Origin of the sequence: uncultured Photobacterium sp. (genome assembly GCF_947039875.1) — a bacterium.
Taxonomy (GTDB): Bacteria; Pseudomonadota; Gammaproteobacteria; order Enterobacterales; family Vibrionaceae; genus Photobacterium.
In genome coordinates, this window is sequence record NZ_CAMRAN010000003.1 from 1 (window position 1) to 115,343 (window position 115,343).

Sequence of the window (115,343 nt, forward strand, 5' to 3'; positions counted from 1 at the left end):
TTTCCTGCTTTCCTGCTTTCCTGCTTTCCTGCTTTCCTGCTTTCCTGCTTTCCTGTGATAAATTTTATTCTCGTCATTAAACAATAATCTAATTGTCTGTTGTTATTGATGATGGCAATGTTATCTTAACCAGCATCAGTAAATGCGCATAGGAGCACCTGAGCATGCGGTTAACGCGACGTGGGTGGAATAACGTTATCATCATTGGTGTTTTAGTTTTTATCGCTGTCATACAGCTGCCAGAGCTTATTCGCACTCCTCTAATAACGCCTATCGCGCCAGTGCCATCATCAACGGTGATCCCATTATTTGCACAAGATCGTCTTATTCAACAATTATTGTTACCTGCGATCATTTTTCAACAGACTGATACGGGATGGAAAAGTCAGCCTGTGGTGTCATTTGATATCGCTACTTTTATCACGCGCTGGCAAACGTTAGAGGGGACACTTGTTAGCGCACAGCAATTAGCGTCATTAAAAAGTCAGCTAATAGCGCCACGCACGATTGAGGTGTGGCTGGTTGGTTATTCACAGCCGCAACGGATCACGGCCTATCAATTTCCTTCTTTTTGGTTATTTAATAATGGTAGCGGACAGTGGTTAGCGGTGACGGTTGATGCTAATTTTCTCTTTCCACCATTATCGTCAAAAATATAATGATTATTGGAGCAAGATAACGATGCCTGAATTACCTGAAGTGGAAGTGACCCGCATGGGGATCACTCCCCACGTTGTTGGACAAACGGTGACAAAAATAATTATTCGTAATGCTCGTTTGCGCTGGCCAATTCCTGATGCAATTAAAAGCATTGAGGGCCAAGTGATTCGAAAAATCACACGGCGAGCAAAATATTTATTATTAGAAACCGATATTGGGTATGCGATTGTCCATCTTGGTATGTCGGGTAGTTTACGTATTTTACCTGCGGGTTCTGCCGTAGAGAAGCATGATCATGTCGATGTCGTTTTAGGCAGTGGTGAGATTCTACGTTATAACGATCCTCGTCGCTTTGGCGCATGGTTATGGCAACAGGTAGGGGAAAGCCATACTGTGCTAGAGAAAATGGGCCCAGAGCCATTGAGTGACGATTTTAATGTGGATTACTTAGTGGCTAAAGCAAAAGGAAAGCGTAAAGCGATTAAATTACTGATCATGGATAATCATATCGTGGTGGGTGTGGGTAATATTTATGCCAATGAGTCATTGTTTGCCGCGGGGATAAATCCGCAATCGCCAGCAGGAAAAGTCTCAATCGTACAATTGCAATTATTGGTCTCTGAAATAAAAACTGTATTACAAAAAGCGATTGCTCAGGGCGGTACGACCTTAAAAGATTTTAAAAATGCTGATGGTAAGCCTGGGTATTTTGCCCAAGAGTTGCAAGTCTATGGCAAAGGGGGGCAACTTTGCCCACGTTGTGGTGAACTTTTAACTGAAATAAAGCTGGGGAAGCGGGCCACTGTTTTTTGTGTTAGCTGTCAGCGTTAACTCAATTGTCTAGTTAGTTTTCGTTAACGATAGACTCATTTTTATTGAGCAGAGATAAGCGTAGATATTGTTATTATTATCATATAATTTATAAAAATAGATAATATGTTTTCCAAGATATTAAGGACTAAAAAATGAAATATTTAGTGACCGGCGTTGCTGGTTTTATTGGTAGTGCGGTTACTGAACGTTTATGTCAGCAAGGGCATCAAGTGGTTGGTATCGATAATCTTAATGATTATTATGAAGTGACACTTAAACACGCCCGCTTAGCCCGCATTGAGCACTCAAATTTCACCTTTATTGAAATGGATCTTGCCGATCGTGAAGGGATGATGGGCTTATTTGCTGAGCATCAATTTAATCGAGTTATCCATTTAGCAGGTCAAGCTGGCGTTCGTTATTCAATAGATAATCCAATGGCTTATGGTGATAGTAATTTAATTGGCTATTTGACTATCCTTGAAGGTTGTCGTCATAACAAAGTTGAGCATTTAGTTTATGCCTCATCAAGTTCGGTGTATGGCTTAAACCAAAAAATGCCGTTTGATACCGCAGACAGTGTTGATCATCCAGTGTCATTGTATGCCGCGACAAAGAAAGCCAATGAATTGATGGCGCACAGCTATTCTCATCTTTATGGTATTCCAACCACTGGCTTGCGTTTCTTTACGGTGTATGGCCCGTGGGGACGTCCTGATATGGCATTGTTTAAATTTACTAATGCGATCATGGAAGGCAAAGAAATTGATATTTATAACAATGGCGATATGAGCCGTGATTTTACGTATATTGATGATATTGTTGAAGGTGTGCTGCGTATTCAGGATGTGATTCCACAGTCTAATTCTGAGTGGACGGTTGAGGAAAATTCATCGGCAACCAGCTCTGCGCCATACCGTATTTATAACATTGGTCATGGCAGTCCGGTTAAATTGATGGACTATGTTGAAGCTCTGGAAGCGTCATTAGGTATTGAAGCGAAGAAAAACTTTATGCCCATGCAGCCGGGTGATGTCTACATGACGTATGCTGACACGGATGATTTATTTGCGGTAACGGGGCATAAGCCTGCAGTTGAAGTTAAACAAGGCGTACAGGCTTTTGTTGATTGGTACCGTGAGTATTATAATAAGTAAGCTGTGAAGATTGAGAAGAAAGGGGGAGCCAATGTGCTCCCTTTTTTTATTATTATTTTATGAATTTAGCAAGTAGGGCTTGTGTGATCAATGGATCAACAAACTGACTTACATCCCCTTTATGTAATGCGACTTCTTTTACAATAGTCGATGAAATAAATGAATTTTCTTCTGCTGGGGTTAAAAATACCGTTTCAAGCTCAGGCATCAAACGACGATTCATATTGGCTAATTGAAATTCATATTCAAAATCAGACACCGCCCGTAACCCACGCACTAAAATAGTAGCATTGTGCTCTTTGGCAAAATTAACTAATAACCCTGAAAAGCCAACAATTTCAACATTAGGCAAATGTGCTGTAATTTGTTGAGCCAGTTCGACCCGTTCTTCTAAAGTGAATAATGGTTTTTTGCTGGGGTTAAAAGCAACACCGACAATGACATGATCAAACATCGCAGCTGCGCGCTCAATCAAATCAAGGTGACCGTTAGTGATTGGATCAAAAGTGCCTGGGTAGATAACACGAGTAGTCATAATGGGTTACTTATTTTGTCTGTGAATGTAAAGTTTCAGCGCTAGAGAGTGATGCAATAATAGCATCCAGTTTCTCTGTTACCATCGCAACACTAATTTGCGGCATGATATCGTTACCTTTGACGCGAGATCCCCATGGTAATTCGCCTAATGGTTTGCCGTAATGTTGTTCAGCGACTTGCTGGTAAACACTGACCGTATATGGCAATGATAAATACGGTCCAGTACGAGCTGGATTACTATGACCATAGAGTCCAATGACGGGTGTGTTTTGGGTGGTTGCTAAATGGGCTGGACCTGAATCTGGCGCTAGCACAACAGTTGCTGCACGTAATAATGCCGTCAGCTGTAATAGGGTTGTTTTGCCGATTAAATTAGTGATAGGTACTTGGCTATGACTGATAATGTGTTGGCCTAATTGTTGCTCACGTTCACTGGGTGAGCCGCAAAGTATAATGGCTAAGCCTTTGGTTGCCGCATAATCGGCAATAGTTGCATAACGTTCTGGAAGCCAATTACGTTCATCTTTACTGGCGGCGGGAGATATCACTAATGTTGGTTGTTGAATATATTGTTCAGCAACACTGTTATCTTCAGTGGTAAGTGGAATATTCCATTCTGGTGTAGTAAAGGGAACCCCAATGTAACGTGCAAAGTCCGCCATGTTATCAAGTACATGGATACTGTTTGTATTGGGTAGGTGTTTATTGGTAACCAACCATTGGCCTTCTTTGGTGCGGTTTTTACTAAACCCAACGCGATACTTAGCTTTAATCCCTAAAGATAGTACACTGGCACGCAAGGCGACTTGCATATCCAATAGCGCATCAAAACGTTGTGATTTGAGTTGTTGCCAAACCTGTTTAATGCCATGCCAGCCCGCTTTTTTATCAAAACTGATCACCGTAATATTGGGTAAGGCATTGACTAATTGTGCTTCAACTTTACCGACAACCCATGTGATTTCAGTGGTTGGCCATTGGCGTTGGATAGCTTGGACGACAGCAATCGCATGGCATACGTCACCAATAGCAGACAAGCGTAAGATACAAATTGAACGTGGTGGCGTTGAGAACAGAGCCATGGAGTTACCTTATTAAAAGTGGTTGGTGAATTATGCCGCTAGCCATTGAAATTGTAAAATATTCAACAATAAATGCGAGAGAGGCTGTAGTGCAGGAAATTATCAGTAACAACCAGGCCATTTGGTTTGATAGCGATTATCTAAGTGCAGATCCGCATGGTTGCTTTGATATTGAGTATTGGCGTCAGCGTGATGCAGTTGTTGGATCGGCCAAAGGGCGTGGTACAACGTGGTTTGTTGCCGATGAAAAATTAGAGATGGCATTGCGTCATTATCATCGTGGCGGGCTGTTTGCTAAAGTGAATAACGACAGTTATTGGTTTACAGGTTGGCATAAAACCCGCAGTGGGGCTGAATTAGCTTTACTAAAATTATTACGTGATGGTGGTGTTAATGTGCCGCGGCCGATTGCCGCTCAAGCAATAAAAAGAGGCATGACTTATAAAGCGGATATTCTGGTTGAAAAAATTGCTAATAGTAATGATTTGGTGGCATTGCTACAAACTCAGACATTAGCCGCAACAGTATGGCGTGATATTGGTGAAATGATCGGTAAAATGCATGATTTGCAAGTGTGTCACACTGATTTAAATGCCCACAATATTTTATTAGATGATAGTCAGTGTCCATGGCTGATTGACTTTGATAAGTGTGATTGCCGCGAGGGTGATGATTGGAAGATTGATAATTTGGCACGTTTAAAGCGCTCTTTTGTTAAAGAAGTCAATAAACGTGCGATTAAATGGCATGAAGATGATTGGACTGCTTTGTGTGACGGTTATACAAATAAAAGCCAGCTTCGTATTACTATTGGTTAGCGCTAATGGCTCGCTAAGTAAGGCTCAATATTAGCGGTAGTTTTATTTACGGCACCTTGGTTTTCAAATACGATTTTTTGACCCTGTGCGCCCATATATTGTTGGCGATTAGGGGTATTAAATAACGCGATTAATTGTTGTGCGAGCTGGTGGCTATCTTGACAAATTTCAATGGCGTCTGCGGCTAATAATTGTTGAGTAATATCTTCAAAGTTATAAAAGCTGGGACCGGTAATTGCCGGTTTTGCAACCGCGGCTGGCTCTAATAAATTGTGACCACCTACTTTTTCACCGACTAAACTTCCCCCCATAAACGTCACATCTGCCGCCGCTAGCATGACTAACATTTCCCCCATGGTATCTGCTAGATATAACTGAGTGTTCGCTTTAATTGGGGTGGTGTCTGTACGGCGATGAACATTTAAACCACGTTCAATCGCAAGCTTTGCAACGCTATCAAACCGTTGTGGATGGCGAGGCACAATAATTACTAACGCATCTGTAAATTGTTGCTGTACCAGTTGATAAGCATCAAGTACTTGTTCATCTTCCCCTTGATGGGTACTCGCTGCCACGAAAATTGGCCGCTGCTTACCGAGTTGTTGGCGTAGACTCTGCGCTTGCTCAAAAACAGTATTTGCAATGGTAATGTCATATTTGATTGAGCCGGTAACCGCGATTTGATGTTGTTGTGCACCAATGGCGATAAAGCGTTGAGCATCATCATTATGTAAACACAATATTTTATTTATTTTATTGAGTAATTGATGAGTGAAGAAACTAAATGATTGGTAGCGTTTAGCTGAGCGCTCGGATAAACGCGCATTAACAATAATTGTTGGAATTTTTTGGTTATCAACACAGCTTAAGGTATTGAGCCATAATTCTTTTTCAACGATAAGAAATAGTTTGGGTTTGATAGTTTTTAAAAACCCTCTTACACACCAAGCAAAATCAATTGGCATATAACGATGTTCAACTAATTCACCTAATTTAGCCACTTGTTCAGCACCTGTGCTAGTGGTTGTGGTTACAACAATAGCTTGTTCAGGATAGGCTTGTTTGAGTGCTTTGATGACAGGTACAATCGCGATAGCTTCACCAACAGAAGCGGCATGAATCCAAATTGGCGCAGTTGTGGTGGCGAGACGAGGAGTAAAACCAAAGTGCTCTTTCCAACGAGTACCAAAATGGGGCTTTCCTGGTTTGGTTCGATAAAGTCCCCATAATAATAGAGGAGCAGCTAAAGCTAATAGTAGGGTATAAAAAACGCGAACTAGCATGGTGGCTCTACCTGTAACAATAAAATCCTATTATAACCAGCAATCAAAAATCTTACAGCTTGGTGATTCAGTAGTTAATTAAGGTAGAATGTTTTTATCTTTTATGGACAAAGAGCACAATTATGACTCATTCACCTCGACGGTACTTAATGTATATCGCTCAAAATTATTCATTTGCTATTTTACGACCGTTACAGCAAGCGATCTTGAAGCAAGGTGGGCAGGTGTGTTGGTTTTTTGAGGGGAATGATGTTGAAGGTGATTTCTTACATGCTGATGAGCAACGATTAACCTCTGTTGCGGATGTTAAAGCTTGGCATCCCGATGCTGTTTTTGTGCCTGGTAATGTTGTTCCACGTTGTATTCCAGGAGTAAAAGTTGGTGTTTTTCACGGCTTTAATGCTGGAAAATTAAACCGTCGCGGTCGAGAAGACCATTTTGAAATTCGCGGTTGTTTTGACTTATATTGTACGCAAGGGCCAGATACAACAGCACGGTTTACACAATTAGCTCAGCAATATGGTTTTTTTAAAGTAAAGCAAACTGGCTGGCCGATGCTTGACCCATTATTTACTAAGCCTGAATTTAATCCATATTGTGCGGCTGATGATCCACGTCCAACTGTATTAATGTGCTCAACATTTTCCCGTAATTTAACCTGCGCACCCCATTTATATGAGACAGTTAAAGCATTGGTTGCGACTGGGAAGTGGCGTTGGTTAGTGCAGTTTCACCCCAAAATGGCGGCTGAGACGGTAGTACAATATAAAGCATTACAAGGGCCTAATTTGACGTTTGTGGAAACAGATAATGTGATTCCTGTTTTGCAGGCGGCAGATGTAATGTTATGTGATACTTCATCGATTTTGTTAATGTTTTTATTACAAGGTAAGCCTGTCGTTACCTTTAATAATCAACATCCGCTACCCCATTTATTGAATGTTACTACTACTGACGAAGTAGAACCTGCACTGAGTGATGCATTGACCTATCCGGTGGATTTAATGGCGAATATCAAACATTATTGTCAGCAAATTCATCCTTATCAAGATGGGTGTTCAAGCGAGCGGGTTTTAGCTGCAACGAATGCACTGCTTGATAATGGCCTACTCGAACTTAAATCAAAACCACTTAATATCGTACGCGAGTTTAAAATGCGTAAGAAGCTTGGTTATTGGGGGCTGTAAAATGGCATCATGGCATCGCGAATTAAAAGAAAATTTACGTATTATAAAATGTCGTTTTAAGCGTCGAAAAGTATTAACACCTGCAGAAACCAACGCTGCTGTATCTGCTTTGACGTTGTTATCGAGATCAGAAACGGCTGGTGGAGAGAATAAGGTTATATGGATGTTTTGGGATTCAGGCTTAGAGTCAGCACCTGATGTTGTCAAGATGAGTCACGCATCTTGGGTGACCCAAAACCCGGATTATCAGGTTATCTTACTTGATAATAAGACGATTCAAACTCAACTCGGGTTTGATTTTTTTGCGGTATTTAAAGCGATGACGGTTGATCTTGGTGCCGCAGGTCAGAGTGATTTATTACGGTTGTATTTATTAAATCGTTTTGGTGGCGTATGGGCTGATGCCACTACTTTTTGCAAGCAGCCATTAACGACATGGTTAGATATATCGACCACGGGATTTTTCTGTTTTCGAGAGAAGCAATCTGATGATCGACAGTTAGTGTCTTGGTTTTTAGCTGCTCATAAAGGTAATGCGATCATTCAAGACTTATTATGTGCAAGTTTGAGTTATTTAACTAAGCCTCGTCAGGTCGTACTTGATATTAGAGGGTTAACCTCAACCCGAGTATTAGCTAAAAATACCAATTTAATTAGTGCAACAGGTAGTGGTAATCTACTGCTTTCATTGCTTGAAAATAAATATTGTGCGCCTTATTTTTGGATGTTTTATCTGTTTAATGAAACTGTAAAACAGCCGCAACACCAATCGGTTTGGCAACAAATCATGTTACAAAATAATCAATATGCCGAACTAGATGATGATTTTGGTGTTTTTTGTGAAAGTGTCGTTGCTAAGCAAACTTACCGAGAAAAATATACAACCCAGGCGTTATACCAACAGCGTTATCAATATATGTTGAATTTGAATACAGAAAATAAGGAGTTAGTTGATGGCAAATAAGCATTCTTTATCCGTTATATTAATCACAAAGAATGAAGCGGATCGGGTTGAATTATGTTTGCAATCTATCGTCGATATAGCCGATGAAATTATTGTATTAGACAGTGGTTCAACAGATGAAACCGTTGCGATTTGTCAGCGCTATACCGATAACATTACTGTGACTGATTGGCCTGGGTTTGGTAAACAAAAACAACGAGCATTAGATAAAGCCAGCGGTGATTGGGTATTGTCCATTGATGCTGATGAGGCATTAGATGAACAAATGCAACAAGCCTTAGTTTCATTGCTCGCTCAAGATTCGATCACGGCCACAGCATATCGCTTACCGTGGGGAGTCACGCTATATGGTAAGACGTTAAAATATGGACGTAGTGCTCGTTCAGTCTTACGTTTATTTAAGCGAGATGGTGCTCATTATACATTAGATGAAGTACATGAAACGGTGATACCAAGTGCAGGTACGACGGAAGTTCTGAGTGGATTGTTATTACATTATACTCACCGCGATTACGGGCATGGCTTAGATAAAGCAGCACAGTATGCGTGGTTAGGTTCAAAGAAATATCATCGTAAAGGTAAAAAATCGCATGGCTTAGGTTTAGCGTTATTACGTGCAATATGGACCTTTGTTTTGATTTATATTATTCGTCGTGGTTTTCTTGATGGTAGTGTCGGTTTCATTGTTGCGATGACCTATGCACAGGTGAGCTTTAATAAATATGTTGGTTTATGGTTACTTGAACATGATCGCAGCTAAGTGGTATTGAGTTAAATGAAATAAGGAAAGTATAAGCTTTCCTTATTTTTCTGTTTTACAGTGGAGTGCGGTGTTTTAGTTTAAAGACCAATTTACTCAAAGGTAATTTAAATAAACGTCTCAACTCAAGTTGGCGTTGAGCTTTATCGATGCTAATTGTCACTGTATTATCACAATGTTTTTTATATAGTTTGAGCCAATCGATATGGCTGTATTCATTCGCTCGTTTTAGTTTTCGTTTCGAAATTTTTCTTAATCCTAATCCCATTGTTTGTGGGTCTGCAATAATAATATTACTGGCTAAAAAGCGTTCCCAAACAACAACATCATTACAATTAACATCAAATCGATGTTTCATCAGTGGGGTCGTATCGAATGCGATGTTCTTTAACCATATCTGACAGTAAGTTTGCTCTGCTTCAAGTGCAAACGGTGTTTCCGCTACTTTTTGGGCTTGCTGAATAAGCTGTTGTGCAAAATCATGCTGATTAAATTCAGGTTGTTGCCAAATTAATTTCAGATCAGTTGTACGACCATAATAGAAGAAATCACTTGGGCTCATAATGACGCGATGACCATGAGAGCTGCGACGGAATAGATTTGAATTAACGACGACTTTCTCACTAAAAATTTGTTGGCCTAACTCTGTTTTGGCAAACTGTTGTTGGATTGCGACAAACTGATTCCCGTCTAAAAAATTGTCACTGCGTAATTTAACAGCATAAGGAGTAGTGACCGCCGCTAAACCAGCTTGAGTCGATACAATTTGACGTTGATAGTTGAGTGGGCAAAACCCATCGTGGTTTTGACCTGGGTCTTGGCTGATGATCAGCTGATCATAATCAAGATTATTCAGATCTTGATCTGGCCATGTTGATAAAATAATTTTAGCGCCCGGTAAATGAGTACGGATACTATCGAGGCAGCGCTGAGTTATCCCTTCTTCATGATGAGTTCGGCCTTGGTAATTCTGTACCGGACCTTGAACCACAACCGTAATTTGTTGAAAATTATTATTCATGGGGCATCTCCAAGAACGCTTCGTACTCTTCTGGAACACCACAAAATATCACTTCATTATTATCAATTAAATGATAGTGAATCGCATGGTTGGCCGTAATGAGATCATTATAAAGTGGCGCAATATACAGTTCGCCTTTCGCCCATTCCATTTGTGGTTTGGCTAAGTATTGTTGATAGGCTTGGTTAAATAACTGGCAATCTGCAAAATAATACAGGCCAGTACTGCATAAATCAGAAATAGGCTCTTTTTCGGTTGTTTTTATAACTCGAGAAGATGTGTCATTTTCAGCCAGAGCAAAGGACCAGTTATCACCGTGACCTTTAAATACTTCTAAATAACCATCCCACGCGGCAATATTTTGTGGGTAACGAAATTGTGGGCGGAAAGTATCAATATTAAATATCGTGATTGAACCTTGATAATCTGGCAAAGATTGTAAGCCAAGATAAACAGTTTCAGCTTGACCGCGCGTCGGTTTATCAAGAACAAAAATATGTGCGTCTTTAATATTTAAACGTGCAATTTCTTGTTCGATAAATGCAACGGTATTATGGACATCTCGCACAATAAACAAAAATGATTCCGTCGCAAAATAATGCGAAAAGCTATTGATTGCATGTGCAAAAAGCGTCTCGCCATGTGCATTTAACATGTATTTTGGTTGCGTAAATCCCGCATTAAAAAAGCGTGAACTAAGCCCCGCCATTGGAATAACAATCATGATTTTGAATCCAGAATTAATTGATATAAGCGAAATGCATTCGCCATTAATGCTTGTTGACGCAGAGGATCATCAGCATGTAACGGTAACATTGAAAGAAATAATTGAATTTGCATGGCATATAACGAATTTTCATCTAGCTGGTAATGCTCTTTTATCGATGCAATAAATAATTGTTGAATCGGCAAAATATGCGGTGGAGTATCGATGGTAAATGAAATGTGTTGCTGTGTTATCTTCACGTCATAGTAACCGGCAATAATCCAATCATATAAGCCTAGAATTGAATGGCTTAGTTTTGCTAAGTCATAGCGAGTATCACCGTAGATCGTGAGTTCATTATTTAAATCTATACCACGAGGATCGATTGTCTTAATTCTTCCCATTCTGAAGTCATATAAAATATTACTAAAACAAAAATCCCCATGTAATACCGTTGCAGGCGTGATTGTTGTTGGTAAATATTGTTGACTCAAAGTGAGTAATTGCTCAAATGACGCCGAAAATTGATCGTTATAGTGCCACTGTTGTTGAAAATTAAGGTTATGACTTAAACAATATTCAGTTAAGCGTTGAGTGGTTTTCTCTTCAAATAGTGCGGTCAAACTTGAACCTTGAGTCGTATTCTCAGGTGCAGGATGTTGCTGGCAACTATTAATAAAATCAAAACAACTATCGAGGATCTGTTGCCATACTAATTGTGGTAATTTAGAAAAAACAAATAACTCATTCAGTGCAGTATAGTGTAAGTATTCTAGCTGATAGGATACGTGATCTGCTTGCTGCTGAAAGCCTAAAAATTGAGGTAAAAAAATGCGTAATGGTGCTGGAATGTGATTAAACCACAGTGCTTCAGCCAGTATTTTTTGTTTTTTAGTGCTAGATTTTGTGATCCATTTTTCATTTATTTCTAATTGGTTAAATGCACGTTGAGTGGTGAATTTAGCTTTTGAGCGGTAATAGGTATTTAAATGGCCAAAATCAAGCCAATCAGTAACGGGCATAGCCGTTAGGCCACACTTTTGATGATAGAAATTTAAGCTTTCAATGAAATCCCAATGTGCCATCGTCAATGACTTAAGCAGTTGCTGAGGGTGACTAAAGTGAAAATAACCACAAACTGCATGCGTTTGATTGAGTTGTTCTCTGTTGGTGACGGTATTAAGCCATTGTGAGTTATCATTAGAAATTACCGCCCAATCATAACTATTTTCGACAGGAGCAATCGTAATGATATTTTTGTCTGTAGGTAAATCTGGCAGTAATGTGTCACCAAATAAAATACTTAGTGATTGTTCAGGTGTGTAATCTGCCAGTGTGAGTGCTGAGACTAATGATGCGCCCAAGGATAAACCCTCAGGAATATATAATAATGTCACGTGATGATCTGCTAACCATTGCAGATCATGAGGCTCAGGAATGAAACTCTCTGGTACACTTAAATAAATATGTTTATCAGCGGGCGCACTTTTCACTTGATGCTGAAAAAGACGTCGATTACCTAGCGGTAAAAACGACGGAGGAAGCGCACCAAACTCAGACTCTAGTTCTTGACTAATATAAGCCGCTGACATGATTAAAAACATATTTTTTCCTTGTCAAGCAGGGCATTAATTTCATCAAGTGATAATGAAGTAAATTCAGATGGGCGAATGGCTTTATCATCAATGTAAAACCCTTCATGTCCGCACCAAGGTTTACCGACTAAAATTTCATCATAAGGAACCTGATGTTTATTCAACCAAGCGGTAATAATGGGTAGGGTGTGAATATTAATTTGGCCAACATTACCATTGTAAGTCCGCATATTACGGGCGGTACTAATGGTAATTGTAAAACCTTGACGATGATAATGTTGTAATTGCGCAATAACTTCTAGATTAGGCGCGACATTTTCATAATCGTTGGTATTGGCTAATGTGATGGTGCCATCGAGATCAACAATCAGTTTTTTCATTATAATTGCAGCCTTTATTATTTTTGTTGTTGAAGGATATGGTTAAAATATGCGATATGGTTGCGTACTGTTTCTGTGGCATTAAATTCATGGTCTAATTTTTCTTTTGCTGCGAGACTAAACTGTTGAATTTTATTTTTATCATTGATCAGTTTATTCATCGCTGCTGCAAATGCGGCCGCATTACCAACAGGAACCACATATCCAGTCTTGCCATCATCAACTAATTCAGGTGAGCCACCCGTTGTCGTGACGACAGACGTGGTACCATTTGCCATCGCTTCTATAATTGTGCGTGGCAGACCTTCGCCACTGATTGATGGCTGCACTTGAAAATCAGCCATCGCCATAATAGAGGGAACATCCTGACGATGACCAATAATATGGATTCGTTCAGCCATTGGGCTTTGTTTTATTTCATCAAAATGTGGTTCAAAACCACTACCGATAAGTAATAGATGAAAATTAGGGTTCTTTATATGATGGGTCGCTTCAATTAGTACCGATATGCCTTTACTTGGTCTTACATGTGCGGCACACACGGCGATAATGTCATCATCGGTAAGATTAAAACTAGCACGTGTGGTTGGAGCAACGTTATACCATGCTAATTGATGGCCTTTATAAATCGTCACGACATTATCTGGATTACAAAGAACATGTTGGCGCACATCATCACGGACAGCATTTGAGACACAAATAACGCCTTGAACTTTAGGATGAAGATGAGTGAGGTAGGCGGTAGGATCATGGCGATATAATCCTCCCGTTGTTCCACGATAAGTGATCATCTTTGCTTTGGTGCCAATACAAGCAAAAGCCGCATTAGGAATTGTTTTTGAATTAAAACCATAGCAAATATCGTATTTACCAGTTTTAAGTTCATGGTGCAATGTACGTATGGTTTTAGGGCAGATTTTTTTGGTTGGATAACAATCAATGACCGTTATGCCATGATCTCGAAAGCGAGCGACGTAGTCAGCATCACCTTGAGTGGCTACTGTTACTTGATGTCCTTGCTTCACCATTTGGATAAACATTTCCGCCTCAGGACGAACGCTGTTCCATGCATGGTTATATGAGCTAGCAACTAGAATTTTCATTGTTATCTCTTGAATGTCATTTTAAGGATGAACTTAATGTTGGAAAACTCACGGCGCATTAATTCTTTAAGATTAAAGATTTCACGTTTTATTTTACAACGTAAATTGCGCGGTGCTTTTTTGCCATAACCAATATCAGAATCAAAAACAGGGTCATTAGTTAAGCAAGCAGGTACTGTGCCATAGCATTCTAATTGATTGATCCAAAATCGATCCATGTAAATGTCGACGGCCATATACCATTTATTTGAATATTCTAGGAGTTTTTTTGCACCTGAAGGGGTGAGTAAATACCCGGTTGCACTCATATGACCTTTACTGAATTTATAAATGCTAGTGTGAGATAAAATCATTTGTTTAAGCTTGAAAAAGCTAGGTCTTTTATTATCGAAAAGGCGAATACATTCATATTTTTTTGTTAGTAATGCCATATTATTCACAATATCCATAAACGGATCAGGGTAAATAAGAGCATCATCTTCTAAAATAATAATTGGATGATTTAATTCAACACATTTTTGCCATAATAAATAATGACTAGCATAACAACCCAATTGTCCTTTACTCAGGGATTTTCCTCGATAGGCTTGGCTTAATTGATCATCATACATAGCAAATAGCGGATGATTATCTTTATGACCATTAACCGCATCAAAAAAGGTATAATTCAGGCCTAATTGATCTAATTGTTGACTGATATTTTCCTTTCGATGTACTGATGATGGAATATTAATAATAAAAATATTAGTCATGGTTTACATGCTCATTGTTTGAGGTTGTTATAAAACACCCAAGCCAAAAAATATACATAAAAATAGTTTGTCCGTGATTAAACGGAACATCAGTTAAAGACGCGACAGCAAATAAAGACACTAAACTTATGGTTATATAGTGTTGTAATGTCGACGCATTTTTTAATAAGCGTAATGGTAATATTAAAAGACAAAGCAGCAGTATTAAGCCAATAATTCCTTTTTTAACAATATAATCTACATATTGATTATGAAAATGAGGCGGTTGTGCTTTGTATAATGATTGAGATATACGGCCTTGATGATACAGGTTATCTAATGAGGTTAAATATTGATTACCTTGACCCAATAGTTCGTGATGCTCAATTAGCATTGGTGCGGAAAGCCACATTTGTAATCGCAATCCAATTGAAGTATTTAAATCTCCCGATTGAATATCATTATATTCTTGGTGTGTTTGTGATAACCGTTGAGAAATTAAAGGTTTACTTATAATTGAAATACCACTAATTAAAATAAGAGCAATTACAACACTACGCCAAGTGATTACGATCTTTTTAGTCGTAATGAAAAAAACAAATATACTAGCGAGAGAAAAAATAAAACCAAGCCATACACCTCTACTTTCTGACATTATTAAGCCATAGCCGCTTAGAATAAAGGCCAAGAATGTCACTACTTTTTCTTTATTATTTATTGATGTTAAACACAGACTTAGTGCGATGAGACTTATAGCAGCCAGCATTGTACCGTAAGGTATAGGATTTAACGGCCAAGATCGTCCTAATCCGAGGTAAAATGTGAAATAAAAAGCATAACAAAAACTAACACCAGCACTGATTATAGTGAAAATAATAACAATCTTTCTTGTTAATAGTGATGAAGGGAAAGCTGCTAGAAATAGTGAAGCTGCAATAAAGGTTCTTATTTCTCGCGAGCTTAAACCGTGATAATAGTATGAAAATAGAAAGTAGCTGCATATTATAAGCTGTAACCATAGCATTTTATTGGTTGATAGGTTACGTTTTAGCGTTGTTAAGCCATAAACAACGATTGTAGTTATTAAGGATATAATAATCATGGCTACCATGGTTTTATCACCATTACGTAATATTAGCATCCCGGTAGATAGCCAAATAAAAGGTAATAATATTAATCCATTAACTAAATGCTTTTTAAACATGTCATTCTCAATTATAAGGCTGTTCATCATTATTTGGACGTGTTTTCAACAAGCGTAGAATCCACATATATTGCTCTGGACGTTGGTTAACATATTGTTCAATACATTGGTTCATCATGCGCGCATCTTGTTCTTCTGTCTCTGCTGGGAAGGGCAGCGCAGGATAAAAGTCCAATTCATACATGCCAGTTTCACTGTTGTACATTGCAAATAACGGTACAATTTTAGCGCGGCTTAATTTTGATAAGCGACCAAGACCTGCCATTGTCGCTTTGGTGGTACCAAAGAAATCAACGAATACACTGTGCTCTGGACCTAAGTCTTCATCTGGTAAGTAGTAACCTAAATAGCCTTCTCGAATAGACTTAATAAACGGCTTAATACCGCCACTGCGTTCATAAACACGGCCACCGTATTGCACTCGTTGGCGATGCATAAGCCAATCTGAAACTGGATTCTTTTGTTTTTTTGCCATTGCTGAAACTGGCAAGCCTCGCGATGCCAGCAGTACTGCTGGAATATCAATTGCCCAAGTATGAGGCACCAATAAAATGACACTTTGCTGCTGCTCAGTAAGGCTGGTGAGGTTTTCCATACCGCGAATAACCGTATGTTGCTCAAGCCACGCTTTATTACGCACTGATAGTGATGCGAATCCAGACAGAAAACTGCCAGCAGTGATCAGATTTTGTAATAAAATATGTTCGCGTTCGGCGTCTGATTTCTCAGGAAAACACATCTTTAGGTTGACGCGCGCGCGATGATTGGCACCACTTTTTAGTTTGATAGCTTGTTTTGCAAAAACAGTCGCTAATGAACGTCGTGCACCATGAGGCAGTAAGCTCAATAGTGAGGCAATCATCACTGCGAGCCATGTTCCCCAATAACGCGGGTGAACAAAAGACCACTCAAACTGAGGGTTATATGCTTGCTTGTCGTAATGGTTTTTAGTCATATGAATTACATCTATCTCACAAAGTTATAGTGTTGGCGAATATCTGCCACCATGTATTTGAGTACTTATGATTTAGTTATTATTACGGTCGTCTTGTTTATATTCTACCTTTAATTAAGCAGTAGAGAAAATGACAACGTAGTTAACGATTAAGCTTGTGTATCCGTAGTAATAAATCATTCACTTAATGAAGACGGTTACTATTTTATCGAATGAAATAATGGCATGGTTTTTAATGCCTTACTAAGCTGATAAACACCAAATTATGATAACATTATATTCACTGCAAGGGCGAAGGATGACAATAAAATGAAAACCCGTGATCGAATTATTCATGCAGCATTAGCGTTGTTTAATGAAGATGGTGAACCCAATGTTACCACTAACCATATTGCTGCTGATTTAGGAATTAGCCCTGGTAATTTGTATTATCACTTTCGTAATAAAGATCAAATTATTCATTGTATTTTTGATCAGTATGCTATTGATTTAAAAGTTAGTTTTGAACCTGTTGATGTGGTAGAAACCATTGAGGCGAGCTTGTTGCGTTATCTCGATGCGGTATTTTTATTGATGTGGCGTTACCGTTTCTTCTATGCCAATTTACCTGATATTTTACGTCGAGATACTGTGCTTCAAGATAAATATTTGGCGGTGCAGACTCAACTTCAGGTTAATATTAGTCAAATAATGATTAATTTTCGTGATGCAGGTTTACTTGCATTGGCCGATGTTGATCTTAAAGTGTTGGCGGATACACTAAAATTAGTCGCGTCATCTTGGATAAGCTATCAAACCACTCAAGTGGCTGGGGCTAAAATTACTCAAACGGTGATTTACCACGGTGTCCAACAAATGTTGAATATTGTGCGACCATTAGCAACAGAGTTAGGTCAGCAACGGGTAGCAACATTGCAATACTATTATTTAGAACAAGAACAGCAGTATTTAAAACAAGAGCAAAAGATCACCACTAACGAATTATCATAAAAAAGGTTGGCTATGAGCCAACCTTTTTCGTTTAAGCGCTTAATTTAGCGTGTTAGCCATGGTCTAGGATTGACTGGCGTACCTTTACGACGGATTTGGAAATATAATCCGGGTTGTTCTTGGCCACCACTGTCACCGACTAAGGCTATTGGTTCACCAGCTTGTACCGAATCACCGATCTTTCTGAGTAGTGTTTGGTTATAGCCATAGAAACTCATATCACCTTTACCGTGATCAATTGCGATCATTAAACCGTAGCCACGTAGCCAATCGGCAAAGACCACTTTACCTGAGTATATTGCCTTTACTTGGCTACCAACTGGTTGACTAATCACCATCCCTTTCCAGTGCAGCTCACGTTGTAATGGCGCGCCATAATTATGAATGATCGGTCCGCGAAGAGGCCATTGCAGTTTGCCTTTATAGCGAGCGAGGCCATTCATTGGTACTTCCATTTTAGCGTAGCGTGCTTTGAGTTGTTTTGCTTGTGCTTCTGCAATCGCTCTGGCTTTCGCTTCTTTCGCTGCAGCAATACGGGCTTGAGCTTGAGCTTCAGCTTTTGCGCGTGCAGCTGCTTCAGCTTTTGCTCGTGCAATGGCTTCAGCTTTCGCTTTTGCTATCGCCTTGAGCATGTTTTTCTCATCCGCTCGCAAATCAGCGAGTGCTTCGGTGCTGGTATGGATTTGTGATTTTATTTTATTTAGTGTTTGTTGACGTGATTGTTGTTGACTATCAAGTTGTTGTTTTTGCTTCTTAAGTTTAGCTAATGCTTGTTGGCGTTCAGCTTTTTGTTCTGCAAGGGTATGGATTTTAAGCTGTAATTCTGTCTTGGTCGCATCCAGTGAATCAATAGCGGAGGCGCGTGCTTTACTGACATACTCGGCATAGGTTGTCATACGGTCTAATTTTGCCGTATTTTCGCCACTGAGTAGATTAGCTAGATCACTATTATTTCCTTGGCGGTATTGCGCATTGATTAGCGTTTTTAATACCCCTATTTGTTGTAGTTGCTGTTTTTGTAGTTGCTGTTGTTGCTGTTCTAACTTGGATATTGACTGAGTTATTGTTGTCAATTGGTTATTAGTTTGGTGGATTTTATTGGCAGTTTGAGCGATATCCAGTTCGTGTTGTTTAAGTTGTTTTTGTAAGACAGCATAGTTTTGCTGTTTACTATTCAGTTGATTTTTTTGGCGTGATATTTCCTGTTTTACGCCATCAAGCTGTTTTTGACTGGATGCTGCACATGGGGCTGCAAATACCACGCATAGAAAAGCGCCAGTGCATAAAGCACTGGCGCGGATTTTTAGGTTGAGGTGTCTATTAATAATATCCCGCATGGGATAATTATTTCAGATTGTATAGCACCTGACCAGACATCTCTGCAGGGATTTCAATATCTGTTAGTGATAGCATAGTTGGTGCTAGGTCAGATAGCTTACCGTTAGGCTTAAGATCGAGGTTTTTATTACCCACGTAAATTAATGGTACGGGTAAGTTAGTGTGTGCAGTATGAATGCCACCTGTTTCAGGATTAACCATCATTTCTGCGTTACCGTGATCGGCCGTAATTAATAACTGGCCATCCATTTCTTTAATCGCTGCTACAACTTGACCAATACAGCTGTCTAGTGCTTCACACGCTTTAACAGCAGCATCGTAAACGCCAGTGTGACCAACCATGTCACCGTTAGGGTAGTTACAGATAATAACGTCAAATTCGCCGCTCTTAATTGCAGCAACTAATTTTTCAGTCAGTTCAGGTGAGCTCATTTCAGGTTGAAGATCGTAAGTTGCTACTTTTGGTGATGCGACAAGTGAACGAGACTCCCCGTCAAATTCGTCTTCTTTACCACCGTTAAAGAAGAAAGTCACGTGTGCGTATTTTTCTGTTTCAGAAATACGTAGCTGTTTTTTACCTTTCTTCGATAGCCACTCACCTAATGTGTTTTCTAGGCTTGCTGGTGCGAAAGCAGTGGTTAGCTCAATGTCTGCAGCATATTGCGTTAGCATTACGAAATCAGCTAATTGAGGAAACTGAGCACGAGCAAAGCTAGTGAAGTTAGGCTCAAATGTACGAGTGATTTCACGTGCACGGTCAGCGCGGTAGTTCATAAAGATAACGCTATCGCCATCAGCCATGATTGCTGCTTCTTGGCCTTCAGCACGTAGTTCCGTTGCTTTAACGAACTCATCGTTTTCGCTGCGCTCGTAAGCGGCGGTTAGACCATCTGTTGCATTAGTAAAAGTAAATTCACCTTTAGCTGCAGTTAGTAAGTTGTAAGCAACTTCAACGCGATCCCAGTTGTTATCACGATCCATTGCGTAGTAACGACCTACAAGAGAAGCTGTACGACCTTTACCTAGTTTTGCAAATAGGGCATCGAAACGCTCTAGTGAGTGCTGTGCGCTACGTGGCGGTGTATCACGACCATCAAGGAATGCATGTAGATAAATTTTCTCTGCACCACGGTTAGCAGCCATTTCAATTGCTGCTGCAATGTGGTCTTCGTGGCTGTGTACGCCACCTGGAGAAACAAGACCTAGAATATGAACCGCTTTACCTGTATTTACTGCTTTATCAATAGCATTAACAAGCGCTTCATTTTCAAAGAATTCACCATCGCCAATGGCTTTAGTGATACGAGTAAGATCTTGGTATACCACACGGCCAGCACCAATATTGGTATGGCCCACTTCAGAGTTACCCATTTGACCTTCAGGTAGACCCACTTCTAGGCCTGACGCTGCGATAAGCGTATTGGGATTGTTCACCATTAACGCATCCATTACGGGTGTATTAGCGTTTGCAATCGCATTATTTGAGTTATCTTCGCGGTAGCCCCAACCATCTAAAATAACAAGTGCAAGTGGTTTCTTCGCAGACATATTCTGTCCCTCTTCGAATTAAATAAAATACATCAATTACCTTAATAGGCTCAGTGTCCTAAACACCTTTAAGGTAATTGATATAATAATTATCACGATTTTACTACAAAAGCACATTAAAGCAGTAGCAGTAGATGCAACTAAATCATTGCTTACTTGTTTGTACTCCCCGTCGAATATAGGCATTTATTCATTAAAGTGTAAGCTCTGGATCACAGTTTTTTTCTATTTCATTGATAGGTCATCAGTCAATAAGCTTTTATACTCAAGGTCGCTGTTACAAGATCAGCAACCTAGGTATACTCACAGTCATTTTTTTAAACCGTAATATCATGGTTTGCGATAGCGAACCATGACAACAGAGTAAAGTAAATGCATCAATATATTGAATTTTTAACCAGTAATCCTGTTTTATCATTGGCTTGGATTGGTATTGTTATCGCACTAATTAGCATGATGGTAAAAGAGAAAAATGCTAAATATAAAACAATTGGCATTAATGAAGCGACGGCATTAGTAAACAACGAAGAGGGCGTGTTCCTTGATATTCGTAGCCGAGATGAGTTCCGTAAAGGTCATATTGTAGGTTCAGTTCACATTTTGCCAAGTCAAATTCAACGTCAAAACACACCAGAGCTTGAAAAACACAAAGCTGCCCCAATTATTGTTATATGTAAGACGGGTCAAGTAGCACAAGAGACTGCAAATCAACTAAGTAAAGATGGTTTTACTAACGTTAATGTTTTAAAAGACGGTCTTATTGCTTGGAATGAAGCTAACTTACCGCTTGTTGCAAGCAAGAAAAAATAATTTTATTCGATGTGATTTTGCAGTGTTATGAATGTGGAATGACGATGTAAATTGATGCAGCCTGTGGAATGCACAGTTGCAGTATAATTAATAACTCGTGGTAGCGAGTATTTATAAAGGACTCCAAAAATGGCTGAAGCAGCAAATACCGAAGCACAACAAAACTTCCAAATTCAACGCGTATTCCTAAAAGATGTGTCTTTTGAAGCGCCAAATTCACCAGACGTTTTCCAAAAAGAATGGAATCCTGATGTGAAATTGGATCTTGATACTCAAAGCCGTGAATTAGCTGAAGGTGTATATGAAGTGGTACTTCGTCTAACTGTAACGGTTAAGAACGAAGAAGAAAATGCATTCCTATGTGAAGTTCAGCAAGGTGGTATTTTCACTATTGCTGGTATGGAAGCACCACAATTAGCACATTGCCTAGGTGCATTCTGCCCGAATATCCTATTCCCGTATGCACGTGAAACAATTTCTAGCTTAGTGGTTAAAGGTACGTTCCCACAATTGAATCTAGCACCAGTAAACTTTGATGCTTTATTCATGAACTACCTAGAAAACCAAGCTGAAGCAAATACTGCTAATTCAGAAGCTTAATTTGTAAAAGTGACCAATATGATGAACGTTAATAATACGATTTCGATGGCAGTGTTAGGCGCTGGATCTTACGGGACAGCATTAGCAATTGCATTAGCCAGAAATGGTGCCAATGTCATTTTGTGGGGTCATGAGCCACACCATATGGCGCAATTGGAAATCGATCGTGCCAATGAAGCGTTTCTTCCTGGAGTAAGCTTCCCTGAGTCGTTGATTTTAACGTCAGACTTGCAAGCAGCCATTCAAGGTAGTCGTGATGTGTTAGTCGTTGTACCAAGCCATGTTTTTGGTGGCGTATTAGCACAAATTAAACCTTTCTTGCGTCCAGATTCTCGTATCTGTTGGGCAACAAAGGGGTTAGAACCTGATACAGGGCGTCTACTTAAAGATGTTGCGGTTGAGGTGTTGGGTGATCAAATACCACTTGCAGTATTGTCTGGGCCAACTTTTGCAAAAGAGTTAGCTGCAGGTATGCCTACTGCGATTGCTGTTTCTTCACCTGATACTGATTTTGTGGCTGATTTACAACAAAAAATTCATTGTGATAAGACATTCCGTGTCTATAGCAACAGTGATTTTATTGGAATGCAGCTGGGCGGCGCAGTTAAAAATGTGATCGCGATTGGTGCAGGAATGTCTGATGGTATTGGCTTTGGTGCCAATGCTCGTACTGCGTTAATTACCCGTGGTTTAGCTGAAATGTGCCGTTTGGGAGCCGCACTTGGCGCGCAACCAGAAACCTTTATGGGAATGGCAGGTTTGGGTGATTTAGTTTTGACATGTACTGATAATCAGTCCCGTAATCGCCGCTTTGGTTTAGCGCTCGGTCATGGTTGCAGTGTTGAACAAGCTCAGCAAGATATTGGTCAAGTAGTTGAAGGTTATCGTAATACCAAAGAAGTGTGGTTATTAGCACAACGCCATCAGGTTGAAATGCCAATTACCGAACAAATTTATCAAGTACTTTATCTTGGTAAAGACGCTCGAGAAGCAGCAAAAGATTTACTCGCACGTGAGAAAAAGTACGAATAAAGTTGCTTGTTGAGGGTGATAACTGATATCTATAAAATAACGCGAGCTTAGGCTCGCGTTATTTTTTATAACTGTACTAAAATACAATAACGTTCAGTATTTTGATTGTGTAACGTATACCCTATTAAAGCGCCGATTAATTGATGATTAATGATGGCATTGGTTTGATTAATATAAAGAAGTGGGGCCAAGGGACTCGTGAAGGAATGTCAGCAATATCAATTATGGCTAGCGATTGAGCAAGAAGCACGACAGCAAGCAGAACAAGAACCTATGCTTGCTAGCTTTTATCATGCCACTATTATCAAGCATGAAAATTTAGCGTCAGCATTGAGTTATATCTTAGCCAATAAACTGGCAACACCCTCGATGCCTGCAATGGCAGTACGTGAGGTAATAGAAGAAGCATTCGTTAGCGATAGTAATATTGTTGAAGCTGCCGCTTGTGATATTCGTGCGGTTGTTGAGCGCGATCCCGCCATTAATGCTTACTCTATTCCATTACTTTACCTTAAAGGTTGTCATGCTTTGCAGGGGTATCGCGTAGCTAATTGGCTATGGAAGCAAAACCGTAAAGCACTCGCGGTATATTTACAAAATCAAATATCCGTGGCTTGTCAGGTCGATGTTCATCCTGCAGCACAGATCGGTTGCGGTATCATGTTTGACCACGCAACAGGGATCGTCATTGGTGAAACGACAGTAATCGAAGATGAAGTATCGATTTTGCAAGATGTGACGTTAGGCGGTACAGGTAAAGAAAGTGGTGATCGTCACCCTAAAATTCGTCAAGGGGTAATGATCGGTGCCGGAGCTAAAGTACTGGGCAATATTGAAGTTGGTGCTGGGGCTAAAATTGGCGCATGCTCGGTGGTATTAGAACCAGTACCACCGCATACAACGGTTGCTGGTGTACCCGCAATTATTGTTGGACGACCTAAAACGGCAAAGCCGGCAACTGAGATGGATCAACAATTTAATGGTAGTGATGACGTGTTTAATCATATTGACTAAGTGACAGTGATTGATTAATTATTAACTTATAAGTCATTAATTTCATGTATAAAAAAGCGATCGAATGATCGCCTTTTTGGTGTTTATTGATTAAAAATGCTAAATAGAGCCATTGAAATCTAATTGACGCCATGCTTCAAAGGCAATAATCGCGACAGCATTTGAAAGATTTAAGCTGCGGCTATCGGGTTGCATTGGAATACGAAGTCGTTGTTCCAATGGTAGGCTGGCAATAAATTCAGCGGGTAAACCACGGGTTTCAGGACCAAAAAGTAACACATCACCTTCGCCAAATTTCGCATTAACATGGTAGTTAGTGGTTTTAGTCGTACAAGCAAAAATACGACGTCCCGCCATCGCTTCCATAAATGCATCAAAGTTTTTATGGCGGTAAACATGGGTTAGATCGTGATAGTCTAAACCCGCCCGACGTAATTTCTTCTCTTCTAAATCAAATCCAAGTGGCTCAATTAAATGTAAGTTGGCACCACAATTAGCACTAAGGCGAATAATATTGCCAGTGTTGGGGGCGATTTCAGGTTCATATAACGCAATATCAAACATAGTTATTCAGCTTCATTTTGGTGCAAAAAGAGGTCATATTGTGACAAGCGTAACGGCAACAAGCAATCATCTTTATGAGTAAGGTTAACCTTGTGCTTTAACGGGCTAAAGGGAGTGTCATACTGATCCGTAAACCACCTAATGGACTTGATGTTGCTTTGATATTACCACTATGCTGCCGTAGTGCACTTTCTGTTATTGCGAGTCCTAAGCCCGTACCACCACTACTACGATCGCGTGCAGTTGAAACGCGATAAAAGGGCCTAAAAATATCATCAAGTTCATTATTAGGCACACCTTCACCATTATCATCAATGGTGATCAGTAATTGCTGTTGCTGAGGCGTAAAGGTAACTTCAATAACGTTATTGCCATATTTAATTGCATTACGAATAACGTTTTCTAAGGCACTGATTAATAAATTTGGGTTACCTTTTAATGGCCAAGCTTGAAGTTGATTATAGGTTAATGTTTTATGGTGTTGTTCTGCTTCAAAGCGGGCATCTTCCAACATTTCATACCATAAGCTGTGACTGTCGATGATTTGTTGTTGTTGATGACTATTGACCTGCATACGAGATAACTCTAATAGCTCACTGATCATTTTTTCTAATCGTTCTGCTTCAGTATCAATGCGGGATAGTTCGTTACTTTGACCTTGTTTGCGTTGTGCTAAAGCTGTCGCCATACGTAATCGCGTTAAGGGGGAGCGTAATTCATGTGAAATATCAGATAACAACCGTTGTTGACCGCTAATAATATTGTTAAGTGCATCGACCATTTGATTAAAACTGGCTCCCGCTTGTTTAAACTCTTGAGGTCCTTGTTCTAAGGTCGGATCCGCTTCAAATTCTCCGCGAGCTACCCGTTCAGCTGCTTGTTGTAAGCGTCGTGCTGGGCGGGTGACAGCCCACGCCAGCCATAATAAAAAAGGCGTACTGACTAACATCGTAACTAATAATAATTTAAAGGGTTTATCCATTATTTGAACGAAGAAGGGCGGAGAGCCGCGCCATACCTGACCACGATACATATACAATGATTGTTGTTCAGTGGTAATCTCAAATGGACCCGCAATGAGCCAGCGTCCATAAAGTCGTTGTTGAGGTTTACTTGGATTATCGGCAATCGTAATAAAATTACGCAGTGCTTTAGTGTGTTTTTGTGGCGCAATAATATCGCCATCAATGGTTGTAAAATAAAGTTGGCTACGATGGTTATCTCGACGATGTGTCAGGTTTTTTATTCGTGCAATAAGGCTAGTATGACTTGATGGCGAGGGTGTATTTAAACGTTGATTGATTTGCTCTGCTTGAGATTGAAAACGCACTAATTGATGATCTGGTATCGTTTGTACTGAGCGTGGATCATATTGAAACATCAAGACGAGAGTGATGACGACCACTAATAATGTGGTCCAGAAAATAGCGAAAATACGCCCATAAAGGTGAGTAAACCCGGGGATTTTCATTATATAGCCTCAATTAATAAATAACCTTTACCACGCAAGGTTTTTATTAGCGGTTTACCATCGCTACGCATAGGTAATTTTTTACGTAAATTTGAAACGTGCATATCTATTGCGCGATCAAATTGAGCAAAGCGTTTGCCGAGCACTTCAAGACTTAACTCTTCTTTTGCAATAATCTTACCTGGGTGTTGTACAAAATAGCTTAAAAGAGCGAATTCAGTACCCGTCATTTCAATCGGTTGTTGATTGTATAGTACTTCTTGTCGACCAGGATAAATGGTGAGATCTTGATAAATAAGGCATTCACTGTGATTGGCTTTTGTTTCGGTATTTGGCTGAGTGCGTCTTAGCACCGCTCGCATACGCGCCAGTAATTCACGATCACTAAAGGGCTTAGGTAAATAATCATCAGCGCCGAGTTCAAGTCCGAGTACGCGATCAATTTCATCACCTTTGGCAGTTAACATCATCACCGGAGTGGTGTGTTTTTCTCGTAAACGGCGCAACATTTCAGTGCCATTCATTTTTGGCATCATCACATCAAGTAAGATTAAATCAATACTGTTGTCGATTTTTGCTAGCCCTTCAAGACCATTATTCGCTTCTTCTACCTCAAACCCTTCTAGTTCAAGAATATCTTTAAGGAGTGCGGTCAGTTCTATATCGTCATCAACTAAGAGAATTTTTGCCATAATGGTGTCCTGAGATGCAAAGGTGGTTATTCAATCAAGTTGGCTTAGTATCGCTAATCTTTGCTGGTACGCCAAGTTAAGCTGCATTAGCTTTACGCTAGTTTACGTTTGCTAGACAGCATTTTACTTTCCAGCCGTTATGATAACTACCAAGCCATATACGATGGCAATTTATTCAATGATAGTGCTGGAGAAACAACGATGAAAATATTTAATAAAACACTTGTTATCGCAATGGCATTGCCATTAGCAATGGGTTCTATGTCTGCATTTGCAGGCCAAGATCATCAAGATCACCAAGGTCGTATGATGAAAGATCATCATGGTGGAAAAATTTTTAGTCAGTTAGATCTTACTGCTGCCCAACAACAAGAAATGAAAACGTTACGCCAAGCGAATCGTAGCGCACATCAAGCACTGCGAGTAGAGAATCATAAAACGATGTTGGCTGAGCGTCAGCAATTAGATAAATTGGTATTAGCGAGTAATTTTGATGAATCAGCAGTACGTGCCATTGCTGAAAAGATGTCACAGCAACAAGTTGAACGCCGTGTGGCAATGCTAGAGCAGCGTCATAAGATGCTTAATATTTTAACGCCAGAGCAGAAGCAGAAATATGCTGAACTACAGCAACAGCGAGCTGAAAAGCATGTAATGCGATTAGAGGCTAAAAATAGCCACTAAACATCAATAGATAAGCGTTCGACGCCATCCATTAGCCATAGTCTTTACTATGGCTTTTTTTGTTTTGGATATTAAGTTTATTATTCGGCGATTTTTTAAGATCTTTACTCTGAAATAGCCTCAGAATAAAGCAGTGATTGTATTTTTATGGTAGGTTTTGTTATTAATTTTTATCATAAAACAGCTATACTGCGTGATATTAGCTATTGTCTACATTTCTGCAACCATTAACGGTACCCGCGATTGTTAGTTATGATTGGTTTATTCAAAAAATTATTACAATAATCATGATGACGGATGATAAGTATCGATGACGGGAAAGTGATGTGCTAGCGTGATATGAATCAACAAAATATTCCATTTAAATTGTAATACTTCTACATAAGTAGGAAAATTTCAGTTTTCACGAACACAGTCTGATAAGTATTGATTGTGATATCGAGAAGGGGAACCTCGGTATGTCGTGTTGGATTTGATTTTTCAATTCCCAAAGTCAGAGGGTAACCATGATTAAGAAGATTGGTGTTTTGACCAGTGGTGGTGACGCACCTGGTATGAATGCAGCGGTTCGCGGCGTAGTTCGTGCAGCGTTGACAGAAGATCTAGAAGTTTACGGTATTTTTGATGGCTACCATGGCCTATATAATAACTGTATTAAAAAACTTGATCGTCAAAGTGTATCTGATGTAATTAACAAAGGCGGTACATTTTTAGGTTCAGCTCGTTTTCCTGAATTCCGTGAAGTGGAAATTCGTGAAAAAGCGATTGAGAATCTGAAATTGCACGGTATTGATGCATTGGTTGTTATCGGTGGCGACGGCTCATACATGGGTGCGAAGAAGCTAACTGAAATGGGTTACCCTTGTATTGGTATTCCAGGTACGATTGATAATGATGTTGCGGGTACTGATTACACTATCGGTTACATGACAGCAATGAACACTGTTATCGACGCTATTGACCGTTTACGTGATACGTCATCTTCTCATCAACGTATTTCAATTGTTGAAGTAATGGGTCGCCATTGTGGTGATCTAACACTAATGTCTGCAATTGCTGGTGGTTGTGAGTACATCATTACTCCTGAAACTGGTCTTGATAAAGATCAACTGATTGCGCATATCAAGCGAGGTATCGCGAAAGGTAAGAAACACGCGATTATCGCTATCACTGAATTAATGACAGATGTTAACGCACTGGCTAAATTCATTGAAGCTGAAACCGGTCGAGAGACTCGCGCAACAGTATTAGGCCATATTCAACGTGGTGGTCAGCCTGATGCATTTGACCGTGTATTAGCATCTCGTATGGGTGCATATGCGGTTGAGTTACTACAGCAAGGTGAAGGCGGTCGTTGCGTTGGTATTCAATGTGAAAAACTGGTTCACCATGACATTATCGATGCGATTGAAAATATGCGTCGTCCAGTACGTAACGATTTATATGAGTTGGCTGAAAAGCTGTTCTAAAATTACGTTATAAAAGATACTGAAATCATTAAGGTCGATATTTATATCGGCCTTTTTTTATTGGGTGATTTTTTTGATGCTGTACTTTATTTGTGATAATAAAAAGGCCACCCGTAGGTGACCTTGATTTCATCAATCATTAAGAAAGATTATTTTTTTGCTTCAGCTGCTGCTTTAGCGATAGCTGCAAAGCTTTTCGCGTCAAGTGCTGCGCCGCCAACTAGAGCACCATCGATGTCTGGTTGTGCGAAGTAAGCTGCAGCATTTTCAGGCTTAACAGAACCACCGTATTGGATAACAACGTTCTTAGCTACTGCTTCAGATTTCTCTGCAATGTGAGCACGGATTGCTGCGTGAATGCGTTGTGCATCTTCAGCTGTAGCTGCTTTACCAGTACCGATAGCCCAGATTGGTTCGTAAGCGATGATAGCACCTTCAAGAGCTTCAACGCCTTGAGTGTTGATTACAGCGTCAATTTGACGTGCACAAACAGCCATTGTTTCGCCAGCTTCGTTTTGTGCATCAGTTTCGCCGATACAAAGAACAGGTGTTAAACCATTTTCTTTTAGGAATGCGAATTTCTTAGCAACAAATTCGTCTGACTCGTGGTGGTATTCACGACGCTCAGAGTGACCGATGATGATATGAGTAGCACCAAATTCTTTAAGCATAGCTGGAGACATGTCGCCAGTGAATGCACCGCTGTTGTGTAGGTCAGAGTTTTGAGCACCTAGGATGATTGCGCTGCCAGCGTCAGTAAGCGTACGCTCAGTAAGATCAATGAAAAGTGCTGGTGGAGCAACTGCAACGTCTACGCCTGTAACACCTTCAAGTTCAGCGTTAAGACCGTTTAGTAGAGCAACAACCATTTCTTTGCTACCGTTTAGTTTCCAGTTACCCATAACTACAGGATGGCGCATAGTTTTTCTCCAAATTTAAATGACGTAATTAACTTAACTACGTAAAAATATACCAGTCGGAACTGAATTTTTACTGTTCAAAATCATTAATGTGCTTGGTTGTACCCTTTTCGAGATAAAAAGTGAACTACAAATAGAAAAATATTTCAATATATGCAGTTTTTTGTCGTTTTTTTGTAACGTATTGGCGGAATATGCTGCCGAGGGTAGCCAATGATTTTATCATTTTAATGGCAGTATTTTTGCTTGCTGTGGTGGCGATTGTGATTGGAGTGCTTGATTGAAACGTTGTAATTGGTGCTGTAATTGTTGCTGCAATAAAATGTTGCGATGGAGTGGGTTTTTAGCGTGGCTAATGAGGCGATCGATATGGCTTTGTTGTGCCTGTAATCGAGGTTGCATACTTGGGCTGGCTTGGGCAATAGTTTGTTCAATTAACCGTTGGCGTAATAATGCAAACTGGTGGGGATCGGTGGTAGCCAGTTGTACTAGTTGGTCGAAGTCAGGCAATGAGTGCATCCGCTATTCCTTGATTTAGGATCTATCATAATGATAGTTGCTAGCAGCGATGGTGTTCTCATTATGGTTGAGATTGAGCCCGAGGCTGTCAGGCTCAATGAGGTGCAATATAGGGTAGAATAAGGATTACCAGTAGTGTTCCATGGTAATCTGTCCTGGCTTACGACGCAGATTTTTAGTTAATCCTTTCGCTTCAAGTACCGCTTTAGTGTCACGTACCATTTGTGGATTACCACATAGCATAACTTGGCTATTTTCAGGGGTCAGGTATAAACCCACGTGACGTTCTAATAATCCATCAGCAATCGCTTGTGGTATGCGCCCTGTCAAACATAATGGGGCCGGTTCGCGGCTAACAAATGGTTGCACAATAAGCTGATCACCATATTGTTGTTTGAGAGCACTGATTTCAGCTTGGTAACTAAGATCGGCAGCAAAACGTACCGCGTGGATAACAATAATTTTACGGTATTTATGCCAGACTTCTTTTTGGCCTAAAATTGATAAATAAGGCCCAATTGCTGTTCCCGTTGCGAACAGCCATAAATGTTGACCTATCGGTACTTCATCAAGGGTAAAGAAGCCACTGGCTCGTGCTGATATTTGGACGGTATCGCCTGCTTGCAATGCATGTAATCGAGGTGATAACAAACCATCAGCGACACGTGTCGCGTAAATTTCAATGTCAGAATCTTGAGGTGGGTTTACAAACGAGTAGGCGCGTTGGATCAAGTTATCACCGTTCATTATGCCAAGCTTAGTAAATTGTCCCGCTTTAAACGGTTCAATGTTCGCCCGTAGCGATAAACTGAATAAGTCTTGGTTCCAGTGACGGTTTGCAATAACTTGTGCAGGGATCCAATCAGCCATAGTGGCCTCCTCGTTATTTGGATGTTATTCGATAAGCACAGCGCCTTTGGCCTGTAATAATATGTTCTTGACGTTGAATATGTGTTTGCTCGCCTAATAGTTGTTGGAAAATAGCCAGCTCAGAGTGGCAAAGTGATGGGCAGCGAGTTGCAGCAAGACAAATTGGGCAATGATTTTCAACTAATAAAAAGCCGTTATCATCGCTGATTAGCTCTGCCATATAGCCATCATGTTGACGTAACTCTGTAAGTGCGACGAGTTTACTTTTTAAATCAGAGTAATCAGCAATGGCTGCCTGATAATGACTTAATGTTTGTTGTTCTCGTTTTTCAATGATGGCTTGTAGGCCTTGCTGACCAAATAAATCACTGACGGCTTCTAGGGTTTGTACGGCAAGTTCGCCATGATGATTACTAAATTGCTGGTGGCCTTGAGACGTGAGTTGCCAATGGCGCGTTGGACGGCCGACTTTAACTTTTACATCATAAGCATCCACTAAGCCTTGTTCTTCCATCGATTGTAGATGTTGACGAATACCCATGGTGGTTAACTGAAATTTATCAGCTAATACTTTGGCTGTAACGGGACCATCATATTTGATGTGATAGAGGATTTTTTCAATAGTTTTCATAATCAGTCATCATTGTTGCTCTTGTTATATTATGGGATCAGCTTATTAAATAAAGCAATATCTTTACAATATAATAGTGCGTTAAAAATAGGACTTCTTAGGTTTAAGAACGACGAACTTATGATCAGAGATAGGTGGGGATGGACAGAAGGGCAGACAGAGAGATAAAAAATGCACCGAAGTGCATTTTTTATTGATAACGTTAAAGCGTATGTTGCTTAACTGCGTCATCTTGACGGTTTAAGTCATAGCTTGATTGTATACGGCGCATGGTGCCGCACTTGCCGCTAATCAATAGTGTTTCAGTGGTCGCGATATCACCTTGGCGCTGAATACCTTCAACTAAATCACCTTTAGTAATCCCTGTGCCGGCAAAGATCACATCATTACTACGCGCCATGTCTTCAAGGCGCAGTAGTGTGTTTGGTTCAATGCCCATTTCTTCACAACGACGAATTTCCATTTCACCTAAACGGCGATTTTCCTCAGTGTCGCCTTTTACTTGATGGCGAGGCAGTAAACGGCCTTGCATATCACCGCCTAATGCACGAATCGCAGCGGCAGAAACTACACCTTCAGGTGCGCCACCAATGCAGTACATTACATCGACATCACTTTCTGGCATACACGTAAGAATCGAAGCTGCAACATCACCATCAGGGAAAGCGAAGACACGCACACCCATGGCATGCATTTCAGTGATAAGTTGATCGTGACGAGGTTTAGCCAGAACAGTAACAACCAGTTCACTTAGTGGTTTATTCAGTGCTGTAGCAATAGCGGCAAAGTTGTCAGCTAAGGGTTTATCAAGATCGATAACGCCTTTAGCTTGTGGACCAACGACCAATTTTTCCATGTACATATCTGGTGCTTTTAGCAGGCTACCTTTCTCACCAGCGGCAAGTACTGCAAGGGCATTATTTTGTCCCATTGCTGTCATACGCGTGCCTTCGATAGGATCAACGGCAATATCAACCGCACAACCACCACAACCTACGTGCTCACCAATATAGAGCATTGGCGCTTCGTCGATTTCACCTTCACCAATCACAATCTCACCGTTGATATTAGTGTGGTTAAGCAGGGTGCGCATTACTTCAACTGCGGCATTGTCTGCTGCAATTTTATCGCCACGGCCTAACCATTTATGGCCGGCAAGGGCTGCGCCTTCGGTAACACGAGCAAATGCTATCGCTAAATCGCCTTTCATGATAACTCCAGATATAGAAATCGGTAGGTTCAAGGGTATAAAAATTCAGCGCAAATTCTAGCATAATTGGCCTATCAACACGGTGAGAAATTAGATTGTCTAGGCCGTGGATTAATGATCTAACGCAACGGAATTAGGATTATGTAGTTGTAATAGAAATAAAAAAGGCCCGCTACTATGAGCAGGCCTGATCTTCGATGGTATTAACGTGGTTTATTCGTCGTCATCTTCTTCGTCAAATGCCCAACCTTTGGCACACTCAACCGCACGTTGCCAACCACGGTAGCGACGATTGCGTTTTTTATCGTCGTCACATGGGGTAAAGCTACGATCTAATTGTGATTTGTGTTGTAGTTCATCAATGCTATCCCAGAAACCAATTGCTAGACCCGCCAAGTACGCAGCCCCTAGTGCGGTGACTTCAGTAACTTTAGGGCGATGTACTGCCGTTGCTAAAATATCTGCTTGGAATTGCATTAAGAAGTTATTGGCAACAGCGCCACCATCAACCCGTAAAATATCAAGTTTAATGCCTGAATCCGCTTGCATCGCATCAAGTACATCACGGGTTTGATAAGCAACACTTTCAAGAGTGGCGCGAATAATATGATTAGAATTAACGCCGCGAGTCAATCCAACAATAGCCCCACGTGCATACGGGTCCCAATAAGGCGCACCTAAACCTGTAAAGGCCGGTACGACATAAACGCCGTTGGCACTACCGACTTTTTCTGCAAAATACTCTGAATCGTTAGCATCACTGAGTAATTTAACTTCATCTCGTAGCCATTGAACTGAAGCTCCTCCCATAAAAACGGCACCTTCAAGGGCATAGGCAACGTCACCTTTAGGACCACAGGCAAGGGTTGTTAGCAGACCATTATGGGAGGTGACTTTTTCTTTACCAGTATTCATTAATAAGAAACAACCGGTGCCATAGGTATTTTTAGCTTGGCCTGCTGATACACACATTTGGCCAAATAATGCTGCTTGTTGATCACCCGCAATACCTGCGATAGGAATACGAGTACCGCCTTTACCACCAATATTAGTTTGACCGTAGACTTCAGACGAGGCTTTAACTTCTGGCATCATTGATAATGGAATATTCAATGCCGAAAGTAATTTTTCATCCCATTGTAAGGTGTTGATATTAAATAGCATGGTACGAGAGGCGTTGGTATAATCAGTAACAAATACACGTCCTTGGGTCATTTTCCAGATCAACCAAGTGTCGACAGTACCAAATAATAATTCGCCGGCTTCAGCTTGTTCGCGCGCGCCTTCAACGTTATCTAGAATCCATTTTACCTTAGTGCCAGAGAAGTACGGATCAACCACTAAGCCTGTGGCTTCACGAATATAATCCGTTAAGCCTTGTTGTTTTAACTCTTCACACATATCGGCTGTACGGCGACATTGCCATACGATAGCGTTATAGACGGGTTTACCTGTTTTTTTATTCCATACAATGGTGGTTTCACGTTGGTTAGTAATACCGATTGCAGCGACTTGATCGCTACGAATACCCGCTTTAGCTAATGCCTCCACCATGGTTGAACTTTGAGTAGCATAAATTTCGAGAGGATCATGTTCAACCCAACCTGCTTTAGGATAAATTTGAGTGAATTCGCGTTGTGACGAACAAACGATATTGGCATTGTGGTCGAGCACAACGGCTCGAGAACTGGTTGTTCCTTGATCTAACGCCACAATATATTTTCGTTCAGTAGTCATGATGAGTTCCTCGTTATCTTTTATTATATAGAGTCAGTTTTAATTGAGAGGCGAGGTAATGCCTCTTTTATGGTGTTGATGGATTAAATTTTATGCTTCAACTGCAGGTGTATCAGTATTGCCTTCACATTTATTTGGAAGCGTACATCTGTTGCCCGGTAGATAAATACCAATCAGTTTAGGGTAGGCCCAGCCACCAAAAAGTGCACCACAAATTGGCGCCAGAATAGGGACGATAAGGTAAGGAATATCTTTAGCACCAGTGAGCGCCACTGTGTCCCAACCGGCAAAGAAGGTCAGTAGTTTCGGGCCAAAATCACGGGCAGGGTTCATTGCAAAACCGGTAAGTGGACCTAAAGAACCGCCAATAACAGCAATTAATAAGCCAATAAGCAGTGGCCCCATAGCACCACGTGGTGCTCCATTTTTATCATCACCGATAGCTAAAATGGCAAACATCAATACTGCGGTAATAGTAAATTCAACGGCGAAAGCACCACCAAAACTTAATGATGGATGAGGGAATGTTGAAAAAATAGAGGCGGTATCAAGGCTGGCAACCGTACCACGAACAATATTATGGCTGGCTTCATAGTCCGTAAATAAGTTGCTGTATAGCCCATAAACTAAGGCGGCAGCGGCAAAAGCCCCTAATACCTGCGCCATAATATAAGGAAAAACTTTACGTTTATTGAAGCCATGGAAACTGGCTAACGCAATAGTAACCGCTGGATTTAAATGGGCACCAGAAACGCCAGCAGTGACATAAATAGCAATGGCAACGCCAAGACCCCACATAATACTGACTTCCCATTGACCAAAGTTAGCGCCAGTTAATTTCAGGGCAGCGACACAGCCAACGCCAAAAAATATCAGTAGTCCAGTACCGATAAATTCCGCAAAACATTCTCCGACGAGCGCATTAGGTTTGGAACTTGTCATATTGTCAGTCCTTTTGATGGGTAATGTAGGGTATTGCGTTATCCTTCATGCGCTGTAATTTACAATAGTTACTTTTTTTTTAAATAATAACGGCTCAAAAATGTGCGTTCGAGCGTAAATTGTTTTCTAAAGTGAGCGTTTGGTGGCTTTTTATTGTCGTGTTGGCAGCGTGAGATCATCGATAGTGATATTAGGCAGACGTAGTAATCATCGTTATTCGCGATATATGGCGGTATATAAAATCGCAGGGGTAAATTATCATGGTAATGTGGAACAGAATTTGAGAAAGTTCATAGAGACCACATCATCGATAGCGAAATATGAAGCGAGGCATTTAAAGTATAAGTCGGTGTGAAACATGCTGAAGTCGTTGAAGTTAGCTGTTTTTAGCGTCTAAAGAAGACTGATATTTGCTAACTTTGCAATAATTACCTCAGACTTGTATGATTTTCATTCATTTGCACGAATGTGATGGAAATGTAGATGTCAGCAAGCCAATGCCTCGTTAGAATAGCTATAAAATATATATAACCCTGTCCGTAGAGATTACTTTGAATTGTTAAGGTAAATATATGGGCATAGATCAGGTGAACAATATGTCTCTAGAAATGTTGGAAAAATTGGAAGCCAAAGTTCAAATGGCTGTGGATTCAATTTCTTTACTACAAATGGAAATTGATGAACTAAAAGAAAAAAATGATAGCCTAGCTATGGAAGCACAAGAACTACGTTCTGGTCGTGAGAGTCTTGTTCAAGATAACGAAAAGCTACGTGGCGAGCATAACGTATGGCAAGATCGCGTACGTACGCTGTTAGGTAAAATGGATAGCGTGGAATAATCGCGTCTTTATTTTAATACGATTATCGGTTCGGTATAACTCCCCTAATGGGCAATATACCGAGCCGATTTTTTATGTCTGATGACTACCTTATGAGTGATAGATTAATCTATATCTAATGCTTCTGGCGATAAAATAACCCCAGTATTATCCGCATAAATATGATCTTCAGGTAAGAAGGTTACTCCACCAAAATTCACTGCAACATCAACCTCACCAATGGCTTGCTGATCAGCACCCACAGGAATAGCGGCGAGTGCCTGAATCCCCAGATCGAGTCTATCTAGTTCATCAACATGGCGCACGCTACCATAAATAATTAACCCTTCCCATTGATTTTCAAACGCTAATTGGGCTAAGTCGATATCAATTAAAGCGCGGCGCAATGAACCACCACCATCGACTAACAATACTCGTCTAGAACCTGGTTGGGATAGGACGTCATGAATAATGCCATTATCTTCAAAGCATTTAATGGTTGTGATTTGACCGCTAAATGAACAGCGACCACCGTATGAGCTGAACATCGGTTCAACCACATCAACTTGATCGAGATAGATATCACAAAGTTCAGATGTATTATAGTCCATGGTCAGTCTTCTTATTGGTAGCTGAAAATAAAAATGGTTTGTTCAAATTATAACCAGTTGATATCGCATTGCAATTTGTATCAGTGATTATGCCAATACCATACCGATAGCAAATAATAGATTGGTGATTAAGGCACACTTAACCATGGTTGCCATCATTGGGCGAAGGGCTGCACCATTGGTTGAACGATATACTTGTCGGCCATGATTAATCAGTAATGGCAGGCTTAAAATAAATAGCCAGCCAAAGAGTGATTTCACTTCTAAGAGAGCGAATAAACTAAAAAATATTATGCTAGTAGAAAGCAAAACAAGGTGGTATTTACGTCCCCATAGTGGACCCATGCGTACAACTAAGGTTTGCTTGCCACATGCTTTGTCATTATCAATGTCACGTAGGTTATTGATATTGAGTACACCAACCGCCAATAAGCCACATGCCGTTGCGGGCAACATGATCAATGAATCAATTTGCCCAGTTTGAAGGTAATACGTTCCGGCAACACCTAGCCAGCCAAAAAATATCAGCACAGATAGATCGCCAAGGCCTCGGTAACCATAAGGCTTATTACCGACGGTATAGGCAATCGACGCAGCTATCGCCAGCAAACCAAGGATTAAAAAACCGGCAATGTCATGCGGGTTCTTACACGCCATTAAAATTAAGGTTAAGCCACTGATTGCAGTAAGTATGATGTTTATAATCATTGCCTTACGCATTGTTGCTGCAGTAACTAAACCTGATTGTATTGCCCGTTGTGGACCTAAACGGTCATCATTATCTGTGCCTTTAACAGCGTCGCCATAATCATTGGCAAGATTAGATAGAATTTGTAATAGCAAGGCAGTTAATAGCGCAAGAGCTGCAATACTCGCAGAAAAATTGTCGTGCCATTTTGCCACTGCGCTACCACAGACAATAGAGGCGATGGCAAGAGGTAAGGTTTTTGGTCTTGCGGCATCTAACCAAATTGTCAGTGAAGAGGGTGAGTTCATAAATTAGATACTTAAAGTGAATACTGAAAAGGTATTATGGCGTAAATTTGGTCAGGCGCAAATTTATCCCAACAATGTTTGTTAAAGAACAAAAAAAACGGTGCGATAAAACGCACCGTTTATAATGTTAATAGTCAGTCTAAATTCGATTACAAAATGAAGCGACTTAAATCTTCATCAGCGACAAATTCACCTAAACGTGCTTGTACATAAGCATCATCGATCAGGAATTTCTCACCTGATTTTTCACTCGCATCATAAGAAATTTCTTCCATTAAGCGTTCCATAACAGTGTATAAACGACGGGCACCAATGTTTTCCGTACGCTCATTTACTTGCCATGCAGCTTCAGCCAAGCTATTAACACCATCTGCAGTAAATTCGATATTTACTGATTCCGTTGCCATTAACGCAACATATTGTTGAGTTAATGATGCTTTTGGCTCAGTAAGAATACGTTTAAAGTCATGGCTCGTCAGTGCTTCTAGTCCAACACGAATCGGTAAACGACCTTGTAGTTCTGGAATGAGATCTGACGGTTTAGCGACTTGGAATGCGCCAGATGCGATAAACAAAATATGATCTGTTTTAACCATACCATGCTTCGTTGATACTGTACTGCCTTCGACTAATGGTAATAAATCACGTTGTACGCCTTCACGAGAAACGTCAGGACCTGATGATTCACCACGCTTACAAATCTTATCTATTTCATCAATAAAGACGATACCGTTATTTTCTGCAGCGAAAATAGCTTGTTCTTTTAATTCTTCTTGATTAACCAGTTTGGCAGCTTCTTCTTCAGTTGCAGCTTTTAACGCATCTTTGATTTTCATCTTACGTTTTTTGCTAGTGTTACCAGCAAGATTTTGGAACATACCTTGTAACTGGTTGGTCATCTCTTCCATACCAGGAGGCGCCATGATTTCAACGCCCATTTGTGGCGCTGCAACATCAATCTCAATTTCTTTATCATCAAGTTTACCTTCACGTAATTTCTTACGGAAAGATTGACGCGTTGTTGATTCTGTTGGGGCTTCTTCGTTTTGTCCCCAAGCATCACGTGCGGGTGGTAATAACACATCAAGAATACGTTCTTCTGCTAATTCTTCTGCATGTACGCGTACTTTTTCTGTGGCTTGTTGATGAACCATTTTCACTGCAACATCGGTCAGATCACGAATAATGGTCTCAACTTCTTTACCGACATAACCGACTTCAGTAAATTTAGTTGCTTCAACTTTAATAAATGGTGCATTAGCTAGTTTTGCTAATCGACGTGCGATTTCTGTTTTACCAACCCCTGTTGGACCAATCATTAAAATATTTTTAGGGGTTACTTCTACGCGCAGCTCTTCAGGAAGCTGCATACGACGCCAGCGGTTACGCAGTGCAATCGCAACCGCTCGCTTGGCTTTGTCTTGACCGATAATATGGCGATCAAGCTCATGAACGATTTGGCGAGGAGTCATTTCAGACATTGCAACTTCCTTACTTAGTTTCTAATTCTTCAATAGTGTGATTGTGGTTAGTAAACACACAAATATCACCTGCAATATTTAACGCTTTTTCCGCAATTTCACGCGCGCTAAGATCGGTATTTTCTAGTAATGCAATGGCAGCTGCTTGAGCGAAATTACCACCAGAGCCAATTGCAACTAAATCATGTTCAGGTTGTACTACATCACCATTACCTGTAATGATTAATGAGCCAGTTTCATCAGCAACGACCAATAAAGCTTCGAGTTTACGTAGGGCACGATCAGTTCGCCAATCTTTGGCTAACTCAACAGCTGATTTCAATAGATGGCCTTGGTGCATTTCTAATTTACGTTCGAAACGCTCAAATAAAGTAAAGGCATCAGCAGTGCCGCCAGCAAAACCTGCAAGTACTTTATCGTTATAGAGACGACGAACTTTGCGAGCGTTGCCTTTCATTACTGTATTGCCAAGTGAGACTTGGCCATCACCAGCAATTACGACTTTGTCGTTACGACGAACAGATACAATAGTTGTCACGTTAAACCCTCTTTGATTCAGCTCCGACGTTAGCCGGGATCATTAATGCTATTAGATCTGGGGATAGTAATACTGGTTTTCAAGGTGTAGGTGACAATTGCTCATTGTGGTGATGCTAACCATCAGGCGATAAAAAAGGATGCCATGATGGCATCCCTTTTTATTATTCATAGTAATAATGATTATTCCCAGAACCAAATTGCACAAGGGCTAATGCCATGTTGTTGTAATTTGTTCTGATCATTCATTGCTAAGCGTTTATCTTTGTAAGGGCCAAGCACAACACGATACCAAGTACCTTTATTGTTAGTTGATACTTTTATTTGGCTATTTAAGCCCTGAAACGCAATTATCGCTTTACGTTCATCGGCTTGAGTTTGACTGTGATAAGCACCGCATTGTAATAAATAAGGCTTAGCTGGCTTCTTTTTTGCAATGACTTGTTTAGGGGGGGATTTTGAAACGATGACTTTTTTATTTTCCAGTTCTTGAATATAACGCCATTTTTCTTCTGGTTTAGGCGGCAAAGCGGTTGTGTTAACTTTTGCTGGCGGCTGTGGCTTGATAATAACAGCCGCAGGGATCGCTGGCTCTTTTTCAGGAACGTCAGTGCCAGAAAGGAAAAATAAACTCGTAATCAGCCCACACACTAAAATAACAGCGAAAGCTGCCCACTTGGTTGGAAAACCAGTCGTTGGCACTTTTTTGCCTTTAGGGTTAGCTTTTGTTTTTGGTGACGCTGGTTTTGCTGAGCGTCCACGTTTTACATAATCTTTAGTAGCCACGATATCGACAAATTAGTTTGGGTAGATAGATAGGACACTATGTTACAAAGTTGGATTGATCCTGACCAGTTATTATCGCTGTTTTGTTGATAATTAACCCCATACTTTCACAAAATGCCAGATTTTATGATCTTCGTGCTGTAACGTGTCAAATATGGGGATAGATTAATTAGCGACTTGGGGGGGCAGCACTTTCACGAATAACCAGTTTGGCGTCCAATAATCGCGACCCGGCCTGAACATCTTTACCTTTGAGTAATTCCAGTAACATCAGCATTGCTTGACGGCCGATCTCATAACGAGGCTGTGAGACGGTCGTTAATGGTGGATCACAATATTCTGCAAATTGAATATCATCAAAACCCACAATAGAAATATCATGTGGTACACGTAAACCTAAACGTTTAGCCTGTTGCATTGCGCCAATTGCCATCACGTCGGAATGGCAAAATAATGCCGTTGGCGGTTCAGGCAAAGCAAGTAATGCTGTAATCGCGCGTGCGCCGGCAGCAAAGCTAAAATCACCTTTAATGGTGTAAGCCGGATTTAGAGTAATACCTGCACGACGCAGTGCTTGTTGATAACCTTGCTGGCGAAATTGTGATAATGCTGCTTTATCTGGACCCGTGATTTGAGCAATACGTTTATGGCCCATTTGAGTGAGATAATTTACCGCATCAAAGGCTGCAGTTAAGTTATCAATATGCACCGTCGGTAATTCAAGCTCTGGCGCATATTCACATGCCATGACGAGTGGTGGCAGATTTTTTTGTTCAGGTTTACTGACGTCAAACGGTAAATTATTACCTAATAACAGCATGCCATCAGCTTGTTTAGTAAATACTAAATTTGCAAATGAGTTTTCTCGACGTTGTTGTTGGCCGCTGTCACCGAGTAACACTAGATAACCATTTTCCATCGCTGCTTCTTCAATGCCGCGAATAATTTCAGTGAAATAAGGATCACAGATATCCGGAACAATAGTTACGATAGTTTTTGATTCATTGCGGCGTAGGTTACGCGCTAGTGAATTGGGTGAATATCCAGCTTCCATTACGGCTTGCTCAACTTTTTTCCTTGTTGATGCCGATACTTTTTCCGGGTTCATGAGCGCGCGTGAAACTGTCGCGGTTGATACCCCGGCTAGCTGGGCAACGTCCTTCATTGTCGCCATAGTGCTTTCCTCTTGTGCTATATCTTACTAATTTACAGTTGGCTATCTGATTTGAAAATGTATTCAGATATGTTCACCAACTAATTGTAACTGACTGAAAAACGTCAATTCATATACATATTGTAGAATGGATGCATCAGCTGAAACATGCTTCCAATAGCATAAATTACATTCGCTATGTGAGATGCATCGCATTGTGTAGTTTAAGTTAAATCTTGCGGTTCAACATCAATCGACCACCTAATTTTTTTCGCTAGCGGTAAGAGCTGAATTGCAGGCTTAGCAATATTGAGTATTTGTTGAAGTTTATTCCTATTAGGTATTTGTAAAATTAATTGCCATCGAAATCGCCCCGCACGACGAGCAAGTGGGGCAGGGTTTGGCCCTAAGACACAACAATCTTGGTCATATACCGGACTGGCTTCAAAAATTCCCCGTACCTGCTGTAAAAACTGACACACAAGGTCGCTATCATTAGCTTCTGCGCGTAATAACACTAAGTGAGTAAACGGCGGCAACAATGCTTGGCGACGTTCAGTTAAGGCTGCTTGAGAAAAAACGCCATAACCTTTATGCAATAATGATTGTAGTAGTTGGTGCTCTGGATGGTGTGTTTGTAATAATACTGATCCTGGCTTACTGGCACGTCCTGCTCGACCTGCCACTTGAATAAATAGCTGTGCTAATCGCTCAGATGCGCGAAAGTCATTACTGAATAATGCACTATCGACATCAATTAATGCCACTAAGGTTACATTGGGAAAGTGATGACCTTTGGCGAGCATTTGGGTGCCGATTAAAATTTGATATTCATTATTTTTAATGGCTTCTAAATAGTTTTCTAATGCCCCTTTACGACGGGTACTGTCTCTATCAATACGTACGGTTTTAAACTCAGGGAATAGTTCGGCTAATTGTGCTTCAAGCTGTTCTGTTCCTACTCCGACAGGCAATAGTTGGGTTGAGCCACATTGTTGGCATTGGTGCATGATTGGCCGCTGAGTTGCACAGTGATGACAGCGTAATTCCCCTGATTGTTGATGGAGGGTGTAATACGCATCACAGCGATCACATTCAGCGATCCAGCCACACTCATGGCACATCATCGCGGGCGAAAATCCACGACGATTAAGAAACAGCATCACTTGGTTGCCCGCATTGAGGTGCTTACGCATTTCAGCAATCAATGGTGCTGATAGTCCGGCATTTAAATACAAGCCTTTGACATCAATCACACCATGACGTGCGGCACTCGCATTACCTGCGCGTTTAGAGAGTGCCAGATAATGGTATTTCCCCGTTTGTGCGTTATGCAGTGTTTCAAGTGCAGGCGTTGCAGAGCCTAAAACAATGGGAATATTTTCTTTATTGGCACGCATTACGGCCAGATCACGAGCGTGGTAACGTAAACTATCTTGTTGTTTGTATGAAGCATCATGTTCTTCATCGACAATGATAATGCCAAGATTAGCAAAGGGCGTAAATAGTGCTGAGCGGGTGCCAATAATGATCCCTGCCTGATTATCTCGTCCGGCTAACCATGCCGCCATGCGCTCGCTATCGTTTAAACCTGAATGTACGGTTTCTAATGGCACCTTAAAACGGCGTTTAAAGCGATTGATTGTTTGGGGAGTTAGGCCAATTTCTGGTACTAAAATTAACGCTTGTTTACCTGCAGCTAAAATGGGTTCTAGTAAATTAAGGTAGACCTCTGTTTTACCCGAGCCAGTAACGCCATCAAGTAGATAACAGCCAAAACCGGGATTGCTGTTAACCGTTGCAATTGCTAGCGCTTGCTCTTCGTTTAAACGCGGTTTTTGTTCTGTGATCTCAAATTGTGGTTGCCACTGGCGTTGTTGTGGCTGATGTTGTTGTTCGCTAATCCAACCTTTTTGTTCAATAGTTTTTAGGGTGGTGCTATTGACGTCATGAGTGAGTAAGGTTTCATGACTGAGTGGCCCATTACGTAATAGATTTAGGACTTGTGCTTGTTTAGGCGCACGTTTTAAGCCATTCAATGGTTGCTCTCGACCGGTTTCAGTAAGGTGCCAGTATTTTAATGGCGCAGTTGACGCCTCTCGACCTTTGCGCAGTAATGCTGGCATCGCATTCGCTAGAGCATCACCTAATGGGTATTGATAATAGCTACTGGCCCATTTTAATAAGCTAAATAAAGTGGGTTGCCATAAAGGTTGCTCATCCAATACTTGCTGAATAGGTTTTAACTGTTGAATAGGAAAATCAGAATCATGTCCAATAGCAACCACAATCCCGACTAATCGTTGTCGACCAAAAGGCACCAGCACACGCCCGCCGATAACTGGGGTAGTGTTGGGCTTGATGAGATAGTCAAAAGTTTTATCTAGTGGGATGGGTAAAGCAACGCGTGCTATTGGGTGGTTCATATTTTATCGCTTTAATTGAACGTGTGCTAAATAGTAACAGATCGCGTGATATGGGATAAGTACCGCTATGGTCGCATTATTATTGATTGTTTTAGTGATCAATAAAAGAGCGATAAAAAACAGTGTCTGAGTTGATCTCTGAGTAATGATTGATTACTATACGCCGCCTGATTTGTCGTAATTTTACGGCAGACTATTTTATTAACTACGTGTGGTGCCCGGCTTTGGATCGGGAGAGCGACACGGCCTTAACTTGAGGTTTCCCCATGAAACAAGGTATCCACCCAGAATACAAAGCAGTAAACGCACGTTGTTCTTGCGGTAACACTTTCGAATTTAACTCTACTATGAGTAAAGACATCAACCTTGATGTATGCGATAAGTGTCACCCATTCTACACTGGTAAGCAACGTCAAGTTAGCTCTGGCGGTCGTGTGGACAAATTCAACAAGCGTTTTGGTGCGCTTGCTAGCAAGTAATTATTTGCCAGCTGAATTTAAAAAAAAGGAATGCGTAAGCATTCCTTTTTTTATAACTTAAATTTGTCAGATGTAAAAAAACCAGCATAAATGCTGGTTTTTTGCTATCTCATGTACATGTTATTCATTAATGTCTTCGTAACTGATACCCATCGCGTCCATTAATAGCTTTGCTTCTGCAGGAAGATCGTCAGGGTGATCTTTACGGATATCATCATCTGTGGGTAACGGTTGGCCTGTATAGGCATGTAGGAAAGCTTCACAGAGTAGTTCACTGTTGGTAGCGTGGCGCAGGTTATTGACCTGACGACGAGTACGTTCATCAGTAAGAATTTTGAGGACCTTTAATGGAATAGACACTGTAATTTTTTTTACTTGTTCATTTTTTTTACCGTGTTCTGCATAAGGGCTAATATATTCGCCATTCCACTTTGCCATGTTTTACCTTCTCAGCGATGTTTAATTAATGATGATAACAATGTCGCGATGACGGTTGTTAGTACATAGTCATGATAGGCGGCGATATTACGTGAACATCACTAGTTTGTCCTCTACAGTGGTAGACAACAGTTGCTAGATCACGACTATTTTTTCAATTATTGAATTTTAGCGGGATTTACCGCTATAAGCAAAGACATATGGACGTCTAGAGGTGTTGACGTCTTGTTTTGATGTGGTTAAGGTTGTTAACAACCATCATTATTTATTTACAGGGTTCATCCCCTTATAACAAGGAACGTTATTATGAGTGATAAGCAGCTTGCGACCATTGCCGTTCGTACCGGTATTGACGTTGATTCACAATATAATGCTGTTGTGCCGCCAATTTACTTAACGTCCACCTACAGTTTTCCTGCGCTAGGTGAGTTACCGCAATATGATTATTCCCGTTCAGGCAATCCAACTCGTAACACATTAGCTGATGCTCTGAGTGATATGGAAGGCGGCGCGGGGGGCGTCGTCACCAGTTGTGGTACAGCTGCGATGAATTTATTGGTGTCTGCAGTTTTAGGTCCTAATGATTTATTGATTGCGCCCCATGATTGTTATGGCGGCAGTTATCGTTTATTCAATACTCGCGCTCAAAAGGGCGACTTTAAAGTGCTGTTTATTGATCAATCAGATTCTGAGGCCTTAGCGGCAGCATTGGCACAAAAGCCGACCTTGTTATGGCTTGAGACCCCCTCGAATCCTTTAGTGCGGGTGATTGATATTACGGCGATTTGCCAACAAGCACAGGCGGTTGGTTGCCAAGTTGCCGTTGATAACACTTTCCTATCGCCATTATTACAGCAACCTTTATCGCTTGGGGCTGATTTTGTAGTGCATTCAACCACTAAATATATAAATGGCCACTCTGATGTTGTTGGTGGTGTTTTAATTGCCAAACAGCAATCTGCAGCTGAAAATCTAAGTTGGTGGGCAAATTGTATCGGTGCCACAGGGGCTCCCTTTGATGCGTATTTAACCTTACGTGGATTACGTACATTAGCACCTCGAATGAGAATGCATGAAGAGAATGGAGCCGCAGTGTTAGCTTATTTACAGCAACAACCATTGGTTGGCACCATTTATCATCCAAGTTTACCTACTCATCCAGGGCATGAAATTGCTAAATGCCAACAGCGTGGTTTTGGATCAATGATGAGTTTTGAATTTGCAGGAAGCTATCAGCAATTGGAATTGTTTGTTAAAAAATTGCAATTATTTTCATTAGCAGAGTCATTAGGGGGAACGGAGAGTTTAATTGCTCATCCAGCTTCAATGACTCATCGTGCTATGACCGATGAAGCACAACGAGCGGCAGGGATCTCTACCTCTTTGTTACGGTTATCGGTAGGTTTAGAAGACCCACAAGATTTGATTGCTGATCTTAAACAGGCGTTCGCTATTGCAAAGGAGGGCTGCTGATGAAAAAAGATCTGCGCCAATTACATAAATTTGGTGGAAGTAGCCTTGCTGATGCTGATTGTTATCGCCGTGTCGTTGATATTTTACAATCGTACTCTAATAGCACGGATTTAGTGGTGGTATCGGCGGCAGGAAAAACCACCAATCAATTGTTGTTATGGTTAGAACAATTAGTCACTGATGGCCGCTTAGCTCATGAAACTTTACTCTCTATTCGAGTATTTCAGCAGCAATTGATCTGTGAGTTACTTGAGCCTCAAGACGCAGAGCCGCTACAACAGCAGTTATATGCGGAGCTGGCGTTAATTGCTCAGTGGGGACAATCAACTATGACAGCTGAGGTGAAAAATGCGGTTTTAGGTCATGGTGAATTATGGTCTGCACGGTTATTAAGTGCCTTATTAAACCAATGCCAATTAGCGGCGATAGATATTGATTCACGTTTATTTTTACGGGCCGATCATGCGGTGCAGCCTGAAGTGGATAAAGTTTTATCTGAACCATTATTGGATCAATTATTAGCACAATATCAACAACAGCGATTAGTGATCACCGGTTTTATGGCCGCGAATCAGCACCAGCAAACGGTGTTACTTGGTCGTAATGGGTCTGATTATTCTGCGACGATTATTGGTGCTTTAGCCAAGGTTGACCGAGTAACAATTTGGAGTGATGTCGCAGGTGTTTATAGTGCCGATCCTCGTAAAGTCACCAATGCTTGTCTATTGCCCTTATTACGATTAGATGAAGCCAATGAATTAGCTCGTCTTGCTGCGCCAGTTTTACATAGTCGAACACTCCAACCCGTCGCCCAAAGTAGTCTTGATTTAACCTTACGTTGTAGTCATCATCCTGAATCTGGATCAACGCGGGTTGAGCGGGTATTAGCATCAGGTCGTGGTGCTAAAATTATTTCATCACTCAATGATGTGTGTTTAATTGAGCTTGATGTGCCACAGGGAATGACAGTGGCACATATTCAACATGACGTGCAGTTATTATTAGATCGAGCGCAATTACAGCCACTTGCTCAAACCATGGATAAAGGGAAGCGGCGCATTGTTTTGGCCTATACCCAAGAAATGGTAAATAGTGTGCTGAGGTTATTGCAAGACAGCGGTGTTGCAGTTGAACTTCGATTGCGGGAAGGCTTTTCAATGGTTGCCGCCGTGGGTGCTGGAGTGTTGAATAATCCTAATCATTGCCATGGCTTCTATCAGCAACTTAAAGGATTACCCGTTGAATTTATGATGGAGGCGGAGTCTGGCTTAAGTTTAGTTGCAGTGCTCCGTGATATTGATACGGATACGTTAGTCAGCGATATCCATCAAGCGTTATTTCAAGCACAAAAAAGTGTGGGTATTGTGTTGTGCGGTAAAGGCAATATTGGTAAACATTGGTTAGGGTTGTTTAGTCGTGAAAAATCAGCATTAGAGCTACGCCATGGGATGCGATTTAATTTAATTGGTATTGTTGGCCAACATCAATGTTGGATTAATAGTGCTGGAATTACGCCGCAAACAGCATTAGAACAGTTTCAAGATCAGGCAACAGGTTACCAATTACCACAATTATTATCTCAACTGGCAGCGGTTGATTACGATGATGTGGTAATGGTGGATGTGACAGCAAGTCATCAGCTGGCAGCGTTATATCCCCGTATTGCAGCGAGTGGATTACACCTTATTTCTGCTAATAAAATTGCGGGTTCTGCGGCGACCATAGAGTATCAGGCGGTGATTGATGCTTTCGCTAAAAGTAGTCGTTATTGGTTGTACAATGCGACTGTTGGTGCAGGTTTACCCATCAATCATACCGTGCGTGATCTTCGAGAAAGTGGTGATCGTATTTTAGCTATATCGGGTATTTTCTCAGGTACATTATCATGGTTGTTCCAACAGTTTGATGGTAGTCTGCCGTTTTCTGAATTGCTTGAACAGGCATGGCAGCAGGGATTAACTGAACCGGACCCTCGCCACGATCTAGATGGCAGTGATGTGATGCGAAAATTGGTTATTTTAGCTCGTGAATCTGGGTTTGAGATTGAACCGCAGCAAGTGCAAGTAGAGTCATTAGTTCCACCGACTTTGCAGAATTTAAGCGTCGATAATTTTTTTGAACATGTCGCTGAGCTTGATTTATTATTAGCGGAAAAGCTAGCTCGTGCGGTTAGTGAAGAAAAAGTATTACGCTATGTGGCACGGTTAGATCGCCATGGTAAAGCGTATGTCGGACTAGAAGCGTTGCCTAATGAACATGCATTAGCAAATTTATTACCGTGTGATAATATTTTTGCGATTGAAAGTCAGTGGTATCGTGAGAATCCATTAGTGATTCGTGGCCCAGGGGCTGGACGTGATGTGACGGCAGGGGCGCTAATTTCTGATATCAATCGATTAGCGATGATGTTGTAACATTACACGGTTAGTTGTAATAAAAAGCCGCAGTTTAAACTGCGGCTTTATTTTTTGATATTGATTTAGTTGATAGCAACTGCGCTATTTTCACTGTCTATATCTTTCAGTTCAGCTAATACTTCTTCAGCCCATAATATCCAAGCTTGGCGGTTATGAAGCCCGCGGCGTAAGGTTAAACGGTCGAGACGTTGTTGACGATCCATGTTTTTGTAATCGCTAAAATGAATTTGTTCTAGCTCTTGATAATGACCCATTAAAATGTGTGATTCATCAATTAAAGCTTCAAGTTGCTGCTGCATTGGTAATGAATTGTGAACACCGCAAATCAATAGTTTTGCAGAAAATTCATCGCGCGTGGTTGGATTACGTGCTGGCTCTTGGAACCACTCAAATAATGCCTGTCGGCCAAGATCGGTAATTGAATACACTTTACGATCAGGTTTGCCATCTTGAGGTTCAAGACGACAGGTTACTTGATCGTTCGTTGCCATTTTATTGAGTTCACGATACACCTGTTGGTGACTCGCTTTCCAAAAATAACCGATACTGTGTGAAAATTCTTTGGTTATATCGTAGCCAGTTGCTTCACGAGTGCTGAGCACTGTTAAAATTACATGTGGTAGTGACATCTCTTCTATCCGTTAAATATATAAAATAAAAAAACACAATAGGGCTTAGATTATGTAACGCTTCAAATGACGTTTTTAATTTATAATCGTGCTATTGCACTGCCTAATTGCGGTCGCATAGAATATCATTAATTGGCTCAGTATCGATACTTCTAGTTCAATTATCTGTTACTGAGGCGTTTCAATTTATTATTTTGTGAATTATCGCTAAGTTAATTTAGCGCTAAAAAGGTAATAATTTGATTGAAATATATTCATCTTTTCTCATATTGATACTTTTCTATCTTAGTCTTTATAAGCAATATAATGCTGTGTCAAAATTGAGACTTAGCCATAATTTTTAACAATATTATAAATAACAGTTAAAAAAAAAGGCTATCCAAAGATAGCCTTGTTAGTGTTATTAGTCGATCAACCTGTATTACGCATACCAGTTGCAATACCTGCAATGGTGACCATTAATGCTTCTTCAAGCTCTGTTGGTAACTCTTCCTGCTGACGAGTACGGTAAAGTAATTCAGCTTGCAGCATATTAAGTGGTTTGACATAAATATTACGCAGGCGAATAGATTCTGCACCCCATGGGTCTTGCTGCATCAAATGGTCATTATTTTCAACGGTTAAGACTGTTTTAATGTCTTGCTGTAATTGTGAGCGTAATTGTTTACCTAGTGGCCATAATGCTTTATCGGTTAAGCGTTGATCATAGTATTCAGCAATACCAAGGTTAGTTTTACTGTATACCATTTCTAGCATACCTAACCGGGTTGAGAAAAACGGCCATTCGCGACACATTTCTTCTAGTTGTGCGGTATCACCATTATCAATTGAATGTTGAATCGCTTCACCCGCGCCTAACCATGCTGGTAATAAGAGGCGGTTCTGACTCCAAGCAAAAATCCATGGAATAGCACGTAAACTCTCAACGCCACCATTAGGATTACGTTTTGCAGGGCGAGAGCCCAGCGGTAACTTACCCAGTTCAGATTCTGGCGTTGCAGCGCGGAAATAAGGAATAAACTCCGGCGTGTTACGGACTATATTACGGTACGCGTCACATGAAACATGAGAAAGTTGGTCCATGATCTGACGCCATTCTTGTTTCGGTGCTGGTGGCGGCAGTAAGTTAGCTTCTAACGTTGCGCTCGCGTAAAGGCTGAGGCTGTTAATTGCCACTTCAGGTAAACCGAGCTTAAAGCGAATCATCTCACCTTGTTCGGTGACGCGTAAACCACCTTTTAGGCTGCGTGGTGGTTGAGATAATAATGCCGCATGTGCTGGTGCGCCGCCACGACCAATACTACCGCCACGGCCGTGGAATAAGGTGATTTCAACTTCTGCTTTTTCACAGACATCAACCAGTTTTTCCATCGCACTGTATTGTGCCCAACCCGCAGACATGACCCCAGCATCTTTGGCTGAATCAGAATAGCCAATCATTACCATTTGATGGTTTTGAATAAAGCCACGGTACCAGTCAATGTTAAGCAGTTGCTCAATAACATCAGCACCATTATTTAAGTCTTCAAGTGTTTCAAATAATGGACACACATCCATGCGGAACGGGCAACCTGCTTCTTGCAGTAATAAGTGGACGGCTAATACATCAGAGGCAGTACGTGCCATTGAGATCACATAAGCACCTAATGCTTCACGTGGTTGTTCTGCAATTGCTTTACAGGTTTCGAGTACTTCTTGAACGTCAGCTGATGGTTCCCACTTTCGTGGTAGTAATGGTCGTTTAGACGATAATTCACGGACTAAGAATGCGATCTTATCTTGTTCACACCATTGACTGTAATCACCTAAACCAAGATGACGCGTTAGCTCTGAAATAACATTTTCGTGGCGAGTACTTTCTTGACGAATATCCAGTTTAACCAGATGCACACCAAAACATTTGATACGACGTAATGAATCAAGCAGTAAGCCGTCAGCAATGATCGCCATACCACATTGATGTAATGACTGGTAACACGCAAACAGTGGATCCCATAGCTCAGCAACATCATTAATAATGTGCTTAGAAAGGGGAGCGATACCGTTGATTTGAGCTTCTAAACTATCACGTGTAATAATTAATTTAGTACGTAATTGTTTTAAAATTGCGCGGTAAGGTTCATGTGCTTCACCTGCGAGCTCTCGCACCTCAGCATTACATTGAATCATTGATAATTCATTGATCAATTCTTGCACGTCACCAAGATAAAGTTCAGCGGCTTTCCAACGAGAAAGACGTAAAACTTCATGGGTAACATTAGAGGTCACAAATGGGTTGCCATCGCGATCTCCGCCCATCCATGATGAGAAGGTAACCGGTGCAGCATCTAGCGGTAACTTCTGATCTAAATGTTGTTGTAGTTTTTCATCAAATAGACGTAAAAATTCTGGCACTGCTTGCCACAATGAATTTTCAACCACGGCATAGCCCCATTTAGCTTCGTCAATTGGGGTTGGGCGTTGCTGGCGAATAACATCTGAGTACCACGCTTGGGCAATCAGTTGCTCTAATCGTTGTTCAACACGAGCACGTTCAGCGGTTGATAATTCGCTTAATTCTAATTGCGATAAACATTTATTAATCTGTACCAATTTATGGATCATGGTACGACGTGCAATTTCTGTTGGGTGCGCTGTGAGCACTAAATTAATATTTAATTCATTTATTGCAGTTAAAGAATCAGCAGGATTAACCTCATTCTCAACTAATTTAGTAAATAACTCATCAAGTGCATCTGGGCTGCATAATGTTGTTTCACATTGACGTGAAATTGTATGGTATTGCTCTGCAATATTGGTGAGATTAAGGAATTGACTAAAAGCTCGAGCTACAGGAAGTAATTGATCATCGGGTAGATTTTGTAATTCAGCAATCAGTTTCTCGCTATCATCTTGATTACCTGTACCTGCTGATTTAGAAAGTTTGCGGATAGTTTCTACTTTTTCTAATAGTTCATCACCGCAGGCTGTTTTGATCGTATTACCCAGTAAATGGCCAAGCATACTGACATTACTTGTTAACGCGCTGTATTTCTCGTTCATATCGTATCCATTCCGTAATTTTGTTACATCCAATTTAACCCTATACCCCACAATCTAGCCGTGAAGTTAGTGACAGGTCAACAGAGATTGTATTTATCGCTAATAAAAACGAGTGATATTGATTTTGGTCATAATTTTGATTGAATATTGTAATTTTGTTTCATTCCTGCCTACGTTCGTCCACATTTTTGTTCCTTATTAAGGAGGTAGGGCAAAAAAGTGCCATTAAATAAATTATTTCTGTTATGGTTTGATGTCGTAAAAGTTAATTAAAAGATAATAAAATATATTTTTCTATTGTTATGCTATTGACAGTGTGCAACTTAACCAGTAAACATATTAATTCAAATTTATGAATAAATGGCGTTGGCTGTTTATTTATCCTTGAGCAAAGGAACGCTCAGGGTTTATTGTTCTATGCAGGAAGTTACTATCATGAATCAAATCTATACATCTGCCTTCATCCCCCTTCGACGACGCTAAGTCTTTTGCCTTAGGTGCTTTTACGTGCCTTTTCTGTGCTGTTTACAGCGCTCCTCCGTTAGCCGTTATGACAATCATCACTACTTATGCCATAGCTCCAATTATTTGATTACGGCTCGATAACACTACAATGATATGGAATTCGCAATGTTAAACACGGTTATTATTGGCGCCAGTGGCTATACCGGCGCAGAACTGGCAAAAATAGTGAGTCGTCATCCGCAGTTAATGCTTTGCAGTTTGTATGTTTCAGCCACCAGTGTTGATGCAGGAAAGCCATTGAGCGCGCTGCATGGCCAATTACACGGTATGGTTGATCTACCGTTGCAACCGCTAACAGATATTAAAGCAGCGGCAACAAACATTGATATTGTGTTATTAGCAACAGCCCATGAAGTAAGCCATGATATTGCGGCTGAATGTCTAAATATGGGGTGTCAGGTGTTTGACTTGTCAGGTGCTTTTAGAGTGAAAGCGGATGGTTTTTATGAACAATATTATGGTTTTGAGCACCAATATGAGGCATTGCTAGACAGTGCTGTTTATGGGTTAGCAGAATGGAATCACGATCAAATTCGCCAAGCGCAGTTGATTGCTGTTCCTGGGTGCTATCCTACCGCATCTCAATTAGCGTTAAAACCATTGCTCGTTGCAGGTCTGCTTGATTGCGATCAATGGCCGGTGATTAATGCCGTCAGTGGTGTTTCAGGTGCGGGTCGTAAAGCAAGCATGACCAATAGTTTTTGTGAGGTGAGTTTACAAGCATATGGTTTGTTTACTCATCGTCATCAACCTGAAATTGCCCATCATCTTAATTGCGATATTATTTTTACGCCTCATCTCGGGAATTTTAAACGCGGAATTTTAGCCACTATTACCGCGAAGCTAGCGCCTGGCGTAACTGCTGAAGACGTGACTGTAGCAATGGAGTCTGCTTATCTAAATACGACGGATCAACATGCGGTACGGCTACTTAACAATAATACCGCTAAGCTGGATGATGTTGTTGGTAGCTGTTTTTGTGATATCGGCTGGCAGGTTCAAGGTGAACATATTATTTTAACCGCCGCGATTGATAATTTATTGAAAGGGGCTTCATCACAAGCAGTTCAATGCATAAATATTCGTAATGGTTTTCCTCAATTAACCGCATTGGTGTAGGAGTAACACAATGAATCAAGTTCCTTTAGTGATTAAACTCGGTGGTGCTGCATTGGAATGTAATGTCACCTTAGAACGATTATTTTCAACCATAAATACTTATCAATCACGTTCACAACGCCCGATTTTATTTGTTCATGGCGGTGGCTATCTTGTTGATGACCTGATGAAAAAATTGCAATTGCCGACAGTTAAAAAGCAAGGGTTACGGGTTACTCCTAGTGATCAAATTGGCTTGATTACCGGTGCGTTAGCTGGCACGGCCAATAAAATGCTGCAAGGGCAAGCAGTTAAAGCTGGCGTGGCAGCTGTAGGATTAAGTTTAGCTGATGGCGGTTTATGTACTGTTAGTCAATTAGATCCAGATCTTGGTGCTGTCGGTCATGCTGAACCCAATAATAGCGCTTTAGTGGGTCAAATTATGCAGCTAGGTTTTGTACCAATCATTAGCTCTATTGGACTTAATGGTCAGGGTGAAATGATGAATGTTAATGCTGATCAAGCTGCGGTTGCCGTTGCTGCGGCTGTTGGTGGAGAGTTGGTATTACTGTCTGATGTGACGGGCGTACTTGATGGTAAAGGTAATTTAATTAAACAGTTAACTGAATTTGAGGCGGAAGCGTTAATTGCTCAAGCGGTGATTACCGACGGTATGATTGTGAAAGTGCGTGCGGCATTTACAGCGGCTAAAGCCTTAGGGCGCTCGATTGAAGTGGCCAGTTGGCGTTATCCCGATAAGCTTAATGCTTTATTAGCAGGTGAGAGTATCGGGACTCGATTTACGTTGCCATCAATGGGTGATTAGCCTGTATTGATGACAGTTCATTGATGTATTACGACGAATTAATATTTTTGAAAATAGTGCCTGAACGGGATGACCGCGACAAGGCTGAAAAGGAGAGCAGCAGATGAGCAAGATTAACAAAGTGGTATTGGCCTATTCAGGTGGTTTAGATACTTCAGCCATTATTCCATGGCTAAAAGAGAACTATGACTGTGAAGTGGTCGCGTTTGTGGCAGATGTCGGTCAAGGTGAAGAAGAGTTGGTTGGCATTGAAGCCAAAGCACTCGCCTCTGGTGCATCTGCATGTTACATCGCTGATTTAAAAGAAGAGATGGTCAAAGATTATATTTACCCATCCCTTAAAACGGGAGCAACTTACGAAGGTAAATATTTACTGGGCACTTCAATGGCGCGTCCCATTATTGCTAAAGCGCAAGTGGAGTGTGCATTAGAAGTTGGTGCTGATGCGTTATGTCATGGTTGTACAGGTAAAGGAAATGATCAGGTGCGTTTTGAAGGGGCATTTGCGGCTCTTGCGCCACAATTGACAGTGATTGCACCATGGCGTGAATGGAATTTACGTAGCCGTGAAGCACTGCTTGATTATTTGGCTGAGCGTAATATTCCTTGTACTGCATCGTTAGAAAAAATTTATTCACGTGATGCTAATGCATGGCACGTTTCAACTGAAGGCGGTGTACTTGAAAATACGTGGAATGCACCTAATGAGTTATGTTGGGTGTGGACTAAAGATCCACAACAGGCGCCTGATATCGCTGAAACGGTGTCTGTTTTAGTTGAAAAAGGTGAAGTGGTTGCGGTTGATGGTGAGCCGATGACGCCTTATAACGCGCTTAATTATCTCAATAGCAAAGGTGCCAAGCACGGAATTGGACGGATTGATATTGTTGAGAACCGTCTTGTAGGAATCAAATCTCGTGGTTGCTATGAAACCCCAGGTGGCACCATCATGATGGAAGCATTGCGTGCTGTTGAGCAATTAGTGCTAGATAAAGAGTCGTTTGAGTTCCGTCAAACCATTGGTCTTAAAGCATCGCACCTTATTTATGATGGCCGCTGGTTTACGCCATTGTGCCAATCGTTGTTAGCCGCGGCTGATACGTTGGCACAAGATGTAACGGGTGAAGTCGTGATTCAACTATATAAAGGCCAAGCCACCGTTATTCAAAAGCGTTCAGGCAATAGTTTGTACTCGGAAGAGTTTGCTACGTTTGGTGAAGATGATGTTTATGATCATAGTCATGCTGGCGGTTTTATTCGTTTGTATTCTTTGGCAAGCCGTATTCGTGCGCTTAATAGTCAAAAATAAATAATCCAATCAATATTGTTGCTTGCGCTGTAATGATGACGCTATTCATTGCAACGTAAGCTTCTCAATATGACTTCGCTTAGACAGTAACAGGAGATTTAGCATGGCATTATGGGGTGGGCGGTTTAGTCAGGCAGCTGACATCAGATTTAAACAATTTAATGATTCGTTGCGTTTTGACTATCGACTCGCAGAGCAAGATATTGTCGGTTCAATAGCTTGGTCAAAAGCCCTGCGCCAAGTGAACGTACTTACTGAAACAGAGCAACAACAGCTTGAATTGGCACTAAATGAACTTAAATTAGCGGTAATGGAAGATCCTGAACAAATTCTCGCTTCCGATGCTGAAGATATTCACAGTTGGGTTGAACAGCAGTTGATTGCTAAAGTGGGGGATTTGGGTAAAAAACTACACACGGGTCGTTCACGTAATGATCAGGTGGCGACGGATCTTAAACTGTGGTGCCGTCAGCAAGGTCAGCAATTATTGTTGATGTTAGATAAATTACAGCAACAGTTAGTTACCGTCGCCCGCCAACATCAAGCAACGGTATTACCCGGATATACCCATTTGCAACGAGCGCAGCCCGTCACTTTTGCCCATTGGTGTTTAGCGTATGTTGAAATGCTAGAGCGTGATCATTCACGCTTAGATGATGCTATGACGCGACTTGATACCTGCCCGTTAGGCTCTGGCGCACTGGCAGGAACGGCGTATCCGATAGATCGTGAAGTGTTAGCCCATAACCTTGGTTTTCAGCGCGCAACCCGTAATAGTCTTGATTCGGTGTCTGATCGTGATCACGTGATGGAACTATTATCTACCGCATCAATTTCAATGTTGCATTTATCACGAATGGCGGAAGATTTAATTTTCTATAATTCTGGCGAATCTAATTTCATTGAACTTGATGATGCGGTGACCTCAGGTTCATCATTGATGCCGCAAAAGAAAAACCCTGATGCTCTGGAGCTTATTCGTGGCAAGTGTGGCCGAGTGTACGGTGCTATGACAGCGATGATGATGACGGTTAAAGCATTACCGCTAGCTTACAATAAGGACATGCAAGAAGACAAAGAAGGGTTATTTGATGCGTTAGATAGCTGGCATGATTGTATGGAAATGGCGGCATTATGTTTTGAAGGGATCAAGATTAATCAAGATCGTACTTTAGAAGCGGCGATGCAAGGCTATTCAAATGCGACCGAATTAGCCGATTATTTAGTGGCGAAAGGGATCCCTTTTCGAGAAGCTCATCATATTGTTGGAGTGGCGGTGGTGGCTGCGATTGCCAAAGGCTGTGCGTTAGAAGAACTCTCTCTTGAGGAGATGAAACAATTTTCGACGGTGATTGAAAGTGATGTCTATCCGATGTTGACCATTGAATCATGTTTAGATAAACGTTGCGCTCTTGGTGGCGTAGCGCCAAACCAAGTTGATTATGCTATTGGTCAAGCAGAGAAGCGGCTTGATAAGCGTTATTCGCCTAATGTTAAAGTACGAGGTGCACGACTCACCGATCTTGATGCTATTGAAGGCATGGTGGTGTATTGGGCGGGGCTAGGTGAGAATTTACCGCGTAATCGTAATGAGTTAGTGCGCGATATTGGCTCGTTTGCAGTGGCTGAAAACCATGGTGTAGTAACCGGGTGTGCATCATTGTATGTCTATGATTCTGGACTGGCTGAGATACGATCTTTAGGGGTTGAAGCGGGCTGGCAACAACAAGGTCAAGGAAAAGCGATTGTTGAACATTTGCTTGATAAAGCCACTCAAATGGCGATAAAAAAAGTGTTTGTGTTAACTCGAGTGCCAGAGTTCTTTATGAAACGTGGTTTTACGCCAACCTCAAAAGCCTTATTACCAGAGAAAGTAATGAAAGACTGTGATCGTTGTCCACGCCAACATGCGTGTGATGAGGTCGCTCTAGAGGTCTGGCTTGATCAAGCTCAGCATATTCCAACGGTGAATGTTGCTTAGTCCAATATTAGCGATGGATTGATATCAAAAAGCCCTCACTTTATTGTAAAGTAAGGGCTTTCTTTGTAGCTAATGATTATTGCTTAGCCTAAGAAAATTTCTAGTTCTTCGCTACCACCAATGTGTTTACCACCGATGAAGACTTGAGGCACAGTGCTACGGCCAGTAATTGCACGTAGAGAAACCGTGGTTGCGTCTTTGCCTAGAATGATTTCTTCATACTGTAGGCCTTTGTCGATTAAATTCTGTTTTGCTTTAACACAGAAAGGACAACCAGGCTTTGAGAATACAGTGATTGATTCTTGTAGTTTTTGCTCAGGTGCAATGTAGTTCAACATTGTATCAGCGTCAGAGACTTTGAACGGGTCGCCTGGTTCTTCGTTTTCAACGAACATTTTCTCAACCACGCCGTTTTTAACCAGCATGCTGTAACGCCATGAACGCGCACCAAAACCTAGGTCGTCTTTTTCAACTAACATACCCATGCCGTTAGTGAACTCACCATTACCATCTGGAATGAAAGTGATATTTTCTGCTTCTTGATCTGCTTTCCATGCATTCATTACGAACGTATCGTTAACCGATACACATAGAATGTCGTCAACGCCATTGTCAGCAAATACTGATGCTAGCTCGTTATAACGAGGTAGATGGCTAGAAGAACATGTTGGTGTAAATGCGCCTGGTAGGCTAAATACAACCACTGTTTTATTAGCAAATAACTCATTAGTTGTTACGTCTACCCATTGATCACCCTTACGAGTGTGGAAAGTAACTTGAGGTACTGGCTGACCTTCTTTAGATGCGAACATAATGTGATTCCTTAAAAAATATAAATAAATTTAATGCAATCGGAGCTTCGTAAATATGTTCTCCATATTGATGAAGTAATTATGCGATTTTACTCTTGATAGTTCTAATCGTTTACTGCTATGGTTTTGATAGTTGATTCCTATTGGTAACCTTAGCTAATGAATATTCGAGATCTTGAGTACCTTGTCGCCCTATCTGAACATAAGCATTTTCGTAAAGCCGCTGAAGCATGTTACGTCAGTCAGCCAACCCTAAGTGGTCAAATTCGTAAATTAGAAGATGAACTAGGGGTGTCGTTGTTAGAACGAACCAGTCGTCGCGTACTTTTTACCGATGCGGGATTGAGTTTAGTCGCCCAAGCTCAAAAAGTGTTGCTTGAGGTCAAAATATTGACCGAACTTGCTAGTTTACAAGGAGAAAGCATGGCCGGCCCGTTACATATTGGCTTTATTCCAACGGTTGGTCCATATTTATTACCACAAATTATTCCAACACTTAAAGAAGCTTTTCCTGAATTAGAGTTGTTTTTACATGAAGCGCAAACTCATCAGTTAATTCAACAACTTGAAGAGGGAAAACTTGATTGCATTATTTTAGCGGCAGTCAAAGAGAGCGAACCGTTTATTGAGCTGTCATTGTATGATGAGCCAATGATGCTTGCTGTGCCTGAAACTCACCAATGGGCACAAGAGAAAGAAATTGATATGTCATGTTTACACGGTGAAACTTTATTGATGTTGGAAGATGGCCACTGTTTGCGTAATCAAGCATTAGGTTTTTGTTTTGCGGCGGGTGCACGTGATGATGGTCGTTTTAAAGCGACTAGCCTTGAAACTCTACGTAATATGGTCGCTGCGGGCAGTGGTATAACTTTATTGCCTCAGTTAGCAACCCCTAAAGAACATTGCCGTGATGGGGTTTGTTATATTGCAGCAGAACATCCGCAACCAACCCGTTTAATAACCCTAGCCTACCGTCCGGGATCACCGTTAAAATCACGTTATGAGAAATTAGCGGCGGTGATAAAGGCTAAGATGCCGACTATTTTTGAAAAGCATGTCCAACAATAATTGCTAATACCGACGATCAGTCATGATATTTGAGCAAAAAAAGAGCGCCAATCGGCGCTCTTTTTGATTGCGATTAGAAATCGTAATTAGAATAACTCTTCTGCTGTTTCAGTCTCAAACTTCTGTTCATAAATGACTTGGCGAACAGATTGTTTTGGTTCAGTACCTTTGATGAAGTACTCATACATTGAGCTTGAACCACTACGATCTGAAAGTTTACCTGTTGTACGATCAATACGTACTTTAACAATGTCGGCAGGAATTTGTAGTGGTTGTTCTGGCGTATTTTCCAATGCTGCACGCATGAAATTAATCCATGCTGGTTGAGCGGCATTACCACCGTATTCACCACCTATAACTTGGTTTTTTCCGAGGTTGCTATTATATCGAGTGCGTCCGAGTGTATGGCGGTGATCATCAAAACCAACCCATGTTGTCGCAACAATGTTAGGACCAAAACCGGTATACCAAGCATCTTTCGAATCGTTAGTAGTACCTGTTTTTCCACCAATATCATGTCGATCTAATACGCGAGCTCTAAAGCCTGTACCATATGAATGATTGGGCTCACCCCAAATATTACTGGTCAACATTTGACGAACAAGAAATGCATTTTGCTCACTTATCACTTCAGGAGCATAACGTACATCAGGCGGTGTGATCACTTGCTCTAGCTGTGCTAATGTTGGTTTTTCAGCAGTCGATGATGGCGCTTTTTGAATTGGTGTATTTTGAGCTGCTGTTGCGAGTGCTACTTGCATTTTTGCTTGTGGATTTTGACTTTGGCAAACATCGTCACAAACAATTTTAGGATTAGCACTGTAGATCAACCCACCATTACTATTATCAACTTTATTGATAAGGAATGGTTTAACGGCATAACCACCGTTAGCAAACACAGAATAACCTTGAGCTAACTCTAGTGGCGTTAAACTACCGGCACCTAACGCTAACGGTTCTGCACGAGGAAGATCAGAGCGTTTAAATCCAAATCGAGTGAGGTAGTTAATCGTAAAATCTAAACCAGCTAGACGTAATACACGAATCGCCATCACGTTGATAGAACGTGCTAGACCAATGCGAGCACGGGTCGGACCCCCGTAACGACCATCAGCATTTTTTGGTCGCCATGCGGTACCTTGCCATTTATCCCATTTAGTTATCGGTGCATCATTAATTAGCGTGGCTAGCGTCATTCCTTTTTCAATTGCAGCCGAGTAAATAAAGGGCTTAATGCCTGAACCTACCTGTCGAATCGATTGAGTCGCGCGGTTAAATTTACTTTGAGTGTAGTTAAAACCACCGATCATTGCCAATACCGCACCGTTGTTTGGTGACATTGCCACAAATGACGTATTTGCTCCTGGTACTTGGCTTAATACCCAATGATCAGTTGTTACTGCGGCAGTATCTGCTGTTGCTGCAACCGTCGTAGCTTTATTTTGAACCCAGATTTGTTGACCTGCAGTTAAAATTTGGGTCGCTGTTGTTGGTGCAGGGCCTTGGGTGGTATTGCTCTGGAACTTACGTGCCCATTTCATACCATTCCAATTTAAGGTTATCGTTTGACCTTGTTTGGTCACCACTGTCGCGGTTTGTTGCTTAACCTGAGTAACGACCGCTGGAATTAATTCACCGTAAGTTGGCTGGTTGCTTAGCTTCTCAACGATCTGATTTGCGTTTAGAGGCGTTTGACCTGGCTTCCATATTACTGCTGTTGCACCACGATAACCATGTCGTTCATCGTAACTGAGTAAGTTATCAACAGCCGCTTGCTGAGCGGCATGCTGTAACTTCGCATTGATGGTGGTGTAAACGTTCATGCCTTTAGTGTAAGCATCTTCACCATAGCGGTTAACCATCCATGCACGTGCTCGTTCTGCAACGTAAGGCGCATAAAGTTGAATTTCTGCGCGATGGTAATGGGAAATAATTGGCTCTGAACGCGCTTTATCCATTTGTGCTTGGGTGATGTAACCTTCTTTAAACATACGATCAAGTACCACATTACGACGAGTTGTCGCACGATCGATAGAGTAAATTGGGTTCATGGTTGATGGCGCTTTAGGCAAGCCAGCAATAACAGCCATTTCACTTAATGTTAGCTCATTAACACTTTTACCGAAGTAAACCTGTGCCGCCGCTCCAACACCATAAGCACGATAGCCGAGGTAAATTTTATTTAGATAAAGTTCAAGAATTTGATCTTTCGTTAAAATTTGCTCGATATGAATCGCAATAAATGCTTCTCGAATTTTACGAGAGAAAGTCTTTTTATTGGATAAGAAAAAGTTACGTGCAAGCTGTTGTGTGATTGTACTGGCACCTTGACGCGCATGACCAGAGGTTAACATCACAAACACGGCACGAGCAATACCAATAGGATCGACACCGTGATGCTCATAAAAACGACTGTCTTCGGTCGCAATAAAACCATCGACTAGCAGTGGTGGCATTTGTTTAAGTGTTAGTGGTATACGACGTTTCTCACCAAACTGTGAGATCAGTTCACCATCAGCACTGTACACCCTTAATGGTGTTTGCAGTTCTATATTTTTTAATTTAGCAACATCTGGTAGGTCTGGTTTTAGGTATAAATAAAAACCAAAAATTGTACCCACTCCAAGAGTGATGCAAATTATTGCAAGTATTAGTAATCGCTTTATGAACTTCACTTGAGATTTCCCGTTACGCCATCGTTCTGGCGGTCATTATCTATTATCTTTTACCTTCAAGTATAAAGATAACAAAAAATTAATTAATGCCGTTGATGGTGTTTATTCGAAATAGTTTGTTTTTTCGCCACATAGGAGCATAACACGGATGTTTCGGAACCCATTAAGTGTTGGGGTAGATATTGGTAATCACAGTATAAAAGCTGTGGCACTACAACAAAAAAAAGAGCAGTTTGAGTTAGCTGCGTTTATTGAAATTGAATTGACTAAAACAGTCATAAATGATCAGCATAGCGTGAATAATGCTGAGCTGTTGTCAGCAATGCGTCAAATTAAAAAGCAATTACCATGGCAAGCCAAAGCCGTTACCTTAGCCTTACCTGATAGTGCAGTGATCAGCAAAGTTGTTCAATTAGATACCAGCCTCAGTGAAGAAGAGGCTGAGTTCGCCATAGTGCAAGCATTGGGTGCGGCTTCGCCGTTCCCGGTGGAAGAGCTATGCTTTGATTATTTTCCTCTTATCAGTGATCGCTTTAGTGACTCAGCGTCGACGACACCATTTCAAGTGTTTGCTTCTCGCCGAGAGACGATAGATAACCGCTTAAATTCATTATTAAAGCTCGGTTTTAAGCCTAAAGTAATGGAGCTACAAACTCATGCTTTGTTATGGCTGGCGGAATACCTTGCTGAAATGGGAAGTCATTATAACCAATGGGGCGTAGTTGATGTAGGTAAACGTCATACTGAATTTTGCATGAAACCTCAAGGTAGTGCGGCTTATCATCGTGAAATTCGATTTGGTACGGGTTTGTTTGATAATCAAGAAACAGCAATTGAACTTGGTAGTAATCATGCTGAACAATTTACTAAACAATTAGCAGAGCAATTAAAGCGCCAAATTCAATTATATAACTCAACTCATCCACGTAGTGGCATTAAAGGCTTATGGCTCTGTGGCGGAGGTCAAAGTTTAATCTCTGAATCATTGCTGCAACGTTTGATTGGGTTAGATGTAACCTGGGTAAGTCCATTTCAGCATTTTAGTTGTGCTAAAAAAGTTGAATTACCACATTCAATGTCGAGTCAATATGCCGTTGCTACAGGTTTAGCACTGCGAGGGCTAGCATGATCGATAAACTTAATCTATTGCCGTGGAGAGAGCAGCGGCGTAAACAGCATAAACAGCGTTTTGTCGGGTTATTGATGGCCAGTGTTGCGGTGGCGATTATGGGGAATGGTGTAATTGGTGAGTACATTGAAAAGCAACAATTGCAGCAACAGAGCCGTAATGATCAACTGCAACAAGAATTGGACAGTTTAGAGCAGCGATTGGCTTTCTTGCCGCAATTAGATAAACAGCGAGATGCGATTGAGCTGCGATTAAAGGTGATTGCTGATATTCAATTATCACGTAATCGCGTCACGCAGCTGCTTAATCAGTTACCAGAAGTGGTGCCTGCTGGCGTATATCTAGACGGCGTTAATTTAGCCTCGCAACGGGTAAAAGTTGATGGCTTTGGTGATACTAACGGTCACCTTGCCGCGTTATTAGGTAAAGCTGAGCAATCACCGTGGTTTCAAAATATTGAAATGCACTCTTTAGTTACCACCAAAAGTGCAGATAAAAAACAAAAATCACAGTTTAATGCGTCTTTTGATTTAGCAACGCCTGCAATTAATAACAAGCCGTTAAAGGCGAACTTTCCTACTGCAATAGTGGAGAAAAACAATGATTGATTGGCGTGAATTAGAGCTTGATGAAATCACTGAATGGCCATTATTGCCCCAAGGCTTAATTGCTTTGGTGTTGACAGTATTGCTCTCAGCTTTTGGTTATTGGTATTGGTTAACGCCGCTGAGCGAGGCTTTAGAACAACAAAAACAACAGGAAATAACGTTACGTACTCAACTCGTTAGTCGCGCTGCTCAAGTGGCCGCTTTGCCGCGAGTTAAAGAACAAGTTGCTGAGCTTAATCGTCGTTATCAAGAAGTTATTGAACAATTGCCAGAAGAGCAAGAACTGGCGAGCCTACTGGCAAGTATTAATGATATCGGTGTCAAAAATGGATTGATCTTCCAGTCAATTAAGTGGGCATCACGTATCGAACATGACCTTTATTATGAACTACCGCTAAATATGCAGTTGACGGGCTCTTATCAACAGATTGGTCAGTTTGCTGAAGCGATAGCCCAGCTGCCGCGAATAGTTAACTTACGTAATGTTGAGTTGGGACGGGTGGATAAGCAAGGTTTTGATGAATTGTTGTCGTTAACCGTCTCTGCTACGACATACCGCTTTAAAACCCCACAATAATGAGGATCTTATGAGAACACTATTATGGCTGTTACCGTTAGGACTCGGATTAATGGGGTGTCAGGCTAACACTGATTCAATTGAACAGTTTATTGCTAAAACACACACCAATGCTAAAGCAAAAGTAAAACCATTGGCTGATCCTTATATTTTTGTCGCTGAATCATTTGTAATGACCAGTAAACGAGTGCCATTTTTACGGCCAAGGCCAGAGCTATTATTAGCGAAACAAGCGAATAGTAGTTGTTGGCAGCCGTTAGCTGATCACAAGCCAACGCCGTTAGAAACGTTTCCATTAGAGCAACTTTCGATGAAAGGGGCGATTGGACATCAGCATCAATTGTGGGGGCTGGTTTATACCCCTAAAGGCGAGTTAGTAAAAATTAAGCCAGGACAGTTTGTTGGGCTTAATCGCGGCAAAGTAATAAAGGTGAGTGATAAGCTCATTGAAATAGAAGAAACATTACCCGATGGCAAAGGTTGTTGGCTTACACGGCCTGCAAAGCTGGCTTTAGTTCAGCATTAATCAAGGATGAGTTATGAAAGGGAATACATGGGGGCTTAGCCGCCAGATTTTCGTCAGTGTATGGTTAATGTGCTGCGGGTTGCTGACGGTAACCAGCGTTACAGCAGCGCCAGCGAGTGGCATTACTAATCAAGTTCAAGATATTGAATTTCATCGTGATGGTAAAGGTCGAGGCGTATTAACTGTTAAGTTAAAACAGCCGCAGTCATTGGTTGATATTCGCCGTCAAGGTAAGCAATTACAGCTGGATATTTTTGATACTCAGTTAACCAATGAGCAAATACACACTTTAGATGTAATTGATTTTGCTACGGTCGTTAATAGCATTGATACTAGCAATGTGCCTCGTGGGGCGCGGTTTATGTTTAATATGACTGGTGGTTATGATTACGATTATCGTATTCGAGGCAATAACCTTGAAGTGACGTTAATTAAACGTACTCAAGCTAAAACGGTAACAACGACAAACAAAGGTAATGTGTCTTACAAAGGCAAACCTATTTCAATTAACTTTCAAGATATTCCCGTACGCAATGTCTTACAGTTAATTGCTGATTACAATGATTTTAACTTGGTGGTTGCCGATACGGTGAGTGGCAACGTCACTCTTCGCTTAGATAATGTACCATGGCCACAAGTGCTCGATATTATTCTACAAGCGAAAGGGCTAGATAAGCGTATTCGTGGTTCGGTGCTATTAGTAGCCCCTAAGGCTGAGCTAGTAGCGAATGAACGCCAAGTGATGGAAACAGCACGTAAGCAGCAAGAACTAGCTAGTTTACGTTCTGAACTTATTCAAGTGAACTATGCGAAAGCAACAGACCTTTCAGCGTTATTGAGTGGTTCAAGTGACGGCGTGGGAATGCTGTCAGAACGCGGTTCTTTGCATGTTGATGAGCGAACTAATGCCTTGATAATTAAAGATACACCTGAAAATATCGCCAGTATTAAAGACATCGTAGTTGCGCTTGATATTCCAGTCAAACAAGTACAGATTGAAGCGCGTATTGTTACCATTGATGAAGGTAATATTGATGAGCTTGGTGTTCGTTGGGGCGTTTCAAGTATTGATGGTGATACCACTATTGGTGGCTCTATTGAAGGTAACCTCGGTAGTTCTGGATTATTAGATGACACTACCGTTGATGATTTCCTTAACGTTAACTTAGGTGCTAGTCAAAATGGAGCGGCCAGTATTGCATTTCAGGTGGCAAAGTTAGGTAATGTGTTGTTAGATTTAGAGTTATCAGCATTACAGTCAGAACGTAAAGCTGAAATTATTTCAAGTCCACGTTTAATGACCACTAACAAAAAAGCGGCTTATATCGAGCAAGGTACCGAAATTCCATATCTTGAAGCATCATCAAGTGGTGCGGTGTCGGTTGATTTTAAAAAGGCTGTGCTGAGCTTGATGGTAACCCCTCAAATCACCCCCGATAATAAATTGGTATTGGATTTAGAAGTCACGCAAGACAGTAAAGGTGAAGAAGTGCCAACAGGGGTAGGCACTGCTGTGGCCATTAAAACACAGCGGATTGGTACTCAAGTGTTAGTCAACAATGGTGAAACGGTCGTATTGGGGGGTATTTATCAAAACCAAGTTAATAATAGTGTCCGTAAAGTGCCTATCCTTGGTGATATTCCCGTACTTGGTGCATTATTTAGACATAAAATGGAAGAACTTGGAAAACGTGAATTATTGATTTTTGTGACGCCAAAGATTGTGATGCAATAATTTTTCACTTACCGAATCACCTTGCTGATAATGCTTCTAAACAATACTTCAGCAGGGTGAGTTTCAGTAAAAGTTGTTTTATTTCTACTGGTTACCTTAGTCCATTGAATGGGTGTTGAGCATGTTATTCGACAATTATTAGGATGTTTACAAGCTTAATACGATTGACCTCTGACCTCGGGTAAGCCATTATGGCAGCCTCTGTGGGTAAGACAGGCTTAATAAAATATCGATTGATGTCGACTAGCTATTGCAAAATAGTAGTCAGTCCTGAGATAATTTTCTGTCTTATCACGAATTATATGTGAGGAACTTGGCGCCTCGGGCTTATATTACATAGAGCCTGCGGGTGGTGTCGTTTTATTAACCGCGCGTAAATTGCTAAAAATGGCTGAAAAACGAAATATTTTCTTGGTTGGCCCTATGGGTGCCGGCAAAAGCACTATTGGTAGACACCTTGCACAACAGCTGCATATGGAATTCTTTGATTCAGATACTGTGATCGAAGAACGTACTGGCGCTGATATTAGTTGGGTGTTTGATGTTGAAGGTGAAGACGGTTTCCGTGTTCGCGAAGAAGCTGTAATTGATGACCTAACACAAGAACAAGGTATTGTTCTCGCAACGGGTGGCGGCTCTGTTATTAACAAAGAGAACCGCAATCGCCTTTCTGCTCGTGGTATTGTTGTTTATCTAGAGACGACTATTGAAAAACAATTAGCTCGTACTCAACGTGATAAAAAACGCCCGTTACTTCAAACTGACACACCTCGTGAAGTACTTGAAGAACTAGCAGCAGAGCGTAACCCATTGTATGAAGAGGTTGCTGACTACGTTGTTCGTACTGATGATCAGAGTGCGAAGGTAGTTGCTAACCAAATCATCAAGATGTTGGAAGAGCGTTAATTCATTAAAAAGAGAAGCTGACCATGGAACGGATCAATGTCAATTTAGATGACAGAAGCTACCCTATTTCAATTGGCGCCGAGTTGTTCGACAACTCGGCGTTGTTTGCATCTGCGATATCTGCAGGCAAGCAAGTAGTTGTGGTCAGTAATGATACTGTTGCCCCGTTATATGCGGATCAGGTAATAGCAACCATCAGTTCATTATCGTGCCAAGTGGCACTACTTTCTCTGCCTGATGGTGAACAATATAAAACCCTTGATACGTTTCATCACATCATGACATTTTTACTGGAAGGTAATTATGGCCGCGATGTGATTTTAGTTGCTTTAGGCGGCGGCGTAATTGGTGATATCGTTGGCTTTGCGGCTGCGAGTTATCAGCGAGGGGTTGATTTTATTCAGGTGCCAACCACGTTGTTAGCACAAGTTGATTCATCTGTTGGTGGAAAAACTGCGGTTAATCACCGTCTGGGTAAAAACATGATTGGTGCCTTTTACCAACCTAAAGCAGTGATTATTGATAATTATTGTTTACATACCTTGCCGCAACGAGAGTTAGCAGCAGGATTGGCAGAAGTCATCAAGTACGGCATTATTGCCGATCATGATTTTTTTGTTTGGTTAGAGAATAACATCGAAAGCTTACATGCACTGGATAACGAGGCGTTGTGTTACGCCATTAGCCGTTGCTGTCAAATTAAAGCCGATGTTGTTGCTGCCGACGAAAAAGAATCAGGCGTTAGGGCATTACTTAATCTTGGCCATACCTTTGGTCATGCGATTGAAGCAGAAATGGGCTACGGTAATTGGCTGCATGGCGAAGCGGTGTCAGTAGGTACAATTCTCGCAGCACATACTGCCGCAAAGCAGGGATTAATCAGTGATGCTGATGTAATGCGGATTATTGCATTACATCAACGAGCAAATTTGCCCGTTGTTGCTCCTGATACAATGTTTTTTGACGATTTTATTAAGCACATGATGCGTGATAAAAAAGTATTGTCAGGTCAGCTACGCTTAGTGTTGCCAACATCGATTGGTAGTGCTGAGGTTGTGGCTGATGTTCCTTTTGATGTGCTTCAGGATGTAATTGGTCGCTAAGCTGTAACCAATTGATAACTTGCATGACAAAACGAAAAAGTCTGGATCTGGAAAGCCAGATCCAGTTGCTGACTCGAGTACAGTTCATTACTCGGTTTAGCTCTCACCTCATTCACCTCTCTGGTGCACCAGGCTCAGGTAAAACTTGGCTTGCCCATGCTTTTCTTGAAGATTATGCCACCGATTGTCATCAAGTATTATTGATGTGTCAGCATGGACAAACAGATGTTCAACATCGTACCTTACTGCTACAACAATTTGTTAGCCACGCTATGTTTAATGAACATGACTCTTTATGTCAGAGTGTTGAGCATCTATTAGCGAACCAACATTATAAATTAATGGTGGTGATTGATGACGCCCAGTGTCTGAGCCCAACGTTAATTGCTGAATTGTGGGCATTGGCACAATATGCCAATCAACATCCAGAGCGACAACTGAATATTGTGCTATTTGCCAATCGTGGCGAGTTGAATCAAACTTTAGCCCATGTCGCTCATGGCTCAGGTATTACTCCTGTTGAACTTGATATTGATGATTTTAGTCAGCAAGAAGTGATGCTATTTAGTGATATGCTAATGACATCCGATGGATTAGATGCCCCTTGTCGGCGTTCATTAAAACAGCGCTTACTAATGGCGCTTCCTCGTCCGGGCGTATTACACAATCTTCCGCAAGCAGAAAGGATAACCATGAATTCAAATATGAAAAAGAAGCCGTTATTACCAATTGTAATTGGTGGCGTGATCATTGTTTTAATTGCTGGTGGTTATTTCTTTATGACATCACACTCTGGTAGTGAGTCTGCATCTGCAACGATAACTACATCTCAGCTTCCTGTGCCTGCGGCGGTAACAATTGATAAAGAGCCATTACCACCACAAGTTAATCCACAGGGATTAACCGTGGGGCGTCAAGATGACATCAAAGGTCAAGAGCGAATTGTTATCTCTGATCAACAAATTGATGCCATTATTGATGAGCACACGTTGGACGATCATCCTGCTACTACAGAAGCTACAGAAGCTACAGAAGCTACAGAAGCTACAGAAGCTACAGAAATGGCTGAAAAATCGCCTGTCATTGCGACAGGAGCAATCAAAACGCCAGCGGCTGTTAGTGTTATATCATCACCTGTCTCTAAGTTAGATTGGTCACTTAAATTAGCCGCAGATAAACAACGATTAATTGCCGTAAAGCCAACGCATTATGCGTTACAACTGGCGGCAACTCAGAGCCTTGCCGCCGCTGCAGAATTTATTACAGCCCATAATGTAATGGATGCGATGGTTTACCAAACGGTACGTAATCAGCAGTCATGGTTTATTGTTGTGACCGGAAATTACGCTACCGCGAGTCAGGCACGCACTGTAAAAAATCAATTATCGCCTGCATTACAACAGCTAAAACCATGGTTAAAATCTTATCGTAAGATCACACAAGAAATAGATCGCTAAAAATAAAGCCATAAATAGTAGTTATTTATGTGAATTGGTATCAGCACAGGGTGTAAATGAGGTACAATCCGCGACCTTTCGTGACATTCTTGTAAGTGGTGGTGGGTCAGCTTAATGAAAAAGCATCGTGCATTCCTGAAGTGGGCTGGGGGTAAGTACTCTCTGGTCGAGGATATTAAACGACACCTACCGCCGGCGCGTAAATTGGTTGAGCCTTTCGTTGGTGCTGGATCGGTGTTTTTAAATACTGATTATGAGCATTACTTACTGGCAGATATCAACCCAGATCTGATTAATTTATATAATATTATTAAGCAAGAGCCTGAGCGATACATTGAAGATGTACGTCGATTATTTACGCCTGAATATAATACTAAAGCAGCGTACTTGAGCATTAGAGAAGACTTTAATAATAGTTGCGACCCTTATCAGCGTTCGATTTATTTTCTCTATCTTAATCGACATGGTTTTAATGGTTTATGCCGTTATAACAAAAAGGGCGGGTTTAATGTGCCTTTTGGTTCTTACAAAAAACCGTACTTCCCTGAAGCTGAAATGTATTATTTTTCAGAGAAAGCCAAACGTGCGACGTTTATTTGTGAGGGTTATAGCCAGACATTTTCACGGGCACGTAAAGGCAGTGTGATTTATTGCGATCCACCGTATGCGCCATTATCGACTACTGCCAATTTTACCTCTTATTCTGGTAATGGTTTTAGTTTGGATGATCAGGCAACCTTAGCTAATATTGCAGAGAAAGCCGCGACTGAACGCGATATAGCGGTATTGATTTCTAATCATGATACGCCGTTAACCCGTCGTTTATATACCGGTGCTGATTTATCCGTAGTAAGGGTTAAGCGCACGATTAGTCGTAATGGCAGTGGCCGCAATAAGGTTGATGAACTACTGGCGTTATTTAACACCCCACTTATCGCCGATAACGAATAACCCCCTGCTTTTAGATTGCTATTGCTTGATGAGCGATAGCAATCAATATAATCACCAGAAGCACGATAACAATCCCCCCGATGACAATAAATAACCATGGACTTGAATGTTGAAAGTCTTGTTGTTGCTGTTGTTGTGATTGCACGCCAAACAATGCCGCTAAGACACTCTTTATTATTTGCCACGCCGTCGTCCTGCTGTATTTATTCATCGGCTTTCCTGTGGGAATTTTATTTAAATGTTAGCTAGATTGTAGTGCCTATGTTGGTAGTAATACTGATAATTATCGCTAACTACAGTAATAAATAAATCCATTAAGACAACACCTAGGGGATCGGGTAGACTGACAGCAATTTATGAGCTTGGTACGCCCAAGCCTGTGTTTTTATCGCTAGTGTAAAGAGGCTAACCATGAAGGACTTTTTGATCGCTCCATCTATTTTGTCTGCTGATTTTGCCCGCTTAGGTGAAGATGTAGCAAACGTATTGGCAGCAGGTGCTGATGTGGTGCATTTTGATGTTATGGATAATCATTTTGTTCCTAACCTGACGTTTGGTGCGCCTATCTGTCAAGCATTACGCGACTACGGTATTACCGCGCCAATTGATGTTCATTTAATGGTAAAACCTGTCGATCGTATTATTCCTGATTTTGCCAAAGCTGGCGCTAGCATGATTACATTTCATGTTGAAGCGACTGACCATATTGATCGTACTTTACAGCTAATTAAAGAACATGGCTGTCAAGCAGGGGTAGTGTTTAATCCAGCGACGCCATTACATCACCTTGATTACATCATGGATAAAATCGATATGATTTTGATCATGTCAGTAAATCCTGGCTTTGGTGGCCAATCATTTATTCCAAGTACGTTAGATAAATTGCGTCAAGTACGTCAGCGTATTGATGCTTCAGGGCGAGATATTCGTTTAGAAGTGGATGGTGGTGTTAACGTTAATAATATTGCGGAAATCGCAGCAGCAGGTGCGGATATGTTTGTTGCAGGTTCTGCTATTTTTAATGAACCTGATTATAAAATTGCGATTGATAATATGCGTGCACAGTTAGCTGAGGCTAAGCGTTAATGGTTTCTGAAAACATGATTGAAAATATTAAATTTATAGCGTTTGATTTAGACGGTACGTTGTTAGATAGCGTACCTGACTTAGCTGATGCGGCTGATTTGACTATGCGCCATCTTGGTCGTGAAGGGGTAACTGTAGAGCAAGTTACCACTTGGATTGGCAACGGAGCTGATATTTTAATTGGTCGCGCATTAAGCCGTAGTATCGATATTGATCCTGAGATTGATCCGCAATTACAGCGTCAAGCGCGTGAACTATTTGATCATTATTATGCCGCGGGTGGTCATCAAAAAAGTGCGCTATATGCGGATGTGAAAACGACGCTAGCTGATTTACACCAAGCGGGTGTTTTGATGGCAGTGGTGACGAATAAGCCATCACAATTTGTACCTCACTTACTTGAAGAACATGGTTTGAGTGCTTACTTTGTTGATGTGATTGGCGGTGATACCTTTCCATTGAAAAAGCCAGATCCTTACGCATTGCATTGGCTAATGGAAAAACACCATGTTGCAGCCACTGAATTGCTGATGGTGGGTGATTCGCGTAACGATATTTTAGCGGCACAAGTTGCCAGTTGTCGCTCGTTAGGGCTGACTTATGGTTATAACTATGGTCAACCGATCAGTGATAGTCAGCCAGATGTTGTTTGTGATCACTTCAAGCAATTACTTGATGTGGTTAAACTAGGCAGCTAGTACATTACGGTGTACACTAAAAAAACAATAATGTTAGGTACTGGTAACGGTGTTACCAGCATCTATCGTTAATACAATTACAAATATTAACAGGATAGCCTGATCATGAGTAAACCCATTGTATTAAGTGGCGTACAGCCTTCTGGTGAATTGAGTATCGGCAACTACCTTGGTGCGCTGCGTCAGTGGGAACAGATGCAGGATGATTATGATTGTCAGTACTGCGTGGTTGATTTACATGCCATTACTGTACGCCAAGATCCCAAAGCACTTCATGAAGCAACTCTCGATGCTCTTGCGATTTGCTTAGCCGTTGGTGTTGATCCAAAGAAAAGCACTTTGTTCGTACAGTCTCATGTACCTGAGCATGCACAGTTGGGCTGGTTATTAAATTGCTACACCCAAATGGGTGAGCTAAGTCGTATGACTCAGTTTAAAGATAAATCAGCCCGTCACGCTAATGATGTTAATGCGGGTTTATTTGGTTACCCAGTACTGATGGCTGCTGATATTTTATTGTATGGCGCCCATCAAGTGCCTGTGGGGAGTGATCAGAAACAACATTTAGAGCTAGCACGTGATATCGCAACTCGCTTTAATAATCTTTATGGCAGCGTTGAAAGCCCTATTTTCCAAGTACCTGAACCGTATATTCCAACGGTAGGTGCGCGTGTAATGAGCTTACAAGATGCGACTAAGAAAATGTCGAAGTCAGATGATAACCGTAAGAACGTTATTACGTTGCTTGAAGATCCTAAGTCAATTCTCAAGAAAATTAATAAAGCACAAACCGATGCAGAAATGCCACCGCGTATTGCACATGATATTGAGCAAAAAGCGGGCATTTCAAATCTAATGGGTTTGTATTCTGGCGCAACGGGTAAGACTTTCGCTGAAATTGAAGCGCAGTATGCTGGTGTTGATATGTACGGTCCGTTTAAGAAAGACGTTGGTGAGGCATTAGTCGCAATGCTTGAGCCTGTACAGGCTGAATACCAACGCATCCGTCATGATCGTGCTTACCTTGATAGCGTGATGAAAGCCGGTGCGGATAAAGCATCAGCACGCGCGGCTGAAGTGTTGAAAAAAGCGTATCATGCCGTAGGTTTTGTTGCTCGCCCATAAATGCTAGCAACAATAATGACAATAAAAGCAGGGCTTAGGCTCTGCTTTTTTATCGCAAGTTAATTACTGTCGTCGACAGTAAAAGAATAAGAGCTTAGTTGTAGTATGTTGTTACTTATTGATAACTACGATTCCTTTACTTACAACCTTTATCAATACTTTTGTGAATTAGGCGCTGAAGTCGTTGTTGTGCGTAATGATGAAATTGATATTGCGGCAATTGAGGCTTTAGCACCCACGCATTTAGTCATTTCTCCTGGTCCCTGTACGCCTAATGAAGCGGGTATCTCTTTGCAAGCTATTGAATATTTCGCAGGTAAATTACCGATTCTCGGTGTGTGTCTTGGACACCAATCACTTGCGCAAGTATTTGGCGGCGATGTAGTACGTGCTCGCCAGGTTATGCATGGTAAAACGTCACCTATCTATCATACTGATTGTGGTGTGTTTAAGGGGCTTAATAATCCTTTAACGGTGACGCGTTACCATTCCTTGGTCGTTAAAGCGGCAACATTACCTGATTGTTTTGAGATCACCGCTTGGACAGAATTAGACGGTGAATTTGATGAAATTATGGGTATTCGACATAAAACACTGGCACTTGAAGGGGTGCAGTTTCATCCAGAAAGCATTTTGACCGAACAAGGCCATCAATTGCTGGCTAATTTTCTGCAACGCTAATTCCTCTACTACTGTTCTTCTAACGTACTTATTACTGCGTGAGTAAGTACGCTTTTCTGTTGTTATCACTGCTTATCTTCGTTATTTGAGTCGTTTCATTTTTATTGAAATGCAATTTTATGCATTTGATAAGAATTATTTCCTTAGAGGAAAGAGTGTTGGTCAATGATAGTGGTTAATAATCTCCCGTAAATAATGCATAACTATTGCTAGTGTATTCATTTATTAACACTTTTGCTGAAATAAAAAGCATTAACTTGTCTGGCAAAAGGTTAATAAAATGTAAATACTATTAATAATACGGCATACAGCACAGAAGGATAGTGTGATGGCAACAGAAGAGAAGCTGCAACGTTCATTGTTTAATGAGGTCATGGTACCTTGCTATGCGCCGATGGATATTATTCCCGTTCGTGGACAAGGCTCGCGCTTATGGGATCAACAGCAACGGGAATATATTGATTTCGCGGGGGGGATTGCGGTTAGTTGTTTGGGCCATTGCCATCCGGTGCTGGTGGAAGCATTAACAGAGCAAGCACAAAAATTGTGGCATTTAAGTAATGTGATGACCAATGAGCCCGCGTTGCGCTTAGCTGACACACTGACCCAACTCACTTTTGCTGATAAAGTCTTTTTCGCTAACTCTGGCGCAGAAGCCAATGAAGCCGCATTAAAATTGGCGCGTCGTTATGCGGTGGATAATTTTAGTGCCGATAAAGATCAAATAATCGCCTTTCATCATGGTTTTCATGGACGTACCTTTTTTACGGTGACGGTCGGCGGCCAAAGTACTTATTCTGATGGTTTTGGCCCTAAACCCCAAGCTGTTACCCATCTGCCTTATAATGATTTAGCGGCTCTTGCTGAATTAATGTCAGATAAAACCTGTGCTGTGATGATGGAGCCTTTACAAGGTGAGGGTGGGGTCATTAGCCCAACCATTGAGTTTGTGCAAGGGGTGCGTGAACTGTGTGATAAACACCATGCACTGTTGATCTTTGATGAAGTGCAAACGGGTAATGGCCGTACGGGAGACTTGTTTGCTTACCAAGGTCTTGGTGTTACTCCAGATATTCTCACCACTGCAAAATCATTAGGTGGCGGTTTCCCTGTTGCTGCAATGCTGACAACAACGGCATTTGCAGCCCATCTTAAAGTGGGTACCCATGGTTCAACTTATGGCGGTAATCCTCTTGCGTGTGCCGTTGCTGAAGCGGTGATCAATACCATTAGTCAGCCCGCAGTATTAGCCGGCGTGAAACAGCGCGAACAATGGTTCCGTGATGGGCTCATGCAGATTAATCATCGTTATCCTATTTTTAGTGAAATTCGCGGTAAAGGGTTATTACTTGGGGCGGTGTTATGCCCACAATGGCAAGGCCGAGCACGAGATATCTTAGTTGCCGCAGGTAAAGAAGGGTTAATGGTATTAGTTGCGGGCACTGATGTGGTGCGCTTTACGCCTTCATTGGTAATTGATAAAAAAGATATCGATGAAGGGATGCAACGCTTAGAAGCGGCAATTGCAACGTTATATGAACTGCATTCTGCTGAGCTGTGATTGAATTGCTATTACGGGGTTAGTTAACACCAATAGCCCCATTCTAACGCTGATGTTGAGCGAGACAATGGCAGGAGTCATTGTCTATATTTAGGAGGGAATGCCATGCTCATTATTCGTCCTATTACTGCCGCTGATTATCCTGCACTGATGCAATGTGCAGAAGCCTCTGGTCATGGTTTTACATCATTACCCATCAATGAAGATTTACTTCGTCGCCGTATCCAACATTCTCAAGCCAGTTTTAATACCAGTGTTACCTCTCCAGGCCAGGAAAGTTATCTATTGGTCGCCGTTGATAGTGACACCAATCAAGTGGTTGGTACAACAGCAATTGAAGCGACGGTTGGACTTGATGTGCCTTTTTATAATTACCATTTAAGTACGGTGACCCATGCTTCGCGTCAGTTAGACGTACACAACATCGTTAAGGTACTGACATTGGGTAACCAATACACCGGGGAAACTGAGCTGTGTAGCTTATTTTTATTGCCCGAGTGGCGTCAAGGTACTAACGGACGCTTATTGTCAAAGTCACGTTTCTTATTGATGGCTGATCATCAACAGCGATTTGCTAAGGTGGCTTTTGCTGAAATGCGTGGTGTCTCTGATGAGCAGGGGAATTCCCCTTTTTGGCAATGGCTGAAAGAACATTTTTTTTCGATTGATTTTACTTATGCAGATTATTTAACCGGCATTGGCCGCAAAGGCTTTATTGCCGATTTAATGCCTAAATTACCGATTTACGTCAATTTACTTAGCAAAGAAGCACAAGCGGTGATAGGGAAAGTACATACTAATACTCGTCCAGCGTTACAGCTGTTAGAACAAGAAGGATTTTGCTGTCGCGGTTATGTCGATATTTTTGATGCCGGTCCTAGTGTCGAATGTGACGTTCGTAATATTGAAACCGTGCGTCATTCGCAGCGCTATTCTGTCGATATCGGTGAACATAGCAGCCAACAACATTACCTTATTTCAAATGGTCAGTTAGCAGGGTTTCGAGCCGTTGCAGCTTCTATTGCGATTACTGCACAAGGACAAGCCATGATGACCGCTGAGGTTGCCGCTGCACTTAATGTGGAAATGGGTGATGAAGTAAGGTTAATAGCCCAACCATAAAAGGAGAGACGAATGAGCTTATGGATTAATAATCAATGGCTAGTGGGCGATGGTGAGCGATTTCAATCACTCAATCCTTATAATGATGATGTGGTTTGGCAAAGTAATGCGGCGAGTGTAGAGCAAGTTGAGAATGCTGTTGCTGCTGCAAATACAGCGTTTTTAAACTGGCGAAATACGACCTTTAATGAGCGCTTAGCCGTTATTGAACGCTTTGCTCAATTACTGCAACAACATCAATCACAATTGGCACATATTATTGCGGCAGAAACAGGTAAACCAGTATGGGAAAGTACCACGGAAGTCGCGGCGATGATTGCCAAAGTTGGGTTATCAACGCAAGCTTATCATGAGCGAACGGGTATTCGTCAGCGTCAACAGGCCGGAACCACCATGATTGTTCGCCATCGTCCTTTGGGGGTGATGGCGGTATTTGGACCGTATAACTTCCCCGCACACTTACCTAATGGCCATATTATTCCAGCATTGTTAGCGGGTAACACTGTGGTATTTAAACCCTCAGAACTGACACCTAATACCGCTCAACGAATGTGTGAATTATGGCAACAAGCGGGTATTGCTGATGGGGTGATTAATTTAGTACAAGGTGGACGTACAACGGGAGCGGCGTTAGCCATGGCAACGGGAGTGGCTGGAGTATTGTTTACCGGGAGTGCGCAAACGGGGCATTTGTTACATCAACAATTTGCAGGGCAACCGCAAACCATGTTGGCTTTAGAGATGGGAGGTAATAATCCATTAGTGATCGGCCAAGAGTATGGTGACATTGAAGCGGCGGTATATACCATCATTCAATCGGCTTTTTTAAGTGCAGGACAGCGTTGTACTTGTGCACGGCGATTATATATCGCCACAGGAAAAGCTGGCGATGCTCTGTTAGCCCGTTTAGTGACGGTCGCTTCACAATTGCTGGTGGGTGATCCCTTTGCAACCCCTGCACCGTTTATGGGGCCATTAATTTCTGCTGTGGCGGCGGATCACATCATATTGCATCAACAACAACTTTTGGATGCTGGTGGCGTTGCTTTATTAACGGCAACGCGAGGGCAAGGCGCAATTGTGACGCCTGCGATTATCGATGTTAGTGCTATTACTGAACTTGCGGATGAAGAATATTTTGGACCACTATTACACGTTAGTCGTTATGTTGATTTTACTCAAGTGGTGGTCAGTGCCAATCAAACTCGCTATGGCTTAGCGGCAGGGCTCATTTCAACCGATGAGCAACAATGGCTCTATTTTATTGAACATATTCGTGCTGGTATTGTGAATCGAAACCGACCTTTAACGGGGGCGAGTGGTGATGCACCTTTTGGTGGCCCTGGCGCATCAGGAAATTTTCGCCCAAGTGCTTATTATGCTGCGGACTATTGTGCTTATCCAATGGCATCTGTTGAAGGGGATGATGTGCAATTACCGTCTCAATTAGCGCCAGGAGTAAGCTTGAGCTAAGGTTTAATGAGTGATAATGCTTTCAATAGACAGGTTGATTATGGAATCTATTACCCAACTTTTTGATGGTTTATGGCACGATTATAGTCACCGCTTATGCCCTTCAGCGGTGCAAATACAACAGTTGTTAACTGAGGACGTAGCGTTACTTAATGATCATATTGCATTGCGCAGCTTTGGGTTACCGAAGTGTGGCTTAGCCGTACTGGCTGCGCCATTTATTGCTTTGGGTTACCAACCGCAAGCAAAATATCATTTTAGTGCCAAAAAGCTGTATGCCGAATCCTTTATTCATGCAAACCCGGTGTTGCCAAAAGTCTTTATTAGCGAATTACAATTAGCGGGGTGCTCGGCTGAATTACAACATGCGATACGAGCCTTGCTTGATCAGGTTGATGATGATTATTTTCGCCAACCTGATTTTATTTATCGTGGTCGTCCGTGGCAACTTGACTTTGCAACATATCAATTTTTAGCGGCTGAAAGTGAATATGCAGCGTGGGTTGCGGCACACGGTTTTGGCGCTAACCATTTTACGGTGAGTATTAATCAATTAGAACAGTTCTCTAATCTTGAAGAAATTAATCATTTATTGCGCCATAACCAGTTTGTTATTAATCAAGCGGGTGGGGAGATAAAAGGTAATGCTGAGGTGATGTTGGAACAATCAGCAACCATGGCTGACAAGGTGGGGGTCAGTTTTCGAGACGGTATTCATAACATCCCTGGTGGATTTTATGAATTTGCAAAACGCTATCCCCAAGCGAATGGTGAGTTATATTCAGGGTTTGTGGTTGCTTCGGCGAATAAAATTTTTGAAAGTACAGATCGTTAATTGTAAGCCCAAATAAACAGTGCTTAGCGCATAAGCACTGTTGCTGAAGGGTTAGTTATCCAGTGGTGAAGCCCAAACACCTGATTCATCTGCAGGGCAGCGACGTAATCCGGTTTGTTGTTCGAGATAACAACGACTATCACTAAACCCTGTCATTTCAATGGTTGTTGGCTGACTAGTTAAGACCCCTGGTACCGTGGTGTAACTGTTAACTGAAAAGCGTTCAATATCCATATTGACCATCATCGATTTAAAATCCATTTGTGAGCGAAATGTAGCATAAATAGATGTTATTACAAGTTAAAATTTAACACTAATGCATGAGTGTTCAATGATTGTTTTACGGTGATCATCTGGGAGTGATAAAAAAACCGCAGGCATAAGCTGCGGTTTCATCGGTGATCTTGGTATTGCTAAAATAATTAGCGTGTACCGTAAACCACAATAGTCTTGCCATGAGCAGAAATAAGATTTTGCTCTTCTAGCATTTTAAGAATACGGCCGACTGTTTCGCGAGAACAACCTACGATTTGACCAATTTCTTGACGAGTGATCTTAATTTGCATGCCATCAGGGTGTGTCATTGCATCGGGTTGTTTTGCAAGATTCAGTAATGTCTGTGCAATACGACCTGTAACATCAAGGAACGCAAGATCACCCACTTTTTGACTTGTCACTTGTAGACGACATGCCATTTGAGCAGATAGACGCATTAGAATATCTGGGTTAACTTGAATTAATTGACGGAATTTTTTAAATGAAATTTCTGCAACTTCACAAGGGCTTTTTGCGCGAACCCAAGCTGTACGTTCTTGATCTTCTTCGAACAAGCCGAGTTCACCAATAAAGTCGCCCTGGTTTAGGTAAGAAAGGATCATCTCCTTACCTTCTTCATCCTTGATTAATACAGCAACAGAACCCTTCACGATGTAGTACAAAGTCTCTGCTTTTTCACCTGCGTGAATTAACGTGCTCTTTGATGGATATTTGTGAATGTGACAATGGGAAAGAAACCACTCTAAAGTTGGATCTGTTTGCGGTTTACCTGGAACCATATTACTAACTTCCTCTGCATATGTTGCCCAGCAATATGTTTTGTAAAGATAACTCGACAAAACTGTGCGTTGGCAGGGTTATTCACTCAGCTGATGGGCTGCGAGCTAACTTAAACTGGTTTAGAGTGTATCCTTTTTTTGGGGCTTTTTCTTGATATTGATCTCGATGACCCGCTCATTTATGAGAGATAAGTGTGCACATGATCACATCGTTGTGACTTAGTTACCAAAAGCACCGTTTCAAAGTGATTTTACTCTCCAATTCTAGCAATAGAAATATGCAACACAATTAGCATCAAACAAAATAAATAACGTTTACATCGATGGAATTATCAACAAAAATAAGATCAAATTTTAAATAATATAGCTCAAGGATATAAAAATGCAGTCACGTGTGAAATGGGTAGAAAACATGACGTTTGTTGGCCAATCAGCATCGGGCCATTGCGTCGTTTTAGATGGTAACGGTGGTGAAAAAGGGCCAAGTCCAATGGAGTTGGTATTAATGGCTGCCGGGGGATGTAGCTCTGTGGATGTTGTTAGTGGTTTACAAGATTTACAACAGCAGATCACGGCTTGTGAAGTGAATATCTTTGCCGAACGTCGTGAACAAGCGCCACGAATTTTCACTCATGCCAATTTACACTTTGTTGTTACTGGTCATGATTTAAATGATGCACTAGTGAGTAAGGTGGTGGCTGACTCGCTTGAAAAATATTGCTCAGTTTGTTTGATGCTAGGTAAAGGTGTTGAAATGAGTCACAGCTATGAGATTGTTGTGGCGTAAATCGATGACGGTTGCTGATATCAGTAACCGTTTATCAACGGGTAGTGAGAGCTACGCCTGATGCTTACTTCTGAGTCCCATACAAAGAATAATGCTTACACTATTTTTCCATTTTCAATGAGTTGTTCAAGCAACGGTCGCATAATCAGTTCCATCGCAAAACTCATTTTCCCCCCAGGAACCACAAGGGTATTGTGGCGTGACATAAATGAGCCTTGAATCATTGCTAATAAATGTGGAAAGTCGACATTTTTTAAGCCACGAAACCGGATCACGACAAAGCTTTCATCTAAACTTGGAATACCTTTCGCACTGACAGGGTTTGACGTATCAACGGTAGGGACTCGTTGAAAATTAATATGGGTACGAGAAAACTGCGGGGTGATGTAATTAAGATAGTCATCCATTGAGCGCACAATTGATTCCATTACCGCTTCTCTTGAATGACCGCGGTCGCGAGTGTCACGAATAATTTTTTGAATCCACTCTAAGTTTACAATGGGCACCATCCCAATCAGTAAATCAACATGCTGAGCAACATTAGTTTCACCATCAACCACACCGCCATGTAGCCCTTCATAAAATAATACATCAGTATTTTCTGCTAACTGTTGCCAAGGCGTGAAAGTACCCGGCATTTGATTATAAGGTACGGCTTCATCAAAGGTATGTAAGTAACGCCGAAACTTGCCACTGCCGTCTTGAGCATATTGCTCGAAAAAGTGAGCTAACTGTTCAAAGTCATTGGCTTCTGCACCGAAATAGCTGATATGACGACCTTGTTCTTTAGCTTTACGAATCTCACAATCCATCTCTGGGCGAGTAAAGCGATGAAAACTATCGCCTTCTAGCCATGCGGCGTTGATGTCCATCATATTAAACATTTTGCGGAAGGCTTCAGAGGTGGTGGTCGTACCCGCGCCTGATGAACCAGTGACAGCAATAATAGGGTGTTTTACCGACATAACTCACCTTGTTGTTGTGATTAGCATAGGTTTAATAACAAATAATGGCTAGCGATAAATGTTACTACATGTTTGCTTAAATGTCGGTATTAAGTGATAAAAATGCAACTGGCACCAAGTTTTAATGGTCATCGATACAATAACGTAGTGATTACATTTGATTGCGGAGCTTAATATCTACTGATTCATGTAACTCAGAGAAAACAATTACGGCATCACTAGATTGTAATTGGCGTCGTACATAAGCTACTTTATCACTGAGGCTGATTTCAACTTCGCCATAATCAGTGCCTTCTCGTAAAATAAATTGTTCGATAAGGTTAGTGAGTGTTTCTGGTGCGATATCTTGCCAAGGGATAATCATTACAACTTCTTAAATGACTAATAAAATAATAACCGCAGTATATTCTTAAAATTAGCATGAAAGAAAGTCAGTCATTATTTGATTGGGTTGTTTGATGGTGATCTAATTGTTGTTGAAACCATGCAGGCACTGTGTGCTCTAACCAAAATTGTGGTTTGAGTAAGCTACCATTGATAAAACCGACATGACCACCAGTAGCTGATAAATCATAACGAATGTTGGCAGGTAATGGCTGTGATGGAATAACATCGCTGTTCATAAACGGATCATCTTTAGCATGAATGATCCGTAAAGGACGACGAATGTTTGTCAGTTGCAGTAAGCCACTGCAACGTTGATAGTAGTCATTAGCATTTTTGAAACCATGTAATGGTGCCGTTACCGCTTGATCAAATTGCCACACATTGTTAATTGATGCTAACTGTTGCTGATTAATGGGCATGGTGTGAGGCTGACGTTCAATCTTTTGTGCAATGGTGCGTTTAAGTGATGTTAGTAAGTAGCGTTGATATACCCGTGAGAACCCTTGCTGAATACGATCAGAACAAGAGGCAAGGTTAAGTGGTGGTGAAATCGCTTGAGCTGCAATCAGTTCACTATTATTAGGATAGTTAGCTAAGTAATTAATCAACACATTACCACCTAGAGATACCCCAACAGCCATAAATGGGCGTTGGGGAAATTGCTGCCGTAGCCATTGAATCAAGAAACGTACATCTTTGATGTCACCGGAATGATAGCTTTGTGGATGACGATTTAATTCACCGCTGCAGCCTCTAAAATGCATCATTACTCCAAGCCAGCCTTGCTGTTTGGCGGCCATCAATAAGCCATTAGCATAAGGGCTGTTAAAACTGCCTTCTAAACCATGTAATAAAATCATCAATGGCTGGTGGTGGTTAGTGTGGTCTGGCTGTTCTGTCCAAGCGAGATCGATAAAATCGTCATCAGGCATTTCAAGGCGTTGAGTGATAGGGGTAAAGAGGGGCTGGCGACGAATAAAGCGAGGTAATAAGGTTTGTAAGTGGGGATTACTTAATCCGATAGCAGCGCTAAATGGTTGCATGTAATGTCCTTGATCTTAATAAAAACGCCGTAGTAATAAAACTATCACTACGGCGTTAAATGATCACTCAGCGTTAAGCTGGCTTTCCATTTCTTCTAGTTGTTCTTGTAGTTCCATCCAGGCAACTTCAATGTCTTCAAGATCGGATTTAGCGTTGCCTTGAAGTTTTAACTGTTCATTCATTTGCGCTTTATTTTCAGGCTCATAAATGGTGCTATCACTTAATGCCGTTTCTGCTGCAGTGATGATTGCATTGAGCTTATCCATTTGCTTTTCAAGCTTGGTGATCTCTTTGCGAATTGGAGCGGTTTGTTTACGGAATTCAGCATCTAAGCGTTTTTGTTCTTTACGTGATGCAGCACTGTTGTCTTTATTGGTTTCAGGTTTTGCTGCCTGTTGTTCACGACGTTCATTACGTTGTTGTTCACTTAACCATTTGTGGTAATCACTTAAATCACCATCAAAAGGGACTACTTGGCGATCGTGAACCAAGTATAAATCATCGGTCGTTGCACGGAGTAAGTAACGGTCATGGCTAACAATAACCATTGCGCCTTCATAAGATTGTAACGCGAAGGTCAGTGCTTGACGCATATCTAAGTCAAGGTGGTTAGTCGGTTCATCGAGTAACAATAGGTTTGGACGTTGCCAAACAATTAACGCTAATACCAAGCGCGCTTTTTCACCGCCAGAAAACGGGCCGACTTTCTCTAGTGCTTTATCACCAATAAAACCAAAACTACCTAAGTAATCACGCAGTTGTTGTTCGGTTGAATTTGGTGCGATACGTGCCATGTGTTGAACTGGTGTATCATCAAGGTATAAGGTTTCTAATTGATGCTGAGCAAAGTAGCCAATTTTAACCCCTTGTGAGAACGCCATATCACCGGCTTTAGCGGGTAAATCACCCGCGAGCATTTTAATTAAGGTTGATTTACCGGCACCATTACGCCCCAGTAATCCAATTCGGCTTCCCGGCACTAAATTTAAGCGGATCTTTTCTAGAATCAGTAAATCATCATAACCAGCAGCGACATGATCCATCATTAGTATCGGATTTGGCAGTGCGCTGGGTTCTCTAAACTCAAATGTAAATGGGTTATCAAGCTGCGCTGGCAGTACTTTCTCCATCCGTTCTAATGCTTTAATGCGGCTTTGCGCTTGGCGTGCTTTGCTGGCTTTGTAACGAAAGCGTTCGATATATGACTGCATGTGCGTCATTTGCTTCTGTTGCTTTTGAAACATTGCTTGTTGCAATACCAGTTTTTCTGCGCGTTGAACTTCAAACGAGGAATAGTTACCGGTGTAACTGTTCATGGTTTGGTTTTCAACGTGAATAATACGGTTAATAACCGGGTCTAAGAAATCACGGTCATGGGAAATCAGCACTAAGGTACCACGATAGCTTTGAAGCCATTTCTCAAGCCACATTACCGCATCAAGATCTAAGTGGTTAGTGGGCTCATCGAGTAATAACAGATCAGAACGGCATAGTAGTGCTTGAGCAAGGTTTAAACGCATGCGCCAACCACCAGAGAACTGGGTTAAGTTCCACTGCATTTGGTGTTGTGAAAAGCCTAAACCATTGAGTAATTCAGCGGCACGGGCATTAATGCTGTAGCCACCGATAGTGTCAATTTTACCGTGTAATTCAGCAACTTTATTGCCGTTATCTGCCAGTTCTGCTGCAATTAATTGACGTTCAAGTTCACGGTATTCACGATCACCATCAATGACATATTCAATTGCCGCGCGTTCCAGTGCTGGAGTTTCCTGAGCTACCCACGCTAATTCCCAATTACTTGGAAACTGACAATTACCGCCATCTAAGCTGAGTTCATTTTTAAGTAATGCAAATAAGGTTGATTTACCACAACCATTTTTACCTACCAGGCCTACTTTATCGCCAGGGTTAATGGTTGCTGTGGCATTTTCAAGCAGAACTTTACCACCACGTAGAAGTTGGATATCTGAAAAGATAATCATCGATAGCGCCGGGGACGTGCCCGCTCCACAAAATTAAACGGAAATCATGCTCAGGAGTCTAACCCAAACTTGAACGACTGGCTAACCTCACGCTGAGTTCACCGCTCTGGTAATGTGATGATGTCTGGCTGATTAAAATAGAAATATCAACTAAACAATCATATTAAGTAACAATTAGGTATGATGGTTAACAATTAGACGTGCAATGTTTTATAACGGCGTTACTTCATCTGTCAAATGACGTGCAAAGGACAATATGACTGATTTGAAAATATTAATTATCTTTGCGCATCCTGATTCACAAGAGTCAGTGGCTAACCATGCGTTACTCAATGAAGTAAAACACTTATCCCATGTCACAGTACATGATCTGTATGCTACTTATCCTGATTTTTTTATTGATGAAGTAGCAGAACGCACACGAGTGGCCGCTCATGATGTGATTATATTTCAACATCCCTTATATATGTATTCTTGCCCGGCATTACTTAAAGAATGGCTTGATCGGGTACTAAGTAAAGGGTTTGCACATGGTGAGGGGACAGCAACCAAAGGTAAATATTGGCGATCGGTGATTACCACCGGTGGTGCGGCTGAGGCTTATAGTCCTGATGGTTATAACCGTTGCAGTATTGACGATATTTTAAAGCCGTTTGAATTGTGTGCAGACCTTTGTCGAATGCAGTGGTTACCGCCGTTAGTAGTGCATTGGGCTCGGCGAATTCCTGAGTTGGAGCGCCAGCAGCATGCACAATGGTATCGGCAGTGGTTAATCAACCCTCATCAAAACGATCCGCAATTACCGCTAATCACAGGAGATCGCCATGGATAATGACTTTTTAGTGGTGACTGTGATTTTTTTAGGGGCTGCCATTATTGCGGTGCCATTAGCACAACGGTTAGGTTTAGGATCTGTGCTGGGGTATCTAATTGCGGGGATCTGTATTGGTCCATGGGGATTGGGATTAATCTCTGATGTAGACGCTATGTTGCATTTCTCTGAATTTGGGGTGGTGCTACTGTTGTTTTTGATAGGCTTAGAACTTAACCCTAAAAAATTATGGCAAATGCGCAAACCTATTTTAGGGTTGGGAGGCAGTCAAGTGGTGATCTCTAGCATCGTAATAGCTGTTATTGCTTTTAGCTGTAGTCATTTTTTTCCAGCTCTTGGTTGGCGTGATGCGATTGTTATCGGCATGGGATTGGGATTGTCGTCAACCGCGATTGCATTACGGGTGATAGATGAGCAACAATTAAGTGGTAGCGAAACGGGTCAATCAGGATTTGCAGTGCTGTTATTTCAAGATATTGCCGTTATTCCAATGTTAGCATTATTACCGCTATTAGCCGGAAATGCGGGCGGCAGTTGGCTGGATGGCATTTGGATGTTAAGTAGTATTGTTATTTTCTTAGTCGCTGGACATTTTTTATTACGGCCACTGTTTCGTTATGTCGTCATGAGTGGTGTACGTGAACTGTTTAATGTCGCCGCTTTATTGTTGGTGGTGGGTATTGCGCTGATTATGCAGATGATCGGTCTATCAATGGCACTCGGTGCTTTTCTGGCCGGCGTACTATTGGCAGAAAGTGAATATCGACATGAGCTTGAAATTGCTATTGAACCTTTTAAAGGATTATTACTGGGATTGTTTTTTATCTCGGTTGGCATGGCGGTTAATCTGGGATTGTTACTACAATACCCATTACAAATTTTAGCTGCAGTTATTGCTTTAGTGATGATTAAAGCCAGCATATTATATGTCTTAGCGCGTCTATTCGGTGTTGAAACGAAAGCGCGCAGCCAAATGGCGGCTATTTTAAGTCAAGGTGGTGAATTTGCTTTTGTGTTATTTACGGCAGCTAAAGCTGATGGATTATTAAGTGGTGAGTTAGCACCGCTGTTATTAGTGGTGGTGAGTTTATCAATGATGACCACTCCGCTGATTTTACAGATACAAAAGCGTTGGTATGTGCGTAGTTTTAAAGCTAAAGATACACAACCACCACCGTCGAATGTGATTGATCGTCAGCCTCGTGTCATTATTACCGGGTTTGGACGCTTTGGGCAGGTGGTGGGGCGGTTACTGTTTGCCAATAAAATTCGCGTTACTGTACTAGAGCGCGATCCCAGTCAAATTCAATTTTTACGTAAATTTGGTTATAAAGTGTATTACGGTGATGCAACCCAATTGGATTTATTACGATCAGCAGGTGCTGATAATGCTGAAGCCTTAATTATTTGTACCGATGATCCCAGTGAAGTCATAGAGGTCGTGACACTTTGCCAACAACATTTTCCACGATTGAAATTAATGGCTCGTGCACGTAGTCGAGTTGAAGCGCATCAATTATTGAGTTACGGAGTGGAATGCTTTTCACGTGAAACATTTGAAGGAGCTCTTGATTTAGGTCGTCAAGCCCTCATATCTTTAGGTATGCATCCTTATAAAGCGAATCGTGCTCAGGCGCATTTTCGTAAAATCGATAGCCAAGCATTACGTGATTTATTGCCTCAGCATAGTGAAGATGTCAATTTGGCTTCACGTCAAAAAGAAGCGCGTAAAGAGCTAGAAGATATTTTTGATCGTGAGATGCGCGGAGAACAACAACGCTACCAAGGTTGGGATTAATCAAGGAGTGATTCAATGAACAAAAAACGGTTTATTGCAGGAGCAGTGTGTCCGAATTGCCAAATACAAGATACATTACGCTGGTGGCAACAACATGATATTGAATATATTGAATGTGCGCTATGTCATCACCTTGATACACGTTTGCCACAGTCAGTAAAAGAAAGTGAACAACTTTCTTCAGCAACCAAACAACAAGTGATAGGGATTTTTAAACCAGAGTAATGTGATAATGGCATCTCAATGGTATTATCCTGTATGATGTGGAAACGAAAACTATCACCCCAAGCTTAAATTTTGGAGTTAACATGAAAGTCGCTAAAGACACAGTAGTAAGCTTAGCTTACCAAGTGAAAACTGAAGAAGGTATCGTTGTCGATCAATCAACAGTTGAAGTACCTCTTGATTACCTACACGGTCATAACAACCTTATTCCTGGTCTGGAAAAAGCGCTTGAAGGTCACGTGGCAGGCGACAAGTTTGAAATCACTGTTGCTCCTGAAGAAGCTTATGGTGAGCACATGGACGAAATGGTTCAGCGTGTTCCTGCAAATGTATTCCAAGGTGTTGATGAAATCACTGTTGGCATGCGTTTCCTTGCAGATACTGATCAAGGTCCAATCCCTGTAGAAGTTACTGAAGTTGACGGTGACGAAGTTGTTGTTGATGGCAACCACATGCTTGCTGGCCAAACATTAGGTTTTGATGTCGAAGTTGTTGCTGTACGTGCTGCAACTGAAGAAGAAATCGAACACGGTCACCTACACCAAGGTGGCGGTTGTGGCGATCACGGTGACGACGATTGCTGTGGCGGTGAGCATGGTCACGGTAATGATGAAGGTTGTTGCGGTGGCGAAGGTAAGGGCGGCTGCGGCTGTTCTCACTAATCACATTTATTGTGATCATAAAAAGGAAGCCTCGGCTTCCTTTTTTGTTTTTTATCTTGTCGAACTTCGATTTAATAATGTGGCGGTGGCGTTTCTTCTGACTCGTCTGCCATATTAGAGGTTTGCATACCTTTAACTTTACCGACCATAAACTTAAGTTGTACTTCCATTCGATCAATCATAAATTGCTGCTTCGTTAGCGCATCATTTAATTCATCAATGGTCTGTTCTTGGAAGGCGAGTTTCATCTCAAGTTCATCAAGACGGCTTTGTAGTTGTTGTATCTCATTCATGGGATATCTTTCAGTCGGTTGACCAGGCTTGAGCGTAACCGGCAGATGAGCCAGCGACAACATTACCTGTAGGGCTAATAGCGACATCATACACCACTGCTGTGGCGGGTCGAGCCCTTGACTGTACTTCCGCCCGCCAATCTTTGATATTTTCACCATTATCTGTGCGCCATAATTCGACTCGGCGTGACGGTGATCCCGTTACCAAAAATTGACCATCATCAGAAAAACGTGCACTTGAAAGAGTTTGATAACGTACTTTCATCGCTAATTGAGTGATTTTGTTGCCCGTGGTCAAGTCCCAAATAATATTGTCATTATTATCTGTAGCAGAAAAAGCGAATTTTCCATCGCGTTGCAGTGCGACTTGGTTGACACGGCTGCTATGCTTAAATGAATAAATAATCTGCCCGCTGTGGGTATCCCATAAATAGGCATGGCGGTCATCCCCCCCTGAAAGGGCATAGCGGCCATTGGCAGAAAGGGCAACACTATTAACATTGTTTCGATGTGCTAAAAATTCGAGCCGTCGACCATTTGTCAGATCAATAAACAAGGCTTTACCGTTATTTAATGCTAACAATACGTCAGTGCCATTGTCGGCGATAGCGATATCTTGAATTTTTGCGTTGTCAATTGACCATAAACCATGGGCTTGTGACCACCCCAAATCCCATACTGCAAAATTTTGCGTTGTTGCGGTTATGGCATAACGATTGTTATCAGATATATAACTTGTTATCACGCTATTGTGATATTGATCTTGAGAACCAAAATCAGCTAACTTTTTGTTTTGCTGTAAATCCCATAGCGCGATACCTTGTATGTTTGTACTAATAAGTGCAAAACGGCCATCACGGCTAAGGCTTAAACTCGTGCTGCCTTGTTGAGCAAGATGCCAGCGTTGAGTTTCTGAATTAAGGAAAAAACAACCGCTTAAGGAAAAGGTAGATAAAAGTAGACTAACTAACAAAAATTTCTTGTACATTAAGCTCTGGTTCCGCTTTATTAGGGTAACTAGATAGAAGAAATAAATCTGATTAAATAACTGCAGCGCTAAATATTTACAGTTACTTAATCAGACTGGTAGTAGTATATTGATATAATTTCGTTTTCATACTAATAAACACAGTGTAAAAGTGAGGCATGACCTCAATGACTGATGGAGAAATACATGAAGCCTATTTTAAAAATGTCTGTATTAGCAGCAACAATCTTCCTTGTTGTCGGCTGTCAGGATGATAATAAAGCAGATACTAACAAGCCTGCTGAACCGGCAAAAGTTGAACAAACAGCTTCAGCAGCTGTAGCAACAACTGATGCTGAATTTAAAACTGAAGATCAAAAAGCAGCATATGCTATTGGTGCATCATTAGCGCAATATTTAGCTGCTAACCTTGATCAACAAAAAGAGCTAGGTATTAGCCTTAACCGTGAAGATGTACTTGCAGGCGTTGAAGATGTATTTGCTGATAAGAGCCGCATGACACAAGAGCAAAGTCAACAAGTACTTCAATCTCTTGATCAACGTGTTGCAAAGATTGTTGAGCAGAAAGCAAAAGCTGAAGCTGAAAAGAACATTAAAGCCGGTGAAGAATTCAGCGCTAAATTTGCTAAAGAAGCTGGTGTGGTAACAACTAAATCTGGCTTGATGTATAAAGTTGAGAAAGAAGGTACTGGCGCAAAACCAGCTGCAACTGATACTGTTGAAGTGCAGTATAAAGGCATGCTAACTAACGGTACTGTATTTGATAGTTCATACCAACGTAACCAACCAGCAACTTTCCCACTAAATCAAGTTATTACTGGCTGGACTGAAGGCGTACAATTAATGCCTGTTGGTTCTAAGTTTAAATTTGTTATTCCGCCACAACTTGCATACGGCGCGCAAGCTAATCCAAGTATTCCTGCTAATTCTACGTTAGTTTTCGAAGTAGAATTACTAAGTATCAAAGATGCTAAGCAAGCTCAACAGCCAGCCGTTGAAGCAGTAAAAACAACAACTACAGCGACAAAAGCGCAATAAGTTATCACTTTCTAGTGACAAAAAAGCGTAACTGTTGATCCAGACCCGGCATATGCCGGGTCTTTTTTGTTCAATTATCTGATAAACTTACTGAGAAGATTTTAAATTTTATCAATTATATTGAATGCTTGTGGTGATAGATCAGGGCGATCGCATTGTAGATAAGCAGCAAAATGGAAGGTGATATCGTGATTTCAGTAGATAATTTTGGAACAGAGATAATTGTTGATAGTGACATCGTTGACAGACGAATTTTTTCTGAACACGATGATAATATTCTGCGCGCGTATGAAGCGGTTGTTGACGGTTTAGCCGCATTAATTGGGCCATTTTGTGAAATTGTTCTGCACTCCTTAGCCGATTTAAATACCTCGGCCATCAAAATAGCCAATGGTCAGAATACAGGTCGTAAAGTAGGATCACCGATCACCGATCTTGCGTTACGCTCGTTGCGTGATATTCAAAATTCAGAACGGAATTTTTCACGTGCTTATTTCACTCGCGCTAAAGGCGGTGATTTAATGAAATCAATCACTATTGCGATTCGTAATGGTGATAATAAAGTTATCGGGTTGTTGTGCATTAACGTTAATCTTGATGTGCCATTTACTCAAATACTGCAATCGTTTATGCCAACGGATGAAGCCAAACAAGCAGCATCAAAAGTAAACTTTGCCAGTGATGTTGATGAATTGGTGGATCAAACCGTTGAACGCACTATTGAAGAAATAAACGCAGATAAGAATGTATCTAATAATGCTAAAAATCGTCAGATAGTGATGGAGCTATTTGATAAGGGTATTTTTGACATCAAAGATGCAATTAACCGTGTTGCTGATCGATTGAATATCTCAAAGCACACTGTTTATCTTTATATTCGTCAGCGAAAAACAGAGGATGGTGACAAGTGAGTCTGACTTACGCCATTGTTGTTAATGGCCCTGCTTATGGTACCCAAGCCGCACGTTCTGCTTATCAATTTTCATGTGCACTTATTGAGCTAGGACATACATTAACCCGCGTATTCTTTTATCAAGATGGGGTGTTAAATAGTAATGCCCTGACCGTTCCCGCATCTGATGAATTTGATTTAGTTGCTGCATGGCAGCAGTTAGCACAAACGCATCAGGTTGAATTACATACCTGTGTTGCAGCCGCATTACGACGAGGTATAATTAGTGAACAAGAAGCACAACAAAATCAATTGGTTCATTATAGCCTAGCGTCAGGATTTGAAGCTGTCGGACTGGGTGGTCTCGCTGAAGTTTTACTTAGTGCTGATCGTGTAATTCAATTTTGAGGTTAATTGAGTGAATAACTTAGGCTTTGTTTTTCGTCAGCCACCTCATGGCAGTAGTTGTGGTCGTGAAGGTTTAGATGCGTTATTGGCGGCTTCAGCTTACACTGAAGCATTAGACGTGTTTTTTATTGGTGATGGGGTATTACAACTGGTTAAGCATCAGCAGCCAGATGCTATTTTAAGTCGTAATTATATCGCGACTTTTAAAATGCTGCCTCTGTACGATATCGAAAATATTTATGTTTGTCAGCAGTCATTAATTGAACGCGGATTAAGCGTCGATGATTTATTAATTGACGTAAATACCTGTCCCCATTCTGAGCTGGTGACAAGATTGCATTGTTGCCACCAAATTCTCACATTTTGAGGTGCCGATGTTACATACTGTGACCCGATCACCATTTCAGAGCCACTCATTGGCACAATGTTTACAGTTTATTTGCGCTGGTGATGAGATCTTATTGCTCGAAGACGCTGTAATTGTCGCCTTGAGCGAAAATATTTACTTTGATTTAATAAAAAATATTGGCGTAAAAATTTATTTACTAGAAGCCGATATTATTGCGCGCGGTTTGCAAGATAAATGTGATAAAGATCTAGATGTTATTGATTACAAAGGGTTTGTTACGCTCACTGAAAGGCATGATAAGCACATGAAATGGGCGTAACAAGCCATTATTAGTAACAATATATGGACAAAAAAGTGATTGTTTAAGAAATGATCACTTAATTGATCGTTGGTTAGATCTTGACACCTTTAGGTGCGATGCCTAAAATTTCGCGTCCTCCTGTTGTTGGGAGGCAGATTTTTCACCTTACGAAAGTAACAATCAGGAGCTATTTAATGGCAACTATTAACCAGTTGGTACGTAAGCCACGTGCTAAGCAAGTTGTAAAAAGCAACGTGCCAGCACTAGAAGCGTGCCCACAGAAACGTGGTGTATGTACTCGTGTTTACACTACTACACCTAAAAAACCGAACTCAGCATTACGTAAAGTTTGTCGTGTTCGTCTAACAAACGGTTTTGAAGTAACATCATACATCGGCGGTGAAGGTCACAACCTTCAGGAGCACTCAGTTGTTCTTATCCGCGGTGGTCGTGTTAAAGACTTACCGGGTGTTCGTTACCACACTGTTCGTGGTGCACTTGACTGTGCAGGCGTTAATGACCGTAAACAAGGTCGTTCTAAGTACGGTGTGAAGCGTCCTAAGTCTTAATGGATTCCGTTAAGTAAGGCCAAACACTAAAATTATTTAATTTTGAAGAAACTGAAAAGTTTTGGATAACCTGAAGAAGACAACGGAGATAATCCATGCCACGTCGTCGCGTAATCGGTCAGCGTAAGATCCTTCCAGATCCTAAATTCAAATCAGAATTGCTGGCAAAATTCGTTAACATCCTAATGGTTGACGGAAAGAAATCTACTGCAGAAAAAATTGTTTACTCTGCACTAGAAACTATGGCTGAGCGTTCTGGTGAAGAACACTTATCTGTATTCGAAAAAGCTCTTGAAAATGTACGTCCAGCGGTAGAAGTTAAATCTCGCCGTGTGGGTGGTTCAACTTACCAGGTGCCTGTAGAAGTACGTCCAGTACGTCGTAATGCACTAGCTATGCGTTGGTTAGTTGAAGCTGCGCGTAAGCGTGGTGAAAAATCTATGGCTCAGCGTCTTGCAGGCGAAATGCTAGATGCAGCTGACAACAAAGGTTCTGCTGTTAAGAAACGTGAAGACGTTCACCGTATGGCAGATGCGAACAAAGCGTTCGCACATTACCGCTGGTAATATAGCTGGTAATACCGCTTGGGCACAGCAGGTTTTCCTGCTGTGCCTAAACCATTTTCTAAGGTTCACCTTAGTAAGAGGATACAGCCGTGGCTCGCAAAACGCCTATCGAGCGCTACCGTAATATCGGTATCTGTGCTCACGTTGACGCCGGTAAAACAACCACTACCGAGCGCATCCTGTTTTATACAGGTCTATCTCATAAGATTGGTGAAGTACACGACGGCGCTGCTACTATGGATTGGATGGAGCAGGAGCAAGAACGTGGTATCACTATCACCTCTGCTGCTACGACCACCTTTTGGCGCGGTATGGACAAGCAGTTCGACGAGCACCGAATCAACATTATTGATACTCCAGGGCACGTAGACTTCACCATTGAAGTTGAACGATCACTGCGCGTACTTGATGGTGCTGTTGTTGTGTTCTGTGGTGCTTCAGGTGTAGAGCCTCAGTCTGAGACTGTATGGCGTCAAGCCGATCGATATGAAGTTCCTCGTATTGTTTTTATCAACAAGATGGATCGCACGGGCGCAGATTTCTTCCGCGTTATCGAGCAGATCAAACACCGTCTTGGAGCTACACCAGTACCACTGCAATTAAATATTGGTACTGAAGATGAATTTAAAGGTGTAATTGACCTGATCAAAATGAAGGCCATTAATTGGTCTGATGTTGATCAAGGCACCAGTTTTACCTATGAAGATATTCCTGCTGACATGCAAGAGTTAGCAGAAGAGTGGCGCATGAACTTAGTTGAATCAGCAGCAGAAGCTAATGATGAACTAATGGATAAATACCTTGAAGAAGGTGAACTGACTGAAGCTGAAATTAAAGCGGGTCTGCGTCAACGTACCCTAAACAACGAAATCGTACTGGCAACTTGTGGTTCTGCATTTAAGAACAAAGGTGTTCAAGCCGTACTAGATGCCGTTGTTGATTTTCTACCTTCACCAACTGAAGTAAAAGCAATTACTGGTGAAGACGAACACGGTAACCCTGTTGAGCGTCATTCAAGTGATGACGAACCATTCTCAGCACTAGCGTTCAAAATCGCAACCGACCCGTTCGTAGGTACATTGACTTTCATGCGCGTATACTCAGGTGTTGTTAATTCAGGTGATACTGTTTATAACACCATTAAAGAAAAACGCGAGCGTTTAGGCCGTATCGTTCAGATGCATGCTAATAAACGCGAAGAGATCAAAGAAGTGCGCGCTGGTGATATTGCGGCGGCCATTGGTCTTAAATTTGCAACAACAGGCGATACTCTGTGTGATCAAAATCATAAAGTGATTCTTGAGCGTATGGAATTCCCCGAACCGGTTATTCAGATTGTGGTTGAACCACGTTCTGTAGCTGATCAAGATAAGATGACAATCGCGCTAGACAAGCTAGCAGCAGAAGATCCATCTTTCCGCGTTGAGACCGACGTTGAATCAGGTCAGATTCTAATTTCTGGCATGGGTGAGCTTCACCTAGATATCATCGTTGATCGTATGAAGCGCGAATTTAACGTCAACTGTAACGTGGGTAAACCCCAAGTTGCTTACCGTGAAACTATTCGTGGTAATACTAAAGTTGAAGGTAAATTCATTCGTCAAGCTGGTGAAACTGGCGGTCGTGGCCAATATGGTCATGTATGGCTGAATCTTGAACCATCAGAACCGGGTGAAGGTTTTGTCTTCGTAGATGAAATTGTCGGTGGCAGTGTACCTAAAGAATACATTAGTGCGGTTGCTACAGGTATTGAAGAGCAAATGAAGAGTGGCGTGCTAGCAGGCTACCCGATGATTGATGTCAAAGCGACATTAGTTGATGGCTCTTACCACGACACTGATTCAAGCGAAATTGCATTTAAAATCGCAGGTTCAATGGCATTACGACAAGGTGCACTTGATGCAACTCCAGTATTGCTTGAACCGATGATGAAAGTTGAAATTACTACGCCAGAAGATTGGATGGGTGATGTTGTTGGTGATCTTAACCGTCGCCGCGGCATGATCGAAGGTATGGAAGAAGGCAACGCGGGTATTAAAATTATTCGTGCGCAAGTTCCACTATCAGCAATGTTTGGATATGCAACTGATTTAAGATCGGCAACACAAGGCCGCGCGTCTTATTCTATGGAGTTTAGCGAGTACGCTGAAATGCCAAAGAACGTTACTGATAAAATTATTGCTGAACGTATTTAATTTCATTATTGCGTCAATGGCTATTGACGCATAAAATACAAACTTCAGAGCCGTCCCCGACCTAGTAGGGGGCGTATCTTAACTAGGAAGGAACACAATTGTGTCTAAAGAAAAATTTGAACGTCTAAAACCGCATGTTAACGTTGGTACAATCGGTCACGTTGACCACGGTAAAACAACTCTAACAGCTGCTATCTGTACTACACTTGCAAAAGTGTACGGTGGTGTTGCTAAAGACTTCGCATCTATCGATAACGCTCCTGAAGAGCGCGAGCGCGGTATCACTATCTCTACTTCTCACGTAGAATACGATACTCCTACTCGTCACTACGCACACGTAGACTGTCCTGGACACGCCGATTATGTTAAAAACATGATCACTGGTGCTGCTCAAATGGATGGTGGTATCCTAGTTGTTGCTGCAACTGACGGTCCTATGCCTCAAACACGTGAGCACATCCTACTTGGTCGTCAAGTTGGTATTCCTTACATCATCGTATTCATGAACAAGTGTGACATGGTTGATGATGAAGAACTACTTGAACTAGTAGAGATGGAAGTTCGTGAACTTCTTTCTGAGTACGATTTCCCAGGTGATGATTGCCCAGTAATCATGGGTTCTGCACTAGGCGCGCTAAACGGCGAAGCTGAGTGGGAAGCTAAGATTGTTGAACTAGCTGAAGCTCTAGATACTTACATTCCAGAGCCAGAGCGTGCTATCGATCTACCATTCATCCTTCCAATCGAAGATGTTTTCTCAATCCAAGGCCGTGGTACTGTTGTAACTGGTCGTATTGAGCAAGGTATCGTACGTGTTGGTGACGAAGTTGCTATCATCGGTATCGTAGACACTATTACAACTACTTGTACTGGTGTTGAGATGTTCCGTAAGCTTCTTGACGAAGGCCGTGCTGGTGAGAACGTTGGTGTTCTTCTACGTGGTACTAAGCGTGATGACGTTCAACGTGGTCAAGTTCTTGCTAAGCCAGGTTCAATCACTCCACACACAACTTTCACTTCAGAAATCTATGTGCTTTCTAAAGATGAAGGTGGTCGTCACACTCCTTTCTTCAAAGGTTACCGTCCACAGTTCTACTTCCGTACAACTGACGTAACTGGTACTATCGAGTTACCAGAAGGCGTTGAAATGGTAATGCCTGGTGATAACATCTCTATGACTGTTACTCTAATCGCACCTATCGCGATGGATGAAGGTCTACGTTTTGCTATCCGTGAAGGTGGTCGTACAGTTGGTGCTGGTGTTGTTGCAACTATCGTTGCATAAATTACGCTAATATCGTTGAATTAAATTTGACGACAGAGCACTAAAAAGGGCATCATTTGATGCCCTTTTTCTACACTTTAACTTGAAACTGCGTGTTTTTTGTTCGCTGTGTGGAAATGAAATTTCGTAAAGATGAAGTTTTTAATAATGTTATTAAAGGTTTAGACCTTTTTCTTCATCCTGACCTCGCCCTTGCGGGGTTATTTTCGTCTAGATGATTAAGACTAGTTACAGGTTGGTTGTATGAAAGCAAATGCCGAAAACCAAGAAAGCGAAAGCAAAATGGATGGCCTTAAATGGGTCGTGGTTTTTGCTTTGCTAGCTGCTGCTGTGGTTGGTAATTACCTATACAGTGATGTTTCTGTTGTTCTGCGCTCTTCTGCAGTTGTAGCCCTTGTGGTTATTGCTGGTATTGTTGCCGCATTAACAGCTAAAGGTAAATCCGTGATTACGTTTGCACGTGAGTCACGCATGGAAGTCCGCAAAGTAGTGTGGCCTACTCGTCAGGAAGCTACGCAGACAACCTTTATTGTTCTAGCAGTCACTGTCGTAATGGCATTAGCCCTTTGGGGGATTGATGGCATTATGGTCCGTTTAGTGCGCCTAGTTACTGGCGCGTGAGGTAAAAATTCATGATCGAAGCTCCAAAGAAACGTTGGTATGTAGTACAGGCTTTTTCAGGTTTTGAAGGCCGTGTAGCGCAATCACTACGTGAACATATCAAAATTCATGGTATGGAAGAGCACTTTGACGAGGTTTTAGTACCGACGGAAGAAGTGGTAGAAATGCGTGCCGGCCAACGCCGTAAGAGTGAACGCAAGTTCTTCCCTGGCTATGTACTTGTACAAATGGTGATGAACGATGAAACATGGCACCTTGTACGTAGTATTCCTCGTGTAATGGGGTTCATTGGTGGTACTTCTGATCGTCCAGCTCCAATTTCTGATAAAGAAGCAGATGCGATCTTAAATCGTTTACAGCAAGCTAGTGAGTCTCCAGTACATAAAACAGTATTTGAGCCTGGTGAAGTGGTACGTGTTACAGATGGTCCATTTGCTGATTTTAATGGTACGATTGAATCAGTTGACTATGATAAGAGCCGTGTTAAGGTTTCTGTATCAATTTTCGGTCGTGCAACACCAGTAGAACTAGAGTTCGGTCAAATCGAAAAGAACTGATCAAATTCTGTTCAACTCGTATTGTCAGGGGCGTGGAATTAGGCTATAATTTCGCGCCCTTTCGTTAGACGGGGAGTCTATTTGTTTAAAATAGACGTTTGAACCCAAAATTAGGTATATAGCAATGGCTAAAAAAGTAGAAGCTTACATTAAGCTGCAAGTTGCAGCTGGTGCAGCGAATCCAAGTCCACCAGTTGGTCCAGCTCTTGGTCAACATGGTGTGAACATCATGGAATTCTGTAAGGCGTTTAACGCTAAGACTGACTCAGTAGAGAAAGGTCTTCCGACTCCAGTTGTTATCACTGTTTACAGTGACCGTTCTTTCACGTTCATCACTAAGACACCACCTGCTGCAGTTCTTCTGCTTAAAGCTGCTGGTCTTAAGTCTGGTTCTGGCCGTCCGAACACTGACAAAGTGGGTACTGTAACTGACGCTCAGATCCAAGAGATCGCTGAGACTAAAGCTGCAGACATGACTGGTGCTGACATTGAAGCTATGAAGCGTTCAATTGCTGGTACTGCTCGCTCAATGGGCCTAGTGGTAGAGGGTTAAGATAATGGCTAAACTGACTAAGCGCATGCGCGTTATCCGCGACAAAGTAGATGCTACTCGTGAATACGACATCACCGAGGCTGTTGCTCTTCTTAAAGAACTAGCTACTGCTAAATTCGTTGAAAGTGTTGACGTTGCTGTTAACCTTGGCATCGATGCACGTAAATCAGACCAAAACGTTCGTGGTGCAACTGTACTACCTAACGGTACTGGCCGTGACATCCGTGTTGCTGTATTTACACAAGGCGCAAACGCTGAAGCTGCTAAAGAAGCTGGCGCTGAGCTTGTAGGTATGGAAGATCTAGCTGCTCTTGTTAAGAAAGGCGAAATGAACTTTGACGTGGTTATCGCATCTCCTGATGCAATGCGCGTTGTAGGTCAACTTGGTACCATTCTTGGTCCTCGTGGTCTTATGCCAAACCCTAAAGTTGGTACTGTAACTCCTAATGTTGCTGAAGCAGTTAAAAATGCTAAAGCTGGTCAGGTTCGTTACCGTAACGACAAAAATGGTATCATTCACACTACTATCGGTAAGGTGAACTTTGATGCCGCTCAACTACAAGAGAACTTAGAAGCTCTTTTAGTTGCACTGAAGCGCGCTAAGCCGTCTTCAGCGAAAGGTACTTTCATTAAGAAAGTAAGCATCTCTACCACTATGGGTGCAGGTGTAGCGTTAGATCAGAATTCTCTGAAAGCTAGCGTAGCGTAAACTAATTTGCAGAAGCGATAAGTTAGTGTATAATTTGTCGTTTCCGAATTCGTGGCTGAGGTTGATTGTTTTCAATTAACCTCCGTCAAAGACCGTAGGTGTTTTTCGGAACTTAATTTACCTACGTAGACGGTGCCAGAACATGATTGATGTAAGTCTTTTTTGGATCTGCGCCGTAAAACTCTCCTGTCAACCGGCAGTGAGTGGTGTAAATACTGGGGTTACCCAGAAATTATCCAGGAGCAAATCCAATGGCATTAAATCTTCAAGACAAAAAAGCAATTGTTGCTGAAGTCAACGAAGCTGCCAATGGTGCCCTGTCTGCAGTTGTTGCTGACTCTCGCGGTGTTAGTGTGTGTGCAATGACAACTCTACGTAAACAAGCTCGTGAAGCTGGTGTTTACCTAAGAGTTGTTCGTAACACATTAGCACGTCGTGCAGTTGAAGGTACTAACTTCGAATGTCTACAAGACGTTTTTGTTGGTCCTTCACTAATCGGCTTCTCTAATGAGCACCCAGGTGCTGCAGCGCGTCTTTTCAAAGACTTCGCTAAAGAGAATAAAAGCTTCGAGATCAAAGCTGCTGCATTCGAAGGCGCTATTGCCAACGCTGATGTACTAGCAACTCTACCAACTTACGACGAAGCTATCGCACGCCTAATGATGTGCATGAAAGAAGCGTCTGCTGGTAAACTTGTACGTACTATCGCGGCTGTACGTGATCAGAAAGAAGAAGCTGCAGCTTAATTGCCGCGTTTTATCTGATTACTATTTATACTTATTGTTGACTTTAAAAGAGAATTGTTATGTCTATCACTAACGAGCAAATCCTAGACGCAGTTGCAGAAATGTCTGTAATGCAAGTTGTTGAGCTTATTGAAGCTATGGAAGAAAAATTCGGTGTTTCTGCTGCTGCTGCAGTAGTTGCAGGCGGCGCAGCTGCAGACGCAGCTGAAGAGCAAACTGAATTTGACGTAATCCTAACAGCTGCTGGCGCTAACAAAGTACAAGTTATCAAAGCTGTACGTGGCGCAACTGGTCTTGGCCTTAAAGAAGCTAAAGCTGTAGTTGACGGCGCTCCTGCTGCTGTTAAAGAAGGCGTAGATAAAGCTGAAGCTGAAGCTCTTAAAGCTCAATTAGAAGAAGCTGGTGCTTCTGTTGAAGTTAAATAATTATTATTTGATTTCATAGCCTTTTATGGCTATTGGCTGGTGGCAAAAATGCCACCGGCCTTTTTGCGCTATAGACCGGTGGTATTTTTACCTTGTTTTGTATCCACTGTCTGCGTAAAAAATATTCTAGTTTCATTAGAATATTCCTACTATAAAAAACAACGATTAGTCACTACCCCCGCATGTGATATGGGGTAGTTTGGATCACTTATCAGCGATCTGAGGAACCTATGGTTTACTCTTATACCGAGAAAAAGCGTATCCGTAAGGATTTTGGTAAGCGTCCACAAGTGTTGGATGCACCATACTTGCTATCGATCCAGCTTGATTCTTTCCAAAAATTTATCGAGCAGGATCCAGAAGGGCATTACGGTCTAGAAGCTGCCTTTCGCTCTGTTTTTCCTATCCAGAGCTATAATGGCAATTCCGAGCTGCAATACGTTAGCTATCGTCTCGGTGAGCCGGTCTTCGATGTCAAAGAATGTCAAATTCGTGGCGTAACTTATTCTGCTCCACTACGCGTGAAGCTACGTCTGGTCATGTATGATCGAGATGCGCCGGCTGGCACCGTAAAAGACATTAAAGAACAAGAAGTTTACATGGGCGAAATTCCGCTCATGACAGATAACGGTACATTCGTTATTAACGGTACCGAGAGGGTTATCGTATCTCAGCTGCACCGTAGTCCTGGTGTATTCTTTGACAGCGATAAGGGTAAAACCCACTCCTCAGGTAAAGTGTTATATAACGCTCGTGTTATCCCTTACCGTGGTTCATGGTTGGATTTCGAGTTTGATCCTAAGGATAATCTTTTCGTACGTATCGACCGTCGTCGTAAATTACCTGCGTCTATTATCCTTCGCGCACTTAACTACACAACTGAACAGATTCTTGACATGTTCTTCGATAAGATTAATTTCGAAGTACGCGGTAAGTCTCTAGTTATGGAGTTAGTACCTGAGCGTCTACGTGGCGAAACTGCAAGCTTTGATATCGAAGCGAACGGTACTGTTTACGTAGAGCAAGGTCGTCGTATCACTGCTCGTCATATTCGTCAATTGGCGAAAGATGGCATTGATAGTATCGAAGTACCTGTTGAATATATCGTTGGCAAAATCGCTGCACGTGATTACATCAACGAAGAAACTGGCGAACTGATTGTTACGGCTAACCAAGAATTAAGCTTGGAAGCATTAGCACTTCTATCTCAGGCGAGTCATAAGTCTATTGAAGTTCTGTTTACGAACGATTTAGACCATGGTCCGTACATGTCAGAAACACTACGTGTTGATAACAGTACTGATCGTCTAAGTGCATTGGTAGAAATCTACCGTATGATGCGCCCTGGCGAGCCGCCAACACGTGAAGCAGCTGATCAATTATTTGAAAGCTTGTTCTTCTCTGAAGATCGTTACGATCTTTCTGCTGTTGGTCGTATGAAGTTCAACAGTTCTCTTCTTCGTGAAGAAATAACTGGTCCTGGTATCCTTAGCAACGACGACATCATTGAAGTGATGAAGAAGTTGATCGATATCCGTAACGGCAAAGGCGAGGTTGATGATATCGACCACCTTGGTAACCGTCGTATTCGCTCTGTGGGCGAAATGGCTGAAAACCAATTCCGTGTAGGTCTAGTTCGTGTTGAGCGTGCTGTTAAAGAGCGTCTAAGTTTAGGCGATCTTGATGCAATCATGCCTCAAGACTTAATCAACGCGAAGCCTATTTCTGCGGCAGTGAAAGAGTTCTTTGGCTCTTCTCAATTGTCACAGTTTATGGACCAGAACAACCCGTTGTCAGAAGTTACTCACAAACGTCGTATCTCGGCGCTTGGTCCAGGTGGTCTGACTCGTGAACGTGCTGGTTTTGAGGTTCGAGACGTACACGCGACTCACTACGGTCGTCTATGTCCTATCGAAACTCCTGAAGGTCCAAACATCGGTCTAATCAACTCGCTATCTGTATTTGCGCGTTGTAACTCTTACGGTTTCTTGGAAACACCTTACCGTAAAGTTGTAGATGGAAAAGTTTCGGATCACATCGAATACCTATCAGCAATTGAAGAAGGTCTATACGTTATTGCACAGGCAAATGCTGCGCTTAACGAAGATGGTTCTTTTACTGATGAATTAATTACTGCTCGTCAGAAAGGCGATTCAGGTTTGCACCCACGCGACCATGTTCAATATATGGACGTTGCAACTAACCAAGTTGTATCTGTGGCGGCATCTCTAATCCCGTTCCTAGAACACGATGATGCTAACCGTGCCCTTATGGGTGCGAACATGCAACGTCAGGCAGTTCCTACTATTCGTGCTGATAAGCCGTTAGTGGGTACTGGTATTGAGCGTCAGATCGGTGTTGACTCTGGTGTAACTGCTGTTGCTAAACGTGGCGGCCAAGTTCAGTCTGTAGATGCTTCTCGTATCGTTATCAAAGTTAACGAAGACGAATTGATTCCTGGCGAAGCCGGTATCGATATCTACAACTTAACTAAGTACACCCGTTCTAACCAGAACACATGTATTAACCAGCGTCCAACTGTACTGCCTGGCGAGCCAGTAGCACGTGGTGATGTTCTTGCTGATGGTCCTTCAACAGACCTTGGTGAGCTAGCGCTTGGTCAAAACATGCGTATCGCGTTCATGCCTTGGAACGGTTACAACTTCGAAGACTCCATCTTAGTTTCTGAGCGTGTAGTTCAGGAAGATCGTTTCACCACAATCCACATTCAAGAGCTTTCTTGTGTGGCGCGTGATACGAAGTTGGGTTCTGAGGAAATCACTGCCGATATCCCTAACGTGGGTGAAGCAGCGCTTTCTAAGTTGGACGAATCAGGTATCGTTTACATCGGTGCAGAAGTGAAGGGTGGCGACATCCTAGTTGGTAAAGTAACCCCTAAAGGTGAAACGCAACTGACGCCTGAAGAGAAGCTTCTACGAGCTATCTTTGGTGAGAAAGCTTCTGACGTTAAAGATTCATCTCTACGTGTTCCTGGTAGTGTTACTGGTACGATCATTGACGTACAAGTATTTACTCGCGATGGCGTTGAGAAAGACAAGCGTGCTCTTGAAATTGAAGAGATGCAGCTGAAAGAAGCGAAGAAAGATATTACAGAAGAATTCCAGATCCTTGAGGGTGGTCTTCTTGCTCGTGTACGTACGCTTCTACTATCTGCAGGTTACGGCGAAGATAAGATTTCTTCAATGAACCGCGATACATTGTTTGCACAAACGCTTGACGATGAAGCTTTACAAAACCAATTGGAACAGCTTGCAGAACAGTATGATGAACTGAAAGCTGAGTTCGATAAGAAGTTTGAAACTAAACGTCGTAAAATCACTCAGGGTGATGATCTAGCACCTGGCGTACTTAAGATTGTTAAAGTATACCTAGCTGTTCGTCGTCGCATCCAACCTGGTGATAAGATGGCAGGTCGTCACGGTAACAAGGGTGTAATCTCTAAGATCAACCCTGTTGAAGACATGCCATACGATGAAAAAGGTCAGACTGTTGATATCGTACTAAACCCATTGGGTGTACCGTCACGTATGAACATCGGTCAGATCCTCGAGACTCACTTAGGTCTTGCGGCGAAAGGTATCGGTGACAAGCTTAACGATATGCTGAAAGAACAGCAGGAGTTACATAAGTTCCGTAACTTCCTACAACGTGTTTACAATCTTGGTGATACTCGCCAGAAAGTCGACATTGCTGAACTATCAGACGACGAAGTACGTACTTTGGTACAAAACCTTCGTAAAGGTCTACCAATTGCAACGCCTGTATTTGATGGTTGTCCAGAATCATCTATCAAAGAGCTGTTACAACTTGGTGATCTTCCAACGTCTGGCCAGCTGAAGTTGTTTGATGGCCGTACTGGTGATGCATTTGAGCGTCCTGTAACTGTTGGTTACATGTACATGCTTAAACTGAACCACTTGGTTGATGACAAGATGCACGCCCGTTCTACCGGTTCTTATAGCCTTGTTACTCAGCAGCCGCTGGGTGGTAAAGCTCAGTTCGGTGGTCAGCGTTTCGGTGAGATGGAAGTATGGGCGCTTGAAGCATATGGCGCAGCGTACACCCTTCAAGAAATGCTAACCGTTAAGTCAGATGACGTTAACGGCCGTACGAAGATGTATAAAAACATCGTTGACGGTGATCATCGTATGGAACCTGGTATGCCGGAATCATTCAACGTATTGTTGAAAGAAATCCGCTCGTTGGGTATCAACATCGAGCTGGAAGACGAATAAGACTGGGTTAGTCACCTATACTTATTAGTTACTCCGGTATAAATATGAAGGCGCCAGTAGTCCTGGCGCCTTTATGGGTCAACTCCTCACAGGAGCCGAATGTGAAAGACTTACTTAAGTTTCTGAAAGCACAACATAAGACCGAAGAATTTGATGCTATCAAAATCGGTCTAGCTTCACCTGACATGATTCGTTCATGGTCTTTTGGTGAAGTTAAAAAGCCAGAAACAATCAACTATCGTACCTTCAAGCCTGAGCGTGACGGTCTTTTCTGTGCACGTATCTTTGGCCCGGTAAAAGACTACGAGTGTCTTTGTGGCAAGTACAAGCGCTTGAAGCACCGTGGTGTGATTTGTGAAAAATGTGGTGTTGAAGTTACTCAGACTAAAGTACGCCGTGAGCGTATGGGTCACATTGAGCTTGCTTCACCTGTTGCCCACATCTGGTTCTTAAAGTCACTACCATCTCGTATCGGTTTGTTAATGGACATGCCTCTACGTGATATCGAACGTGTACTTTACTTTGAATCATACGTAGTTATCGAACCTGGTATGACCAACCTTGAGCGTAGCCAGCTGCTTTCTGAAGAGCAGTACTTGGATGCACTTGAAGAGTGGGGCGACGAGTTCGACGCGAAGATGGGCGCAGAAGCGGTTAAAGCACTTTTAGGCAATATGGACCTAAATGCTGAAATCGAAAATATGCGTGAAGAGCTAGAAGAAACTAACTCTGAAACTAAACGTAAGAAATTAACCAAGCGTCTTAAATTGGTTGAAGCATTCCTACAGTCTGGAAACAACCCTGAGTGGATGATCCTGTCTGTACTGCCAGTATTACCGCCGGATCTTCGTCCGTTGGTACCACTAGACGGCGGCCGTTTCGCGACTTCAGATCTTAACGATCTTTACCGTCGTGTAATCAACCGTAACAACCGTCTGAAGCGTCTACTTGACCTGGCTGCTCCTGATATCATCGTACGTAACGAAAAGCGTATGTTGCAGGAATCTGTTGATGCATTACTAGATAACGGTCGTCGTGGCCGCGCTATCACAGGCTCTAACAAGCGTCCTCTAAAATCTTTGGCTGACATGATCAAAGGTAAGCAAGGTCGTTTCCGTCAGAACTTGCTAGGTAAGCGTGTTGACTACTCTGGTCGTTCTGTTATCACCGTAGGTCCATACTTACGTTTGCATCAGTGTGGTCTTCCTAAGAAGATGGCACTTGAGCTATTTAAGCCATTCATCTATGGCAAGCTAGAAGCACGTGGTCTTGCGACTACTATCAAAGCTGCTAAGAAGATGGTTGAGCGCGAAGAAGCGATCGTTTGGGATATCCTAGACGAAGTTATTCGTGAGCACCCAGTAATGCTTAACCGTGCACCAACATTGCACCGTCTAGGTATTCAGGCATTTGAACCAACACTAATCGAAGGTAAAGCGATTCAGCTTCACCCACTAGTTTGTGCGGCATACAACGCCGACTTCGATGGTGACCAGATGGCGGTTCACTTGCCATTGACTCTTGAAGCACAGCTTGAAGCACGTGCTCTAATGATGTCTACCAACAACATCCTTTCACCAGCATCTGGTGATCCGATCATCGTACCTTCTCAGGACGTTGTATTGGGTCTTTACTACATGACGCGTGATCGTATCAACGCGAAAGGTGAAGGCATGTACCTTGCTGGACCAGCAGAAGCTGAGAAAGCATACCGTACTAAGACGGCAGAGCTTCACGCTCGCGTTAAAGTGCGTATCACTGAATTTGTGAAAGATGAGCAGGGTAACTTTGTCGAGAATACTGGCTTAGTTGATACTACTGTTGGTCGTGCAATGCTATGGCCTATCGTTCCTAAAGGTTTGCCATTTAGTCTTGTTAACACTGAAGCACTTGGTAAGAAGCAAATTTCTAAGCTTCTTAACACTTGTTACCGTAAGTTGGGCATGAAAGATACTGTTATCTTTGCTGACCAAATTATGTACACAGGTTTTGCTTACGCGGCACTTTCAGGTGTGTCTGTTGGTATCGACGATATGGTTGTACCTGCGGCTAAGTACACTAAAATCGCTGAAGCTGAAGCAGAAGTTGCAGAAATTCAAGAGCAGTTCCAGTCAGGTCTTGTGACTGCTGGTGAACGTTACAACAAAGTTATCGATATCTGGGCTACAGCCAACGAACAAGTTGCTAAAGCGATGATGGATAACTTGTCTTTTGATACCGTTATTAACCGTGACGGCGTTGAAGAACAACAGAAATCGTTCAACAGCGTATACATGATGGCCGATTCTGGTGCGCGTGGTTCTGCTGCACAGATTCGTCAGTTAGCGGGTATGCGTGGTCTGATGGCTAAGCCGGATGGCTCAATCATCGAAACGCCGATCACTGCGAACTTCCGTGAAGGTCTAAACGTACTCCAGTACTTTATCTCTACACACGGTGCTCGTAAGGGTCTTGCGGATACCGCACTTAAGACTGCGAACTCAGGTTACCTAACGCGTCGTCTAGTAGACGTTGCACAAGACGTGGTAATCACAGCAGATGACTGTGGTACTCACGCTGGTATCACCATGATGCCTCTTATCGAGGGTGGTGATGTTAAGGAACAACTAGGTGATCGTGTTCTTGGCCGTGTTGTTGCTGAAGATGTCTTTATTCCTGGTACAGAAGAAGTTCTAGCACCACGTAACACACTTCTTGATGAGAAGTGGTGTGAGATTCTAGAAGCAAACTCTGTTGACCAAGTTAAAGTACGTTCTGTTGTAACGTGTGAAAACGACTTCGGTTGTTGTAAGTTCTGTTACGGTCGTGACCTTGCTCGTGGTCACCTGATCAACTCAGGTGAAGCAGTAGGTGTTGTTGCTGCGCAGTCTATCGGTGAACCAGGTACACAGCTAACAATGCGTACGTTCCACATCGGTGGTGCGGCATCAGCAGCAGCTGCAGATAATAAGATCGTAGTGAAAACTACCGGTTCTATGAAACTGCACAATGCGAAGTTCGTAACTAACAACGCTGGTAAGCTTGTAATTACTTCTCGTGCATCTGAGCTAAGCATCATTGATAAGCTTGGTCGTACGAAAGAGAACTACAAACTGTCTTACGGTACGTTGCTAACTAAAGGTGATGGCGCCGAGGTTGTTGCTGGTGAAACAGTAGCAAACTGGGAAGCTCACACCATGCCAATCATCACTGAAGTGGCTGGTCGCATCCAGTTCGTTGATATGATTGATGGCGTAACAGTTTCTCGTCAAACAGATGATCTAACAGGTCTATCTTCAAGCGAAGTAACTGATGCAGCAGCACGCCCAGCTGCAGGTAAAGATATGCGTCCAGCTATCAAACTTGTTGATGTAGATGGTAACGATGTAATGATCCCTGGTACTGATATGCCAGCTCAATACTTCCTACCTGGTAAGGCGATTGTTCAGCTTGACGATGGCGCTATGGTTGGCATCGGTGATACGTTATCACGTATTCCGCAAAAATCTGGCGGTAACAAGGATATCACGGGTGGTCTACCACGCGTTGCTGACTTGTTTGAAGCTCGTAAGCCTAAAGAACCAGCTATCTTGGCAGAAATTACCGGTGCTGTATCATTCGGTAAAGAAACTAAAGGTAAGCGTCGCTTGATCATCACTCCAAGTGAAGGTCAACCGTACGAAGAGATGATCCTGAAGCATCGCCAACTTAACGTTTTCGAAGGTGAAAAAGTTGAGAAGGGTGACGTAATTGCCGATGGTCCAGAAACTCCGCACGATATTCTACGTCTACGTGGTGTTCACGCAGTAGCAGAATACATCGTTAACGAAGTTCAGGAAGTTTACCGTCTACAAGGCGTTAAGATTAATGATAAGCACATTGAGACTATCATTCGTCAAATGCTACGTAAGGTAACTATCACTGTTGCTGGTGACTCTGATTTCCTAGAAGGCGAGCAAGTTGAATTCTCTCGCGTAACGATTGCTAACCGTCAGCTAGAAGCTGAAGGTAAGACACTAGTAAGCTTCTCTCGTGACTTACTTGGTATCACTAAAGCATCGCTTGCGACTGAGTCATTCATCTCAGCAGCATCGTTCCAGGAAACTACGCGCGTACTAACAGAAGCAGCTGTTTCTGGTAAGCGTGATGAGCTTCGTGGTCTGAAAGAAAACGTAATCGTGGGTCGTTTGATCCCTGCGGGTACTGGTTTCTCTTACCACCAACGTCGTCAGAATCAACGTAATGTTGAACTGGAGCCAGTAGCACCACAAGTTGATGCAGAGCAAGCCTCTCAAGACTTAGCGGCACTATTGAATGCAGGTCTTAACGACGAGAATTAATTCTTATCGTGACTGACTATAAAAGGCATCCTTCGGGGTGCCTTTTTTATTGGCTGCGATTTAAGGTTTAGTCTGGGGTGAGTCAGAAAGTAGGGCAAAGGATCGTTGAAGTACGATGTGGTAGATTTTATTAAACATGAGAAATAGATGGCAGTAAGGTCACTGCCACAATAATGAGTGATATTGCTATCGGTGCTGGTGGTTAAGCACCAGGAGGACAAGCAAGGCTATCACTGATTAATTCAATTAACTTATCTTCTAGCGCAAAGCGAGATTCCATTAATTCACCAACTTGTGATAAATCATCATCAAGGGCGTTTAATGGATTATTATCATTGATAGCGCCATAGCGATCATTAAAGTTTAATAATGGTTCGGTGGTTAAGGTAATTTTTGCGTAGAGGGCAGACATTTCTTCTGTTGGTGAAAAGCCTGTTTGATGCCAGCGTGCCATTACGTTATCGTAAATCTTGAAGTGACCCGCTGAAATATAATCAACGAGATCTTCACTAAATAAACATAATTTGGACGCGGTAGGTAGATGACGATTATCGTCATTGGGAGTGATACCAATTAGCTTACAGTAATCGATCAGTAGTTGTTGACGCATCATTAGCCATTGATCAATAACATCGTTATGGCCGCCCCATTCTTTTTTAACTTGTTCAAATTTACTAAGCATGAGCACATCCTCATGATCTATCAGCATCTTAATGTCGATGCTTATGCGATCTGGCTCTTGATATAAGAGATATGGTTTCGGATAAATATTCCGTTTCAAGATTAGATTGCCAGTAAATTTATGCTTCTGCAAGGATGAAAGTAATAAAAATGTTAAAAAATGAGAATATTGCTTATTGGTGTGTGATTAGAAATGGCAAGTTATTGTTACAAAACGGCTGTTTGCCTTTATGTTCAAGTGAGCAGCTTGTTTGTAGCACCGTAGCTAAACGTATTGTGGGGTATTTTAATACAATACCTGTGTATTGGTTAGTTGAAGAAAGTGGCTTTGATGAGGATGATTTCTTTAATTTAAGATGCTTACTGGCGGGTGATAGTACGTTATTTGCTTTGGCGGGAAGAGCGATACAATTAGCGTATATGCAGCACAGTCAGCGTTTTTGTTGTCATTGTGGGCACAAGTTGCAATTAGACGCCAACGTACTTGCAATGCAGTGCTCAAGTTGTAATAGCGTGCATTATCCTCGAGTGTCACCTTGTATCATTGTCGCTGTACGCAAAGGTAACCAATTATTATTAGCTCAGCATCCTCGTCATAAAACCGGTATGTATACTGTGATTGCGGGATTTATTGAACCGGGTGAAACGGCAGAACAATGTGTTGCTCGTGAAGTACTAGAAGAAACAGGGATAATGGTTAACAATATTCGTTATTTTGATAGTCAGCCGTGGGCATTTCCATCCAATTTGATGTTGGGGTTTATTGCAGATTATGCTGGTGGCGAGATCAAACCTGATTATGAAGAATTAACCGATGCCATATGGGCAACCGCAGATCAATTACCTGAAATAGCCCCGTTGGGAACCATTGCACGACGACTTATTGATACTGCTTTGATGATTAATGATGGAAACGATACGCATTAATCAAAGCGGGATAAATAATTGCACTCGGTTGTTAAGATTAATGAGTGCTACAATATGACCCAGAATTAACCCGTGGAGTCTCAAATGAGCGAATTAAAGAATGACCGCTACCTACGTGCGTTACTAAAGCAGCCTGTAGATTGCACACCTGTATGGATGATGCGTCAGGCTGGACGTTACTTACCTGAGTATCGTGCAACACGCGGTGTTGCTGGTGACTTCATGTCGCTATGTAAAAATGCTGAATTAGCCAGTGAAGTTACCCTTCAGCCTTTGAAACGTTTTCCATTGGATGCGGCAATTTTATTTTCTGATATTTTAACCATTCCTGATGCAATGGGATTGGGATTATATTTTGAAGCTGGTGAAGGCCCTAAATTTAGTCACCCAATTACCTGCAAAGCTGATGTTGAACGCATTGGTATTCCTGATCCTGAAGGTGAATTGCAATATGTGATGAATGCAGTACGCCAAATTCGTCATGATTTGCAAGGTGAAGTGCCATTGATTGGTTTCTCTGGTAGTCCATGGACACTAGCGACATATATGGTTGAAGGTGGTAGTTCTAAAGCTTTCACTAAGATCAAAAAGATGATGTACGCTGAGCCGCAAACATTACATTTATTGCTAGATAAATTGGCTGATAGTGTGATTGAGTATTTAAATGCTCAAATCAAAGCGGGTGCGCAAGCGGTAATGGTATTTGATACATGGGGCGGTGTATTAACCCCTCGCGATTACAATGAATTCTCATTACGTTACATGCATAAAATTGTCGATGGTTTAATTCGTGAGAATGATGGTCGCCGTGTACCTGTGACGCTATTTACTAAAAATGGTGGCATGTGGCTTGAGCAAATTGCAGCGACGGGTTGTGATGCAATTGGCTTAGATTGGACGATTGATATTCATGATGCTAAACGTCGTGTTGGTGATAAAGTTGCCCTTCAGGGTAATATGGATCCATCGGTTCTTTATGCTCAGCCTGAACGTATTCGCCAAGAAGTCGCGACTATCTTAGAAGGCTTTGGTGATTCGGGTACTGGTCACGTATTTAACTTAGGCCATGGTATTCATCTTGATGTGCCGCCTGAAAATGCGGGTGTGTTTGTTGATGCTGTACATGAGCTATCAAAGCCATACCATCAATAACCATGGCTTTAGAAATACGCTGTAAAAGGTGTATTAAAGCCTAGGTTGATAAAAAACCACGCCATCTCGGTGTGGTTTTTTTTCGTCATTATTTTATGGGCGCTTCAAAAGTCACTGTAGGTTAAGCAGGATCTTACTAAGATCGTTGTTGTTAGTGAAATGTGAACCACTGATAGTATTAATAGTTAGTGGTCTAATCTATTAATAACCTCTTTTAAAATCAATAAGATAGTTAAGTTTTTGCTGTTTTTGAAAACGGAAGTAGTTAGCTTTAAAAATAGTAAATACTTGTTCTGGAAAGCTTTCTGCTGCAATGTGCGGCGTAATGGTGATCTTTGGGTGGATCCAAAAAGGGTGATTTGGTATAAGCGGTTCTGTTTTGAATACATCAATGAAGGCATGAGCAATATATTGTTGCTCAAGTGCCATTATTAGTGCTTGTTCATTAACAGCATTACCTCGACCAACGTTGAAAAATAGCGCATTTTTGCAATGACTAAAGCTATCTTGATCAAAAAGATCATCGGTATCAGCGGTTGCGGGTAAAATTGAAATGACATAATCGGCTTGAGTCAGAGAGGTGTTTAAGTCGGTAATGGCATAGGTTTGCTGAAAATTAG

General features: G+C 41.7%; 110 protein-coding genes (1 of these 110 running past the window's edge). 64 read left to right on the forward strand and 46 right to left on the reverse strand.

Annotated features, from left to right (window positions below; translation table 11 throughout):
* Positions 1-164: 164 nt before the first annotated feature.
* The 3 genes from Q0V26_RS01490 (at position 165) to Q0V26_RS01500 (ending at position 2,630) form a co-directional block, all read left to right on the forward strand.
* The gene (locus Q0V26_RS01490; RefSeq protein ID WP_297475148.1) at positions 165-659 is read left to right on the forward strand and encodes a hypothetical protein; all 495 of its coding nucleotides are present in this window, start codon (positions 165-167) and stop codon (positions 657-659) included.
* A gap of 22 nt (positions 660-681) precedes the next feature.
* Positions 682-1,491 carry a bifunctional DNA-formamidopyrimidine glycosylase/DNA-(apurinic or apyrimidinic site) lyase gene (gene mutM, locus Q0V26_RS01495; RefSeq protein ID WP_297476346.1) on the forward strand — a complete coding sequence of 270 codons (810 nt, stop codon included), beginning with the start codon at positions 682-684 and terminating at the stop codon, positions 1,489-1,491.
* A gap of 134 nt (positions 1,492-1,625) precedes the next feature.
* On the forward strand, positions 1,626-2,630 hold the full coding sequence (locus Q0V26_RS01500; RefSeq protein ID WP_297475150.1) for an NAD-dependent epimerase: 1,005 nt from the start codon (positions 1,626-1,628) through the stop codon (positions 2,628-2,630).
* 52 nt (positions 2,631-2,682) lie between these two features.
* Here Q0V26_RS01500 and coaD read toward each other — a convergent pair whose 3' ends face one another.
* Together coaD and Q0V26_RS01510 are read right to left on the reverse strand one after the other, a co-directional pair.
* The gene (gene coaD, locus Q0V26_RS01505; protein WP_297475152.1) at positions 2,683-3,165 is read right to left on the reverse strand and encodes a pantetheine-phosphate adenylyltransferase; all 483 of its coding nucleotides are present in this window, start codon (positions 3,163-3,165) and stop codon (positions 2,683-2,685) included.
* A 10-nt stretch (positions 3,166-3,175) separates the two neighbouring features.
* Entirely contained in the window at positions 3,176-4,249 is a 1,074-nt protein-coding gene (locus Q0V26_RS01510; protein ID WP_297475154.1) for a glycosyltransferase family 9 protein, read from the reverse strand.
* 89 nt (positions 4,250-4,338) lie between these two features.
* Here Q0V26_RS01510 and Q0V26_RS01515 point away from each other — a divergent pair, with 89 nt between their 5' ends.
* Positions 4,339-5,067: a 3-deoxy-D-manno-octulosonic acid kinase gene (locus Q0V26_RS01515; RefSeq protein WP_297475155.1), complete on the forward strand. Its 729-nt coding sequence runs from the start codon at positions 4,339-4,341 to the stop codon at positions 5,065-5,067.
* 2 nt (positions 5,068-5,069) lie between these two features.
* Here Q0V26_RS01515 and waaA read toward each other — a convergent pair whose 3' ends face one another.
* Entirely contained in the window at positions 5,070-6,350 is a 1,281-nt protein-coding gene (gene waaA / locus Q0V26_RS01520; protein WP_297475157.1) for a lipid IV(A) 3-deoxy-D-manno-octulosonic acid transferase, read from the reverse strand.
* A gap of 122 nt (positions 6,351-6,472) precedes the next feature.
* Between waaA and Q0V26_RS01525 the strand changes: the two genes are divergently transcribed.
* The 3 genes from Q0V26_RS01525 to Q0V26_RS01535 are packed head-to-tail and all read left to right on the forward strand — an operon-like array spanning position 6,473 to position 9,261.
* Entirely contained in the window at positions 6,473-7,537 is a 1,065-nt protein-coding gene (locus Q0V26_RS01525) for a CDP-glycerol--glycerophosphate glycerophosphotransferase (protein ID WP_297475159.1), read from the forward strand.
* A 1-nt stretch (position 7,538) separates the two neighbouring features.
* Positions 7,539-8,501: a capsular polysaccharide synthesis protein gene (locus tag Q0V26_RS01530; RefSeq protein ID WP_297475161.1), complete on the forward strand. Its 963-nt coding sequence runs from the start codon at positions 7,539-7,541 to the stop codon at positions 8,499-8,501.
* On the forward strand, positions 8,491-9,261 hold the full coding sequence (locus tag Q0V26_RS01535; protein WP_297475163.1) for a glycosyltransferase family 2 protein: 771 nt from the start codon (positions 8,491-8,493) through the stop codon (positions 9,259-9,261). Before Q0V26_RS01530 ends, Q0V26_RS01535 begins: the two co-directional genes overlap by 11 nt.
* A gap of 55 nt (positions 9,262-9,316) precedes the next feature.
* Here the strand turns inward: Q0V26_RS01535 and Q0V26_RS01540 are convergent, their stop codons facing one another.
* Genes Q0V26_RS01540 through lpxM form a run of 8 tightly spaced genes read right to left on the reverse strand, consistent with a single transcriptional unit; the run spans position 9,317 to position 16,956 of the window.
* On the reverse strand, positions 9,317-10,282 hold the full coding sequence (locus tag Q0V26_RS01540) for a WavE lipopolysaccharide synthesis family protein (RefSeq protein ID WP_297475165.1): 966 nt from the start codon (positions 10,280-10,282) through the stop codon (positions 9,317-9,319).
* The gene (locus Q0V26_RS01545) at positions 10,275-11,006 is read right to left on the reverse strand and encodes a glycosyltransferase family 2 protein (RefSeq protein ID WP_297475167.1); all 732 of its coding nucleotides are present in this window, start codon (positions 11,004-11,006) and stop codon (positions 10,275-10,277) included. The genes Q0V26_RS01540 and Q0V26_RS01545 overlap by 8 nt, the downstream gene beginning before the upstream one ends.
* The gene (locus Q0V26_RS01550) at positions 11,003-12,592 is read right to left on the reverse strand and encodes a capsular biosynthesis protein (RefSeq protein WP_297475169.1); all 1,590 of its coding nucleotides are present in this window, start codon (positions 12,590-12,592) and stop codon (positions 11,003-11,005) included. Before Q0V26_RS01550 ends, Q0V26_RS01545 begins: the two co-directional genes overlap by 4 nt.
* A complete protein-coding gene (locus Q0V26_RS01555; RefSeq protein ID WP_297475171.1) occupies positions 12,583-12,963 on the reverse strand; it encodes an HAD hydrolase family protein in 381 nt (126 codons plus the stop codon). Before Q0V26_RS01555 ends, Q0V26_RS01550 begins: the two co-directional genes overlap by 10 nt.
* 17 nt (positions 12,964-12,980) lie before the next feature.
* Positions 12,981-14,066: a glycosyltransferase family 4 protein gene (locus Q0V26_RS01560; protein WP_297475173.1), complete on the reverse strand. Its 1,086-nt coding sequence runs from the start codon at positions 14,064-14,066 to the stop codon at positions 12,981-12,983.
* 2 nt (positions 14,067-14,068) lie between these two features.
* Entirely contained in the window at positions 14,069-14,818 is a 750-nt protein-coding gene (locus tag Q0V26_RS01565) for a glycosyltransferase family 25 protein (RefSeq protein WP_297475175.1), read from the reverse strand.
* Complete coding sequence (locus Q0V26_RS01570) at positions 14,811-16,001, reverse strand: O-antigen ligase family protein (RefSeq protein WP_297475177.1); 1,191 nt, start codon at positions 15,999-16,001, stop codon at positions 14,811-14,813. Before Q0V26_RS01570 ends, Q0V26_RS01565 begins: the two co-directional genes overlap by 8 nt.
* A gap of 7 nt (positions 16,002-16,008) precedes the next feature.
* On the reverse strand, positions 16,009-16,956 hold the full coding sequence (lpxM, locus tag Q0V26_RS01575) for a lauroyl-Kdo(2)-lipid IV(A) myristoyltransferase (protein WP_297475179.1): 948 nt from the start codon (positions 16,954-16,956) through the stop codon (positions 16,009-16,011).
* Between the two features lie 309 nt (positions 16,957-17,265).
* Between lpxM and Q0V26_RS01580 the strand changes: the two genes are divergently transcribed.
* A complete protein-coding gene (locus Q0V26_RS01580) occupies positions 17,266-17,946 on the forward strand; it encodes a TetR/AcrR family transcriptional regulator (RefSeq protein ID WP_297475181.1) in 681 nt (226 codons plus the stop codon).
* A 44-nt stretch (positions 17,947-17,990) separates the two neighbouring features.
* On the opposite strand, the gene envC is transcribed toward Q0V26_RS01580, so the two are convergent.
* The gene (gene envC / locus Q0V26_RS01585; RefSeq protein WP_297475183.1) at positions 17,991-19,283 is read right to left on the reverse strand and encodes a murein hydrolase activator EnvC; all 1,293 of its coding nucleotides are present in this window, start codon (positions 19,281-19,283) and stop codon (positions 17,991-17,993) included.
* Between the two features lie 7 nt (positions 19,284-19,290).
* Positions 19,291-20,832: a 2,3-bisphosphoglycerate-independent phosphoglycerate mutase gene (gene gpmM, locus Q0V26_RS01590; RefSeq protein WP_297475185.1), complete on the reverse strand. Its 1,542-nt coding sequence runs from the start codon at positions 20,830-20,832 to the stop codon at positions 19,291-19,293.
* A 372-nt stretch (positions 20,833-21,204) separates the two neighbouring features.
* Here gpmM and Q0V26_RS01595 point away from each other — a divergent pair, with 372 nt between their 5' ends.
* From Q0V26_RS01595 to cysE, 4 genes are all read left to right on the forward strand, one after another.
* Positions 21,205-21,642 carry a rhodanese-like domain-containing protein gene (locus Q0V26_RS01595; protein WP_080158786.1) on the forward strand — a complete coding sequence of 146 codons (438 nt, stop codon included), beginning with the start codon at positions 21,205-21,207 and terminating at the stop codon, positions 21,640-21,642.
* 129 nt (positions 21,643-21,771) lie between these two features.
* On the forward strand, positions 21,772-22,242 hold the full coding sequence (secB, locus tag Q0V26_RS01600) for a protein-export chaperone SecB (protein ID WP_080174336.1): 471 nt from the start codon (positions 21,772-21,774) through the stop codon (positions 22,240-22,242).
* Positions 22,243-22,260: 18 nt separating this feature from the next.
* On the forward strand, positions 22,261-23,274 hold the full coding sequence (gpsA, locus tag Q0V26_RS01605) for an NAD(P)H-dependent glycerol-3-phosphate dehydrogenase (protein WP_297475192.1): 1,014 nt from the start codon (positions 22,261-22,263) through the stop codon (positions 23,272-23,274).
* 198 nt (positions 23,275-23,472) lie between these two features.
* Complete coding sequence (cysE, locus tag Q0V26_RS01610; RefSeq protein WP_297475194.1) at positions 23,473-24,288, forward strand: serine O-acetyltransferase; 816 nt, start codon at positions 23,473-23,475, stop codon at positions 24,286-24,288.
* A gap of 99 nt (positions 24,289-24,387) precedes the next feature.
* On the opposite strand, the gene Q0V26_RS01615 is transcribed toward cysE, so the two are convergent.
* The 3 genes from Q0V26_RS01615 to Q0V26_RS01625 form a co-directional block, all read right to left on the reverse strand.
* On the reverse strand, positions 24,388-24,852 hold the full coding sequence (locus Q0V26_RS01615) for a tRNA (cytidine(34)-2'-O)-methyltransferase (RefSeq protein ID WP_080158784.1): 465 nt from the start codon (positions 24,850-24,852) through the stop codon (positions 24,388-24,390).
* Positions 24,853-24,949: 97 nt separating this feature from the next.
* Positions 24,950-26,323, reverse strand: coding sequence for an envelope stress sensor histidine kinase CpxA (gene cpxA, locus Q0V26_RS01620; RefSeq protein WP_297475196.1), 1,374 nt, complete (start codon positions 26,321-26,323; stop codon positions 24,950-24,952).
* Positions 26,323-27,015, reverse strand: coding sequence for a response regulator (locus Q0V26_RS01625; RefSeq protein ID WP_080158782.1), 693 nt, complete (start codon positions 27,013-27,015; stop codon positions 26,323-26,325). Before Q0V26_RS01625 ends, cpxA begins: the two co-directional genes overlap by 1 nt.
* Positions 27,016-27,216: 201 nt before the next feature.
* Here Q0V26_RS01625 and Q0V26_RS01630 point away from each other — a divergent pair, with 201 nt between their 5' ends.
* Positions 27,217-27,699 carry a Spy/CpxP family protein refolding chaperone gene (locus tag Q0V26_RS01630; RefSeq protein WP_297475199.1) on the forward strand — a complete coding sequence of 161 codons (483 nt, stop codon included), beginning with the start codon at positions 27,217-27,219 and terminating at the stop codon, positions 27,697-27,699.
* A gap of 506 nt (positions 27,700-28,205) precedes the next feature.
* Positions 28,206-29,168 carry a 6-phosphofructokinase gene (gene pfkA / locus Q0V26_RS01635; RefSeq protein ID WP_297475201.1) on the forward strand — a complete coding sequence of 321 codons (963 nt, stop codon included), beginning with the start codon at positions 28,206-28,208 and terminating at the stop codon, positions 29,166-29,168.
* Between the two features lie 149 nt (positions 29,169-29,317).
* Here pfkA and tpiA read toward each other — a convergent pair whose 3' ends face one another.
* From tpiA to Q0V26_RS01670, 7 genes are all read right to left on the reverse strand, one after another.
* Positions 29,318-30,088, reverse strand: coding sequence for a triose-phosphate isomerase (gene tpiA / locus Q0V26_RS01640; protein WP_297475203.1), 771 nt, complete (start codon positions 30,086-30,088; stop codon positions 29,318-29,320).
* A gap of 222 nt (positions 30,089-30,310) precedes the next feature.
* Entirely contained in the window at positions 30,311-30,607 is a 297-nt protein-coding gene (locus tag Q0V26_RS01645; RefSeq protein ID WP_297475204.1) for a DUF3135 domain-containing protein, read from the reverse strand.
* Between the two features lie 126 nt (positions 30,608-30,733).
* Positions 30,734-31,477 carry a ferredoxin--NADP reductase gene (locus tag Q0V26_RS01650; RefSeq protein WP_297475206.1) on the reverse strand — a complete coding sequence of 248 codons (744 nt, stop codon included), beginning with the start codon at positions 31,475-31,477 and terminating at the stop codon, positions 30,734-30,736.
* A gap of 13 nt (positions 31,478-31,490) precedes the next feature.
* On the reverse strand, positions 31,491-32,108 hold the full coding sequence (locus tag Q0V26_RS01655; RefSeq protein WP_297475208.1) for a metalloregulator ArsR/SmtB family transcription factor: 618 nt from the start codon (positions 32,106-32,108) through the stop codon (positions 31,491-31,493).
* Positions 32,109-32,310: 202 nt separating this feature from the next.
* The gene (glpX, locus tag Q0V26_RS01660; RefSeq protein ID WP_297475210.1) at positions 32,311-33,318 is read right to left on the reverse strand and encodes a class II fructose-bisphosphatase; all 1,008 of its coding nucleotides are present in this window, start codon (positions 33,316-33,318) and stop codon (positions 32,311-32,313) included.
* Positions 33,319-33,531: 213 nt separating this feature from the next.
* On the reverse strand, positions 33,532-35,055 hold the full coding sequence (gene glpK / locus Q0V26_RS01665; RefSeq protein WP_297475212.1) for a glycerol kinase GlpK: 1,524 nt from the start codon (positions 35,053-35,055) through the stop codon (positions 33,532-33,534).
* 90 nt (positions 35,056-35,145) lie between these two features.
* Positions 35,146-35,997, reverse strand: a complete 852-nt coding sequence (locus Q0V26_RS01670; protein WP_297475214.1) for an MIP/aquaporin family protein — start codon at positions 35,995-35,997, stop codon at positions 35,146-35,148.
* A gap of 596 nt (positions 35,998-36,593) precedes the next feature.
* On the opposite strand from Q0V26_RS01670, the gene zapB reads away from it, so the two are divergent.
* Positions 36,594-36,836: a cell division protein ZapB gene (gene zapB, locus Q0V26_RS01675; protein ID WP_036789682.1), complete on the forward strand. Its 243-nt coding sequence runs from the start codon at positions 36,594-36,596 to the stop codon at positions 36,834-36,836.
* A 104-nt stretch (positions 36,837-36,940) separates the two neighbouring features.
* Here zapB and rraA read toward each other — a convergent pair whose 3' ends face one another.
* The 7 genes from rraA to priA form a co-directional block, all read right to left on the reverse strand.
* Positions 36,941-37,426: a ribonuclease E activity regulator RraA gene (gene rraA, locus Q0V26_RS01680; protein WP_297475223.1), complete on the reverse strand. Its 486-nt coding sequence runs from the start codon at positions 37,424-37,426 to the stop codon at positions 36,941-36,943.
* Between the two features lie 87 nt (positions 37,427-37,513).
* Entirely contained in the window at positions 37,514-38,422 is a 909-nt protein-coding gene (locus Q0V26_RS01685; protein ID WP_297475225.1) for a 1,4-dihydroxy-2-naphthoate polyprenyltransferase, read from the reverse strand.
* A gap of 149 nt (positions 38,423-38,571) precedes the next feature.
* Positions 38,572-39,903 (reverse strand): HslU--HslV peptidase ATPase subunit, encoded by a 1,332-nt coding sequence (gene hslU / locus Q0V26_RS01690; RefSeq protein WP_297475227.1) that lies wholly within the window; start codon positions 39,901-39,903, stop codon positions 38,572-38,574.
* Between the two features lie 10 nt (positions 39,904-39,913).
* Positions 39,914-40,441 carry an ATP-dependent protease subunit HslV gene (gene hslV / locus Q0V26_RS01695; protein WP_036789451.1) on the reverse strand — a complete coding sequence of 176 codons (528 nt, stop codon included), beginning with the start codon at positions 40,439-40,441 and terminating at the stop codon, positions 39,914-39,916.
* Positions 40,442-40,623: 182 nt separating this feature from the next.
* Positions 40,624-41,226: an SPOR domain-containing protein gene (locus tag Q0V26_RS01700; protein ID WP_297475231.1), complete on the reverse strand. Its 603-nt coding sequence runs from the start codon at positions 41,224-41,226 to the stop codon at positions 40,624-40,626.
* 169 nt (positions 41,227-41,395) lie between these two features.
* Positions 41,396-42,421, reverse strand: coding sequence for a DNA-binding transcriptional regulator CytR (gene cytR, locus Q0V26_RS01705; protein WP_297476349.1), 1,026 nt, complete (start codon positions 42,419-42,421; stop codon positions 41,396-41,398).
* Positions 42,422-42,603: 182 nt separating this feature from the next.
* A complete protein-coding gene (priA, locus tag Q0V26_RS01710; protein WP_297475232.1) occupies positions 42,604-44,805 on the reverse strand; it encodes a primosomal protein N' in 2,202 nt (733 codons plus the stop codon).
* A 266-nt stretch (positions 44,806-45,071) separates the two neighbouring features.
* Here priA and rpmE point away from each other — a divergent pair, with 266 nt between their 5' ends.
* A complete protein-coding gene (gene rpmE / locus Q0V26_RS01715) occupies positions 45,072-45,284 on the forward strand; it encodes a 50S ribosomal protein L31 (RefSeq protein ID WP_297475234.1) in 213 nt (70 codons plus the stop codon).
* Between the two features lie 120 nt (positions 45,285-45,404).
* Here the strand turns inward: rpmE and metJ are convergent, their stop codons facing one another.
* Positions 45,405-45,722, reverse strand: a complete 318-nt coding sequence (metJ, locus tag Q0V26_RS01720) for a met regulon transcriptional regulator MetJ (RefSeq protein ID WP_297475236.1) — start codon at positions 45,720-45,722, stop codon at positions 45,405-45,407.
* Positions 45,723-46,028: 306 nt separating this feature from the next.
* Here metJ and Q0V26_RS01725 point away from each other — a divergent pair, with 306 nt between their 5' ends.
* Both Q0V26_RS01725 and Q0V26_RS01730 read left to right on the forward strand, forming a co-directional pair.
* The gene (locus Q0V26_RS01725) at positions 46,029-47,195 is read left to right on the forward strand and encodes an O-succinylhomoserine (thiol)-lyase (protein ID WP_297475238.1); all 1,167 of its coding nucleotides are present in this window, start codon (positions 46,029-46,031) and stop codon (positions 47,193-47,195) included.
* A complete protein-coding gene (locus Q0V26_RS01730; RefSeq protein ID WP_297475240.1) occupies positions 47,195-49,609 on the forward strand; it encodes a bifunctional aspartate kinase/homoserine dehydrogenase II in 2,415 nt (804 codons plus the stop codon). The genes Q0V26_RS01725 and Q0V26_RS01730 overlap by 1 nt, the downstream gene beginning before the upstream one ends.
* A 65-nt stretch (positions 49,610-49,674) precedes the next feature.
* On the opposite strand, the gene Q0V26_RS01735 is transcribed toward Q0V26_RS01730, so the two are convergent.
* Positions 49,675-50,241: a PadR family transcriptional regulator gene (locus Q0V26_RS01735; protein WP_297475243.1), complete on the reverse strand. Its 567-nt coding sequence runs from the start codon at positions 50,239-50,241 to the stop codon at positions 49,675-49,677.
* A gap of 411 nt (positions 50,242-50,652) precedes the next feature.
* Positions 50,653-53,283 carry a phosphoenolpyruvate carboxylase gene (gene ppc / locus Q0V26_RS01740; protein WP_297475245.1) on the reverse strand — a complete coding sequence of 877 codons (2,631 nt, stop codon included), beginning with the start codon at positions 53,281-53,283 and terminating at the stop codon, positions 50,653-50,655.
* A gap of 630 nt (positions 53,284-53,913) precedes the next feature.
* On the opposite strand from ppc, the gene argC reads away from it, so the two are divergent.
* The 4 genes from argC to argH all read left to right on the forward strand — a co-directional run bounded on the left by argC (position 53,914) and on the right by argH (position 59,022).
* Positions 53,914-54,927 (forward strand): N-acetyl-gamma-glutamyl-phosphate reductase, encoded by a 1,014-nt coding sequence (gene argC / locus Q0V26_RS01745; protein ID WP_297475247.1) that lies wholly within the window; start codon positions 53,914-53,916, stop codon positions 54,925-54,927.
* A 10-nt stretch (positions 54,928-54,937) separates the two neighbouring features.
* On the forward strand, positions 54,938-55,732 hold the full coding sequence (argB, locus tag Q0V26_RS01750; RefSeq protein ID WP_297475249.1) for an acetylglutamate kinase: 795 nt from the start codon (positions 54,938-54,940) through the stop codon (positions 55,730-55,732).
* 103 nt (positions 55,733-55,835) lie between these two features.
* Positions 55,836-57,041: an argininosuccinate synthase gene (locus tag Q0V26_RS01755; RefSeq protein WP_297475251.1), complete on the forward strand. Its 1,206-nt coding sequence runs from the start codon at positions 55,836-55,838 to the stop codon at positions 57,039-57,041.
* 103 nt (positions 57,042-57,144) lie between these two features.
* Positions 57,145-59,022, forward strand: a complete 1,878-nt coding sequence (argH, locus tag Q0V26_RS01760) for an argininosuccinate lyase (RefSeq protein ID WP_297475253.1) — start codon at positions 57,145-57,147, stop codon at positions 59,020-59,022.
* A gap of 83 nt (positions 59,023-59,105) precedes the next feature.
* Here the strand turns inward: argH and Q0V26_RS01765 are convergent, their stop codons facing one another.
* Positions 59,106-59,834, reverse strand: coding sequence for a glutathione peroxidase (locus Q0V26_RS01765; RefSeq protein ID WP_080158756.1), 729 nt, complete (start codon positions 59,832-59,834; stop codon positions 59,106-59,108).
* A 159-nt stretch (positions 59,835-59,993) separates the two neighbouring features.
* Between Q0V26_RS01765 and oxyR the strand changes: the two genes are divergently transcribed.
* Positions 59,994-60,905, forward strand: a complete 912-nt coding sequence (oxyR, locus tag Q0V26_RS01770) for a DNA-binding transcriptional regulator OxyR (protein ID WP_297475255.1) — start codon at positions 59,994-59,996, stop codon at positions 60,903-60,905.
* An 86-nt stretch (positions 60,906-60,991) separates the two neighbouring features.
* Here the strand turns inward: oxyR and Q0V26_RS01775 are convergent, their stop codons facing one another.
* A complete protein-coding gene (locus Q0V26_RS01775) occupies positions 60,992-63,580 on the reverse strand; it encodes a PBP1A family penicillin-binding protein (RefSeq protein WP_297475257.1) in 2,589 nt (862 codons plus the stop codon).
* Positions 63,581-63,728: 148 nt separating this feature from the next.
* On the opposite strand from Q0V26_RS01775, the gene pilM reads away from it, so the two are divergent.
* The 9 genes from pilM to dam all read left to right on the forward strand — a co-directional run bounded on the left by pilM (position 63,729) and on the right by dam (position 72,572).
* Entirely contained in the window at positions 63,729-64,709 is a 981-nt protein-coding gene (gene pilM / locus Q0V26_RS01780) for a type IV pilus assembly protein PilM (RefSeq protein ID WP_297475259.1), read from the forward strand.
* Entirely contained in the window at positions 64,706-65,317 is a 612-nt protein-coding gene (locus Q0V26_RS01785) for a PilN domain-containing protein (RefSeq protein ID WP_297475261.1), read from the forward strand. The genes pilM and Q0V26_RS01785 overlap by 4 nt, the downstream gene beginning before the upstream one ends.
* Positions 65,310-65,894 carry a type 4a pilus biogenesis protein PilO gene (locus tag Q0V26_RS01790; RefSeq protein WP_297475263.1) on the forward strand — a complete coding sequence of 195 codons (585 nt, stop codon included), beginning with the start codon at positions 65,310-65,312 and terminating at the stop codon, positions 65,892-65,894. Before Q0V26_RS01785 ends, Q0V26_RS01790 begins: the two co-directional genes overlap by 8 nt.
* A gap of 10 nt (positions 65,895-65,904) precedes the next feature.
* Positions 65,905-66,420 carry a pilus assembly protein PilP gene (locus Q0V26_RS01795; RefSeq protein WP_297475265.1) on the forward strand — a complete coding sequence of 172 codons (516 nt, stop codon included), beginning with the start codon at positions 65,905-65,907 and terminating at the stop codon, positions 66,418-66,420.
* Positions 66,421-66,487: 67 nt separating this feature from the next.
* Entirely contained in the window at positions 66,488-68,155 is a 1,668-nt protein-coding gene (locus Q0V26_RS01800; RefSeq protein ID WP_297476352.1) for a type IV pilus secretin PilQ family protein, read from the forward strand.
* Between the two features lie 387 nt (positions 68,156-68,542).
* Positions 68,543-69,061: a shikimate kinase AroK gene (gene aroK / locus Q0V26_RS01805; RefSeq protein ID WP_045035958.1), complete on the forward strand. Its 519-nt coding sequence runs from the start codon at positions 68,543-68,545 to the stop codon at positions 69,059-69,061.
* Positions 69,062-69,084: 23 nt separating this feature from the next.
* Positions 69,085-70,164 carry a 3-dehydroquinate synthase gene (gene aroB / locus Q0V26_RS01810; protein WP_297475269.1) on the forward strand — a complete coding sequence of 360 codons (1,080 nt, stop codon included), beginning with the start codon at positions 69,085-69,087 and terminating at the stop codon, positions 70,162-70,164.
* A 23-nt stretch (positions 70,165-70,187) separates the two neighbouring features.
* Complete coding sequence (locus Q0V26_RS01815) at positions 70,188-71,621, forward strand: AAA family ATPase (RefSeq protein ID WP_297475271.1); 1,434 nt, start codon at positions 70,188-70,190, stop codon at positions 71,619-71,621.
* A 114-nt stretch (positions 71,622-71,735) separates the two neighbouring features.
* Positions 71,736-72,572 (forward strand): adenine-specific DNA-methyltransferase, encoded by an 837-nt coding sequence (gene dam, locus Q0V26_RS01820; protein WP_297475274.1) that lies wholly within the window; start codon positions 71,736-71,738, stop codon positions 72,570-72,572.
* Positions 72,573-72,582: 10 nt separating this feature from the next.
* Here dam and Q0V26_RS01825 read toward each other — a convergent pair whose 3' ends face one another.
* Positions 72,583-72,783, reverse strand: a complete 201-nt coding sequence (locus tag Q0V26_RS01825; protein WP_297475276.1) for a DUF2970 domain-containing protein — start codon at positions 72,781-72,783, stop codon at positions 72,583-72,585.
* Positions 72,784-72,983: 200 nt separating this feature from the next.
* Between Q0V26_RS01825 and rpe the strand changes: the two genes are divergently transcribed.
* From rpe to Q0V26_RS01865, 8 genes are all read left to right on the forward strand, one after another.
* Entirely contained in the window at positions 72,984-73,658 is a 675-nt protein-coding gene (gene rpe / locus Q0V26_RS01830) for a ribulose-phosphate 3-epimerase (protein ID WP_297475278.1), read from the forward strand.
* 14 nt (positions 73,659-73,672) lie between these two features.
* Positions 73,673-74,356, forward strand: coding sequence for a phosphoglycolate phosphatase (locus Q0V26_RS01835; RefSeq protein WP_297475280.1), 684 nt, complete (start codon positions 73,673-73,675; stop codon positions 74,354-74,356).
* Between the two features lie 105 nt (positions 74,357-74,461).
* Complete coding sequence (trpS, locus tag Q0V26_RS01840; RefSeq protein WP_297475282.1) at positions 74,462-75,481, forward strand: tryptophan--tRNA ligase; 1,020 nt, start codon at positions 74,462-74,464, stop codon at positions 75,479-75,481.
* Between the two features lie 105 nt (positions 75,482-75,586).
* Positions 75,587-76,162, forward strand: coding sequence for an aminodeoxychorismate/anthranilate synthase component II (locus Q0V26_RS01845; protein ID WP_297475284.1), 576 nt, complete (start codon positions 75,587-75,589; stop codon positions 76,160-76,162).
* A 328-nt stretch (positions 76,163-76,490) separates the two neighbouring features.
* On the forward strand, positions 76,491-77,723 hold the full coding sequence (locus Q0V26_RS01850) for an aspartate aminotransferase family protein (protein WP_297475286.1): 1,233 nt from the start codon (positions 76,491-76,493) through the stop codon (positions 77,721-77,723).
* A 105-nt stretch (positions 77,724-77,828) separates the two neighbouring features.
* The gene (gene astA / locus Q0V26_RS01855) at positions 77,829-78,845 is read left to right on the forward strand and encodes an arginine N-succinyltransferase (protein WP_297475288.1); all 1,017 of its coding nucleotides are present in this window, start codon (positions 77,829-77,831) and stop codon (positions 78,843-78,845) included.
* Between the two features lie 12 nt (positions 78,846-78,857).
* Complete coding sequence (gene astD / locus Q0V26_RS01860; RefSeq protein WP_297475291.1) at positions 78,858-80,318, forward strand: succinylglutamate-semialdehyde dehydrogenase; 1,461 nt, start codon at positions 78,858-78,860, stop codon at positions 80,316-80,318.
* A 40-nt stretch (positions 80,319-80,358) separates the two neighbouring features.
* A complete protein-coding gene (locus tag Q0V26_RS01865) occupies positions 80,359-81,153 on the forward strand; it encodes a DUF1338 domain-containing protein (protein WP_297475293.1) in 795 nt (264 codons plus the stop codon).
* A gap of 51 nt (positions 81,154-81,204) precedes the next feature.
* On the opposite strand, the gene Q0V26_RS01870 is transcribed toward Q0V26_RS01865, so the two are convergent.
* Positions 81,205-81,399, reverse strand: a complete 195-nt coding sequence (locus Q0V26_RS01870) for a hypothetical protein (protein ID WP_297475295.1) — start codon at positions 81,397-81,399, stop codon at positions 81,205-81,207.
* Positions 81,400-81,575: 176 nt separating this feature from the next.
* The gene (gene crp / locus Q0V26_RS01875; protein WP_036789513.1) at positions 81,576-82,208 is read right to left on the reverse strand and encodes a cAMP-activated global transcriptional regulator CRP; all 633 of its coding nucleotides are present in this window, start codon (positions 82,206-82,208) and stop codon (positions 81,576-81,578) included.
* Between the two features lie 382 nt (positions 82,209-82,590).
* Here crp and Q0V26_RS01880 point away from each other — a divergent pair, with 382 nt between their 5' ends.
* Complete coding sequence (locus Q0V26_RS01880; protein WP_297475319.1) at positions 82,591-82,995, forward strand: OsmC family protein; 405 nt, start codon at positions 82,591-82,593, stop codon at positions 82,993-82,995.
* Between the two features lie 95 nt (positions 82,996-83,090).
* Here Q0V26_RS01880 and Q0V26_RS01885 read toward each other — a convergent pair whose 3' ends face one another.
* From Q0V26_RS01885 to Q0V26_RS01900, 4 genes are all read right to left on the reverse strand, one after another.
* On the reverse strand, positions 83,091-83,960 hold the full coding sequence (locus Q0V26_RS01885) for a phosphoribulokinase (protein WP_297475322.1): 870 nt from the start codon (positions 83,958-83,960) through the stop codon (positions 83,091-83,093).
* Positions 83,961-84,111: 151 nt separating this feature from the next.
* Positions 84,112-84,324, reverse strand: coding sequence for a YheU family protein (locus tag Q0V26_RS01890; RefSeq protein WP_297475325.1), 213 nt, complete (start codon positions 84,322-84,324; stop codon positions 84,112-84,114).
* A gap of 67 nt (positions 84,325-84,391) precedes the next feature.
* Complete coding sequence (locus tag Q0V26_RS01895) at positions 84,392-85,390, reverse strand: hydrolase (RefSeq protein ID WP_297475328.1); 999 nt, start codon at positions 85,388-85,390, stop codon at positions 84,392-84,394.
* 63 nt (positions 85,391-85,453) lie between these two features.
* A complete protein-coding gene (locus tag Q0V26_RS01900) occupies positions 85,454-87,376 on the reverse strand; it encodes an ABC transporter ATP-binding protein (RefSeq protein WP_297475331.1) in 1,923 nt (640 codons plus the stop codon).
* A 256-nt stretch (positions 87,377-87,632) separates the two neighbouring features.
* On the opposite strand from Q0V26_RS01900, the gene kefG reads away from it, so the two are divergent.
* From kefG to slyD, 4 genes are all read left to right on the forward strand, one after another.
* A complete protein-coding gene (kefG, locus tag Q0V26_RS01905) occupies positions 87,633-88,208 on the forward strand; it encodes a glutathione-regulated potassium-efflux system ancillary protein KefG (RefSeq protein WP_297475334.1) in 576 nt (191 codons plus the stop codon).
* Positions 88,201-90,006, forward strand: a complete 1,806-nt coding sequence (kefB, locus tag Q0V26_RS01910) for a glutathione-regulated potassium-efflux system protein KefB (protein WP_297475336.1) — start codon at positions 88,201-88,203, stop codon at positions 90,004-90,006. The genes kefG and kefB overlap by 8 nt, the downstream gene beginning before the upstream one ends.
* Before the next feature lie 15 nt (positions 90,007-90,021).
* Positions 90,022-90,231 (forward strand): YheV family putative zinc ribbon protein, encoded by a 210-nt coding sequence (locus Q0V26_RS01915; protein WP_297475340.1) that lies wholly within the window; start codon positions 90,022-90,024, stop codon positions 90,229-90,231.
* Between the two features lie 83 nt (positions 90,232-90,314).
* Positions 90,315-90,893, forward strand: a complete 579-nt coding sequence (gene slyD, locus Q0V26_RS01920; RefSeq protein ID WP_297475343.1) for a peptidylprolyl isomerase — start codon at positions 90,315-90,317, stop codon at positions 90,891-90,893.
* 71 nt (positions 90,894-90,964) lie between these two features.
* Here slyD and Q0V26_RS01925 read toward each other — a convergent pair whose 3' ends face one another.
* Positions 90,965-91,186, reverse strand: coding sequence for a SlyX family protein (locus tag Q0V26_RS01925; RefSeq protein WP_045035979.1), 222 nt, complete (start codon positions 91,184-91,186; stop codon positions 90,965-90,967).
* Positions 91,187-91,196: 10 nt separating this feature from the next.
* Entirely contained in the window at positions 91,197-92,174 is a 978-nt protein-coding gene (locus tag Q0V26_RS01930) for a hypothetical protein (RefSeq protein ID WP_297475348.1), read from the reverse strand.
* 186 nt (positions 92,175-92,360) lie between these two features.
* Here Q0V26_RS01930 and fkpA point away from each other — a divergent pair, with 186 nt between their 5' ends.
* The 17 genes from fkpA (at position 92,361) to rpoC (ending at position 111,963) form a co-directional block, all read left to right on the forward strand.
* The gene (gene fkpA, locus Q0V26_RS01935) at positions 92,361-93,212 is read left to right on the forward strand and encodes an FKBP-type peptidyl-prolyl cis-trans isomerase (protein WP_297475350.1); all 852 of its coding nucleotides are present in this window, start codon (positions 92,361-92,363) and stop codon (positions 93,210-93,212) included.
* A 173-nt stretch (positions 93,213-93,385) separates the two neighbouring features.
* Positions 93,386-94,123, forward strand: a complete 738-nt coding sequence (locus tag Q0V26_RS01940) for a transcriptional regulator (protein ID WP_199190757.1) — start codon at positions 93,386-93,388, stop codon at positions 94,121-94,123.
* Positions 94,120-94,512: a sulfurtransferase complex subunit TusD gene (tusD, locus tag Q0V26_RS01945; RefSeq protein WP_297475355.1), complete on the forward strand. Its 393-nt coding sequence runs from the start codon at positions 94,120-94,122 to the stop codon at positions 94,510-94,512. The genes Q0V26_RS01940 and tusD overlap by 4 nt, the downstream gene beginning before the upstream one ends.
* A gap of 10 nt (positions 94,513-94,522) precedes the next feature.
* Positions 94,523-94,879: a sulfurtransferase complex subunit TusC gene (tusC, locus tag Q0V26_RS01950; protein ID WP_297475358.1), complete on the forward strand. Its 357-nt coding sequence runs from the start codon at positions 94,523-94,525 to the stop codon at positions 94,877-94,879.
* A gap of 7 nt (positions 94,880-94,886) precedes the next feature.
* Positions 94,887-95,180 carry a sulfurtransferase complex subunit TusB gene (tusB, locus tag Q0V26_RS01955; RefSeq protein ID WP_297475361.1) on the forward strand — a complete coding sequence of 98 codons (294 nt, stop codon included), beginning with the start codon at positions 94,887-94,889 and terminating at the stop codon, positions 95,178-95,180.
* A gap of 176 nt (positions 95,181-95,356) precedes the next feature.
* A complete protein-coding gene (gene rpsL / locus Q0V26_RS01960) occupies positions 95,357-95,731 on the forward strand; it encodes a 30S ribosomal protein S12 (RefSeq protein WP_004399892.1) in 375 nt (124 codons plus the stop codon).
* Between the two features lie 95 nt (positions 95,732-95,826).
* Positions 95,827-96,297, forward strand: a complete 471-nt coding sequence (rpsG, locus tag Q0V26_RS01965; RefSeq protein ID WP_080158724.1) for a 30S ribosomal protein S7 — start codon at positions 95,827-95,829, stop codon at positions 96,295-96,297.
* An 89-nt stretch (positions 96,298-96,386) separates the two neighbouring features.
* Positions 96,387-98,492, forward strand: a complete 2,106-nt coding sequence (fusA, locus tag Q0V26_RS01970; RefSeq protein WP_297476130.1) for an elongation factor G — start codon at positions 96,387-96,389, stop codon at positions 98,490-98,492.
* Positions 98,493-98,592: 100 nt separating this feature from the next.
* Positions 98,593-99,777, forward strand: coding sequence for an elongation factor Tu (gene tuf / locus Q0V26_RS01975; protein WP_297476133.1), 1,185 nt, complete (start codon positions 98,593-98,595; stop codon positions 99,775-99,777).
* 243 nt (positions 99,778-100,020) lie between these two features.
* On the forward strand, positions 100,021-100,398 hold the full coding sequence (secE, locus tag Q0V26_RS01980; RefSeq protein ID WP_297476136.1) for a preprotein translocase subunit SecE: 378 nt from the start codon (positions 100,021-100,023) through the stop codon (positions 100,396-100,398).
* Positions 100,399-100,409: 11 nt separating this feature from the next.
* Positions 100,410-100,955, forward strand: coding sequence for a transcription termination/antitermination protein NusG (nusG, locus tag Q0V26_RS01985; protein WP_045038844.1), 546 nt, complete (start codon positions 100,410-100,412; stop codon positions 100,953-100,955).
* A gap of 124 nt (positions 100,956-101,079) precedes the next feature.
* Complete coding sequence (rplK, locus tag Q0V26_RS01990) at positions 101,080-101,508, forward strand: 50S ribosomal protein L11 (protein ID WP_080175050.1); 429 nt, start codon at positions 101,080-101,082, stop codon at positions 101,506-101,508.
* 4 nt (positions 101,509-101,512) lie between these two features.
* On the forward strand, positions 101,513-102,217 hold the full coding sequence (gene rplA, locus Q0V26_RS01995) for a 50S ribosomal protein L1 (RefSeq protein ID WP_297476145.1): 705 nt from the start codon (positions 101,513-101,515) through the stop codon (positions 102,215-102,217).
* A gap of 251 nt (positions 102,218-102,468) precedes the next feature.
* Positions 102,469-102,963: a 50S ribosomal protein L10 gene (gene rplJ, locus Q0V26_RS02000; protein WP_036788959.1), complete on the forward strand. Its 495-nt coding sequence runs from the start codon at positions 102,469-102,471 to the stop codon at positions 102,961-102,963.
* Positions 102,964-103,022: 59 nt separating this feature from the next.
* Positions 103,023-103,388 (forward strand): 50S ribosomal protein L7/L12, encoded by a 366-nt coding sequence (rplL, locus tag Q0V26_RS02005; protein WP_061000598.1) that lies wholly within the window; start codon positions 103,023-103,025, stop codon positions 103,386-103,388.
* 230 nt (positions 103,389-103,618) lie between these two features.
* Positions 103,619-107,644, forward strand: a complete 4,026-nt coding sequence (gene rpoB, locus Q0V26_RS02010; protein WP_297476185.1) for a DNA-directed RNA polymerase subunit beta — start codon at positions 103,619-103,621, stop codon at positions 107,642-107,644.
* Positions 107,645-107,745: 101 nt separating this feature from the next.
* Positions 107,746-111,963 carry a DNA-directed RNA polymerase subunit beta' gene (rpoC, locus tag Q0V26_RS02015; protein ID WP_297476188.1) on the forward strand — a complete coding sequence of 1,406 codons (4,218 nt, stop codon included), beginning with the start codon at positions 107,746-107,748 and terminating at the stop codon, positions 111,961-111,963.
* Positions 111,964-112,165: 202 nt separating this feature from the next.
* Here rpoC and rsd read toward each other — a convergent pair whose 3' ends face one another.
* Complete coding sequence (rsd, locus tag Q0V26_RS02020) at positions 112,166-112,645, reverse strand: sigma D regulator (protein WP_297476190.1); 480 nt, start codon at positions 112,643-112,645, stop codon at positions 112,166-112,168.
* 149 nt (positions 112,646-112,794) lie between these two features.
* Between rsd and nudC the strand changes: the two genes are divergently transcribed.
* Positions 112,795-113,571, forward strand: coding sequence for an NAD(+) diphosphatase (nudC, locus tag Q0V26_RS02025; protein WP_297476193.1), 777 nt, complete (start codon positions 112,795-112,797; stop codon positions 113,569-113,571).
* Positions 113,572-113,655: 84 nt separating this feature from the next.
* On the forward strand, positions 113,656-114,723 hold the full coding sequence (hemE, locus tag Q0V26_RS02030) for a uroporphyrinogen decarboxylase (protein WP_297476197.1): 1,068 nt from the start codon (positions 113,656-113,658) through the stop codon (positions 114,721-114,723).
* A gap of 201 nt (positions 114,724-114,924) precedes the next feature.
* Here hemE and Q0V26_RS02035 read toward each other — a convergent pair whose 3' ends face one another.
* Positions 114,925-115,343: the 3' end of a D-2-hydroxyacid dehydrogenase gene (locus Q0V26_RS02035; protein ID WP_297476200.1), read on the reverse strand. It continues 493 nt past the right edge of the window; the window shows 419 of its 912 coding nt (coding positions 494-912); the start codon falls outside the window, past its right edge — the gene reads right to left on this strand; it ends in the stop codon at positions 114,925-114,927.

Bases quoted from the DNA above. Each gene is read 5' to 3' on its own strand.
- Q0V26_RS01490 (WP_297475148.1), top strand. From the start codon at position 165: ATGCGGTTAACGCGACGTGGGTGGAATAACGTTATCATCATTGGTGTT.
- mutM (WP_297476346.1), top strand. From the start codon at position 682: ATGCCTGAATTACCTGAAGTGGAAGTGACCCGCATGGGGATCACTCCC.
- Q0V26_RS01500 (WP_297475150.1), top strand. From the start codon at position 1,626: ATGAAATATTTAGTGACCGGCGTTGCTGGTTTTATTGGTAGTGCGGTT.
- coaD (WP_297475152.1), bottom strand. From the start codon at position 3,165: ATGACTACTCGTGTTATCTACCCAGGCACTTTTGATCCAATCACTAAC.
- Q0V26_RS01510 (WP_297475154.1), bottom strand. From the start codon at position 4,249: ATGGCTCTGTTCTCAACGCCACCACGTTCAATTTGTATCTTACGCTTG.
- waaA (WP_297475157.1), bottom strand. From the start codon at position 6,350: ATGCTAGTTCGCGTTTTTTATACCCTACTATTAGCTTTAGCTGCTCCT.
- Q0V26_RS01525 (WP_297475159.1), top strand. From the start codon at position 6,473: ATGACTCATTCACCTCGACGGTACTTAATGTATATCGCTCAAAATTAT.
- Q0V26_RS01530 (WP_297475161.1), top strand. From the start codon at position 7,539: ATGGCATCATGGCATCGCGAATTAAAAGAAAATTTACGTATTATAAAA.
- Q0V26_RS01535 (WP_297475163.1), top strand. From the start codon at position 8,491: ATGGCAAATAAGCATTCTTTATCCGTTATATTAATCACAAAGAATGAA.
- Q0V26_RS01540 (WP_297475165.1), bottom strand. From the start codon at position 10,282: ATGAATAATAATTTTCAACAAATTACGGTTGTGGTTCAAGGTCCGGTA.
- Q0V26_RS01545 (WP_297475167.1), bottom strand. From the start codon at position 11,006: ATGATTGTTATTCCAATGGCGGGGCTTAGTTCACGCTTTTTTAATGCG.
- Q0V26_RS01550 (WP_297475169.1), bottom strand. From the start codon at position 12,592: ATGTTTTTAATCATGTCAGCGGCTTATATTAGTCAAGAACTAGAGTCT.
- Q0V26_RS01555 (WP_297475171.1), bottom strand. From the start codon at position 12,963: ATGAAAAAACTGATTGTTGATCTCGATGGCACCATCACATTAGCCAAT.
- Q0V26_RS01560 (WP_297475173.1), bottom strand. From the start codon at position 14,066: ATGAAAATTCTAGTTGCTAGCTCATATAACCATGCATGGAACAGCGTT.
- Q0V26_RS01565 (WP_297475175.1), bottom strand. From the start codon at position 14,818: ATGACTAATATTTTTATTATTAATATTCCATCATCAGTACATCGAAAG.
- Q0V26_RS01570 (WP_297475177.1), bottom strand. From the start codon at position 16,001: ATGTTTAAAAAGCATTTAGTTAATGGATTAATATTATTACCTTTTATT.
- lpxM (WP_297475179.1), bottom strand. From the start codon at position 16,956: ATGACTAAAAACCATTACGACAAGCAAGCATATAACCCTCAGTTTGAG.
- Q0V26_RS01580 (WP_297475181.1), top strand. From the start codon at position 17,266: ATGAAAACCCGTGATCGAATTATTCATGCAGCATTAGCGTTGTTTAAT.
- envC (WP_297475183.1), bottom strand. From the start codon at position 19,283: ATGCGGGATATTATTAATAGACACCTCAACCTAAAAATCCGCGCCAGT.
- gpmM (WP_297475185.1), bottom strand. From the start codon at position 20,832: ATGTCTGCGAAGAAACCACTTGCACTTGTTATTTTAGATGGTTGGGGC.
- Q0V26_RS01595 (WP_080158786.1), top strand. From the start codon at position 21,205: ATGCATCAATATATTGAATTTTTAACCAGTAATCCTGTTTTATCATTG.
- secB (WP_080174336.1), top strand. From the start codon at position 21,772: ATGGCTGAAGCAGCAAATACCGAAGCACAACAAAACTTCCAAATTCAA.
- gpsA (WP_297475192.1), top strand. From the start codon at position 22,261: ATGATGAACGTTAATAATACGATTTCGATGGCAGTGTTAGGCGCTGGA.
- Q0V26_RS01615 (WP_080158784.1), bottom strand. From the start codon at position 24,852: ATGTTTGATATTGCGTTATATGAACCTGAAATCGCCCCCAACACTGGC.
- cpxA (WP_297475196.1), bottom strand. From the start codon at position 26,323: ATGAAAATCCCCGGGTTTACTCACCTTTATGGGCGTATTTTCGCTATT.
- Q0V26_RS01625 (WP_080158782.1), bottom strand. From the start codon at position 27,015: ATGGCAAAAATTCTCTTAGTTGATGACGATATAGAACTGACCGCACTC.
- Q0V26_RS01630 (WP_297475199.1), top strand. From the start codon at position 27,217: ATGAAAATATTTAATAAAACACTTGTTATCGCAATGGCATTGCCATTA.
- pfkA (WP_297475201.1), top strand. From the start codon at position 28,206: ATGATTAAGAAGATTGGTGTTTTGACCAGTGGTGGTGACGCACCTGGT.
- tpiA (WP_297475203.1), bottom strand. From the start codon at position 30,088: ATGCGCCATCCTGTAGTTATGGGTAACTGGAAACTAAACGGTAGCAAA.
- Q0V26_RS01645 (WP_297475204.1), bottom strand. From the start codon at position 30,607: ATGCACTCATTGCCTGACTTCGACCAACTAGTACAACTGGCTACCACC.
- Q0V26_RS01650 (WP_297475206.1), bottom strand. From the start codon at position 31,477: ATGGCTGATTGGATCCCTGCACAAGTTATTGCAAACCGTCACTGGAAC.
- Q0V26_RS01655 (WP_297475208.1), bottom strand. From the start codon at position 32,108: ATGAAAACTATTGAAAAAATCCTCTATCACATCAAATATGATGGTCCC.
- glpX (WP_297475210.1), bottom strand. From the start codon at position 33,318: ATGAAAGGCGATTTAGCGATAGCATTTGCTCGTGTTACCGAAGGCGCA.
- glpK (WP_297475212.1), bottom strand. From the start codon at position 35,055: ATGACTACTGAACGAAAATATATTGTGGCGTTAGATCAAGGAACAACC.
- Q0V26_RS01670 (WP_297475214.1), bottom strand. From the start codon at position 35,997: ATGACAAGTTCCAAACCTAATGCGCTCGTCGGAGAATGTTTTGCGGAA.
- zapB (WP_036789682.1), top strand. From the start codon at position 36,594: ATGTCTCTAGAAATGTTGGAAAAATTGGAAGCCAAAGTTCAAATGGCT.
- rraA (WP_297475223.1), bottom strand. From the start codon at position 37,426: ATGGACTATAATACATCTGAACTTTGTGATATCTATCTCGATCAAGTT.
- Q0V26_RS01685 (WP_297475225.1), bottom strand. From the start codon at position 38,422: ATGAACTCACCCTCTTCACTGACAATTTGGTTAGATGCCGCAAGACCA.
- hslU (WP_297475227.1), bottom strand. From the start codon at position 39,903: ATGTCTGAAATGACTCCTCGCCAAATCGTTCATGAGCTTGATCGCCAT.
- priA (WP_297475232.1), bottom strand. From the start codon at position 44,805: ATGAACCACCCAATAGCACGCGTTGCTTTACCCATCCCACTAGATAAA.
- rpmE (WP_297475234.1), top strand. From the start codon at position 45,072: ATGAAACAAGGTATCCACCCAGAATACAAAGCAGTAAACGCACGTTGT.
- metJ (WP_297475236.1), bottom strand. From the start codon at position 45,722: ATGGCAAAGTGGAATGGCGAATATATTAGCCCTTATGCAGAACACGGT.
- Q0V26_RS01725 (WP_297475238.1), top strand. From the start codon at position 46,029: ATGAGTGATAAGCAGCTTGCGACCATTGCCGTTCGTACCGGTATTGAC.
- Q0V26_RS01730 (WP_297475240.1), top strand. From the start codon at position 47,195: ATGAAAAAAGATCTGCGCCAATTACATAAATTTGGTGGAAGTAGCCTT.
- Q0V26_RS01735 (WP_297475243.1), bottom strand. From the start codon at position 50,241: ATGTCACTACCACATGTAATTTTAACAGTGCTCAGCACTCGTGAAGCA.
- ppc (WP_297475245.1), bottom strand. From the start codon at position 53,283: ATGAACGAGAAATACAGCGCGTTAACAAGTAATGTCAGTATGCTTGGC.
- argC (WP_297475247.1), top strand. From the start codon at position 53,914: ATGTTAAACACGGTTATTATTGGCGCCAGTGGCTATACCGGCGCAGAA.
- argB (WP_297475249.1), top strand. From the start codon at position 54,938: ATGAATCAAGTTCCTTTAGTGATTAAACTCGGTGGTGCTGCATTGGAA.
- Q0V26_RS01755 (WP_297475251.1), top strand. From the start codon at position 55,836: ATGAGCAAGATTAACAAAGTGGTATTGGCCTATTCAGGTGGTTTAGAT.
- argH (WP_297475253.1), top strand. From the start codon at position 57,145: ATGGCATTATGGGGTGGGCGGTTTAGTCAGGCAGCTGACATCAGATTT.
- Q0V26_RS01765 (WP_080158756.1), bottom strand. From the start codon at position 59,834: ATGTTCGCATCTAAAGAAGGTCAGCCAGTACCTCAAGTTACTTTCCAC.
- oxyR (WP_297475255.1), top strand. From the start codon at position 59,994: ATGAATATTCGAGATCTTGAGTACCTTGTCGCCCTATCTGAACATAAG.
- pilM (WP_297475259.1), top strand. From the start codon at position 63,729: ATGTTTCGGAACCCATTAAGTGTTGGGGTAGATATTGGTAATCACAGT.
- Q0V26_RS01785 (WP_297475261.1), top strand. From the start codon at position 64,706: ATGATCGATAAACTTAATCTATTGCCGTGGAGAGAGCAGCGGCGTAAA.
- Q0V26_RS01790 (WP_297475263.1), top strand. From the start codon at position 65,310: ATGATTGATTGGCGTGAATTAGAGCTTGATGAAATCACTGAATGGCCA.
- Q0V26_RS01795 (WP_297475265.1), top strand. From the start codon at position 65,905: ATGAGAACACTATTATGGCTGTTACCGTTAGGACTCGGATTAATGGGG.
- Q0V26_RS01800 (WP_297476352.1), top strand. From the start codon at position 66,488: ATGTGCTGCGGGTTGCTGACGGTAACCAGCGTTACAGCAGCGCCAGCG.
- aroK (WP_045035958.1), top strand. From the start codon at position 68,543: ATGGCTGAAAAACGAAATATTTTCTTGGTTGGCCCTATGGGTGCCGGC.
- aroB (WP_297475269.1), top strand. From the start codon at position 69,085: ATGGAACGGATCAATGTCAATTTAGATGACAGAAGCTACCCTATTTCA.
- Q0V26_RS01815 (WP_297475271.1), top strand. From the start codon at position 70,188: ATGACAAAACGAAAAAGTCTGGATCTGGAAAGCCAGATCCAGTTGCTG.
- dam (WP_297475274.1), top strand. From the start codon at position 71,736: ATGAAAAAGCATCGTGCATTCCTGAAGTGGGCTGGGGGTAAGTACTCT.
- Q0V26_RS01825 (WP_297475276.1), bottom strand. From the start codon at position 72,783: ATGAATAAATACAGCAGGACGACGGCGTGGCAAATAATAAAGAGTGTC.
- rpe (WP_297475278.1), top strand. From the start codon at position 72,984: ATGAAGGACTTTTTGATCGCTCCATCTATTTTGTCTGCTGATTTTGCC.
- Q0V26_RS01835 (WP_297475280.1), top strand. From the start codon at position 73,673: ATGATTGAAAATATTAAATTTATAGCGTTTGATTTAGACGGTACGTTG.
- trpS (WP_297475282.1), top strand. From the start codon at position 74,462: ATGAGTAAACCCATTGTATTAAGTGGCGTACAGCCTTCTGGTGAATTG.
- Q0V26_RS01845 (WP_297475284.1), top strand. From the start codon at position 75,587: ATGTTGTTACTTATTGATAACTACGATTCCTTTACTTACAACCTTTAT.
- Q0V26_RS01850 (WP_297475286.1), top strand. From the start codon at position 76,491: ATGGCAACAGAAGAGAAGCTGCAACGTTCATTGTTTAATGAGGTCATG.
- astA (WP_297475288.1), top strand. From the start codon at position 77,829: ATGCTCATTATTCGTCCTATTACTGCCGCTGATTATCCTGCACTGATG.
- astD (WP_297475291.1), top strand. From the start codon at position 78,858: ATGAGCTTATGGATTAATAATCAATGGCTAGTGGGCGATGGTGAGCGA.
- Q0V26_RS01865 (WP_297475293.1), top strand. From the start codon at position 80,359: ATGGAATCTATTACCCAACTTTTTGATGGTTTATGGCACGATTATAGT.
- Q0V26_RS01870 (WP_297475295.1), bottom strand. From the start codon at position 81,399: ATGATGGTCAATATGGATATTGAACGCTTTTCAGTTAACAGTTACACC.
- crp (WP_036789513.1), bottom strand. From the start codon at position 82,208: ATGGTTCCAGGTAAACCGCAAACAGATCCAACTTTAGAGTGGTTTCTT.
- Q0V26_RS01880 (WP_297475319.1), top strand. From the start codon at position 82,591: ATGCAGTCACGTGTGAAATGGGTAGAAAACATGACGTTTGTTGGCCAA.
- Q0V26_RS01885 (WP_297475322.1), bottom strand. From the start codon at position 83,960: ATGTCGGTAAAACACCCTATTATTGCTGTCACTGGTTCATCAGGCGCG.
- Q0V26_RS01890 (WP_297475325.1), bottom strand. From the start codon at position 84,324: ATGATTATCCCTTGGCAAGATATCGCACCAGAAACACTCACTAACCTT.
- Q0V26_RS01895 (WP_297475328.1), bottom strand. From the start codon at position 85,390: ATGCAACCATTTAGCGCTGCTATCGGATTAAGTAATCCCCACTTACAA.
- Q0V26_RS01900 (WP_297475331.1), bottom strand. From the start codon at position 87,376: ATGATTATCTTTTCAGATATCCAACTTCTACGTGGTGGTAAAGTTCTG.
- kefG (WP_297475334.1), top strand. From the start codon at position 87,633: ATGACTGATTTGAAAATATTAATTATCTTTGCGCATCCTGATTCACAA.
- kefB (WP_297475336.1), top strand. From the start codon at position 88,201: ATGGATAATGACTTTTTAGTGGTGACTGTGATTTTTTTAGGGGCTGCC.
- Q0V26_RS01915 (WP_297475340.1), top strand. From the start codon at position 90,022: ATGAACAAAAAACGGTTTATTGCAGGAGCAGTGTGTCCGAATTGCCAA.
- slyD (WP_297475343.1), top strand. From the start codon at position 90,315: ATGAAAGTCGCTAAAGACACAGTAGTAAGCTTAGCTTACCAAGTGAAA.
- Q0V26_RS01925 (WP_045035979.1), bottom strand. From the start codon at position 91,186: ATGAATGAGATACAACAACTACAAAGCCGTCTTGATGAACTTGAGATG.
- Q0V26_RS01930 (WP_297475348.1), bottom strand. From the start codon at position 92,174: ATGTACAAGAAATTTTTGTTAGTTAGTCTACTTTTATCTACCTTTTCC.
- fkpA (WP_297475350.1), top strand. From the start codon at position 92,361: ATGAAGCCTATTTTAAAAATGTCTGTATTAGCAGCAACAATCTTCCTT.
- Q0V26_RS01940 (WP_199190757.1), top strand. From the start codon at position 93,386: ATGGAAGGTGATATCGTGATTTCAGTAGATAATTTTGGAACAGAGATA.
- tusB (WP_297475361.1), top strand. From the start codon at position 94,887: ATGTTACATACTGTGACCCGATCACCATTTCAGAGCCACTCATTGGCA.
- rpsL (WP_004399892.1), top strand. From the start codon at position 95,357: ATGGCAACTATTAACCAGTTGGTACGTAAGCCACGTGCTAAGCAAGTT.
- rpsG (WP_080158724.1), top strand. From the start codon at position 95,827: ATGCCACGTCGTCGCGTAATCGGTCAGCGTAAGATCCTTCCAGATCCT.
- secE (WP_297476136.1), top strand. From the start codon at position 100,021: ATGAAAGCAAATGCCGAAAACCAAGAAAGCGAAAGCAAAATGGATGGC.
- nusG (WP_045038844.1), top strand. From the start codon at position 100,410: ATGATCGAAGCTCCAAAGAAACGTTGGTATGTAGTACAGGCTTTTTCA.
- rplK (WP_080175050.1), top strand. From the start codon at position 101,080: ATGGCTAAAAAAGTAGAAGCTTACATTAAGCTGCAAGTTGCAGCTGGT.
- rplA (WP_297476145.1), top strand. From the start codon at position 101,513: ATGGCTAAACTGACTAAGCGCATGCGCGTTATCCGCGACAAAGTAGAT.
- rplJ (WP_036788959.1), top strand. From the start codon at position 102,469: ATGGCATTAAATCTTCAAGACAAAAAAGCAATTGTTGCTGAAGTCAAC.
- rplL (WP_061000598.1), top strand. From the start codon at position 103,023: ATGTCTATCACTAACGAGCAAATCCTAGACGCAGTTGCAGAAATGTCT.
- rpoB (WP_297476185.1), top strand. From the start codon at position 103,619: ATGGTTTACTCTTATACCGAGAAAAAGCGTATCCGTAAGGATTTTGGT.
- rsd (WP_297476190.1), bottom strand. From the start codon at position 112,645: ATGCTTAGTAAATTTGAACAAGTTAAAAAAGAATGGGGCGGCCATAAC.
- nudC (WP_297476193.1), top strand. From the start codon at position 112,795: ATGTTAAAAAATGAGAATATTGCTTATTGGTGTGTGATTAGAAATGGC.
- hemE (WP_297476197.1), top strand. From the start codon at position 113,656: ATGAGCGAATTAAAGAATGACCGCTACCTACGTGCGTTACTAAAGCAG.